The organism is Aeromicrobium choanae, assembly GCF_900167475.1.
Taxonomy (GTDB): Bacteria; Actinomycetota; Actinomycetes; order Propionibacteriales; family Nocardioidaceae; genus Aeromicrobium; species Aeromicrobium choanae.
Genome location: NZ_LT796768.1, coordinates 1,752,705 through 1,866,849, shown reverse-complemented (window position 1 = coordinate 1,866,849; position 114,145 = coordinate 1,752,705). Strand labels below are relative to the sequence as shown.

The window sequence follows — 114,145 nt, the reverse complement described above, 5'->3', positions numbered from 1 at the left end:
GCCAGGAACAGCAGCAGGAACGTGATGACGACCGACTCCATGACCGCCTGGCCCACACCCTGCGGGCCGCCGTCGGCATGCATCCCCATGTAGGTGGAGACGATCGCGGCGATGAGGCCGAACACGAGCGCCTTGGCCATGCCCTGGTAGAGGTCGGGCGTCTGCGCGAGCGCGGTGAACGAGGCCAGGTAGGCGCCCGGGGTGCCGCCCTGCATCATCACGTTGAAGATGTAGCCGCCGAGCACGCCCACCACGCTGACCAAGCCGTTGAGGAAGACCGCGACGAGCATGCAGGCGAGCACGCGCGGCACGACGAGACGCTGGATGGGGTCGATGCCCAGCACCATCATCGCGTCGAGCTCCTCGCGGATCTTGCGGGCGCCGAGGTCGGCCGCGATCGCCGAGCCGCCGGCACCGGCCACGAGCAGCGCGGTGGCGATGGGCGCCGCCTCGCGCAGCACCGCCAGCACCGCGGCGGAGCCGACGAACGACTGGGCGCCGAACTGCTGCACGAGGCTGCCGGTCTGGAGCGCCACGACGGCACCGAACGGGATGGCGACCAACGCGATGGGGATGATCGTGACCGACGCGATGAACCAGGCCTGCTGGATGAACTCGCGCAGCTGGAACGGCCCGCGGAACACGGCCAGCAGCACGTCGGTGCCGAAGGCGAAGAGCTTGCCGGCGGTGGCGAGCGGGGCTGTGGCCCTCGAACCGATGCTCACCGGGCACCGCCGGAAAGGGCTTGCGGGGACGGCGCCATGAAGCCCGAGCCATCGCCCTCGAACGAGCCCGGCGGGGGAACGACGCCGTTGGCCGCACACCACGCGCCCGGCTCGGGCTGGGTGGCGCGGCGCTGGCCGGTGGACGGGAACAGCTGGAGCGGGATCGGCGGCAGCGGCGGCAGGGTGCTGTGGTCCTCGGCCGCGAGCTCGTCGGCGTCCTTCTCCTCGCTCATGCCGATCGGCCCGACCGTCTGGGCGTTGAGGAACTGGCGGACGGCGGGCTCCTCGCTGGAGAGCAGCATCTCGCGCGGGCCGAACATCGACAGGTGCCGGTGGTAGAGCAGGCCGATGTTGTCCGGCACGGTGCGGGCCGTGTTGATGTCGTGGGTGACGATGAGGAAGGTGGCCTCGGTCTGGGCGTTCAGGTCGACCATGAGCTGGTTGATGAACGCGGTGCGGACCGGATCCAGGCCCGAGTCCGGCTCGTCGAACAAGATGATCTCGGGCTCGAGCACCAGCGCACGGGCGAGGCCCGCGCGCTTGCGCATGCCGCCGGAGATCTCGCCCGGCAGTTTCATCTCGGCGCCGACCAGGCCGACCATCGTCATCTTCTCCATGACGATGTCGCGGATCTCGGACTCGTTCTTGCGGGTGTGCTCGCGCAGGGGGAAGGCGACGTTGTCGAACAGCGTCATCGATCCGAACATCGCACCGTCCTGGAAGAGCACGCCGAAGAGCTTGCGGATCTCGTAGAGGTCGCGCTCGCTGCAGGTGGCGATGTCGGTGCCCTCGATGAAGATGTGGCCCGCGTCGGGCTTGATCAGACCGATCAGCGCCTTGAGGAACACCGACTTGCCGGTGCCCGAGGGGCCGAGCATGACGCTGATCTGGCCCGCAGGCAGCGTCAGCGAGACGTCGCGCCAGATCGTCTGGCTGCCGAAGGCCTTGGTCAGCCCTTCGACGCGAACTTCGACACCCATCAGGGCTCCTTCACAGGGGGACGGAACCCGCGGAGCGGGTACCTGGAGGAACTGGTCCGGTCAGTGGTGGCGCCGCAACCTCACGGCCAGACCGAGACGCAGTGCCACGAGTGCGGCCAACAGCACCGCGAGTGCAGGTCCGAAGGAGGAGCCCGTGGCCGGCAGCTCGGTGGTCTCGGCAGAGGCTGCGGCGACGGTGCCGTCGTCGGTGCCGTCGCCGTCATCGTCGAAGGCGTACTCGCTGTCGACGTCGCTCGGGTCGTCGGCGTCGACCGGGTCGATGACCTCGGGGTCGGTGCCGTCTCCGGCTCCGGTTCCGCCGTCGCCACCCCCGTTGCCCCCGCCGCCGGTTGCAGCCGGGAGCGGGCACTCCGTCTCCGAGCAGCCGTCGCCGATGGCGATCGTGCCGATGACCCGGGCCGCCGCATCGTCGGACTGGCGCACGCACTCGAGCTCGGCGTCGGAGACCGAGCCGAGCACCGGCGGGTCCATGACCGAGTCGAGGTAGAACGTCTTGGGCATCTGGACGTAGATCAGCCCGTTGCCGGCGGCCGCGTCGGGCACGTCGACGGCCGCGACCGTTCCGCTGGCGGGAATCGTGATCTCGGCGCCCGTCGCGATCGGCACCCAGTCGGCTTGCAGGCCGCTGACCTTCTCGTTGCGGGTCTCGAGGACCTCACCGCCCGGAGCGACCGCCTGGAGCACGACGTCGGACCGGGACGTGCCCCTGACCCGACGGACCTGCATCTTCGTGTAGAGATGATCGACGAGGTCCCGCGCGAGCGTGAGGCTCAGCGTGGTGTCGGTGGCCGGCACGGAGGCGCCCGCCTCAACCCGCTCGGGCAGGTCGGTCTGGGCGGTCACGTAGAACTGGTAGTGACCCTCGAGCGTGGAGTTGATGATCGGGTTGGTGGCCTGGCACTCGTAGCCCACCCGCTCGATGCCGGCGGGCGCGGCGACGGCGGTCGGAGCGAGGTGGGTGACACCCGCGACGACCAGGGCCGTGGCGGCCGCGAGGCGCAGTCCTCGTCGTGTTGCTGCTGCGCTCTGACGCATCGAATCTCCTCGCTCCAGGACCACTGTCCGTGACATTTCCAGCCCGTCTCCCCGGACAATGTCAGCGACTGTAACCTGAAGTTGCACTGTGACGCAAGCCACTCCTGTGGCCGGGTGCGCTAGTGACTCATGAGGCTGATCGCGGCCGGGACGAGGGCCAGGACCACGGCTCCGAAGAGCACCGCCACGTCGGCCCGGATCCAGTCGGCTGGCTCGGCCCACGTGCGCCGCTGGGCCGTCGCGAAGCCGCGGGCGTCCATCGCGATCGAGGTGCGCGTCGCGTCGCGGATCGTGTGGACGAGCAGCGCGAACGCCATCGACCACGGCCGCACCTTCAGACCGCGTGCCCGCCGCGTGCGTTCGAGGTCGTGCCACGTGCGCCACGAACCCGCCACACGCTGGAGAGCGGCCGACAGCGCCGCCGCGAACCGGCCCGGGACCTTCAGACTCTGGGCCAGGTAGTCGCCCAACCGCGCCACGTCGACGTAGCCGACCGCCACGGCTCCGGGCCACGCCAGCACGAACGTGCGGAGGCCGGCGACCACGGCGACCTCGAGTTCGTGACCGCCGAGCAGCCACGTGGACCAGGCGACGCTCGCCATCGGGATCAGCACGAGCAGGAGGCAGAACGCGGGGTACCGCCACGACGGCACGGTGAGCACCGCCGCGACGACCCACAGGGCCACCGCCAGCAGCGCGACGGGCAGCGTGCGGATCGCCGGCGAGCCGAGCGCGGCCGCCACCCCGATACCGATGAGCACCAGCGGGTTGAGGCGCGTGAGGAGTCCGGTCATCCCACGACCTCCCCGGCCTGCAGCAGGACCTCGCGGTCGCGTGGCAGGTCCGCGTCGTGGGTGGCGACCGCGACCGTGACGCCGTGACGCGCGGCCGACGACAGCCAGCCGGCGACGAGCGCCCACGCGTCGCGGTCCTGTCCCACCGTGGGCTCGTCGGCCAGCAGCAGGCCGGGCCGGTGGGCCACCGACGCCGCGAGCGCCAGCCGGCGCTGCTCGCCACCCGACAGCCGGTAGGGATGGTCGTCACCCCGACCCGGCAGGCCCACCGCCTCGAGCAGCGCCTCGACGTCCACGGTGCGCCCGAGGGCGTGCGGCGTGGCCTCCAGCTCCCCGCGGACGGAGGTCGCGACGAACCCCAGCTCGGGGTCCTGGGGGCACCAGCCCAGGCTGGACGGCGCCTCCACGGCACCGGACACGGGAGCGATGAGCCCGCCCAGCGCCAGCAGTGCGGTGGACTTGCCGGCCCCGCTCGGGCCGAGCAGGGCGGTCAACGTGCCGGGCTCCAGCTCCAGGCTCAGGTGGGAGACCGCTCGGGTGCGCTCAGAGCCCCTCAGGCCGCGCGTGACCTGGTCGACGACGAGGTCGCTCGCGCGGACGCGGACCGTCTGCGCCGGCGCGAGGAGACTCGCTGGGAGCTCCACCGGGGCGGGCGCCGGGCGACCCGGCATCCACAGGGCGTCGGGCACCGAGGCGGTCAGGAAGCGTCCGACGGTCCCGTCGAAGACGAGGCGCCCGCGGTCGAGCACGACGACCCGGTCGACGTGCTCGAGCCACGGCTCGAACCGGTGCTCCACCACGACGAGCGAGCGGTCGCCGACGACCGCCAGGACGGCGTCGCGCACGACCTCCACCAGCGCCGGGTCCAGCATCGACGTGGGCTCGTCCAGCAGCAGCAGGTCGGGGTCCGTCGCGAGTGCTCCGGCGAGGGCGAGGCGGTGTCGCTCGCCGCCCGAGAGGGCGCTGGTGAACCGGTCACGCTCGTAGGGAAGGCCGACGGCCTCGAGCGCCGCGTCGACCCGCCGCCAGATCTCGTGGCGCGGGAGCCCGAGGTTCTCGGGTCCGAACGCGACGTCGCGGCCGACCCGGTCGGCGACGATCGAGGACGAGGGGTTCTGCGTGACCATGCCGATGCGTCCGTCGACCTCGACCGAACCGGAGGCCTCGCCCACCAGCGTCGAGCCGAGGGCACCGGCGACGGCGTGCAGTGCCGTCGACTTGCCGCTGCCACTCGGCCCGACGAGGAGGACCCGCTCGCCGCGCTCGACCCGCAGGTCGAGCCCGTCGAGCGTGCGGCGACTCCCGTGGAGCGGTGTCCACGAGAAGTCGCGGAACGCGATCGTCACGCGTTCACGGCCTCCCGGAGCCGAACGAGTCGAGCGCACCTGCCTTCGCCAGCGACCGCACGAGCAGCCAGCCGCCGAAGCCCGCGATGACGACGCCCGACGTCACCAGGAAGCCCAGGTGGACGAGGCGCCACTGCAGGTCCCAGTCAGGGAAGTAGTACTTCCACTCGTAGAAGGCCTCGAGCAGACCCGAGACGGCACCGCCGAGCGTGGCTGTCAGGAGGTCGAACCGGCGGTAGAGGAACAGCGCGAAGACCAGCTCCGCACCGAGGCCCTGCACGACGCCGGAGAGCAGCACCGTGCTGCCCCAGGAGGTGCCGCCCAGGACGAGCATCGACGTCAGCGCGGCGATGAACTCGGTGGCGAACGCAGCACCGGGCTTGCGGACGATCAGGCCACCGACGACGCCGGCGATGAGCCACATGCCGCCGAGCAGGGCGGCCGCGGGCTTGAAGCCCACGGCGGCACCGAGGTCGACGACGTCGTAGAACTTCCCCCACCCCCAGAAGACGACGCCGAACGCGACGCCGAGCATCGCGATCGTCACGAGGTCGATCGTGCGATACCTGAAGATGGAGGTGGACGTGGATGTGACAGCAGAATTCATAGCTGACTCCCTTCGCCGGTGCTAACCGGAGCAGGTTCAAGGGTCTGCGGCTGTTCCGCACTCTCAGCGCCCTCTGCATGGCGCTCCCCTGTCGTGTACCGCCAGCCTAGCCTCCCGTGCCGGGACCGGCACCGGGGCGGTCCCGAGGCGATGCCGTCCTCCGCCCAAGAGGCCCGAGCGACGAGCCGGGCCAGCATCGGGACCTGCATCAGCACCACGCAGGCGGTCCAGCCGATCGCGGTGCCCAAGGTGTTGCCGACGAGGTCGTCGACATCGGCGATCCGGCCCGTGCCCACCACGAGCACTCCGGCGAGCTGCACCGCCTCGATGGCCAGGCTGACCAGCAGGCCCACGACCGCCGCCCGACGCACGGTCCGGACTCGGGTCACGAACGGGAGGAGCATTCCGAGGGGCACGAAGAGCAGGATGTTCAGGAGCATCCCGGCCGGGTCGTCCACGACGTCGACGAACGGCGTGAGGTGGACCAGGACGCGCCACGGCCGCGGCTCGCCCGTGGCGACGGGAAACGGCAGGAGCACGTGCGCCAGCACGGCGGCGCCGTAGACGCATCCGACCACGCCGACCGCGGCACGCAGCCCCGTGAGGCGATCACGACGGTGCAGCCACCCGAGCGATGCGGCGATCGCGGCGATCGTCGCCGGGACCAGCACGGGGAGCGTCGGGATCTCGTCGGGCGGCACCGGAGGATCCTCTCAACCCCGGGCACGCCAAGGGCGGAGGCGGGTCCGCAGAGACCCACCTCCGCTCCCCCGGCGGCACTCAGTCGCGACGCGTGCGGCGACGTTGCAGCATCACCGCTGCACCAACCACGACCAGCGCCCCGCCGAGGACTGCGACACCGAGCCCCGGGCCACCGGTGGCGGCCAGGTAGTCGTCGCTGACCCAGTCGTCGTCGGTCGTGTCGCCGCTCGCGTCGGCGGCGACGATCTCCACCGGGACCTCGGCGATGACGACACCGCGGCTGAGCACCTTCACCGTGTGCGAGCCCAGCGGCGCGTTCGTCGGGATGCGCACCGAGGCCTCGCCCGAGGTGCTCACGACCCGCGTGCCCATCGCGATCGGATCGGAGTGCAGCTCGAAGGCCAGCTCCTTGCCGATCCATTCCGGCCCGAAGGCGAACGTGATCGTGTCACCGGGCGACAGCGCGTCTGAGCTGAGCAGCTCGACCTCGTCGCCGGTGGGGTCCTCACCCGGGTTGGTGGTGGGCGCGGTCGTCGGCTCGCCGGTCGGCTGCGTCGTGGGCTGCGTCGTGGGCGTCGTCGTCGGCTCGGTCGTCGGTGCCGTGGTGGGCTCCTCGACCGGTGCGTCGCCGACGGGGATCGACCCGAGGCTCAGATCGCTCGGACCCGCGCACGTCAGGTGCGACGGAACCGTCGAGCTGTCCGCCTTGTGGATCGTCGCGTCGATCGTGAAGGCCTGCGGCATGCCCAGCTTCACCGACACGTCGGCGTACTCGGGCACGGTGATCTGCGGCACCGTGCCGGTCGCGGGAATCAGCCACGGCTGGTCCACCACCTGGGGGATGGGCGTGCGCGCCGCCTTCAGGTCGGCGATCGAGACCGTCTGCGTCTGTCCACCCGTCGTCAGGGTGATCGACGAGTCGGTCGAGCCGCCCTCCGCCTCGCGGCCCTGCAGCAGCATCGCGGTCGACTGGCGCAGCAGCTCGGGCATGGTGAGCGTGATGCTCACCCCACGCTCGGAGATGACGTCTCCCACCTGGACCCGGGACGGGATCGTGGTCTCGGCGAGCACGCCGATCACGTGGGAGCCCAGGTTGAGCCCTCCCGCGGTCACGTCACAGGTGTAGTCAAAGCTCTTCGACAGGTCCACGTCCTCGCCCGGCGGCGGGTCGGTCGGCTCGGTCGTCGGCTCGGTCGTCGGCTCCGTGGTCGGCTCCGCGGTCGGCTCGGTCGTGGGCTCCGTGGTCGGCTCGGTTGTCGGCTCCGTGGTCGGCTCGGACGTGGGCTCCGTCGTCGGCTCGGTCGTCGGCTCCGAGGTCGGCTCCGTGGTCGGCTCCGTGGTCGGCTCGGACGTGGGCTCGGTCGTCGGCTCGGTCGTCGGCTCCGTCGTCGGCTCGGTCGTCGGCTCGGTCGTCGGCTCCGTCGTCGGCTCGGTCGTCGGCTCGGTCGTCGGCTCGGTCGTCGGCTCCGCGGTCGGCTCGGTCGTCGGCTCGGTCGTCGGCTCGGACGTGGGCTCCGTGGTCGGCTCGGTCGTCGGCTCCGTCACGGCGATCGAGCCCAGGGCCAGGTCCGCCGGACCGGTGCACGACAGCGTCGACGGGATCGTGGAGTTGTCGGCCTTGTAGATGGTGGCGGTGATGTTGAAGGTCTGGGGCATGCCCACGACCACCGTGTCGGTGGCGTAGTCCGGGACCGTGATGGGCGGGACGGTGCCGGTGGCCGGGATGAGCCACGGCTCGTTCGCCACCTGCGGGATCGGCGTGCGGGCCGAACCCAGCTCGGGGATCGCGACGGTCATCGTCTGGCCGCCCGAGGTGAGGGTCACCGCGGAGTCGGTGGACGCGCCGGCGGCCTCACGCCCGCCGAGCAGCAGGGCCGTGGACTGGCGCAGGAGCTCCGGCATGGTGAGCGTGATGCTGACGCCGGTGGAGGGGATGGTCTCGCCCGGCGTCACCGAGTCCGGGACCACGGTCGTGGCCTTGACGCCGATGTCCTGGATGCCGAGGTTCAGACCGCCGGCGATGACCTCGCACTTGAAGGGGAAGTCCTTCTCCAGCGTCTGGTCGGCGGCGGCCGGACTGAGGAAGCCGGCACCGACGACTCCCGCGGCAGCCACTCCCAGAGCGGCGACAGCGGCGGTCGCGCGTCGAGACGGTCGAAAAGTGAAGCGCACAGGTCATTCCCCTCGTTGTGGCGCGCGAACGATCTGACGCGTGCCGAACTGCGGTGTGATCCACCTCACCCTAAGTGCTGTAACTCGCAGTGACAACCGGTGTTCGTCAACGACGTGCGCTGCCGACGACCGCCCATCGACCACAATGGGCCCATGCCCTCCGTGCGCACCCCTGACCCGAACCCCGGCTGGCTCTCCGAGTTTGAACTGGAGGAGACCCGCGGACGCGTCCCGATCCTCTATGTGGAGGCGATCCCGGTCCGCCTGGACAGTCTCGGCCAGGTGGAGCAGGTCGGTCTGTTGCTGCGCGGCTCCGCCACGACGGGCACCATGGCGCGGTCGTTCGTCTCGGGCCGCGTGCTGCACGGCGAGCCCATCCGCACCGCGCTGATGCGCAACCTGGAGAAGGACCTCGGTCCCACGGCGTTCCCGCAGCTGCCGGCCGACATCGTGCCGTTCACGGTGGCCGAGTACTTCCCGCTGCCCGGCGTGACGCCGCTGCACGACGCGCGCCAGCACGCCGTCGCCCTGGCCTACGTCGTGGCCGTCACCGGCGAGTGCGACCCCCGCCAGGACGCGCTCGAGCTCTCGTGGCTGACCCCGCGCGAGGCCCTCGCCCACGCCGTGCTCGACGAGCTCGAGGGAGGCCGCGGCGTCCTGCTCCAGCAGGCGATGGCGCACGTCGGCGCCCTGGCGTGAGCCACGGCGCGGCCCCGACCGGGACCCGTCACCCGAGCCCCTGGCTCATGCTCGTCGCGGCGATGGTGGCCCAGGTCACCGCGACCGCCGTCGTGAGCACGCCCCTGCTGCTCATCCCCCACCTGCACCTCGAGGAGGGTCTCTCCCTGGTGGCCAGCGGTGCGCTCGCCGCCGCGCCCCTGGTCGGCACCCTGCTCACGCTCGTGGCGTGGGGAGCGATCGTCGACCGCGTCGGTGAGCGGATCGCGCTGTCCTCCGGCCTCGCGCTCCTGGTGGCCGGCTCCGCCGTCGCGCTCGCGGGAGCCCGAGCCGACGACGCGATCATCCTGGCCCTCGGCTTCGGCCTCTGCGGCGTCGCCGCCGCCAGTTCCAACTCCGCCAGCGGTCGCCTCGTCGTCGGCTGGTTCCCTGCCCATCGGCGCGGGCTCGCGATGGGCATCCGCCAGACCGGACTGCCGCTCGGCGTCGGCCTCGCGGCCCTCGTCGTCCCGGCGTCGGTGGAGTCCCGGGGTGTCGCGTGGATCGTCACGCTGTGCCTCGTCGTCGCGGCCGTCGCCACCGTCTTCGTCGCCGTGACCGTCGTGGACCCGCCCCGCCACGATGACGAGGGCCCGAGCGGCGGCGCCAACCCGTATCGAGGGGACCGCCGACTCGCCCGGATCCACGCCGCCTCCGCGCTGCTGGTCATCCCGCAGTACGTCGTGTGGACGTTCATGCTGCTGTGGCTGATCGACCGGCACGGCTGGAGCCCGGCTGCCGCGGGCGTCCTCTACGCGGTCTCGCAGGTGCTCGGCGCCGGCGGTCGCATCGCGGCGGGCTGGTGGTCCGACCGCGTCGGCGATCGGCTCGGGCCGATGAGGCAGGTCGCGGTCGCCGCCACGGCGGTGATGCTGCTGCTCGCCCTCCTGGACGGATCGCCCGTGGCGATCGCCGTCATGGTCGCGGCGACGATGATCACGGTGGCCGACAACGGGCTCGCCTTCACCGCGGTGGCCGAGATCGCGGGGTCGCGCTGGTCGGGCCGCGCGTTCGGGATCCAGAACACCGGTCAGTACCTCACGTCGGCCGCCGTGCCGCCCGTGGTGGGTGCGATCGTGCAGTACGCGGGGTACGGCTGGGCGTTCGCGGCCGCGGCGGTCTTCCCCCTCGCGGCCATCGCCTGCGTCCCCGTTGCTACTCGCAGGTAACATCAAGGCACGGCTTTGGCTGGCCTAACTGAGCAGCCCGCATCGCCGCAGATTAGGGTCAGCACAAACTGCTTGAACCGCGAGAGGAATCGGCATGGAACCGATCAACATCATCGCCGGAGTGATCACGCTGGTCTCGACGGCGTTGGCGGTGTACTACCTGGCGCCCGGGATCAAGCGGATGCTCGGAGTCATCCGCGCCGGCACGCCGGCCTACGGACGCACCGACAACCCGAAGAGCCGCACCAAGACCATGCTGGTCGAGACGCTCGGCCACACGCGCATGCTCCAGTGGCACTGGGTCGGCATCCTGCACTGGGCCGTCTTCTTCAGCTTCCTCATCCTCAGCACCGCGGTCGCGACCGCCTACCTGCAGGTGTGGAACCCGCACCTCGTGCTGCCGCTGATCGGCCACTTCTTCCTGTTCGAGTGGGTCAGCGAGCTCATCGCCTGGCTCGGCCTGATCGGCATCGCCGCGCTCGTCGTGATCCGTCAGCTCAACCACCCCCGCTCGCAGGGCCGCCAGAGCCGCTTCTTCGGCTCGCGCTTCGGCCAGGCCTACTTCGTCGAGGCGATGGTCGCGCTCGAGTGCGCCGCCGGCATCCTCATCCGCGGCGCCGAGTACCAGCTGATGAGCCTCGAGGGCGACAGCCACGCGAGCGCCTTCCACTTCCCCACCACCGCCTGGATCGGCGAGACGCTGTGGTCCGGTCTCTCGGTCACGGGCCTCGAGGCCACGATCACGATCCTCGCGGTCATCAAGGTCGTCTCGGCCACCGTCTGGCTGATGGTGATCGGCAAGAACCTCACGATGGGCGTCGCCTGGCACCGGTTCCTGGCCTGGTTCAACATCTACTTCAAGCGCGAGTCCGACGGCAGCACCGCCCTGGGCGCCCTCGTCCCGCTCTACGTCGCCGGCAAGCCGCTCGACCTGGAGACCATGGAGGACATGGAGGAGGAGGAGTTCGAGAAGCTCGGCGTCGGCAAGGTCGAGGACTTCAGCTGGAAGAGCATTCTCGACTTCTCGACCTGCACCGAGTGCGGCCGCTGCCAGAGCCAGTGCCCCGCCTGGGCCACCGAGAAGCCCCTCTCCCCCAAGCTGCTGATGATGGGCCTGCGCGAGCACGCCTACGCGAAGGTGCCGCTCCTGGGCGCCGATCCCGAGACCCTCACCGAGGAGCAGCAGCGCGAGCTGGAGCGTCCGCTGATCGGCACCGAGGACCTTTTCGGCGTCATCGACCCCGACGTCCTGTGGTCGTGCACCAACTGCGGCGCGTGCGTCCAGCAGTGCCCCGTCGACATCGAGCACGTCGACCACATCGACAACATGCGCCGCTACCAGGTGCTCGTCGAGTCCAACTTCCCCGCCGAGCTCAACAACATCTTCAAGGGCCTCGAGCGCAAGGGGAACCCGTGGGGCATGAACCCGCGCGACCGCATGAAGTGGGCCGAGGACCTCGACTTCGAGGTCAAGCAGGTCGGCGTCGACATCGAGTCGCTCGACGAGGTCGAGTGGCTGTTCTGGGTCGGCTGCGCCGGCGCCTACGAGGACCGCGCCAAGAAGACCACGCAGGCGGTCGCCGAGCTGCTGGACATCGCCGGCGTCACCTTCGCCGTCCTCGGTGACGGTGAGACCTGCTCGGGCGACTCCGCCCGTCGCGCCGGCAACGAGATCGTCTTCAAGCAGCTCGCGATGGAGAACGTCGCGGTCTTCCAGGAGACCAAGGTCAAGAAGGTCGTCTCGACCTGCGCGCACTGCTTCAACACGCTCAAGAACGAGTACAAGGAGCTCGGCATCGAGCTCGAGGTCGTGCACCACACGCAGCTGCTCAACCGCCTCGTGCGCGAGAAGAAGCTCAAGCCGGTCGCGCCCGCCGCGCCCGCCGCGAAGGTCACGTACCACGACCCCTGCTTCCTGGGCCGCCACAACCAGGTCTACTCGCCCCCGCGCGAGCTGATCGGTGCCACGGGCGCGGACTACGTCGAGATGGACCGCAGCAAGGAGCGCTCCTTCTGCTGCGGCGCCGGCGGCGCCCGCATGTGGATGGAGGAGAAGATCGGTTCGCGGATCAACATCAACCGCACCGAGGAGGCCATCAGCACGGGCGCCGAGCAGATCGCGGTGGGCTGCCCGTTCTGCCGCGTCATGCTGGCCGACGGCCTCACGGCCAAGCAGGCCGAGGACGAGTCGCTCGTCAACGTCGAGGTGCTCGACGTCGCGCAGCTGCTGCTGCAGGCGGTCAAGCGCTCCGAGGAGGACGTCGTGGCCGAGGCGGAGGCCCTGGTCATGGCGGCCGAGGGGTCGCACGCCTCGGGTGACGAGCCCGAGGACGCCGAGCCCGGCCCTGAGGCTGAGGCCGATCCCGGCACGCTGACCGACACCGAGTCGGTGGGTGCGGCCGCGGACGCGCACGAGTCGGACGAGGCTCCGACGGATGCCGGTGACCTCGACGACCCCGACAGCGCGAGCCGCGAGGCCGACGCCGAGGTGGCCGCGATGCACAACGTCGCGGTCGACGACAAGGGCACCGCCGGAGGCATCTTCGAGTCCGGGGACGCCACGCCGGAGGGTGCCGCCGATCACGAGGGCACCAAGCCCGTCTCCGTGGCCACCGAGCCCGAGGACGAGCCGGCCCAGTCCGACCCCGAGCCGCAGGCCACGGGCGACGCGGTGTCGAAGCCGGAGTTCGACTCGGAGTCCGAGGACGGCCCGGCCCAGAACGAGCGCCAGGAGGGCCTCGGCCAGCCTGACGCCGACGCGGCGGCCGACGACGTGACCGAGACCGAGGCGCCCGCCGAGGAGACCGAAGTCGCCGAGACCGAGCCCGCCGCCGATGAGCCGGAGGTCACGGAGACCGAGGCACCCGCCGAGGAGGCCGAGGCCGCCGAGCCCGAGCCCGAGGAGCCGGAGGTCACCGAGACCGAGGCGACCGAGGACGCGTCCGCCGGACACGAGCAGCCGTCGCTGCTCGACTCGCTGGAGGACGACGAGCCGAAGCCGCACACGGCCTCGGAGGACGAGCCCAAGCCGGAGCCGCACCCCGAGAGTGGTGACACGACCAACCCGGACGCCGAGTCGGTCGTGTACGACGACTCCGAGCCCGAGCTGCCGGCCGAGAAGCACGCCGAGCCGACGTCGGAGCAGGAGGAGCTCGCCGCGATCACTCCGGTCGAGGACGCCCCCGCGCCGGATCCGGTCTCGGAGGACGCGGCGCCGCTCAGCGACGCCAACCCCTCCGGCGCCGCCCTGACCGAGTCGGCGCAGCAGGCCGCTCAGGACGACGAGAGCGACGACACGAAGGGCTGACGGCCCTCACCCACGACAACGCGCCAGCCCCTCACGGGTGCTGGCGCGTTGTGGTCTCCGCTGACCGAACCTAGGGGCGCGCGCCGCGCTGCTGCACGCAGCGGCTGGCCGCGCCGATGCCGCCGGTGAGCGCCGCACGGGGATCCTTCGTCTCGAGCCACGAGGCCAGGAATCCCGCGGTGAACGCGTCGCCGGCGCCGGTGGTGTCGACCACCTGCACGCGCGGGGCCGCCACCTGCTCGCGCGCGCTCCCGGCCACGTAGGCGGCTCCCATCGAGCCGAGCGTCACCACGACGTGCGGGTACATGGACGTGAGGGTGTCGAAGTCGACGAACGGGCCGGTGGCACCGACCAGCAGGCGCGCCTCGTCGAGGTTGGGCACCAGCAGGTCGACTCCGTGGGTCCAGGCGGCGAACGCCTCCGGGGTGACCTCGCGCAGGAACGCGGTGGTGCTCGGGTCGACGCTCACGCCGGCTCCGCGGCGCTTGGCCTCGGCGATCAGCTCGATCGCGACGTCGCGGGTCTGCGGGTCGAAGAAGGTGTAACCGGTGAGGTGCAGCCAGTCGACGCCGTCCCACAGGTCCTCGGGCAGGTCGGCGGAGGTCAGGGTGCCGTTGGCCGCACGATCGACGTACATCGTGCGGTCGGCCTCGTCGTCGAGGGTCAGCACGATCGTGGCGGTGGGCAGCAGCGGGTCGGCCACGAGTCGTGGCTCGACCTGGTGCTCGCGCAGCGCGGCGCCGTGCCGCTGCACCCCGTCGTTTCCGACCTTGCCGAAGAACCGCGTGTCGGAGCCGAGGAACCCCAGCCACGCGGCGGTGTTGGCGGCCGAGCCGCCCGGGGTCATCCGGATCTGGGCGCGGGTGTCGCTGCGTGGGGCGACGGGCTCCAGCGGCAGGACGCCGATGTCGTCGACGACATCGCCCACGACGAGGATCACGGGTACTCCGCCGCGGCGACCGCGATGCGCGCGGCGACCGCGATGTTGTTGCGCGCGATGTCGAGGTTGACCGCGAGGCTGTCACCGCCGGTCAGCTCCACGATGCGCTGCAGGAGGAACGGCGTGACCTCCTTGCCCGACAGGCCCTTCGCGTCGGCCTCGGCCAGCGCGCGCTCGAGCGCCTCGTCGTGGACCACGGGGTCGAGCTGCTTCTCCTCGGGCAGGGGGTTGGCCACGACGATGCCCGACTTCAGTCCGAGCGCGTCGCGGCTGTGCATGACGGCGGCGACCGCGAAGGCGTCCTCGGCCCTCCAGTCGAGCTCGTACCCCGAGGACGTCAGCCAGAAGCTGGGGAAGTCCTTGGTGCGGAAGCCCAGGACGATGACGCCCAGCGTCTCGAGCCGCTCCAGCGTGGCGGGGATGTCGAGGATCGACTTCACGCCCGCCGAGACCACCGTGATCGGCACCTGGCCCAGCACGGTGAGGTCGGCGGACTCGTCGAACGACTCCGACGCCCCGCGGTGCACGCCGCCCAGGCCGCCCGTGGCGAAGACACGGATCCCGGCGCGGTCGGCGATCCAGGACGTGGCGGCCACCGTGGTGGCGCCGCTGCCCGCCATGCCGAGCACCACCGGGAGGTCGCGCACCGTGAGCTTCGGGACCTCCTCGTTCGCGATCCTGGCGAGCTCGTCGGCGGTCAGGCCGGCCTTCAGCTCGCCGTCCAGCACCGCGATCGTGGCGGGCGTGACGCCCTGCGAACGCAGGATCTCCTCGAACTCCTGCGCCGCCTCGAGGTTGTCGGGACGGGGCAGGCCGTGACTGATGATCGTGGACTCGAGGGCGACGACCGGCCGCCCCTCGTCCAGGGCAGCGGCGACTTCGGGGGACGGCTGGACTCTCACCCGGCGACTCTATCCGCCGCTGCCGACAGGCAGGACGGCCCGCAGGACGCGCAGCGTGTTGCCGCCCATGATCGCGGCGATGTCCTCGTCCGAGTGGCCACGGTCGCGCAGCTCCTGGGTGACGACGGCGATGTCGCTGGTGTCCCAGGCGACCTTGGTGGCTCCGTCGTAGTCACTGCCGAGAGCCGCGGTCTCGATGCCACCGACCGTGATGACGTGCTCGATCGCGTCGACGACCGCGGCGGGGGTCAGGTCACAGACCGCCGCGTCCCAGTAGCCGATGCCGATCACACCGCCGGTGGCCGCGACGCCCCGGATCTCGTCGTCGGTGAGGTTGCGGTTGACGTCGCACGTGGCCTGGACGCCACCGTGGCTGGCGACGACGGGCTTCGTGGCGAGCGTGAGCATCTCGGCGATCGCCGGGTGGCTCGCGTGGGCGATGTCGACGACCATCCCGCGGCGCTCCATCTCGGCGAATGCCGCCCGGCCGAGGTCGGTCAACCCACTCTTGTCCTCGCCGTGCATCGACCCGGCGACCTCGTTGTCGAAGAAGTGGGTGAAGCCCGCCATGCGGGCCCCGGCGCCGAAGAGCCGTCCGAGGTTCTCCAGGTCGCCCTCGAGGCTCTGCAGTCCCTCGAGCGAGAACAGCGCGCCGGTCACGTCCTTGCCGGCCTCACGGTCGGCCACGAGGCGGTCGAGGTCGTCGCGCGAACGGATGAAGCGCAGCTCGCCCTCGGAGTCGGCGACCGCGTCCTGCAGCTTGTCGGCGTGGTACAGCGAACGCTGCAGCAACGAGGTCCACGTGCGCGGCGGCTGCAGCTGCAGGATCGCCAGCAGCGTGATGTTGTCGGTGTTCGCGGGGTTCGAGTCGTAGTTCTGGTTCTTGGGCGTCTTCGACACCGACGAGAACACCTGCAGGCCGACGTTGCCGTCCTGCAGCCGCGGCAGGTCCATGTGACCCCGGTCCGACCGGTCGAGCAGGTCCCGGTCCCACATCAAGGTGTCCGAGTGCAGGTCCGCGATGAACAGCGAGTCGTGCAGCGCCGCCGTCTCCTCGTCGGGCTCGGACAGGTCGGTGTCGGCCATCCGGTTCATGCTGTTCTCGACGATGCCCGGTCCGAGCGCGAAGAAGCCGACCGCTCCGAGGAGCAGGAGCACGAGCAGGCCGAGGAGGCTCCGCCGCAGCCAGCGGCGCTTCGTTGCGGGCACGGCCGACACGCTATCGCTGTTCGGTTCGGGGAGTGTGAAGGTCACCCGATGACATCCGGACTCCCCGATCCCCACCCTGCGGAACACTCGGCGCCACACGGGACCGGCGTCCCCTCCCACCCGTCGCGGACGAAGAGCATGACGAGCTTGGTGGCGGTCGCGCAGGGCCGCTCGAACACCTGCCCCCAGCCCAGACGGACGGTCGCCGCGTCGGCCACGGCCGTGTCGAGGTCTCGTTCGAGGTCGCGGTCGCGCCCACCGACCGAGCTGTGGTGCAGGCGCCCGTCGAGCTCGATCACGACGCGGCCGACCTCGGCGTCGCGGTACCGCACCGAACCACCCGAGGCCTGCCGGACCTGTCGCCGCGCAGGCGGGAGGCCGTGCGCTCGTTCGACGCGCGTCAGGTAGCCGTGCTCCAGCACCGAGTGGGTGCCGGTCGCGATGTCCGCGAGGAGCCTCTCGAACAACGCCCGCCGCGGGAACCTCGGCCGGGAGTCGAGCCGCGCCCGCAGGCGGTCGGACGTGGTCCGGCGAGAGCCCACTGCATCTGCGAGGACGGCCATCTGGTCGACGAAGCGTCGCGCGGTGGCAGCGACGTCGAGCACGGCATCCTCGTACGTCACCCTGGGCGGCGCGAGGTTCCACTGGACGCGCGATGCGAAGTCGCGCGCCCGGGTCACGATGACCCCGTCGGGAGGACTCAGCCGCCTCGCGTGCGCCACGCCCACGTGGACCGGGCCGGCGCGGTCCTCGTCGACTCCCGCGACCAGAGCGGACTCGCCCCACAGCGCCGCCGGCCAGGCCCACAGGACCGCAGCCCACGCGCGCTGGCGCCAGGTGAGAGGGCCGGTGTGGTCCACGTACACGCCGTCGTGGACCACGGTCAGCTCACGGCGGCGCAGGAGTCGGCGGACGTCGTTCGGAGTCAGACCGTCGGCGAGCAGCTGCCGCCGGGCGACGACTCCGTCCTGGTCATGGTGGCGCCGCATCCCTCCACGATCTCGCGGATCGGACCCCGCCCCGCCCGTTCTCCACACCCGTCATCGGGGAGTTCCGGTGCCACCGGTTGCCAGCAGGACTCCCCGATCGGGAGTCAGAGACCGAGCACGGCCCGAACGGTGGTGATGACGCCGTTCTCGGAGTTCGGCGGGGCCGTGTAGTTCGCCAGGTCGAGGATGTCGGGGTGGGCGTTGCCCATCGCGAACGACCAGTCGGCCGCCTCGAGCATCTCGTAGTCGTTGAGGTAGTCGCCGAACACCATCGTCTGGGTGGAGTCGATGCCCATCTCGGCCTGGAGCTCGCGGACGGCCAGGCCCTTGTTGACGCCCTCGGCCATCACGTCGACCCAGTGGGCACCCGAGAGGGCGACCGGGTTCTGCTCCGCGTGCTCCAGGAGGAAGGGCGCGGTGACGGCCTCGAGGTCGCCGAAGTCGTGCACGGCCAGCTTGATGATCGTGTCGTCGACCGAGGTCAGGTCGTCGACCACCTTGAGCCGCCGGTAGTACGGCTCGACCTGGTCGAGGAACGGCTGGTCGGTGCGGTCGATCCACGCTGACTCGACGCCGCAGACCACGATGCCGAGGTCGACGCCCCGATCGGCGAGTCCCTGCGTCTTCGTGACCGCCGCGGACACCCACGCCGGGTCCAGCGGGTGCACCGCCACCTCGACGCCCCGATGAGTCACGTAGGCACCGTTCTCGGCGATGATGACGAGCTCGCCGGCGACCTCGTGGAACATCGACTCGATGGTCGCCCACTGGCGTCCGCTGGCGGGGGCGAAGGCGACGCCGGCGGCCTGCAGCTCACGAATGAGGCCGAAGGTCTCGGCGGGCATCTGCTTGCGCTCGTCGAGGAGGGTGCCGTCGAGGTCGGCCACGACGAGCTTGATGTCGGGCGCGGTCATGCCCTCAGTCGATCACACTCCGGTGGAAGTTCGCGTGGGACCGCGATGCCGTGGGTCCGCGCTGGCCCTGATAACGGGACCCGTACTTCTCCGAGCCGTAGGGGTTCTCCGCGGCCGACGTCAGCCGGAAGAAGCACAGCTGGCCGATCTTCATGCCGGGGTAGAGCTTGATGGGCAGCGTCGCGACGTTGGCGAGCTCGAGCGTGATGTGGCCCTGGAAGCCGGGGTCGATGAACCCGGCGGTCGAGTGCGTCATCAGGCCGAGCCGGCCCAGCGAGGACTTGCCCTCGAGCCGGGCGGCCACGTCGTCGGGCAGCGTCACGTACTCGTACGTCGAGCCGAGCACGAACTCGCCCGGGTGCAGGATGAACGCGTCGTCACCGGTCACCTCGACCTCGCGGGTCAGGTCGGACTGGTCCTGAGCCGGATCGATGTGCGGGTACTTGTGGTTGTCGAAGACGCGGAAGAACTTGTCGAGGCGCACGTCGATGCTCGACGGCTGGATCATCGAGGGCTCGTAGGGGTCGAGCGCGACCCGTCGGGCGTCGATCTCGGCGAGGATGTCGCGGTCCGAAAGCAGCACGAGTAGAACCTAACGCACCCGCGCTCCCCTGTTCGCGCAGCCGTTCTGGCCGGCGGCGCCTGGCCCTTTCATGTGCGAAGGTGCTGACAAGCCAACCCTGAGGAGCCAGACGTGTACAAGACCATCCTCGTCGGCGTCGACGGCAGCGACACCGCGTCCCGCGCCGCGGAGGTCGCGGCCGAGCTCGCATCCGCCACCGGCGCCGCCCTGCACATCGTCACCGCAGTCGACGAGAAGGCCGCCGCGGCCACCGACCTGCCGCCGGGCATGCATCCGCTGAGCCCGGGCGAGCGGGCCGAGGCCATCGCGCGGCAGGTCGCCGAGAGCCTCTCCTACCAAGGGACCGTCGAGGCGAGCCCCGCACCCGGCAAGCCCGCCGACGCCCTCGTGCACGTCGCGAAGGAGATCGGCGCCGACCTCATCGTGGTCGGGAACCGGCGCGTGCAGGGGATCAGTCGCCTGCTCGGCAGCGTGGCCACCGACGTGGCGCACCACGCGCCGTGCGACGTGTACATCGTGAAGACGGTCTGAGCGGGACCATCTCCGCTGCTGGAGCCGGTGACGGGAATCGAACCCGCGTATCTTGCTTGGGAAGCAAGACCCGACCCACTGGCGTCTGTGCAGGTCAGTGCCATTTTGGACTGTCCTGACTAGATGAACGTATCACCAGAAGGTGCCCCGCATGGCCACGCACTGCCCCCGCGTGCCGGGAGTTCCGGCACATACCGGCACGGTCGCGCACCGCGGTCCAGTACCGACCGGTTGGGCCGAGCGAGATGTCCGAACAGCCGCAACCAAAACCGCAGTAGCGACTTGGGAAACGGCCCTCCGCGTGTTGTGGCGATCACCCAGCCCAAGCGCGAGAGTCTTCATACATGAGTGACGACTCTGCGGACTCGAAGCCCGATTTCAAGTACGACATCGAGCATGCGGTAACGACGTTTGTGCGACTGGGCCGGCATATTGGCTCCTGCGCAACTGGGATCCGTGAGCAACGAACCAGACGTGCCCGCGTGCAACATCTACCTCATCGGGCGGCGGCCACGGATCACCGTCGACCCTCGAACTTGGAAGTGCGACGCCGAATCGCTCGAGGTCTCCCTGACTGCAGATCTGGGTGCCGGAGAGTCGAACACCGTGCATCTCCGCGGCGTGAACCCGTTCGGCCAGCCTCTACGTCTCGTAGCAAAGGCCCCATTCACCGTGATGGAGTTGCACAACGAGGACGGAGACCTCGTCTCAGGGGCGCCAACGGCGATGTGGTTCGCGAAGTACCTCCAGAGTGTGATGGGGTCAAGACGAATGGATGCAACGGCCGTCGATGAAGCGCTATTCGACTTGGACGTCGTTTACGTGGGGCAGTCTCAGGACGCGGGCGGAGCAATCCGAAGCCGGCTCCAGAATCACGGAACGCTGCAAAAAATCATGGCTGATACCAACCAAAACGCGCCACACTTGGACGTGTGGGTCGTGCTGATGCAGTTCGAGACCCTCAACAAGATGGCAATTTTCGGCCCGTGGACCGGTTCCCAGGGCGATAAAAAGTCGCTCGAGCACGCGGCAGCTGTGCACAGTGCCGAACTCGACCCAAGCGTGATAACCGCTTTGTCAGAAGCCGCGTTGATCCTGTACTTCCAGCCGGAGTTCAACGACAAGTTCAAGGACCACTTCCCCGAACCGCTGCACAAGACGTACCGCGAGGTTTACGACCTTGACATGAACTCGGTCGGCATCGAATTCGAGACGCTCGCGACTATCGGGATCCGCCTGAAGAGCCGCGTAGTTGAACCAGTGTTCATCCACACTGGCCTCTTCGCGCTGCACGACCAAGCTGCGCGTCGACGGTTCTTCGACTTAGACGGTTGGACAAGCGTTGCCGACGCGACCTACTTGAAGCGCGGACCATCGAGCAACATCCCGGACTAATAGAACTCCGAGTCGTACCTCGAGCCAGCCCGCGCCTGGACCAAAGCCTCGGTCGGCTCTGCCTACGACCACCGCAGCTAGAACCCTGCCTAGGGACCATCACCTCGTCGAATCCATCCGGGCCGACGGTTCAGGTGAATAGGCTGGAGCCCATGAGCAGCGCGGGCCGGGCAAACGAGGCAGGGAGCGTGTTCCGACGAAACGCCGCGGTCTACTTCGCGGTCCACGCGCTCGTCGGCAGGCCTGTAGATGCGTTAGACGCGTCTACCAAGATCCTCTTCATCGACTTCGAGACTCCTGACGCGACGGACGACATCGTCTTGGGCCTCACCGGCGGCTCGAGAGCCTTCGTGTCGGCCAAGAACCACGTTGACGCCGGGAGGCCCTTCAAGGAGACGGTGGCCGGTTGGGTTGCTCAGCTTTCTGCGCGCGTAGGGCCTGATGACTTGCTTGGACTGACGTTCGAGAGTTGCGCAGCGTGGGTGAAGGACTTGGCGGAAGGGCTACGACGTCTCCGTGCCGGCCAGGAGATCTATCGGTCGGTGGAAATTGAGGCGTTGAAGAGGCTGGATGAGCTGGTGCCAGTCGCTCAGCAGGATGAGGTTCATCGGCGGGCACGACTACTTCAGGTGCCTGGTTCTCCAGTAAGTCACGACACGCAGACCGTGCTGCGGGTGCTGCTGGCAAACGTCGTCGAGGGTGACCCTGGCTCCGCCCTGTCGACGCTTCAAAGCGGTCTTCACAGCTTGGCCGGTTCGGGGTTGAGGGCTGACGTCCCGTCGTTGGTCGCAATGTTGGAGACCGCGGGAGGGTTATCAGTTCGGCTGGATGGAGGCTCGCCGGCAGCCACGGTCGCTGCGACGGAAGAGGCCCTACAGAAGTACTTGGACAGTTTCTTGGCGCAGAAGGGGAGGGTGAATCTGCCGCTTCTCGCGGAGGACCTCGGACCGGTCCTGATCGATGGCTTGTACGACAGTCTTCGAGTGATTGATTCGACGCAGACTGGTGACCGGGGATCGGCTACAGCGTTGAGTCAGATTGTCCGACGACGACGAAGGGCATTGTTGGTTGGGCAGCCAGGATCGGGGAAGTCGGTCGCGACGCGGGAGATTGCGGCTGCGTGTGCTGGGCACATCGACGCACCGATTCCGGTGCTTGTTCACCTGCCTAACTTGCTGCCGGTGGTTCGTGACCGAGATCTGGGGTTGGCGGACGTCCTAGAAGCTGGGGCACTTCGGGGCACCCAAAACACTCGGGGGCTACTGAGCGCGGAACTGACGGCACGCGCTGCGTTTGGCGACGTGTTGCTGGTTCTGGATGGCTTGGACGAATGTCGGTCTGAGGCGCCCTTGATGGCTGACCACCTGAAGCGCATGATCGACGGCCTTCATCCGGACACCGGGGTGGTCTTGGCGACGCGCGCGAGCGCAGAGGTGCCGGCGGAGCGCTTGGGCCTCCCGCGCTTGGATCTGCAACGCCCGAACGACTTGACCTCGACGATGGGAAAGGTGCTCGACGAGTGCGCACGCGTCCGCGTCAACGAGGACATCCGCAGCGACTGGTTGGACGCACGGCGTGCGTGGGTACGAGAGGTCCGTGATGCTCAGGCAGGTCTCGTTGAAGTTCCGCAGCTGGCGTTGCTCGTCGTCCTGATCGTTGCTGAGTCGTCTGAGCTGAACGTTCCGCAGGAACGTGCGGAGTTGCTGCATCGAGCCGTCGTTAGGTCAGTGGAGCGCTGGGAGTTGGTGCGGTTCGCAGGGCCTGAGTTGGCGTGGGCGCTCGACCTGAGTCCCACAATGTTGCTCGACGGGTTCCAGCTCCTAGGTCGAATGCTCGATACCGTCGATAACATCTCGAAGGCGGAAGCTCTAGCAGGCCTGACGAAGTTGCTGGTGGAGGATCGATGGCTGCTTCCAAGCGGTCGGGCGAAGGAGCTCGCCGCGCAGGTGCTGAGGTTCTGGGACGAGCATGTATCCGTCTTCACCATCGACGATGAGTCCGGCGTGTTGCTGAGCCGCAGCCGGGTTTTTACCGAGGTCGCAACGGCGATGTGGACAACGACGTGCGAGGCGTCTGAGCTTCAGGCGTGGGCGGTGAGCGCTTTGAAGTACGAAGACTCCCATGGGGTGTTGGGCCTCGCCCAAGGTCTAAACCCGGAGCTGGTCCAAGCCCTTCTCGACCTTGGCGAAGCGGACCCCCATGCGTCGTCAGCAGTCGCCGCCACCGCAGGCAACGGCACCATCGAGCTCGTCGAACCGGACATGCGCCGCCTGCTTGCTCAGCTGCTGCAGCATTTCACGGCGGTCGATTCGGGAGAAATTGAACTCGGGCCACGAAAGCACCGGTCGCGCAGCGAGATACTCACGAAGATCGCAGGGAAACGCCGCGCTGACTCTTGGCCAATTGTGGAAGCAGTCTGCGAGCTCCCGCTTCCCGCGGCGCTACGCGCCGAACGCCGCAAGTTCATCTCGACACTACCTCTGCCGGAACCCATGAAGTTGTTGCCTAACGCCTGGGTGGTTCTCACTGACGCAGCAACCGAAGTCCGCGACCTCACGGGAGCCGAGGTCGAACTAGTCCAGGCCGCCATCGACATGGAGTTGCCGGACACCCCGCCGCTCATCAGGACATCTCGACGAAGCGTCACTGTCCCGACTGGCACACCGACTCCATTCGGCTTGGTCCCAGTTGCGCTGCTCGCTGTCCGCCACCTCGAGCATCTCGCGGAGCGGTCCGCCGAGCAGATTTACGAGATTTCAATGCACGGTTCCATGAAAGACCATGCCCGGATCGATCGTGCGCTGCGTGCGACCGGTATCACGGTGTCACCGTGGGCTAAGCGAAGGCCATGGATGAACTTCTTATCGCGCATGGCTGAGCGTGACTACGAGAAGCAGTTCTTGGGCGACATCGCCGCCCTTCACGACAGCGATACGCTGCCAGCGCTCACTAAGCTCGACCGCTGGTCGTTGAGGGACCTTGGCGACCTAGTCTTCGCAGCTGGGTACGCAACCGTCGGTGTGGGCGAGTTCGACACCGCGTTCATATTGGACAGCCATGAACTGCGTACCAAGTGGCTACAGTGTGTCGCCCTCGGATACGGCGTCGATATTCCAGCAGCTGCGGCGCAGGCGCAGTATGTGCTCAATCAACCAGCCCCCGGCGACGAGCTACCTCACGACTGGTGGACCGTGACCGTCCGGCCGGCCTACGTACGGGACTCTGTAGCGCCCGACGCGCTAACGGCCGAGCAGCAGCACTCCCTTATCGAAGCTCTCGGGGCGCACTCCGATTGGATCGCATGGAGTGCCGCCAACCTCTTGGCTCAAACGACAGCCCGCTGGGACCCGGATTCGTTCTTTGAGGCGGACCGTTCCCGATGGAAACCTCAGCGGGCCATGCTGTTCCACGTCGTCGCAATCCTCGTTAGCGCGAACGGCACCGACCTACTCAGACGCGCCGCCGCCTCGGAAGACCCTGCCTACCGGCAGGCCGCCGAGATGGCTGTCCGAGTATCGAGCGAACTCGATACTGACGGCGAGATCGCGCGGAAGCTAAGTGTCGACGACGACCTCACAGTCCGAGGCACGTTGGATGCCGGTGAACCCTCACCTGTCCGTTGGTCATGCAACGGATGCGCAACAGTAAACGACATCGACTTAGTGGATTGCCCTGGGTGTGAGGAAGGCACTCGACCGGACCTGAAGAAGCCGTCCGCGGAGTTGTAGTCCTCAGGGGCGGCGCTTGGGTTGCCGATGCGCCGGATCGGATGGGACCGGCGCTGCCTCACCCACGCGCCTCAGGGGTTTGCGGCGGTCTGAGGGCGCAATATTCTCCACCGATCCATCCGGAGAGCGCCACGTCGCACCCGTAAGCCTGTTCGAAGTTCAGGAGAGTTCAACGCCGTACTCGACGTGCGGCGTTTCTCCTGGCCGAACCTCCGCCACGGTCCAAAGGCCCCCAACGCCTTCCCGACGCGCAATCTCAGCATTCGTCCGGAACCATTCCCTGATTCGCTCTGTCGCAGCAGGACGGAGCTCTTCAAGTGGGAGGCCAGCGAATCGATAAGGAGCTCCGGCCGAAAATGCACCGTCGCCGCCCTCGTCGATTAGGTCGTTGTGCACATTGAATTCGGCCAGCACCAATCCGCCGGTATCCGTCTCGCAGGGGTTAGCGACGACTGGCACCTCAGGGTCAATGCGCTCCGGTCTTACTGAGGAAAGGCCATCACCAAAATCTCGCGGCGGTACGTCGACTCGGTACGCTTCAACAGGGCTGATGTCGCCGCCATACCCTACGACAAGCAACTGGGCGTTCAGCGTGCTCGGCGTGGTCTCTCGTGCGGCCACATGCAACCTCTCAGCGCAGGCATGAGCCACCGCTTCAACGGAAGGTCGCTGCGGTTCTTGTGCGGCATCCAAAGCCGCTCGGATCAGCCTAGAAACGTGCTGCCCTTCGTATGTCGCGCGGCCGGATGACAAGACGACCGCCGACGGCCGAGAAATCGTTTCCAGCTTCCTGTCGCTCACGCACAGAATCTCAGGCCGGGTGGGATCACTGGCCTGCCTAGTCCGGAGTCCGTCGGCCACGGCAAGGAATCCGTCGGATGCTCCGAGGACCAGCGTGAGGGTCATAGGTTTGCAACTTAGACGGTCTCGTCGCGATGGGAATTCCCGACCCTATCCAAGGCACTTCGGGAGAAACCGTGCCTCCGTTCTGGCGAACGCAGTACATCCGGACTCCAGCGCAGAGGCGCGTTCGCGAGACGTATCCGGAGCCGGGAGATAAGCGCGAGATGACGAGCTTCCGCAGACCGACAATCCCGAGGCACCACGCGGGCACCTACTTGCTCGCTCGAGCATCTCGTTTCGCATCAGTCGGTGTTTGGCCTGCCGTCACTGCAGCCCTGGAGTCGGATCCGCGCCCCGTACGCCGAGATTGCTGCGACTCGCAAGATAGACCTTTGGGAAGGGCTGAATGCTGCCGCGCGGGCTGTGTTGTTCGATATGTTCAGGCGCAGGCCGCAACGGAGGAACGATGACTACCGCGCTTGAACGGGCTGTTGACTCCCTGTCAGACCCTGAAGTCTCAGTCGCAGACTCCCTCCGACGCCTACTGGTCGTAGCGAGACGCATCGACGCTCGCGCTCTGTCGGATTGGCTGCAATCGGAACTCCAGGGCTACGGGCCAGGCTTGGACGTCCCGGAATACCGAGATGCCAGCGGTTTACCCATCTCGATCAGGTTTGACGGCTACGGAGGAACCCAAGTCACTCGGCGGATGCACGCTCTCGAACTTCCCGATGAGTTGAGCAACGTGATGACCGGAATGAAGTTGACGCAACCGATCGCGGAACTTGCAGCTCTGGCGCACGGTTCTGGGGAGTCCGATCCGCGGCTCCAGCTCCCGGGCTATTGGCTGGCACGGTACCGCGAGTTGGCGGAGCGGGGCGAGGTGCCCCACATGGAAATGATGACCGCCAATCACGTGGCTGTTGTCATCCCGCGCACCTACCTAACCGGACTGTTAGATCGCATCAAGTCAGTCGCTCTGAACCTTGCTCTTGAGCTTGAAGACGTGTCGCGAGACGCGGGCGATGCCGGGGGCCCGACGGTCGCGTCCGAACCGCAACTCGGCGAAAAGGTTACGAGCCATATGACGATGATTTTCGCAACGAACTCGTCCGTCTCTGTCGCGTCGGGTGCGGGTTCGACCGCAGTCCAGTTGCAGGTGGGCGACGTCGACGGCCTTATTGCTGCTGCGCGGACGCTGGCGGGTGAGGAAGTCGCAGGAGACCTTCAAGCTGCTCTAGCGAAAGACGGCGGAAACCCCGGCGCTGCCACTCGGGGTGTCCTCGGCCGGATTCGCACGGGCTCCATTGGACTTGCAGGTGGGTTGTCGGTGAATGCCGCCTACGACGGACTTGTAGCGCTCATCGCCCAGGTTTTTCCCGGCTTCACCTGAACGGCCACCCGAACTCTTGGCGCGACGACGTGCTATTCGCCAGATGCGAGGCGGGCGAGCGTCTCGGGAGCAACACGCTGGCTCTGCGGAGCAATTTCGACTGTCGAGTCTTCGATCACGCCCTGCGCGACTAGGAGGCTCTTGTACCCGGCCAAGTTGGAAGAGACCCAGGGCAGGGTGGTGTCGATGGTTCCGTCCGCGCGGAGCACACGTTCACGGCCTGCTACAGAGCTTGTGGTGAGGTAATCCCGCAAGGTGCGCAGTTCAACCTCAGTGAGTTCTGCGAGGTCTTCAAGCGTCGACCACTCGCCTTCTGGAAGGAACTGGAGCACCCCGTTGAGGATTGTCCGCCAGTCGCCTTCGGCCGCATCCGTCGTGTCGAGGGGAGCGGGCCAAACCTGCACGGCAAGTTCGGCCAGCTTGCGACCTCTGGCATCGATCGTGGAGCGGTCCCACGATTCCGTTTGCTGGATTTCCTTGTTGAGCTTGAGAACGCTGGTCTCCAGGATCTGTTGCTTTCGCTCGAGCGGATGATCGCTAAGTACGGAGTTCTCTGAGGTCAGTGTGATGTTGCCAAGGACGTGGATCAGCTCTTGGTGAGCAATCGATGGGTCATCTTCTCCGGACCCCTCGAGGACCTTGATCCACGCCGCCGTGGGGTTTTGGGGCATGACGTGCTCGAGGGAGAAGTCAGCGGCCAACCAGTCGGGCTTCTCCTTGCCGGGCAAGGCTTCCTCGAGCCGACGCAGGATGAACTGTCGTTGCGTGGCCCGCTGGGTCTTGTAGAACGGCTCGACGGCGATACCGGCGATGAGTTCCGTGTCGTTCGGCCAGTACTTGCCGGAAGAAGAGAGCGACTTTCGTAGTTCGTCCGCGAAAGCGTTGCCCGTTCGCGAGGCCATCTGTCCGGCCGTCGTGGTGAAGGTCCGGTTCAGGTTGTTCGTCGGGGTGCCGACGAGCATGCGACGGACCATGAACGATTCCAGGTACAGCAGCGACCGGGCAGCATCATCTGCCTCAATCTGTCCATCCTGCAGGCGACTCATCACCTGGAGGGCCACGGGGTGGTAGACGTTGCTTCCCCACTCGGTGAGCCGGGCCAGTCGCAGACGCACTTGTGCGTCCTCTACATCGTCAGGATTCACAACCTGCTTGTACGCCTTGGCGCTTCGCGCGAGTCGTTCCACATACGCGTACACAGCCTCTTCGTCATACTCGATCTCCGCGAGATCCTCTTGCCACTGCGCGTAGACGCGATCGCGGGGGACGACTTCGCGCCCCTCTCCGCGCGAGACCGTTTCGACCCACAGAAACAGGTCGATCCACGAGCCGAGACTGGATTCCATCGGCGCCCAGTGCGACTCGTAGGCGTCGTCTGCCCTGGTCGGAAGAAGCATGAAGAAGTGGTTGCGAAGGAGATCTACCTGCGAAAGGCCGCGACCCGTGCTGTTCAGGGTCTGGAAAATGCGATGGGCGTTGTCATTCGCGTCGGTCGTTACGTCGACCACCTCGAGGCGCGTGACAACAGCGAGCTCAAGCGCATTGAAGTCGATAGTGCCGAGCTCCGCACGCATGAGCTCAAGCTGGTTCGTTAGCCACTTGTAGGCGCTTCCGATCGCCCCGGTGGCTTGATCCGCACTGCCGTCAACAAGTGCCTTCAGGTCGCTTCTGTCGTGCGCTCCTGGGAGCAGCTTGTACCTACCGTCGCCCTTCTCCCACTTGTTGACCAAGTACGACTCGTGGATGCGCTCCTTGTCCTCCGGGTCATTCCAGAGGTCGCGAAGGGCGACGAGGAACGCGTAGGTCGTCGTGAGTCGCTGTTGGCCGTCGATGACGTTGAAGGCGGACAGCCCGCTCAGTTGGTCTGAGATCGGGTGCACTACCAAGCTGCCGAAAAAGTGCGTGGGCCGCTTGAGCGATTCGCCTCCCTGAAGGACGAGGTCGTACTGACGGCGTACGGCCGTCCAGAAGCTCTGCCATTCCTTCTGCTTCCACGAGTACCGCCGCTGGTAAAGCGGGATGCTGAACTGCCGCTTTCCTTCGAGAATGACCTTGAGTTGTGTCTCCTGGGCCTTCAACAGGTCCTCCACTCCGTAGCTGTCACCGTGGTCCTCACACCACGACGACCCTAACCGCTGTCGCAGACTTGGGGCGCTGATCGGTGCAGCGCGACGACTGATCTCAATTACCGCGAGCCAGAGCTCGGGCCGCGTCGCAGTTGACGCGCGCTGGACGAATCAATGTTCAGCGTGCCAAGCAAAGTAGGCATTGCTTGCCCGCTCCACTTGCGATCTCATACGGGCCGGCCCGACAAATGCCGGCCAGCTCGTTTGGCGAAAAGCTTCGCCTGAGACACCTGAACACCCTGTCGTTGCCGACGGTGATGTAGCTGTACTCAAAGAGGGCGTCGCAACCAAGGGCTGCAGGCCAGCATGACGACGCTCGGGATGTCTCTCTTCTCCGCATACGTGCAGAAGCTCCCTGGCTGATGTGCACGGCGGCGCGCGTGGGTAGCGTACGTCTGCGAACCCGCACTCACCAATCGGTCTGGCAGACGCCCATGAGCGCGCTGGAGGTGCCTCCGCTCAACCCGTGCGACAGTCGTGACCCTCTTGTCCATCGAGCCGTCGAGATCGTTCCGGTGTCTTGAAGGCGACCGTCCCCAGCTCGCCGACTACGGCGCGAGGCCGAGGAGTTGGACGACAGCCTCTGACTTCTCATCGTCAAGACGACTGAAACCCTGAACGTACTTGTTCGGGGCGTACCCGACGGCAGCGTTGAAGGTCTCGACCGCGAGGTCGATCTGTCCGACCTCGCTGAAGGAAAACATCAGCTCCCAGGTGTTGCCGCTGGTGTCCCGCCCCCACAGCTGCGATGCCTTGGCGACGTCGACGAAAGGAACGGCGATCACAGCGGCTGAGTAGAACTTCTTGTCTGCGTAAAAGAGGGCGATGTCGCCGGTTCGCATCAGGTCATGCTTACGGCGGTGAAGGTCGTTCGAGCCCGGCGTGGAGCCCCACATCGGCGCTGAGCCAGACGGGTGGGCCGCATCGAGCTTGGCGCGCAGTGAGCCCGCGCCGAAACTCGAAATCGAGACGGGTGTGTCGACGGTGTCTTGGTAGTGCTGCTTGGCCACGGGATTTCCCGCGGGACAGAGGTAGATAACCATGGCGTGGTCCTCCTGCTGCTTGTTGGCGTTGCCGTGCGAATTCTCGACGGTGTACCGGGCGGCGTTCTTGGCAAGTTTGTGACGCACAATGTCTTCGAAGTCCAGGTCGAGCACATCGCACATCCGGAGCAGGTAAATCCCGACGTCGGCAATCTCATCAGACACTCTGTCGCGGAGTGCGCCAGGCGCTGCGGCGTCGAGTGCTTGTTCGTCGGTCAACCACTGAAATTCGCTCGCTAGTTCGCCGACTTCTCCAGAGAGTGCGAGCGCCAAGTTGCGAGGGGTGTGGAACTGGCCCCAATCGCGGTCGTCGGCGAACGCACGAATCTCTTCAATCAGGCCCATCACTTCAGCTTTCGTCTTGGACCCGCCTTGGGAAGCGGTCACGAAACTTCGCGAACAAACACCACCGGGCCGTCTAGCTCTCCCGCTTTGCAGCTTCTCAAGCACTCTAAGGTGCGCAGCGGCTTGTTTCTCCAGATTCGGCAGCTGGCGCTTCCTCGCTCGAGGACTTGGAGCAGGGCACGCAGCCGCCCCGGCTGCGTGCGGCAGATCCCGCACCGATCTACCTCTGGGCGATTCTCGTCTCGTGGGCGAGCGCCCGCCTCGAGGCCGCGTGCTCTGCGCCAACGGACATCTCCGACGAGCGCGTAGCGATTCGCCGACGAGACGAATGGTTCAGCGTCTGCGCTAGCGTCCCAACGTGGGCCTTCGCGACGTTACTGACCGGAAATCTGTCCTCGACGCCATGGAGGAGTACGACCGGATTGGCCGCAGGGAGTTCCTCGCGAAGTACGGTTTCGCCACCACCGCGAAGTACTTCGTCGTGCACGACGGCAAGCGTTACGACGCCAAGGCACTGACCGGCGCTGCGCACGGTTACCAACACGGTGAGGCGATGAGATGGGACGACTTCAGCGGCGGTCTCTCGACCGTCGTGAGGCAGTTGCGGAGTCTCGACTTCGAAGTTGATGCACCGGCCCGGTCACCCGAGTGGGCGCGCGATGAGTTGATCCTGACGTTGGACCTGTACTTCAAGACTCGCGGCCATCTCGAACTCGAAATGACCTCCTCGCAGGTCGTGGATCTCAGCGAGGAGCTTCGTTCTCTTCCTGTCTTCGACGCCGCAACGCGTTCGCTGCCCGCCTTCCGCAACCCTTCGGAGGTTGCGCTGAAACTGCACAACTTTGCGGCACTCGACCCAGCGCAAGGGGGGACGGGCATTGGGCAGGGTCTCCCAGGCGACCACGAGATATGGGCCGAGTGGGCGCATCGCCCCGATGAGCTCTTCGCGACCGCGGTAGCGATCCGTGCCGATGGCCATGCCGCCGTCCCTGAGCCTCCGACTAGCGAGGAAGAGGAGTACGAAGCGGACGAGGGTCGGATCCTCTACCGGCTGCATCGGCGGCGTGAGCGCGACAGGAAGATCGTCAAGGCAAAGAAGGACGATGTCCTGAGCAAGACTGGAAAACTCGCATGCGAGGTGTGCGGCTTTGAATCCGCGCTCTTCTACGGCCCGGACGTCGCCGACTTGGTGGACGTGCACCACGTCGTGCCGCTCCACAAGATCGGCGCGAGCAAGACTAGGCTCGCTGATCTCGCCATCGTCTGTCCGAATTGCCACCGCGCCATTCACAAGCACAGGCCGTTCGTGACTCCGGCCGAGCTGAAGGCCAAGAGAGACTCTGCTGTTTCGTCGCTCGCGCGGTCGCCGACCTGACGTCGGTCTCCTCCGCCACCTCGGGGAGAGAGACGGGAAGGGGCGGGGGTTCCCAAGGACGAAGCAATGGGAAAAACTACGACGCCCGCTCGGCCGGAGTCATCACGAGTTCCTGGACGTCGCGACATCTAAGCGCTGCTCGCCGATGCATCTCGGTGACGGCCAGAGTCCCTCCCGTGTTGCTGCGTGTGCGACGACTGCACCGTGCAGTGCCAGCCGTTCACCGTTGCAAGCCCTTGTCCTTGCCGCGCCGGAGGCGCTCTGCCATGCCACTCAACAGCGACGAGAACGAGCGACCTCTGGTTGCGCAGCGGCGCACTTTCCACAACTCTCATTCTCCTAGTAGTTGGCTGCGTTGCTCGAGCATTTCTTCATGTGTAGGTCCTGAGTAGTCCTTGGGGTGACGCTGACCGTCACCCACTGGATGAGGCGCACCGTCACTCACTGGATGACGCCCTGCGTCGTACCGCGAGTGATGCTGAGCGTCACCCAGCGAGATCGCCGTATCGGGACTTGTCCACAGGCCGGAGGTTGAGGCGGTATTCAGCTTGAACGCCGAGCCGACCCCGTCGAACCCGTTCAATGGCCCCAGCCGCCTCCAAGCCAGAGACGACTCGGGCTACCGACCGCTTGGCGTTCGTTCGCAAGCGCTCGGCCTCGGGAGTCTCGTCATACTCGGCGGGCATGTCGCAGCCCAATGCGAAGGCGAGGAGCTTCCACCCGGCCCAGTAGGCGGGCGTGCGAACCTTGTCGGGGGCAACCAGCGCCATGCGCACCAGGACGCGGTGTTCCGCATGCGTGAGGTGTGGCCATTGTTCGTAGACGGCTTCCACGTAGTTCGCTCCCACCGGTCACCCGGCCGTTCTGGAGCGCCGATGGCGACGCCTCACCGGTGACGTCACGGGTGGCATGCGTCCTGGCGATGAATCGGGCGTGACGGAGGGCCTAGCCGCCCGGCAGACCGCTCCGTCGATAACGCTGGCGATCACCGTCTGGCACCTTGCGGTCTGGTCGGGAGGTAGTTGGTTGAGGTGATCTCGACCGTGGTCCGCTCGATCAGCTCCTTGGCCAGCCACGCTGCGAGCTGGGGCGAGGTGTCTCGGTAGTGGGCCACGAGACCAAGCGGGCCTTGGATGATCGCCGTGAGGCGGTCCAGCAGGGCCGACGCGATCGCGCTCTGAGGCGAGACCTCGCTGTAACCAGCGACGAGGAGGCCCACCACCGGGCGGCTACCGCAGTCGTCGGCGTGCAACCGGATTCGGCCCTCGGGCGACCGGCCTTCGCGGTGCTGATGCAGGTAGGCACGTACGAGGTAGTGGGCGGCGCCTGGAGCCTCGGCGCCCCGTTGGCTGCTGCGCCCACTCATCGCTGGGTCGCCCGGCTGAGGTAGTCCTCGATCGCCGACACACGTACGCGGCGGGCGTTGCCGCCGATGCGCAGCGACTGGATGTCACCTGAAGCGATCAGGCGTCGCAACGTTCGCTCTGACACTGAGCCGTTGAGGTACTCGACAGTCTGCGGGACGGTCAAGAGCGGATCGGGGGTCGTGCTGATCATCGTGCTTCTTCCCAGCAGGCACCCGCACGTCCCCGGTCACTGGTTATGACCATTTCGGGGGAGTCTGAGCGGGGGTCGCCCGGACGCCATTTCGCCGGGGACCGTGGGCGCGTTCACTGACGTGGTGGAGTGCCTGCCGTGGAGAGCATCGAAGGTCTTGCAGGGTGACGCCGGGACGGAACTAGAACGGCGTCGGGGGTTTGCTCAGGCAGCGAACGCGTGGCGTTCGCTGGACGGGGCGCGAGCGGTTCGAGGCTCGGTGACGGGGCGTCGTCGAGGTGGCGGGACGGGCTCTAGCCGGTCTGGCGTGGCAAGCTCGACGCTGGCATGACCGAAGGTGGCTGCGCGTCTTTCGGCGCGGTTCGGCGTCGTGATTTCGTCGAGTTCAGAGTCGTGCCGCCGTGCCGCACGTTCTTCGGCATGGGAGAGGCGTCGGTCGTCCCACTTGGACCGACGAGCAACTCGGATTCGACTCCACTCACGGTCGTCGCTGGGAGTGCTCGCCGGAACGGGGTTGCAGCTAAGCCGCGCGAGGTAAGCGGTGACATGGGCCAGAAGCTGGCGCGCGAGGCGTCCTGCCGCCGGGTCATCGGCGTCGATCCAAGAGAGGACACCAGGAGTCCGTAGCGAGAGCGAATCGGTCTCGCAGTATCCGGCCCAGGCGAAGAGTGCATCACCCAGTACCTGAGCCCCGTGATCAGTCAGATCGCCCTGAAGTTGGGCGAAGGCGTGGCAGATGGCGTCGAACGGTACGAATTCAGCGTCACGCTCAAGCGCAGCCACATACCCCGTCAGATACGAGACTTCGTCGATCGTGAGGGGCTCGGGGCTTCCGGTGGAGGACATGGCGAATGCGGGGCGGTTGCCCACGCGGGCCTGACCTGTCGCATCCACGGTCACAACCTGCCAGACGTGCCCGACAGTTTCTGCCGGACACACGCGGGAGCCATCGTAAACATGACGCCTGCCGTCAATCGTGATCCGCGGCGGAAGGCCGCGAGGGCAGCGATCGAAGCGAAGAGTGGGACAGAACGATCGAATCCTGTTGCGCGGACGCGTAGGTGTCGAGCCGGTCGGCCAGTTCACGATCCCGATCGGCGCTGGCGTGTTGGTACCGCATCGCGGCGGCGAAGGTCGAGTGTCCGAGTCGGTGCTGTAGCTCGCTGATCGATGCTCCGGCGCGTGCGGCGAGGGTCGAGCCGGTGTGCCGCAGGTCGTGCCAGCGCAGGTCGGGTCGCCCGACTGCGCGTCGCGCGCGGTCGAACATCCGGCCTCGTTGGCTTCGGTTGACCGGTGCGCCATCGGGGTGGGCGAAAACGAGTGCGTCGGGGCCGTCGCCGGTGTGCGCCGCCATGTGTTCGCGGAGTCGGTCGACGACGGACGGCGGCAAGCTGACGGTGCGGAGGCTGCCTTGGGTCTTGGGTGGACCGAAGGTCAGTGGGTGTCCCGCGACGTCGACCAGTGCCCGCTCGACGGTGATCGTCCCTACGTCCAGGTCGACGTGTCGGCGGGCCAGAGCGAACAGCTCACCGGCGCGCAGGGCGGACCATGCCGCCAGGTCAACGGCCGCGGCGAACCGGGGCGGCATCGCGGCGGCGAGTGCCCGCACCTCGTCCGGGGCGGCGTGCGGGCGTTCGCCGGTTGCGAATGAGCCGCCGCCCTTGACCCGGCAGGGGTTGGACGTGATCAGGCCGTCTGAGAGCGCCGCGTTTAGGCATGCGCGCAGATACCGATAGGCCTGAACGACGACCGCGGCCGGTTTGATCGACGATGGGTCGACCTCGAGCGTCAGGCCATTGCACGGGTCGCCCGGGCGGCCGGCACGTTCCCAGGCAGCCGTGACGGCAGGGCTGAGCCTGCCGGTGTCCTTGACAGACCAGCCCCTCGCGCGAGCCCAGGCGCGGACGGGAGCAGTTTTGCTGCGCGACGCCTGGGACAGCACGCCGCGGGCGTCGCGCTCAGCCTTCTCGAGGACCTGGGTGGCGTGCGCGGCGGCGTACCACTCGCGGATCATGCTGGGCGTGAGCGCGTTGAGCGGCTGATCGCCGATGTTGACCCTTCCGGGTCGACCGCCCCGTGCACTGGGAAGCATCAGGTCTCGCTCGATCCAGCGCTCCAGGGCGATGAGGTAGCCCGCTCTGGTGGACAGGGCCAGGTCGGTGCGTTGGTCGACCCAGCCGCGCATGTAGCCCGCGAGCGTGTCCGATCCGAGGTCGGGAGATCGCCACACGCCGCGCACCAGGTCGGCCCGGACGGTGCTGAGCCAGTCGTCGGCGGCGCGTTCGGTGGCGAAGGGGTGGGGGCCGGTGTGGGTCCGGCCGTACTTGTCTTCCCACCGGGCCTGCCAGCGTCCGGACGGCAGCTGACGGACGGTGCCGAAGGCGCGCCGGCTCTTGCGGCGGCGGGCGGTTGGGGTGCTGCGTGAGGTCGTGGTCTGCGTACGCATGGTGACGGTTCTCCCGGGGATTCCGGCACGTTCCGGCACGAACGCCAGAGCGCACCGCGTGGAGTTCCGTCCGATCGGGGTACCAAACCCGGTCTGACCTGCGGTGATGCTGAGAGCCGGTGACGGGAATCGAACCCGCGTATCTTGCTTGGGAAGCAAGCGCTCTGCCATTGAGCTACACCGGCGGTGTGCCCCGATCGTACTAGGCACGCTCGGCGCACTTGCAACGTCATGCGGAACGGTCGCGGGAACGACCGCATCGTATGACGCAGAGAGGTGTCAGAACTGGCGCAGGAACTCGCGGACCCGGCCCACGAGCTCAGCGGGACGCTCCTCGGGGATCCAGTGGCCGGTGCCCGCGATCTCCGTGACTGTCACGTTCGGCGGGCCCTCCACGCGGCGCACGAGGCTCGGCGCGAGCACGAGGTCGCCCGTGCCCGGCAGGAAGAGCAGCGGCACGTCGTCGACCCGGCGGGCGTAGCCGCGGCCGATCTTCGGGATCTCCTTCAGCAGGAAGGCGCGGTACATCGCCTGGCCGGCGCGGGCGCGCGCCGGGTCGCGGAACCTGGCCAGGTACTCCTCGCGCACCGAGCGCGGCCAGCGGAAGCGCCGGGCCGCACCGGCGCGGAAGATCGTCTTCAGCAGCATCTGGCCCGCGCGGCGGTGCAGGAACGCGCCTCCGGGTCCGCCGGCGATCGGCTGGTACGCGAATCGCCACATCTGGTGCCACGGCACGTCCTTCCACGGCGCGACGATCGCGGCGGCGACGACGCCCCGCGCGGAGCCCGGGTGGCGGCTCGCGACGAGCAAGGAGGTCCACGCGCCCCAGTCATGCCCGACGAGCACCGGCCGGTCGAGTTCGAGGACCTCGATGGCGCGGGCGACCTCGTCGGCGATGACCCTCTTGTCGTAGGCGTCCGTGCCCTCCGGAACGTCGCTCCAGCCGGCACCGCGCAGGTCGAGCGCGACCACGTGGTGCGTCTCGGCCAGGGCCGGCATCACGTGACGCCAGCAGAACCAGTGCTGTGGCCACCCGTGCAGCAGGACGAGGGTGGGACGGTCGGCCGAGCGGTGGGTCGTTCCGGCCTCAGCCACGTGCAGGCTGACGCCGTCGACATCGATCCATCGGTGCTCGACTCCGGGCACCACGGGCAGGGTCCGTTCGGTCATGAAGTGATCGTAGGGTGATCCGCATGACACTCGTCGAGCTCACGCGCGAAGACTCCGTCCGCACGATCACGCTGAACGCTCCCGAGCGTCTCAACGCCCTCGACTGGCCGCTGCTGGAGGAGCTGCGCGTCGCCGTCGAGTCCGTCGCGGCCGACGAGGAGGCCCGCGCCCTCGTCGTCACCGGCGCCGGCAAGGCCTTCTGCTCGGGTGCCAACCTCGAGAGCCTCTTCGGCGACACCAGCCGCCCGGCCGACGTGCTGCGCGAGCACCTGATGAACGTCTACGCCTCGTTCCTGGGCATCCGGAACCTGTCGATCCCCACGGTCGCGGCGGTCCAGGGCGCGGCGGTCGGCGCGGGGCTGAACATCGCCCTGGCCTGCGACGTCATCGTGGCGGGGCCCGAGGGTGGCTTCGGTCCCACCTTCAGCAAGATCGGCCTGCACCCCGGTGGCGGCTGCACGTGGATGCTCACCCAGCGCATCGGCTCGGCCAACACGGCCGCGGCGCTCTTCAACGGCGACATCATCGGGGCCGAGGCCGCCCTGGGCCTGGGCATCGCCCAGGAGATCGCCGACGACCCCAAGGCCCGCGCCGCCGAGCTCGCCGCGACGTGGAGCAAGCGCAACCCCAAGCTGATGTCCGACATCAAGAAGTCGGTGGCGATCGCGGCGCGCGACGACCTGCACGAGTCGCTCAACTTCGAGTCCTGGGCCCAGGCCGAGTCGCTCAGCAGCGAGGAGTTCGCGGCGTTCGCCGCCAGGTTCGCCGGACGCTGACGTCTCACGCTGACGCCCGTCGACGGCCCGATCGACGGGCGTGAGAAGGTCAATGTCCATGTGGACCCTGCATGGTGACGGATCGAACATCTCCCCCGGCGCGATCGTCCTGCCCGAAGAGCGCCTCTCCTGGCCGCGCACCGTGGGCTTCGGCGCCCAGCACGTCGTGGCGATGTTCGGCGCGACGTTCCTCGTGCCGATCCTGACCGAGATGCCGCCCACGACGACGCTGTTCTTCTCCGGCTTCGGCACCCTGCTCTTCCTGGCGATCACCCGCGGCCGGCTGCCCAGCTACCTCGGCTCGTCGTTCGCGTTCATCGCCCCGGTCCACGGTCTCGTCCTCGACGACAACATGGGTGCCGCCCTGTTCGGCATCATGTGCACGGGCATCACGCTGGCCGCGTTCGGCTTCCTCGTCCAGGCCACCGGACGGGCGTGGCTCGAGACGCTGATGCCTCCGGTCGTCACCGGCGCGATCGTCGCGCTCATCGGCTTCGCCCTCGCGGGCGCCGCCACCGACAACTTCGCGCAGGCGCCGTGGCTCGCCACGATCACCCTGGCCGTCATCTGCCTCTCCGCGGTGGTCCTCACGGGGTTCGCCGCCCGGCTGTCGATCCTCTTCGGCATCGTCGTGGGCTACCTCGTGGCGCTCATCTCCGGGGACATCGACTTCAGCGCAGTCGAGCAGGCCGCCTGGATCGGCCTGCCCGAGTTCCACACCCCCACCGTCGAGTGGTCGGTGCTGCCGATGTTCCTGCCGATCGTGCTCGCGCTGATCGCCGAGAACATCGGCCACGTCCGCAGCGTCGCCCACCTGACCGACCGGCCGGCCATCAACGAGGAGACGGGGCGCGCCCTCATCGCCGACGGCCTGGCCACCACGATCGCCGGCGGCTTCGGCGGCTCGGCGACCACCACGTACGGCGAGAACATCGGCGTCATGACCGCGACCCGCGTCTTCTCCAGCGCCGCCTACGTGGTGGCCGGCGTGGTCGCGATGCTGCTGAGCCTCTCCCCCAAGTTCGGCGAGCTGCTCGGCACGATCCCGTGGGGCGTCATCGGTGGTGTCACCGTCGCCCTGTACGGCCTCATCGGCCTGATCGGCGTGCGCATCTGGATGGACAACCACGTCGACTTCGCCAACCCGGTCAACCTCTACACGGCTGCCGCGGCGCTCATCATCGGCATCGGCAACCTGACGATCACCCGCGGCGACGTGTCGCTGTCGGGCATCACGCTGGGCTCGGTCGCGGCGATCGTGATCTACCACGTGATGCGGATCGTCCAGCGCGATCCCGAGGCCGAGGTGGCCACCGAGAGCGTCGATCCGGGAGCCTGACCCTGTAGACATGGGCGGGTGGATCCCACCCTGGTGCTGCTCGTCGGCGCGTGCGCCTTCGCGACGTCGATGCTCACCGAGGTGCTGGGTTTCGGCGGTGGGGTCGTGCTGCTGGCCGTGCTCGTCGCGTTCCTCGATCCGCTCGTCGCCCTCCCCCTCCACGCCGCCATCCAGGTGGTGTCGAACGGCACCCGGACGCTGGTCCGCCGCCATGACGTCGACTGGCGGATCGTGTGGCGCACCTCCCTGCTGCTGCTTCCCGCGGGTGCGCTGTCGCTGTCGCTGGCGCGCCAGGCTCCGGACGCCGTGCTGCAGGCGGCCATCGCGATCGCGGTGCTCGTCGCGACGTGGCTGCCCGAGTGGCTCTCGCGCCCGCTGCCCGCGCCGAGCCCGGGCGGGTGGATCGCGATGGGCGGCGTGCTCGGAGCGCTCAACCCCGTGGTCGGGGCGACCGGCACACTGGCCGCCCCGTTCTTCCGTGCCGGCACCAAGGACCGCATGGGGTTCGTCGGCACCTTCGCCGCGTCGCAGGTGGCGGGCCACGCCGCCAAGCTGGTGATCTTCGGCGCGGTGGGGCTGCTGCCCGCCGCCCAGGCCCCGGCGGCGGCCGTCGGCATCGTCGGCGTGGTCGCCGGGACCTGGGTGGGCAGCCGCGTCCTCGACCGGATGCCCGAGCGCCGCTTCGACCGGATCTACCTCGTGGCGATCACGCTCGTCGCGGCGTGGCTGCTGGTCGACGCGCTGCGCTGACCGTCAGACGGCGCCATGGCGGTCGGCGACCGTGCGGGCCTCCTCGCGCAGGGCCTGGACGCAGAAGCGCACGCTGGGTCGTTCGAACCGGTCGGGGCGCAGCACTGCGGTGATGTCGCGTCGCGCGCGGATGCCGACGAGCGGACGCGTCACGAGCCCGTTGTCACGGGTCCGCGTCGTGAAGCGCGGCAGGATCGCGATCCCGTGGCCCGCGGCGACCACGGCCTCGACGACCCCGTTGTCGTCGAAGCGCTGGGCGATCCGCACCGGGTCGCCGGTCACCGCCACGAGCTGCTGGAGCACCCGGTCGTAGGGGTAGCCGTGCGGCGCCCCGATCCACGTCTCCCCGACGACGTCCTTCGGCGACAGGCTCTGCTTCGCGGCAAGGCGGTGACTCTCGGGCAGCGCCACGTCGAGGGGCTCGCGCAGCAGCGACACGAGCTGCAGCCCTCGCTCGTGCCACTCCTCGGTCGCGGCGGGCGAGTCGGCGACCACGATGTCGAAGTCCGCCACCATGTCGAGAACGTCGAACCGCTGCGTGGGGTCGCGGTCGGTGCAGAGGAGATTCACGGCGGGCTCGGCGACGACGCGCGTGAGCAGTCCGGGCAGCAGCATCTCGCCGCCGGTGGGGAAGACCGTCAGGGTGACGTCGCCCGCGGGACCCCCGAGGTACTCGCGCCACCGGGCCTCGGCCCGCTCGAGCGCCACGGCGACCTCGGTGGCGGTCTCGGCCAGCGCACGTCCGGCGGCGGTGAGGCGCACGCCGCGGCCCGCAGGCTCGATCAGGGGGACACCGGCCTCCCCCTCGAGCAGCTTCAGCTGCTGCGACACCGCGGAGGGTGTGACGTTCATCTCGTCGGCGACGGCGCCCACGGTGCCCCGCTCGGCCAATTCCCGCAGCATCGCAAGGCGTCGAGGTTCCATGTAGCCAAACTACACGTTGGACATAGTTTTGTTGGATTGTCCTTGACAGTTGAACGATTCACAATAGGAGAGAACGAAAGGACCCCGCTCATGACCTTCCTCGCACTCTCGGCCATCGTCGCCGTCACTGCCGGCACGATCCACACGACCTACCTGGTCGCCACCGACGGCCTGACGCGCATCCCCACCCGTCGCGCCTGACCCACTTCACGGAACCGACTCGCCTCCCCTGAGGAGACGGGTCGTTTTTCTTTTCCCCAACGCCTTTTGTGCGCGCCCCCGGCTGGAGTACTATCTAGTTACTGGCCAGTAGAACCCGCCAGTAACACTGGCAGTCCCCTTTCCCGGAGGTCCCACGGCCCATGAGCCACTACAAGAGCAACCTGCGCGACGTCGAGTTCAACCTCTTCGAACTGTTCGACCGGCAGTCCGTCCTGGGCACCGGTCCGTTCGACGAGGTCGACGTCGACACGGCGAAGAGCATCCTCGCGGAGGTCGAGCGCCTCTCGCGCGAGGACCTCGCCGCGTCCTTCGCCGACGCCGACCGCAACCCGCCGGTCTACGACCCCGCCACGCACTCGCTGCAGCAGAACCCCGCCTTCGCCAAGAGCTACAAGGCCTGGATGGATGCCGAGTGGTGGCGCCTGCAGCTGCCCACCGAGCTCGGTGGCCAGCCCGCACCCTCCTCCCTCGTGTGGTCGATGGGCGAGTTCGTCCTCGGCGCCAACCCCGCCATCTGGATGTACGGCGCCGGCCCGGCCTTCAGCCGCGTCGTGTGGGAGAACGGCACCGAGCGCGACCAGAAGATCGCCGAGATCATGATCGAGCGCCAGTGGCTGACCACGATGGTCCTCACCGAGCCCGACGCGGGCTCCGACGTCGGCGCCGGCCGCACCAAGGCCTTCCCGAACGAGGACGGCACGTGGCGCATCGAGGGCGTCAAGCGCTTCATCACCTCGGCCGTGAGCGACCTGGGCGAGAACACGATGCACCTGGTGCTCGCCCGCCCGGTGGGCATCGAGGGTGCCGGCGGTCCGGGCACGAAGGGCCTGTCGCTCTTCCTGGTCCCCGAGCACCACTTCGACCTCGAGTCCGGCGAGCTGACCGGCGAGCGCAACGGCGTCTACGTCACGAACGTCGAGAAGAAGATGGGCATCAAGGTCTCCGCCACGTGCGAGGTCACCTTCGGCGACTCCCAGCTCGGCGGCCCGGCCACCGGCTGGCTGCTCGGCGAGGTGCACGACGGCATCAACCAGATGTTCCGCGTCATCGAGAACGCCCGCATGATGGTGGGCGCCAAGGCCATCGCGACGCTGTCGACCGGCTACCTCAACGCGCTGGAGTACGCCAAGGAGCGCGTGCAGGGTGCCGACCTGACCAACCCCGCGAAGGACGCGCCGCGCGTCACGATCACGCACCACCCCGACGTGCGTCGCTCGCTGCTCACGCAGAAGGCGTTCGCCGAGGGCCTGCGCTCGCTCATGATCTACGCCGCCACGTTCCAGGACGAGGTGCAGATCAAGCGGGTCTCGGGTGAGGACGCCAGCCTCGCGGCGTCGGTCAACGACCTGCTGCTGCCGCTCGTCAAGGGCTACGGCTCCGAGCGCTCGTGGGTCCTGCTGGGCACCGAGGCGCTGCAGACGTTCGGCGGCTCGGGATTCCTGCAGGAGTACCCACTCGAGCAGTACGTCCGCGACGCGAAGATCGACACCCTCTACGAGGGCACCACCGCGATCCAGGGCCAGGACCTGTTCTTCCGCAAGATCGTGAAGGACCAGGGCCGCGCGCTGGGCTTCCTGTCCGAGCAGATCAAGTCGTTCATCGACAACGAGGCCGGCAACGGTCGCCTCAAGGTCGAGCGCGACCTGCTCGCCCGGGGGCTCGACGACGCCACCGCCGTCATCACCGCGATGTTCAACGACCTCATGGCCTCCAACCCGGCCGACGAGAACGGTGACGCCCGCAACGTCTACAAGGTCGCGCTGAACACCACGCGCCTCGTGTACGTCCTCGGTGACCTGGTCGTCTCGTGGCTGCTGCTGCGCGGCGCCGAGGTGTCGCAGGCCAAGCTCGACGCCGGCGCCTCCGGCGCGGACAAGTCGTTCTACGAGGGCAAGGTCGCCGCGGCGTCCTTCTTCGCCAAGAACGTCCTGCCCCGCCTGGCCGCCGAGCGCGCGATGGCCGAGGCCGTCGACCTCGACGTCATGGAGCTCGACGAGGCTGCCTTCTGAGTCACTGACTCATCTCGAGCGGCGCGGACCCGGCTGGGTCCGCGCCGCTCGTGCGTTCCCGCCCGCCCCGCCGCCCCCCCTGCTCCACTTTTGGAAACGGATCGACGTCGATCCGGGCTCCAGAGGTGCAACCGTTTCCAAAAGTGGGCGGCGGGGGCGGAGGCTCCGGCCGAGGGCACACGTGCGCGTCTAGGCTGTCGGGGTGGACCTGACCCGACGACGCTGGTACCTCGTCGCCGCGTTCGTGGCCGCACTCGCGTGGGTCGCCGGCACCGCGTTCGCCGCCTCGGCGTGGGATCCGCTGCGCGAGGCCGAGGTGGTCCCCGTCGGCCAGCCGATCCAGACGGGCGGCACGGACGATCTCGCCGTCCTGACCGACCTGCCGCAGCCCGAGCGCGCCGTCGAGTGCTTCGCGCGCAACGGCAAGAAGCGCACTCCCGTGCCTGCGGCCACGGTGGACATCGTCGTCGACAGCGACGGCAGCCGCTGGCACCTCATCGGCGTCCTGCCCGACGCCCCCGACGAGACGCGCATCGTGTGCCGTCCGGCGGACAAGCAGACCGACACCGCTCGCTACGGGACCGCCCTCGTGGACCTGTCGAGCCGAGCCGGAACCGGCCGGGCGATCGCCTGGACCGGACTCGTCGCGGGACTGGGGCTGGCCGGTGCCACCCTGACCGCCCGAACGCGCAGGATGCTCGCCCATGACTGACCTGAAGCTCTACATCGACGCGTGGCGCCAGTCGGCCGACGCCGTCCTCGCCCTCGAGCCCGACGACTGGGAGGTGCCCACCGACCTGCCCGGCTGGACCGCTCACGACGTCCTCGCGCACCTGGTGCACCTCGAGCGCGTCATGGTCGAGGGGGAGCCCGAGCCCGTGGGTGGCGGCGCCGTCCCCGCCGACTACACGAACGCCGGCGTCGAGGCGCTGCGCGGCGTGCCGGTCGACCAGCTGCGCGCCGACCTCTCCGACCTTGTCGCTCGCCGCGCGGAGACCCTCCAGGACCTCCCCGACCCGCAGGCGCCCGCAGTGAACACGCCCGCCGGGGTCGAGTGGACCTGGGAGATCGGCCTGCGGAACCGCGTGGTCGACATGTGGTCGCACGAGCAGGACATCCGTCGCGCCACGGGGCTCCTCGGCGGACTGGACGCCCCCGGCGCCCACGTCACCACCGCCTCCTTCGCGGCGGCGCTGCCCTACGTGCTGGGGCGCAAGGTCCAGTCCCCGGCCGGCACCGTCGTGCGCTGGATCGTCACCGGACCCGTCCCGCTCGACACCACGATCGGCGTCGGCGACGACGGCCGCGCCCGCCCCTCAGACGCCGAGCCGACCGCCACCGTCCGCATGGACACCGCCGCGTTCACGATCCTCGGCGGCGGCCGACGCACGCCCGACGACGTCGAGGTCGAGATCGAGGGAGACCGGGAGCTGGCCGAGCGCGTGCTGCGCGCCATGGCCGTCACCACCTGATGCGGCCCGGGCCGGCAGTCCCCGTCGTGCGGCTCGTCCGCCTGGCGCGACGCGGGCTCGCCCGGCTGCAGCGGCGCTCGGGTCCACGCACGTTCACGTCCGCCGCGACGACCGACGTGCCTGCGGAGGTCGCGTACCGGCTCGAGGGCCGAACCAGCACGATGTCACCGGTCGAGCGCGGTGCGCTCGACCCGACGACCCACCCTCGCGACTTCCGCCAGCCCGACGACACGTCCTGCGGTGCCGCCTCACTCGTCGTCTCGCGGATGCTCCACGACGAGCCGTACGCGCTGTGGCTGGCCACCGGCTACGACGCGCAGGCGGACGCGACCGACCCGACCGGCTTCGCCGAGCGGTGGGCCACCGAGGTCGTCACGATGCACCGGCGCGTGACGAGCCTGCGCGACCACGACGGCGACCTGCAGTGGCCGTGGCTGCGGGTCGTCGGCACGTCGCCGTGGGGCGCCGCACGACAGATGACCGGCACCGGCGGGTCCGGTCTGCCGGGTCACGCGTACGAGGCGCGCACGCTCGACCCCGACGACCTCGGGGCCGGGTTCGACCTCGTGCTCGCGGCCGTGCAGGCGGGTCACACCGTGCCGCTCTACGTCGGCGACGAGGTACGTCCGGCCCACGTCGTGCTCGTCGTACGGACCCGTGGAGACCAGCTCGAGGTGTTCGAGCCGAGCGCCGGCCGGATGGTGCGCGTCGCGCGCGACGCGTTCGCCGCCGGTAGGTTCAGGCTCGGCGGATGGTCGGTGCCGTGGTTCGCGGTGCTGCCCCGCTGAGATCGGAGGACACATGGGCTGGGAGACGTCGGCCATCGGCGACCTGACTGGGAAGCGCGCCCTCGTCACGGGTGCGACGAGCGGCATCGGCACCGAGACCGCGCGCGTGCTGCTGCGGCACGGCGCGAAGGTGGTCATCACGGCGCGCGACGAGCGCAAGGCCGCCGACACCGTGTCCGACCTCGGCGACGTCGACGTGATCACGCTCGACCTGGCCGACCTGCCCGGCACGATCGCCGCGGCCCAAGGGGTCGTCGACGCGGGCGAGCGCTTCGACATCGTGATCAACAACGCCGGCGTGATGGTGCCGCCGTTCACGCGCACGATGGACGGCTTCGAGCTGCAGATCGCGACGAACCACCTCGGCCACTTCGCCTGGACGGCCACGCTCTGGCCGCTCCTGCGCGAGGGCGCCACGCGGGTGGTCACCGTCTCCTCCCTGGCGCACTCAGGCACCAAGGGGATCGACCTGAGGTCCCTCGAGCCCAACGGGGACCCACGCCGGTACAAGCGCTGGCGCTCCTACGCGGAGTCGAAGCTGGCCAACCTGCTGTTCATGAAGGAGCTCGACCGCCGCGCCAAGGCGGCGGGCCTCGGGCTGGTCTCGGTGGCGGCACACCCCGGGCTCAGCGCGACGAACCTGACACGCTCGAGCGGGCCCCTGCACTTCCTCGCCGGCGCATTCAGCCAGCCCGCCCACGCAGGGGCGTGGCCCACGCTGCGGGCCGCCTCGGACCCCACGCTCACTGGCGGCGAGTACGTCGGCCCGGCGAGCCTGCGCCAGACCCGCGGCCGCCCGACCAAGGTGGGCATGACCTCCGCGGCGCGCGACCCGCGCCTCGCGGCCGAGGTCTGGGCCGCCAGCGAGACCGCCACCGGCGTGGTCTTCGACGTCTCCTGACCCTCGCCCCTCCCGGGCTCAGCCGATGCCGGCGTGGCGGGCCCAGCGCTCGGGGTCGTCGCGCACGAGGCGGGCGCGGGTCTTCACGCGGTAGCGCCACACCTGGGTGAGGCCGAGGGCCCACAGCACGTACTGGAAGCTCATCGCGGCCTTGAAGTTCTGACCGGTGGCGTCGAGGATCACGCCCACCGCGATCACGGTGATGAGGCTGGCGAGGAAGCCCGCCTGGTTGACGATGCCCGTCGCGGTGGAGAGCCGGTCGATCGGGTTGGACGTGCGGACGAGGTCGAACCCGATCATCGAGGCGGGTCCGCCCACCCCGACCGCGATCACCATGACCACCAGGAGCCAGCCCGGCGCGTCGCCGGGCCACGCCAGCACGGCCGTCCAGGCCACCACGATCGCGGACACGATCGTCAGCACGATGGTGGAGCGGTGCCACGGGTGGTTGCCGATGAGCCGGCCGAGCACGGGCCCGGCGAACATGACGGCGACGACCATCAGCGTCAGCAGCATGCCCGCGAAGGCCTCGGAGGTGTGCTCACCGCGCACGAAGAACGGATACCCCCACAGCAGGCCCAGGACGGTGGAGCTGAACTGGGTGACGAAGTGCATCCAGAAGCCGAGCCGCGTCCCGGGGTGCTCCCACGACGCGGCCAACGAGGTGCGGATGCGGGTCCACGACAGGGCCGGCCCTCGGACGGAGCGCGCGTGCGGCTCGTCGCGCACGAGCAGGAGCACGGCGATCGTCACGAGCAGGCCGAGCCCGGCGGCGAACAGGTAGGCCTTCGTCCAGCCCAGGTTGCTGAAGGCCCACGTCATGGGCACGGCGGCGATGATCCCCCCGAGCTGGCCGATCGGCCCGGTGAGCAGCGTGATCTGCGGGATCCGGCCGGGCGAGAACCACGCGTTGACCAGCCGGAGCAGGCACACGAACGTCATCGCGTCGCCCATGCCGACGAAGAAGCGGGCGGTCAGCGCCGTCGCGTAGGACTCGGCGAACGCGAACCCGGCCTGCGACAGCGTCAGCACCACCGCGCCGGCGAGCATCACCGCGCGGGGCCCGAACCGGTCGACGGCGAGGCCCACGGGGATCTGCATGCCCGCGTAGACCAGCAGCTGCAGCATGACGAACGTGGAGAGCTGGGCGGCCGTGATGTCGAACCGCTCGGAGGCCACCAGGCCCGCCACGGCGAGGGACGAGCGGTGGAAGACCGCCAGCAGATAGGCCGCCAGTCCGACGATCCACACGGTCCAGGCGCCGCGGTACTGCTGGCCCTGGTCGTTCACCGATCCAGTGTCCCTCCGCAGCGCTGGCGGTGACGTTCCGGGGGCACGCAACGGCGTGTCGACCCCGCGAACGTCACTGCCAGCGTCTCAGAACGCCAGCGCCAGTGCCGGGTCCTCGAGGATCGCCGCGACGTCCGCGAGGAACCTCGACGCCTGCTCGCCGTCGGCCACGCGATGATCGAAGGTGACCGCCAGGGTGGTGACCCAGCGCGGTACGACCTCGTCGCCCACGACCCACGGCCGCCGCGCGACCTGGCCCAGCGCGAGGATCCCGGACTGGCCGGGCGGCAGGATCGGCGTCCCGCCGTCGATCCCGAACACGCCGATGTTCGTCAGCGTGAAGGTGCCGCCGGACATCTGGTCGGGCTGGATCCGGCCTGCGCGCGCCGTGGCCACGAGCTCGTCGATCGCCCGCCCGAGGTCGGGCAGCGACAGCCCCTCCGCCTCGCGCACGACCGGGACGACCAGGCCGCGCTCGGTGGCGGCCGCGATGCCCAGGCCCACGGACGCCGGGTGGTCGATCGTCGACTCGTTCCAGCGCGCGTGCAGGTCGGGCGTGCGCCGCAGGGCGAGGCAGACCGCCCGCGCCGTGAGCAGCGTCGTGGTGACCCGGACGCCCTCGAAGCGCCGATCGCGCTTGAGCCGCTCGACCAGGTCGACCGAGGCCGAGACGTCGACCGTGACCCACTCCGTGGCCTGCGGAACGGCGACCGAGGCGATCATCGCCTCGGCCGTCGCCCGCCGCACCCCCGTCACAGGAGCCGCGGTCACGGCGTCCGCACCGTGGCCGCGGGCGAAGGCCTCGACCTCGGCGCGCGTCACCACGTCGCCGCTGGCCGGGACCTTCGTCAGGTCGATGCCGAGATCCTTGGCGAGCTTGCGCACCGGCGGCTTCGCCAGCACGCGCACGGAGGCCCGCGAGGCGCCCGCGTCCACGGGGGCGACACGGTTTCGCGTGCGGCGCCGGCCCGTGCTGGGGCCGTAGCCGACGAGGACCTCGAGCTTCTTCTCCGGGACCTCGGCAGGCGGCTCGCGATCGGCGACCTCCGCCGGGGCCGAGGCCGACGCGTCGCCGGACCCGATCCGGACGATCGGCGTCCCCACGGCGACGGTGTCGCCCTCGGAGACCAGCAGCTCCTCGACGCGCCCCGCGAACGGGCTGGGCAGCTCGACGATCGACTTGGCCGTCTCGATGTCGACCAGCGGCGCGTTGACCTCGATCACGTCGCCGACGCTGACGTGCCAGGAGACGATCTCGGCCTCGGTGAGTCCTTCGCCGACGTCGGGCAGGCGGAACTCGCCGCTGGTGACCGCGCTCATCAGAACTCCCCCGTGACGTCGACGGCGTCCAGGATCCGCTCGACACTCGGCAGGTGATCGTGCTCCACGCGGCACGGCGGGTACGGCATGTCGTAGCCCGTGACGCGCTGCACCGGCGCCTCCAGCGAGTAGAAGCACTCCTGCGTGATCCGCGTGGCGAGCTCGGCGCCGAGGCCGAGGGTCCGCGCGGCCTCGTGCACCACCACGACGCGACCCGTGCGCCTGACCGACTCCATCACCGGACCGAGGTCCAGCGGCGACAGCGAGCGCAGGTCGATGACCTCCAGCGAAGCGTCGGCCTCGTCCGCGGCGGCGAGACACGTCTTGACGACGGGGCCGTAGCCCACGACCGTCACGTCGTCCCCCTGCCGCGCGACGCGGCTCTCGTGCAGGCCCAGGCCCGCCTCGTCGCGCACCTCGCTGGTGTCCCAGTAGCGCTGCTTCGGCTCCAGGAAGATCACCGGGTCGTCCGACGCGATGGCCTGGCGCATCATCCAGAACGCGTCGTGCGCGTTCGACGGCGTCACCACCGTGAGTCCGGGCGTCAGGACGAACTGCGCCTCGGGGCTCTCGGAGTGGTGCTCGACCGCGCCGATGCCTCCGCCGTAGGGGATGCGGATGACCATCGGGACCTTCACGAAGCCGCTGCTGCGGAAGCGCAGGCGCGCCACCTGGTTCACGATCTGGTCGTAGGCCGGGTAGACGAACCCGTCGAACTGGATCTCGACCACGGGCCGGAAGCCGCGGTAGGCCATGCCGACCGCCGCGCCGACGATGGCGGACTCCGCCAGCGGCGTGTCCATGACGCGCTGGTCGCCGAAGTCCTTCTGCAGTCCGTCGGTGACCCGGAAGACACCGCCGAGACGGCCGATGTCCTCGCCCATCAGGACGACCTTGGCGTCGTCGTCCATGGCTGCTCGCAGGCCTGCGTTGAGGGCCTTGCCGATGCTCAGCTCCATGACCGCACCTCCTCGCGCTGGGCCACCAGCTCCGGTGGCAGGTCGGCGTACACGTGCTCGAAGAGGTCTGCCAGATCGGGATCGGGCAGGTTGCCGCAGACCTCGCGCAGGTGGGCGCCCAGCTCGTCGGCCTCGGCCTTGACCTCGGCGTCGAACTCGGCGAAGCCCGGATCGGTGCGCTCGAGCAGGAGCCGCAGGCGCAGCAGCGGATCGCGCTCCGCCCACTCGTCGGCCTCGTGCGGGTCGCGGTAGCGGCTCGGGTCGTCGGACGTGGTGTGCGCGCCCATCCGGTAGGTGATCGCCTCGATGAGGGTGGGCCCGCCGCCCGAGCGGGCCTTCGCGAGCGCCTCGGTGGTGACCTGGTGCACGGCCAGCACGTCGTTGCCGTCCACGCGGACGCCCGGGAACCCGAAGCCGGCGGCGCGCTGGGCGATCGGCACGCGGGTCTGGCGCTCGAGCGGGATGCTGATCGCGTAGTGGTTGTTCTGGCAGAAGAAGACGACCGGAGCGTTGTAGGACGCGGCCCACGCGAACGCCTCGTTCGTGTCGCCCTGGCTGGTGGCGCCGTCGCCGAAGTACGCGACGACCGCGTCCTCCTTGCCCTCCAGGGTCAGGCCGATGCCGTAGCCCACCGCGTGCAGGGTCTGCGCGCCGATGATGATCGCGGGGAGCGCGTACCCGTACCGGGCCGGGTCCCAGCCGCCGAGGCTCGTGCCGCGGAACAGGCTGAGCAGCAGTGCGGGGTCGAGTCCGCGGCACCACGCGACGGCGTGCTCGCGGTAGGACGGGAAGACGAAGTCGTTCGGGGCCAGCGCCCGGCCGCTGCCGATCTGGGCGGCCTCCTGGCCGAGCATCGGGGCCCACAGGCCCAGCTCGCCGTGCCGCTGCAGCGCGAACGCCTCGGAGTCGATGCGCCGGGCGAGCACGAGGTCTCGATGGAACCCGCGCAGCTCCTCGGGGGTGAAGTCGTGCGCCGCGACGAGCTCGCCGTCGGGCGCCAGGGTCTGGGAGATGGGTAGGCCCATGACTGCCTCCTTGCGGGGGCGGGATCACCGCCCCAGTGACACGGCCGCGGCTCGGGGTGGTGAGCGTAGGGCCGTCGATGTGACAGGCATCACATCTGTTCAGAGGCTATCAGGCGGCCGCGACCTCCGGCGCCCCCTTCAGCGCCGGAACGCCGCGGCGCGGGCGAGGAAGGCGTCGTTGATCTCAGGGGAGCCGATGGTGACGCGGACGCCCTCGGGGAAGGGGCGCACCGAGATCGGGTGGGCGTGGTCGGCGAACTCGGCGGAGCGGTCGCCCAGGGGCAGCCACACGAAGTTCGCGTGGGTCGCCGGGACGTCCCAGCCCTGCTCGCGCAGCGCGTCGAACACCCGGCTGCGCTCGGCGACGATCGCCTCCACGCGCTCGGTCAGCTCGTCGATGGCGTCGAGGGAGGCCAGTGCGGCCGCCTGGGCGACGTCGGTGACGCCGAACGGCGGCAGCGCCTTGCGGATCGCCTCGGTGATCGCGGGGTGCGCCATCGAGTAGCCGATCCGCAGCCCAGCCAGGCCGTAGGCCTTGGAGAAAGTGCGCAGCACCACGACGTTCGGGTGGCGCTCGAGCGCAGTGGCGCCCGAGAGCGCCTCGGGGTCGCGGACGAACTCCAGGTAGGCCTCGTCCACCACCACGAGCACGCGCGACGGGACGCGCGCCATGAACGCCTCGAACTCGGTCTCGGTGACGATCGGCCCGGTGGGGTTGTTGGGCGTGCAGACGAGCACGACCTTCGTACGGTCGGTGATCGCGTCGGCCATCGCCGGGAGGTCGTGGCGGTGGTCGGCCGTCAGCGGCACGCGCACCGAGGTCGCGCCGGGAAGGTCCACCGCGATCGGGTAGGCCTCGAACGAGCGCCACGGGTAGACGACCTCGTCGCCGGGGCCGCACCACGCGTCGAGCAGACCGAAGAGCACCGAGACCGAGCCGGTGCCGAACGCGAAGTGGTCCGTCGTGAGGCCCGTGCGCTCCGCCAGCGCCTCGCCCAGCGCCGTGACGCCCGGGTCGGGGTACCGGTTCATCCGCAGCAGCCCCTCCGCCGCGCGCTCCACGACCCCGGGCAGGGGCTCGAAGGGGTTCTCGTTGCTGGAGAGCTTGTGGCTCTCGGCGAACGCGGGCCGGCCCGGGCGATACGCGGGGATGGCGGCCAGCACCTGTCGAGGACGGGGGTCGGTCATGGCTCGAGCGTACGACCGCCCGGGCCGTCCGGTCCGGCGCGACCGGCGGTGGGATGATCGTGCGGTGCCCCAGTCCCACGTGCGCCGCGGGTACGCGCTCGTCGTCACCGCCGCGGTCTTCTTCGGGATCAACGCCGGGGTCACCCGGATCCCGATGGAGGCGGGCCTGCCGACCGCGACGTACACGACGATCCGCGTCACGTTCGCGTTCCTGACCTTCCTCGTGATCGCGGTCGCGTTCGACCGGTCGGCCCTGCGCCGGCCGCGGGGGCGCGACCTGCTGCTCGTCGTCGCGCTCGGTGTCGTGGGAGTCGCGTTCGTCCAGTGGACCTACAACATCGCGATCATGCGGTTGCCGATCGGCGTCGCGCTGCTGCTGGAGTACCTCGCGCCGGTGCTGGTGGTGCTGTGGGTGAGGTTCGTGCGCCGCGAGCCCGTACACCCGCGCGTGTGGCCCGCGATCGCGCTGGCGCTGCTGGGCCTCGCGCTCGTGGGACAGGTCTGGGACGGGCTGAGCCTCGACGGGATCGGGGTGCTGATGGCCCTGGCGGCCGCCGTCTGCTTCGCCGCCTACTTCCTGCTCGGCGAGGAGCTGACCTCGTCGGCGGCCGAGCCGCTGACCGCCCTGCGCACCGTCGTCTGGTCATTCGGCATCGGCACGATCGTGATGAACGTCCTCGGTGGCTGGGAGGGCACGAGCGCCCTGGCGAGCGACGCCTCGATGCTCGGGCGCCTCTCGGAGTTCACCGTGCCGGCCTGGCTCGCGATGGCGTCGGTCGTGCTGCTGGGCACGGTGCTGCCCTTCTTCCTGTACCTGGCCTCGCTGCGCGACCTGTCCAGCTCGAAGGCCTCGGTGACGGCCATGCTCGAGCCCGTCGTCGCGGTGATCGTGGGCTGGCTGTGGTTCTCCGAGACCCTCGACGTGGTCCAGGTGATCGGCGTCCTCGCGGTGCTCGCGGGCATCGTCCTGGCCCAGACCGCCCGGCACGTCCCCGCCGACGAGCTGCCGCCGCCCCTCTAGGGTGAGACGCATGGAACGCTTCCTGTCCTCCTGGTTCGTCAGCAGCGTCGCGCTCGCGCTCGCGGCCCTCCTGCTCGGCAGCCACATGTCCATCGGCGACGCCGACGAGACCACGCTCAACCGCGTCCTGGCCCTGGCCATCGTCGGCCTGGTCTTCACGATCGTCCACCTGTTCGTGGGCCAGGTCGTGAAGCTCATCGCGCTGCCGTTCATCGTCCTGACGCTCGGCATCCTGCTCGTCGTCATCAACGCCCTGCTGCTGCTGCTGACCGAGTGGATCACCTCGGCGTTCGGCGTCGAGTTCGGCGTCGACGGGTTCTGGTGGGCGTTCCTGGCCGCCATCGTCATCTCGGTGTGCCAGTCGATCCTGTCGGCGATCATCGACTGATGCCCCGCCGCGTCGCCCTGGTCTGCCTGGGCAACATCTGCCGCTCCCCCATGGCCGACGTCGTGCTGGAGCACCAGCTGGCGCAGGCCGGCGTCGACGACGTCGAGGTGTCCTCGTCGGGCACCGGCGACTGGCACGTGGGCCAGCGGATGGACGAGCGGGCGGCCGCCACCCTGACCGCCGCGGGCTACGACGCCACGCGCCACCGGGCCCGCACGTTCACGCCCGACTGGTTCGACGAGCAGGACCTCATCCTCGTGATGGACTCGTCCAACCGCGCCGACGTGCTGGCACTGGCCACCTCCGACGAGCAGCGCGCCAAGGTGCGCATGTACCGCTCGTTCGACCCGGAGGCCGACACGCCGGACGCCGAGGTGCCCGACCCCTGGTACGGCGGGCCCGAGGGCTTCGACGAGGTCCTGGCGATGGTGGAGCGCACCACGCGCGAGATCGTCCGGCACCTCTCCGACGGCTCGTGACGCCACCTCCCGGCGACGGCTGCCTGCGGCTGGTCACGCCCGACGACGCCGACGAGCTCGCCGAGGTCTGGTCGAGGAACCGTGCCTTCCTCGCACCGTGGGAGCCCTGGCGCGACGACGCGTTCTTCACTCCTGGGAGCCAGCGTTCCGGCATCGAGCGCGACCTCGCCGAGCACGCGGCGGGACGCATGGTCCCCTTCGTGATCTGCGGTCCCGACGGCGACATGGCCGGCCGCCTCACGCTCAGCGGCGTGACTCGCGGGGCCCTCCAGTCGGCGGCGCTGGGCTACTGGGTCCGTGAGGACCTGAACGGTCGCGGCCTGGCGACCCGCGCCGCCCGGGAGGCGGTCGACCATGCCTTCACGACGCTCGAGCTGCACCGCCTCCAGGCCGAGACGCTGCTGCACAACGTCCCGTCGCAGAAGGTCCTCCGCCGCGCCGGCTTCACGCCCTACGGCGTCGCGCCCGACTATCTGAGGATCGCCGGCCGCTGGCAGGACCACCTGCTCTTCAACGTCTTCAGCGATCCGGCGACTCCGTGACCTGACCGCTGTCGTCCATCCACTGGACGCCAGCCGGTAAGTTCAGTGACATGGCACGAATGGCGGGGACCGCAGCGCTGGCGGAGAAGCTGCTGGATGTCGCCGTGGTGTCGACCACGTCGGTGGCCGGCGGCGACATCTGCACCACCACGCGGCTGCGGCTGACCGACGGTCGTTCCGGGGTCATCAAGACCCGGCCCCAGGCCCCCGCGGGGTTCTTCACCACCGAGGCGGAGGGGCTGCGCCGCCTGCGTGCGGCGGGCGGCGTCAGGGTGCCCGAGGTCCTGGCCGCCAATGACGAGTGCATCATCCTGGCCTGGGTCGAGCCCACCAAGCCCTCGGTCGACCTGGCCGAGTCGTTCGGGCGCGGTCTCGCGGCCATGCACGCCTCCGGCATCGGCGGGTTCGGCGCCGAGCACGACGGCTGGATCGGTCTCGCCCCACTGCCCAACCGCCCCTCCCCCACGTGGGAGGAGTTCTACGCGAGCCGCCGCGTGATGCCCTACGTCAAGGCCGCCGCCGACCGCGGCTCGCTCTCCCTCGAGCAGGCACGGGTCATCGAGCAGGTCATGAAGAGGCTGCCCTCGCTCACGCCCGACCCCGAGCCCCCGTCGCTGCTGCACGGCGACCTCTGGTCGGGCAACCTCGTGTGGTCCACCGAGGGCGTGCACGTCGTCGACCCGGCCGCGCACGGCGGACACCGCGAGACCGACCTCGCGATGCTGGCACTGTTCGGCGCGCCCCACCTGCAGCGCATCCTCGACGCCTACCACGAGGCGGCGCCCCTGCAGGACGGCTGGCTCGACCGCGTGCCGCTGCACCAGCTGCACCCGCTCCTCGTCCACGCCGTGATGTTCGGCGGCGCCTACGGGGCCCGCGCGGCGGCCGCCGCCCAGAGCCTGCTCGACGGCGCGGCATAGGAACGGCCCGGCATGCGAATCCTCGTCGTCGACGACGACCGCGCGGTGCGTGACTCCCTGCGGCGGTCGCTGGAGTTCAACGGCTACACGGTCGAGGTGGCCGGCGACGGTGCCGAGGCGCTGGCGAAGGTCGCCCAGTCCGGCCCCGACGCGATCGTCATGGACGTGATGATGCCGCGGCTCGGCGGCCTCGACGCCACCCGAGCGCTGCGCGCGGCCGGCAACGACGTACCGATCCTCGTGCTCACCGCACGCGACGCCGTCAGCGACCGGGTCGACGGGCTCGACGCCGGCGCCGACGACTACCTGACGAAGCCGTTCGCCCTCGAGGAGCTGCTGGCGCGCGTGCGCGCCCTGCTGCGACGGGGCGGCAGGGCGCGCGACGAGCTCGACGACGAGCCCGCGCTCACGTTCGCCGACCTCACGCTCGACCCGAACACCCGCGAGGTGCGGCGCGGCGAGCGCTCGATCTCGCTGACGCGCACCGAGTTCGCCCTGCTGGAGCTGTTCATGCAGCGTCCCAAGCGCGTGCTGGAGCGCTCGTTCATCCTCGAGGAGGTGTGGGGCTTCGACTTCCCCACCACCGCGAACTCGCTCGAGGTCTACGTCGGCTATGTGCGGCGCAAGCTCGAGGCCGAGGGCGAGTCCCGCCTCCTGCACACCGTCCGGGGCGTGGGCTACGTGCTGCGGGAGACGCCTCCGTGATGCTCGTCGATCGGGTCCACGCAGTCGCCCACACGCTGCTCGAGCCGATCACCAAGCGGCTGTCGCTGGCCGGCCGCGTCGCCCTGCTGACGACGGCGGCGGTGGCCACGGTCCTGACGATCATCAGCATCAGCATCTTCGTGCTGGTGCGCCAGGAGATCGTGGGCGCGCTGGACGACTCGATGCTGAAGCGGGCGAACCAGGCGGTGGACGCCGGGTACACGCCGCAGAACCTCACGCCGGACGAGGCCAACCTGCTGGCGTTCGCCGGCATCCAGCTGCTCTCGATCAAGAGCGGCGGCGGCGAGTTCCTCGTCCACTCCGACGACGCGTTCCCCTACGACAACCGCGAGCGCGAGGTGGCGCTCGGCATCGAGGAGAACTCGGCCCGCACCGCCCACGTCGACGGCGTGACCTACCGCGTGGTGGCGGTCCAGGCCGGTCCGGGACAGGCGTTCATGCTCGCGCAGTCGATGGAGTCCACGCGGCGCGCCCTGGAGCGGCTGACCGTCGTGCTGATCCTCTCCACCCTGTCGGGCATGATCCTGGCCGGGGTGGCGGGTTGGGCGGTGGCCAGCAACGGCCTGCGGCCGGTGCGACGCCTCACCAGCGCCATCGAGCGGGTGGCGGTCACCCGCGAGCTCACACCGATCCACGTGAGCGGCAAGGAGGACGAGCTGGCCCGGCTCACCCGGTCCTTCAACGCGATGCTGCTGGCCCTCGGCGACGCCCAGCGCCGCGAGCGCCAGCTGATCGCCGACGCCGGCCACGAGCTGCGCACTCCCCTCACGAGCCTGCGCACCAACATCGACCTGCTGCGCCAGGCCAGCAGCCAGCCCGAGCGGCAGCTCGACGCCACCGCCCACCGCGAGCTGCTGGACGACGTCGGTGCACAGCTCGACGAGCTCACGACCCTCGTGAGCGACCTGACCGAGCTGGCTCGCGACGAGCCGCTGCACCGCGACCCCGAGCCGCTCGACCTCGCCGACGTGGTGCGACGAGCCGTCGAGCGGGTCGAGCTGCGCGCCTCCAACGCCACCTTCGACGTGCTGCTCGAACCCACGTGGATCATCGGCGACAGCCTGCTTCTCGAGCGCGCGGTGACCAACCTGCTCGACAACGCCGTGAAGTGGAGCCCGCCCGGGGGCACGGTCCGGGTCCGCCTGCACCACGGCTCCGTCACGGTGGCCGACGAGGGACCGGGCATCGCCGCCGAGGACCTCCCTCACGTCTTCGACCGCTTCTACCGGTCCACCGAGGCTCGCACGCTGCCCGGCTCCGGGCTCGGCCTGGCCATCGTGCGGCGTGCTGCCGACCGCCACGGCGGCACCGTGGGCGTGACCTCCGAGCCCGGACGGGGCGCGACGTTCACGTTCAGCGTCCCGCTCGACGAGCCGTGACGATGCGCCGCGTTCCAGGTCTTTCTGGGCGCACCTCCAGCCTGTTCACAAGCGATTCTCAGGTCCTCGCGGGAAGGTTGAACCATGACAGACCAGCGTGATCCGTACGCCGACCGCCCTTACGTGCCCCCGACGTCGCCGCACGAGCCGCAGCAGCCCGCGCAGGCCGAGAGCGGCTGGCCGTTCTCCGAGCCGCGCGCCGAGGAGCGTCCGCAGTACGCCGATGCCCCCACCTCCGACACCGAGCCCACCGTGGCCGTGAACGAGCCCACCCGCACCTTCGCCGGCGGTCCCGGCGACCCGGGCGGACCCACCACCCCCTACTACGGGACCGCTCCCACGCCGCAGCCGCGCAAGAAGCGCCGTGCCGGACGCCTCGTGGCCGCCGCCACCGGCATCGTCCTGCTGGCGGGCGCCTCCGCCGCCGGCGGCGCCGCGATCTACGACGCGATGCAGGACGACGCGAGCATGGGCACCACGGTCACGGGCACGTCCCTCGACCGTCCCGCGTCCTCGTCGGGCACGCAGAGCGACGTCTCCTCCGTGGCCACGGCCGTCCTTCCCGCCACCGTGAAGATCAACGTCACCGGCGGCGGCGAGTCCGGCACCGGCACCGGCGTCGTGATCAGCGAGGACGGCACCATCCTGACGAACAACCACGTCATCGAGGCCGCCGCCGACTCCGGCTCCATCACGGTCGCGTTCAACGACGGCAAGATCGCGAAGGCGGAGATCGTCGGTCGCGACGTCGCCACCGACGTCGCCGTCATCAAGGCCGAGGGCGTCAGCGACCTCCCGGCCGCGACCCTCGGCGACTCCAAGGACGTCAAGGTCGGCCAGACCGTCGTCGCGATCGGCTCGCCGTTCGGCCTGGAGTCCACCGTGACCACCGGCATCGTGTCGGCCCTGAACCGCCCGGTCTCCCCCGGCGACGGCGGCGACGGCGGCGCCACCACGTTCCCCGCGATCCAGACCGACGCGGCGATCAACCCCGGCAACTCCGGTGGCCCGCTGGTCAACCTCGAGGGCCAGGTCATCGGCATCAACTCGGCCATCAACACCGGCGGCAACGGCAATGGCTCGGTCGGCCTCGGCTTCGCCATCCCAATCAACCTCGTGAACAACGTCGCCAAGCAGATCCTGGACGACCAGACGGTGGAGCACGCCCAGATCGGCGTCCAGGTCCGCAACGCCACGGGCGACGACCAGGTGACCTCGATCGGCGCCGAGATCGGCGAGGTCTCCTCGGGCAGCGCCGGCGAGAAGGCGGGCCTCAAGGCCGGCGACATCGTCACCCAGGTCGACGGCAACCCGATCTCCAGCAACGGCGCGCTCGTCGCGACGGTGCGGGGCTACAAGCCGGGCGACACGATCACGCTGACCGTGCTGCGCGGCGACAAGACCCAGGAGATCGACGTCGAGCTCGGCAGCGACGAGGGCGCCCTCGCTCGCCAGCAGAACTGATCATCTGACGCAGGCGGGCCCCATCACCGATCGGTGATGGGGCCCGCCTCGTCTCGATCAGGTCAGGAGGAGCAGATCACCACCAACGTCCCCACCAGTTCCCGTGGCGCTTGTACCGCGGCTTGCCCTTGGACTCCTTCGGGTAGGCAGCATCGACCTCGACCTCGACCAGCCAGCCGGCCACCGGCAGGTTCGCGACCTGGACCATGAACCGCGACGGACGCGCCGCCGTCGCGACGAACGGCGGAGCGGCCGGCGCGGTGCCCAGACGCACGTCGATCGGCTTGCCGGTCGCCAGCGAGGTGTTCGCGAAGTACTGACGGTAGCCGCGGTTGAACCCGTTGAAGTCCGCCGTCGAGCCGTCGGGCGACGCGACGAACACGCGCATCGCGTAGACGTCGTCGAAGTCCAGGCCCTGGGCCTGCAGGTTCTCGCCGATGCGCCGCATGACGTTGATCGCCTGCGCCTCGGTCACCGTCACCCCCTCCGGCAGCACCCCGCCGGGGAAGATGGCGGTGTCGACGTAGCGCTCCGGAGTACCGCCGGGTGCCGCCGAGTTCAAGCCTGACGGGCCCAGCCCGCTCGTCTTGTAGGTCGGCGTGTCCTTGCCGATCGCGACGCCGTTCGCGATCTGGGGGTTGTCCGAGCCTGCAGGCAGCACGGAGGACGTCGTTCCGGGCTTGGGCGGGACGGGCTTGACCGATGCGGCGACGACAGCGGTGCCCGGGACGAGCACGACCGCCATCACGGCGGCGATGAATCCGATCTTGCGCTTGGACATGGTTCTCCTCTGAACGGTGGAGTGGAAAGGACGGGGCGACGTCATCGGGACGTGACCCGCTGGTGGATCTGCTCGACGACCTCGCGCGCCGACACGATGCCGCCGTGCTGCCAGGCGATCGTGTGGGAGAGCCAGTCACCGGCGAAGTAGACGTTCTTCGTCGGAGCGACCAGGCGGTCGTAGTTGCCGTCGGTGCGCGACCGCCAGCCGACCCAGGCACCTTCGATGTGCTTGACGGTCGCCCAGTTGACGCTGAAGGCCGAGGAGACGTTCTGCTTGTAGGCCTCGCCGTGGATCTCAGCGCCCTGCTCGAGCGCCTTGGCCAACCGCTGCTTCGGCGTGAGCGCTCCGTAGGTGTTGGCGCTCGAGCCGGTGTTGTAGTAGCCGACCATCACGCCGCGCTTGCTGTGGAAGCCCCCGCTCGGGTACCACATGTTCGCGAGCTCGTTGTTCGCGTTGGTGATGCCGCCGTAGATCTTGTGGTCGAGCTCCCACCACCGGCGGGAGTACTCGATGCCGATCTTGCCCGCGTTCGTGACCGTCGGCGCCTGGAGCGCGGTGATGACCTCGGTCGGCAGGTTGCTGGGGATCTTCGCGGCGACCTGTGGCGGGACGGTGCAGATCGCGAAGTCAGCCTCGATCTTGCGCTTGAGGTGACCCTGCTGGTAGACGACCTCGACGCCCTTGGCCGTGTTCTGGAGCGAGGTGGCCAGCGCGCCGAACTTGACCCGCTGCCGGCCGATGGCACGGACGAACGCCTCGGAGATCGCCTGCATGCCACCCTTCGGGTGGAGCATCTGCATCGCCTGGTCCCAGCCGCTCTCGAAGGAGAAGTAGTTGCCGATGCCGCTGGCGAACACGTCGGAGAGACTGAACGGAGCGGTCGGCGTACCGGCGGTGACACCGGGCTCGACCGAGTAGCCACGGCGGCCGCTGCCGGTGTACTTGAAGCTCGCGGCCGGGTCGCCGGGCACCTTGGGGCCGATCGATCCGAAGCTGCGGGCGAAGGAGATGATGCGTTCCTTGTCCTCGGTCGTCACGTACTGGTCGAGCGCACCCTGGTCGGTCGCCTTGGCCAGCAGCTCGGCCACGTAGCCGTACGTGTCGGCCTTGGCCTCGCGGTGCCGGATCGCCTGGCCCGACAACCTGTGATCCCCCGAGCGCCACAGGTAGCCGTGGGCGTTCTGGTTGACGAACGTCTCGAGCTCGACCCCCAGTTCGCGGCAGTAGTCGACCGTGATGTGGTGCTGGGGCAGACGCCCCGCACCCGCGTTCATCCACTGGCCCCGGCTGAATCCGGCGCGCTGGGTCTGACCCACGGTGTCGGTCGCCCTGTCGCCACCCTGGACGGTCCAGGCGCGGCCGCCGGGCCGCTCGTTGGCCTCCAGGATCGTGACGTCATAGCCGCCCTTGAGCAGTTCGTACGCGGCGGTGAGGCCCGCGACGCCAGCGCCGAGGATCACGACGCTCTTACGACCATGGCGTCCCAGCGAACCGGGCTTGAGCGGGTTGAACGGCGGGGTGTCGGCGTGGGCCGCCGAGGTCATGCCCAGCGAGCCCATCGTGTGGAGCATGACTCCGGCGCCACCGGCGACGCCTACCTTCTGGAGAAAGTCTCTCCGTGTCTGTTGCATCTGTTTCCTCCTGGACCGAGGTCTTTGACTGCGCGAGTGGTCGTCCGAGATCAACCACGGGACGAGAAGGAAGTTATGAAGGGGCAGTTTCAGTCGCGGCACTCCCGGATACCGCGCGGGTAAACACTTACTTACCCGGTGATGGCTGGACCCGAGACACGAGATTCACTCGGATTGCAGTAAAAGTTCGCGACGGTGGTCGCTCGGCGTCCGTCGCGCGCCAATCCACCGCTGAAACACCGACGTCATGCAGGACGAGGCACCGGGATCGGCCAGGGACTGCGACGACGCGTCGTCACATGGCGGGGAGACCGGGCCGTGACCGCGACCCTGCGGGACCGTGCGACAGGACGGTCAGCGGCGCTGGGCGTCCTCGTCGGTGGAGAAGTACTCGTCGAGGTCGAGATCGGCCTTCAGGTCCAGGTCGATCTGGGATTCCAAGTCGTTGCGCAGCCGCTGCGAGTGCTCACGGAGGTCACGGATCGTTCGGCCGGCCGTGCGGGCCATGTGCGGCAGCCGCTCCGGGCCGAAGACCACGAGAGCCACGAAGGCGAGCAACGCGAGCTCCAGGGGGCCGAGTCCGAACATGCGGTGACGCTAACACGGTCCGCTACGCCCTCCGCAAGGCCGATGTGGGCGGGAAACACAGGTTTCACGCGATTGTCGCGGCATCGAAACCCCCCGCCCGAGGTGCTGGTTAGCGTGGCTAGGGAACACCCACCACGGATGGAGAATCCATGCCTCACCTCGGCCCCACCGAACTGCTCATCATCGTCGGCGTCGTGGTCCTGCTCTTCGGCGGCCGCAAGCTGCCCGAGCTGGCCCGCGGCACCGGACAGGCCCTGCGCATCTTCAAGTCCGAGGTCACCGAGCCGGACGAGCTGACGGCGAAGTCCGACTCCCGGTCGACATCGGACGTCGATCCGCTCGCGACCGAGGTGGTCGCCGAACCGACCACCCTGCGTTCCTGAAACCTTGTCCGCCGTCGGCACGTTCCGGGTCAGGCTTCGACGCCGCACGGCCGCGGAGCGGCCCAGCGCGGCGATGACGTTCACCGACCACCTGCGCGAGCTGCGCCGCCGCTCGGTCAGAGCCGTCATCGCGATGGCCCTGGGAACCGTCGTGGCATGGCTCGCCTACGAGCCGATCTTCACCTGGCTCGTGGCCCCCTACTCAGATGTCAAGCCCGTTCTCGCCGAGCAGGGCATCGACACCAGCCTCGTCTTCACCGGGATCGGCGGCGCGTTCCAGTTCCAGCTGAAGGTGTCGCTCGTCGCAGGGTTCGTGCTGTCCAGCCCGTGGTGGATCTGGCAGATCTGGGCCTACGTCGTGCCCGCGCTGCACCACGGCGAGAAGCGCGCGGCGCTCACGCTCAGCGCCATCTGCGCGCCTCTGTTCCTCGCCGGTGCGTGGTTCGGCTACCTGATCCTCCCGCGTGCGATCGAGTTCCTCGTCGGCTTCGTCCCCCAGAACGCCGAGTCCCTGCTCACCGGCGCGGACTACCTGGACTTCTCCCTGCGCATCATGCTGGTGTTCGCCGTCGCTGCGCAGCTGCCGGTCGTCATCGTGATGCTGCACCGCCTCGGCATGGTCAGCGGGCCGCAGCTCGTGCATGCCCGGCCGTGGATCATCACCGGCATCTTCGCGTTCGCCGGAATCGCCACACCCACGGTCGACCCGGTCACGATGGCGTTGCTCGCCACGCCGATGGTCGTGCTGTACGGCATCGCCGAGGCGATCGTCAGGGTGCGCGAGCGGCGGGGCGCGGCGGCCACGGACGCCGCGCTCTGAGCATCGCTCAGCCCAGCAGCGCCTCGGTGAGATCGCGCAGGATGGCGTAGCCGTTCTGGGTGAGCACCGACTCGGCGTGGAACTGGATCCCGCGGTAGTGCGGGCCGGCCACCAGGTGGATGTCACCGGTGGCCGGGTCCGTCTGCACCGTCACGCCCTCGGGCAGGCCCGACTCCGGGACCCGGCCGACGAAGGTGTTGTAGAAGCCCACGGTCTCGGTGCGATCCAGCACGGGCAGCGCGCTCTGGGTGCCCTGGAAGACGATGTCCTTGTAGCCCAGGTCGAGGCCGAGCTCGTGGCACAGCGTCTGGTGGCCCAGGCAGATCGCCAGGAACGGCTGGCCGCGGTCGAGCAGCCGGCGCGTCGCCCCGCGCAGGACGGCGATCTTCGCGTCGTCGCCGTCGCGCGGATCGCCCGGGCCCGGGCCGACCACGACGAGGTCGTGGCCGTCGAGCGCCGTCTCGGTCCACTCGTCGTGGCGGATCACGTCGGTGGTCATGCCCATCACGCCGAAGACGTGCGACAGCATGTTGACGAAGTCGTCCTCGCCGTCGAGCACGATCACGCGCTTGCCCTCCAGCGTGGGCGTGGGGCGGGTGCCGGACTGGTCGCTCAGCCAGAACTGGCTCAGTCGCTGGTTGCGTGAGCCGAGCGCGATGAGCACGTCGTCCTCGCGGGTGAACGCGTCGAAGCCCTCCACCGGCTCGGGGGCGGCCGCGACCAGGCCGAACGCGCTGAGCACGCCCGACGCCTTCGCCCACGTCTCGTTCGTCTCGTACTCGGCGTCGGAGTCGCGCACGAGCGTGGCCCCGGCCGTGACCGTGAGGTTGCCGTCGAGGTCGACGTCGGCCGTGCGGATGAGGATCGGCGCGTCGAGGCGCGGCGTGCCGTTCTCGTCGCGGCCGACGAGCGCCGCCACGCTGGCGTAGTAGCCCCGGCCCTGGCGCTCGTACTGCTTGATCAGCCGGCAGGCGTTCTCCACCGGGCTGCCCGTCACCGTGGCGGCGAACATCGAGTCGCGCAGGATCTCGCGCGGGTCTCGGTCGGTGCGGCCGGCCAACAGGTACTCGGTGTGCACGAGGTGGCTCATCGGCTTGAGGTACGGACCGAGGACCAGGCCACCCTCGTGGCACAGGTCGCACATCATCTTCAGCTCCTCGTCCACGACCATGAAGAGCTCGTAGATCTCCTTCTCGTCGGAGAGGAACTTGAGCAGCTCGCGCTTGCGGTCGGCGTGGGTCTCGAGGCCCCGCATCCGGAACGTGCCGCTGATCGGGTTCATCCGCAGCTGGCCGTCGTCGAGGCTGACGTGCCGCTCGGGGCTCGCCCCGATCAGGTAGCGGTCGCCGGTGAAGATGCAGAAGGTCCAGAAGGCACCGCGCTCGCGCTCCAGCAGGCGGCGGAACACGGTGAGCGCCTTCGTGTGGTCCCAGTCGGCGACCGTGGCGCGGTAGCGGCGGCCGATGACGAGGTTCGCACCCTCGCCCTGGCCGATCTCGTCGTCGATGATGCGGCGCACCATGGCCGCGTAGTCCTCGTCGGAGGTCTCGAAGCCGCCGCGGTCGGCGAGGTCGATCGGGCCGTCGGGCAGGACCTCGAGCAGATCCGCGAGGGCGACGTCGTGGTTCGAGCGTGCCTCGATCACCGAGAGGGGTGTGCCGTCCTGGTGCGCCTCGAAGCCGCGCTCGGCGACCTGCGCGAACGGCACGAGCACGAGGTGGTCCCACGCGGGGCCGGGGCCGTCGGCCAGCGGGATGTCCGCGAGCCGCTCGATGTCGGACCGGGGGCCGCCGATGAGCGCGACCCGGTCGGCCTCGCGCCCGCGGATCAGCGCGAACGCGGGCTGGGCCAGCACGTCGTCGAGGAGGTCTTGCGTCATCGTGGTCTTCTTCCCGCGGTCGGACGAGCAACGCCCAGACCGCCATGTGGGGGTCTGGGCGTGGGTACGTCGACAGTCCTCCTCAGCGGAGGGGCCACCAGGTGCTGGTCGTCGACATGCGCACAGCGTAGCGGTCAGTCGGCGGCCGGCGGGACGGGCAGGGTCGTGTAGTCGCCGACCTCGATGACGCTCCCGGGCTTGAAGGTGACGATCTGCAGGCCCACCACCCGGCCGGCCTCGAAGGTCAGCACGGCCACCTGGGCGTCCCGGCGCAGCTTGGTGCCGAGCGCGAAGGCGTAGACGGCGCCGCCGGTGGAGCCGATCGAGACCTCCGTGGAGGTGCCGTTCGACCCCTCGGTGCTGGTGGGCCCCACCTGGCGGTGCAGGTGCCCGCTGATCGCGAGGTCGACGCAGCCCTGCGCCACGGCCTGCTTGGCCGAGGCCGCGCTGTGCGTGGCCAGAAGGCTGACCTCGCCGTCCTCGCACGCCGCCTCGGCGAGCGCCTCGCTCTGGTCGGCGATGGCGGCGATGTTGTCGCCCTCGTTGCCGTTGTAGCCGGCCGTGAGGCCCGAGCTGCGCGGGTCGCTCTCGCCGAGCATGCGCACGCCCTCGATCTCGGTGGGCTCGCCGTCGAGCACGGTGAAGTCGTTGCGCTCCATCTCGCGCTGGATGAAGCGGCCGGTGTCGTGGTTGCCCGCGACCGCGACGATCGGCAGGTCCTCGAAGGTCTCGCGCAGCGACTTGATGCTGAACGCCTCCCACGAGGCACCGTTCGAGGTGTCGTCGCCGAGGTCCAGCACGAACGACGCGTCGGCGGCGCGAGCCACCTCGCGAGCGACGGGGTCCATGCCCACGTTGTTGTGGCGGTCGGTGACGACCAGCGCGGTGGTCTGGCCGTCCTCCGGCGCGCGCACCGGGACGCCCTTGGTCTTCTCGGCCAGCGCCGTGTAGAACTCCAGCGACTCCTCGTACGTGTCGAGGGCGCCCTGCACGATGGCCTTGCTGGTGGCGGTGGCCGCGCCGCGCGAGATCTCCACCTGCGCGAGCCGCGGCTCGTCGGGCAGCTCGGGGAACTCCTGGCGCAGCGGCACCCACGCGACCTCGCGCTTGGTGCCGGGGTCGGGGGCGTAGGCCATCACGGCGCCCAGCACCACGACGGCGAGCACGCCGCCGACGAGCGCCGTGCGCGGCTCGGGCGGCCACTGCTCGCGCAGCTCGCGCCGCCGGCGCGGGCCGACCGCCCACCAGCCGACGCCGACCACGACCATCGCGATGACGCCGGCGGCCAGGCCGCGCTGCAGCGCCGCGAGACCCATCTCCGTGATCTCGGAGGTCATCGCCGCGATCTCGCCCTCGGGCTGGCTGGCGATCGCCGCGTCCTGGGCGAGCACCCGCTCGAGGTCGGTGTCGGGGCTGTCGCGCAGGACGACCTCGGCCCCGATGCCCAGCAGCGCGTCCGACGGCATGCGCAGCTCGGGCAGCAGCGGCCCCGCCACGATCGTGACGTGCCCGTCGAACGTGGGCCGCGCGGTGGCGTTGTGGGCGCCGATCGTGACGGTGCGCTCGGTGTCGACGAACGTGGTCGCGGCGACGGGCACCGCGACGGCCAACCCGACCAGCACGAGGCCGATCGCGGCAGGGAGTCGTCTCACACGTCGACCCTATCGAGCCAGGAACGACTCGTGCCGACGGTGACGAGTCGCTGCGTCGCCCGGGTGAGCACGACGTAGAGCGTGCGCCAGCCCGCGGCGGACTCGCCCACGACCCCGTCGGCGTCCACGAGGACGACGCCGTCGAACTCGAGTCCCTTGGTGTCGAGCGGGTCGAGCACGCGCAGCCGCTCGTCCTTCGGCATGGCCTCGGCCAGCCCGGCGAGCCGGCTCGCGGGGGCCACCACGGCGACCGTGCCCTCCACCTGGGCCAGCATCTCGGTGGCCTCGGCGACGGCACGGTCGAGCAGCCGTCCGCCCTCGACGACCTCGTGGCGCGGGTCGACGCCGGTGCGCCGCACGGCCTCGGCGAGGTCGGGACTGGCGATCGCCTGGCGCGCCACCCGCGCGGCGAACTCGTAGATCTCGGCGGAGTTGCGGTAGTTCGTGGAGAGCCGGAAGCGGTGCACGGGCATCGTGCCGAGCGCCTCGTCGCGCGCCGCGGCCGACTCGGCCGGGACGGGCCAGGAGGACTGGGCCTCGTCGCCGACGATCGTCCAGCTGGCGGTGCGACCGCGACGGCCGAGCATCCGCCACTGCATCGGCGAGAGGTCCTGCGCCTCGTCGACGAGCACGTGCGCGTAGCCCTCGTCCTCGATGCTGCCGGTGGCGTGCACCCGGTCCTCGCGCTCACGCTCCTCGAAGCTCATCATCTGCTTGGGCGTGGCCCAGTCGTCCTCGGTGCGGACCGGCGCCTCGCCCAGGAGGTGCCGCAGCTCGTCGATGAGCGGGATGTCCTCGATCGTGGGCTGGTCGGCCCACTCGCGGCGCAGCACCTGCTGCTCGAACGACGTGAACAGGTCGGAGGCCACCTCGCCGAGGCGGGACGGGACGGTGCGCCAGACCTCGACCGGGTCGAGCTCGGGCCACCACGCGTCGACGAAGGTCTCGAACGAGAGGTCGCCGTCGAGCTGGTCGGCGAACGCCTCCTCGCCGCGGTCGAGGCCGCGGTCGCCGGTGACGCGCTCCCAGAGCGCCTTCACGAGCTCCTCGCGCACGACCGCGAGCGTGGTGTTGGGCAGGCCGTTCGACAGCACCTTGCGCCGGAGCCGGGCCAGGTCGGACGCCTCGAGCACGAGCCGGTCGTCGCGGTAGAACAGGTCGAACCGGTTCGGCGTCCCCGGCTGCGGGGACTTGGCGATGCGGGCCAGCGCCTTGGCCATGTGGGCCGAGCCGAGCAGGGCGGCGGCCTCGGGCACGGCGTGCTGCGTGGCGCGGATGCCGTCGACGACCTCGCCGATCGAGCGCAGCACCACGCTGGTCTCGCCGAGGCTGGGCAGCACCCGCTCGATGTAGTTCATGAAGACGCCCGACGGGCCGACGACGAGCACGCCGCCGGACTCGAAGCGACGCCGGTCGGTGTAGAGCAGGTAGGCGGCGCGGTGCAGCGCGACGACGGTCTTGCCCGTGCCGGGGCCACCACCGATGATCGTGGCGCCGCGCGCGGGGGCGCGGATGGCCTCGTCCTGCTCCTTCTGGATCGTGGCGACGACCGAGTGCATCGAGCTGTCGCGGGCCCGGCTCAGGCTCGCCAGCAGGGCGCCCTCGCCGATCACGACCATGTCGTCCGGGGCCGCGTCGGCGTCGAGCAGCTCGTCCTCGATGCCGATCACGCGGTCGCCGCGGCAGCGCAGCACCCGACGACGCACGACGCCGGCCGGGTCCTGGGCGGTGGCCTGGTAGAACACGGCGGCGGCGGGAGCGCGCCAGTCGATGAGGATGATCTCGCGATCCTCGTCGCGCACCCCGATGCGGCCGATGTAGCGGGCGTCGCCCGTGCCGAGGTCGAGGCGGCCGAACACCAGCCCGTCGTGCGCGGCGTGCAGGGCGCTCAGCCGGCGCGAGGCCTGGTAGACCATCGCGTCGCGCTCGACGAGTCCGCCCTCGTGGCCGATGTGCCCGCGTGCCAGCCCCTCGGCGACGAGCGACTTGGCCACCTTGGTGGACTCCTCCAGTCGTTCGTAGACCGTGTCGACATACGCCTGCTCGTGCTGGAGCTCGCGTTCATCGGGCGAGGGCTTGCTCATCGACGTCCTTCGGTGGCGTGGGGGAACTCTCCATTCTAGGCACCGGACACCAGCCGGTACGCCCTCGCGCCACGCTTCGGGCTGTGTCATGTATCAACGTGGCCGATCCACGCTCATCCTGGGCGTCGGCCGTTCGCGGCCGGCGCAAGCGCCGCGCGGGCGCCGACCGCCAAACGGGGGTCGGCCGGCGCCCGCGGGTGCGTCCAGCGAATCAGCGGGCGCGGTACGTGACCTTGAGCTTCTTGAGGTACGTGACCTTGCCCTTGCCGTCGAAGCCGCGGACCACGATCGTCCGCTTCGCCGACCGCAGGCCCTTCTCGTACCGGACCTTGCGCACGACGCGGCCGTACGAGTCGGCCTTGCCGGTCACCATCTGGTGCCGCAGCGAGATCCGGTAGCGCTGACCCGGGGCGAGGCCCTGGGCGCGGACCGTGAACGCCTGCGTGCCGCGAAGGGTCACGCGCGAGGTCGTGACCTTCGCCGACTCCTTGAGGACGTTGGTCCGCAGGGTGGTCGACCACTCGGTGTAGCCGGGTGCGGCCACGGTGATCCGGGCGCAGACCACGCGTCCGGACAGGCCCGCGGTGACGCGGTACGAGCTCGCGGCCTTCGACGGACGGCAGTCGGCCGCGGCCGGCGCGAAGCCCCACGTGGTCGTGTTCGTCGCGCCCTCCGGCAGCGGACCCGAGAACAGCGACGCCTTCAGGGTCGCACCGATCTTCGGGCTCGTGCTGCTGAGCACGCCCCGCATGGCCGGCAGCGTGCCGCGCAGGACCGGGTGCTCGAAGGTGAACGTCCCGCCCAGGGGCTCATAGCCCTCGGACGTGACACCCACCTCGATGCACAGCGCCTCGCCGACCTGCGCCGGGGTCGGCGTGAACGAGTCCGACGTCGCACCCGAGATGGCGACACAATCCTCGTCCTGCTGCACGCCCCACTGCCAGTGACCCTCGGTGCCCTCGGGCGCCTCGGACAGGTCGATCGACAGGGAGATCTCCTCGCCCACCTTCGGGTGTTCGGAGCTGAGCTGGGGCATGGGCACCTGCAGCTCGCCCGAGCTGATCTCGACCTCGTCGGAGGTCGTCACGTCGGCGACGTAGCCGCGCGCCGTCGAGGTCACGGTGACGGAGAGGTCGTGACCACGCTGGGCGCCCTTCGGCGTGTAGGTCGCGTCCGTGGCGCCCTCGATCGGCTCGCCGTCGAGGTTCCACTGGTACGTGCGCTCGGCATCGGCCGGATCGCCACCGGTGACCGTGGCGGAGACCTGCGTGCCGACCTGGGCCCAGCCCTGGATCGTCACCGACGGCGACTCGCCGAAGGCACCGGCGCCGACCGCGCCGACCACGAGGGTCGCCTTCGCGTCCTGGTGGTGCGGCGCGCTGATCGTCACGGTCACGCACAGCGTGTCCTCGAAGTCCTCGGCACCGGGGGTGAAGGTGGCCTCGTCGGCACCGTCGATCGCCGTGCACTCGCCCTCGGCCTGCGTGCCCCACTGCCAGGCCGCGACCTCGGCGCCCGCGGGCGCGTCGTCCAGGTCGACCGAGGCGGTCAGCATGCCGTCGACCACGGGCGACTCGACGTCGACCGTGGGAGTCGGGGCGGTGAAGGTGCCCACGGCGCTTCCATGAGCGGTCACCGTGACCGTGAGGTCCTCGTAGCCGGAGGCCTCGAAGGCCGCGCGGGCGCAGAGCCCGGCGCCGGCGTCACCATCGACGACCGGGTGGGTCGTGCTCGCGGTGGCGTCCTCCGGGACGACGCAGACCGCCTCGTCGTCCAGTCGTCCCCAGCGGACGGTGCCCGAGGCATCCCCGGGCAGCTTCGCCTCGTCCACCTCGAGCGTCAGGACGTCGCCCGTCGTGGGGGGCGTGGTCGGAGTGGAGTCGGACATCGAGAAGGCACTCGCGTCCATGAGCTTGCCGGTGATCGCCTTCGTCGCGGTGACGGTGCGATCGCGGGGCTCGCCCTCGGTGCCCTTGGCGGTCACGGCGACCGTGGCGGTCTTGCCCCGGTCGGCCGCGGTCGGCGTGAACGTGGCCTCCGCGGAGCGGACCTCAGTGCTGCCACTGACCGTCCACGCGTACATCCAAGAAGTGGGCTCCGGCGACGTCGAAGCCGAGACGTTCAGCTCGTCGCCGACCCGGCCCGAGCCGGTGATCTGCGGCGTGAACGCAGTGAACACCGCGCCGAGCTGGTACTTCTGCACACCCGTCGGCCGGTCGATGTCCGTCGTGAACACGCTGCCGTCCGCACCGAAGGCGATGCCGGCGGCCCCGTAGTAACCCTCGTTGGCCTCGATCCCGTGCGAGCGCCAGGAGGCGACCAGGTCCCCCTCGGCAGTCAGCACCGTCGCGCCCGGTCGGCTGTAGTCACTCACGGCGATTCGCCCCTCGGAGTCGACGTCGACCTTGATCGGATTCATGAAGCTGCCACCACCGGGGACCGTCACCTCGGAGATGAAGTCGCCGTCGGAGGTGAACTTCTGGACGCGGTTGTTGCCGAAGTCCGGCAGGTACACGACCCCGTCGTCGTCGACCGCGATGCCGTACACGTTGTAGAACTGGCCCGGACCCGACCCCGGGCCTCCCCACGTGCCCAGGTAGGAGCCGTCCGCCGCCAGCTTCACGACGCGGTGGTTGTGCGGGTCCGAGACATAGATGAGCCCGGATGCGTCGTCGACCGCGATCCCGTAGCCGTAGTACGAGGCATGGGCGGACACCTGGAAGACGAAGGTGTCATCGGCCTCGAACTTCGTGATCGTGCCGTCGGTCGAGGTCACGTACACCGCGCCTTCGTCATCGACGTCGATCCCCACAGGGTTGCCCATGTTCCCCTCGATCGTGCGAACGAATTCGCCGTCCTGGGTGAACACCTGCACCCGCGAGTTGTTGCTGTCGGCGACGTAGACGTTCCCGTCGGGCCCGACGGCGACGTCCCAGGCGTAGTCGACCCGCCCTGGGCCCGATGTGCCGAAGCTCTTCACGTACGTCGCCTCGTCAGCGGCCTGGGCCGGAGCGGCCACGAAGACCAGTCCGGCGAGGGCGACGACGAGGGCGAGCAGCAGGGACAGCGGACGCGCACGATGGGGCGTCGACGCGGCCGTGGTGTGACGAGAGTGGCGTGAGTTCACTGATGAAACGTATGTGTCACTTTTCCCGACGGTGGCCGAACGGACACAAGTGGTCAGAAGTGACTACCGTTTCGCGCACCATCAGCCACTCGTGCGCCACTACGCTGACGTGGCCGCCATCTCGACGACGTAAGGAAGAACCGCATGCGCGTGCGCGTCATCGCCATCGCCGTGGTGACCGGACTGGTCCTCGCCCTGGCGCCACTCGCGGCCCAGGCGGCATCGACCTACACCGTCTCCCTCTCCATCAACGCGAGCCAGCCGACGGTCGGCACGAAGCTCAAGCTCTCGGGCAAGGTCTCAGGTCCGAAGGCAGCCGGGAAGCAGCTGCTCGTGCAGCGCAAGGTCGGCAGGGGTACGTGGAAGACCGTCGCGAAGGTGCGCACCACCACGCGACGCGGCTACACGGCGCGCGTGAAGGTGCCCACCGCCGGCCGGCAGTACGTGCGCGTCGTCGCGCCGAGCTCGTCATCGGCGGCTGCCGGAACGAGTCCCGCGCGCCGCTACACGGGCTTCCGCTGGCTCGACCTCACGAAGCAGCGCCACGCGACGGGCGGCGAGCCCGTGAACGGCCCCGTCACCATCGCGGGGAAGCGGTACCGCAAGGCGTTCACCTTCCGGGACTCCGGCGTCTACTTCAACACCGGCGGGAAGTGCACGACGCTCCGTGGCTCGGTCGGCACCCCGGACGACGCCGCCGGCCGCCTCGTGGTCCTGACCGCCCGCAACGCCGACTTCGACGACGAGCGGGAGTACCACGCCCACGCCGCGGCCGGGGCCGCGCCGAAGCGGACGCGCTTCCCCGTCACCGGAAAGGGCGTGCTGGCCTTCGGCGACGACAACAGCGCGAAGCGCGTCTCGATCGTCTTTCCGAAGCTGCGGTGCTCTGTCAACACGCTGCCGCGGATGGAGCTGCGGCCACTCGGGAGTTCCGCCGATTTCACACACCACGCGTCACTCCAGTCACTAGGCTGACCGGGCCAACACCCCCCGAACGAAGGACTCACCCATGCGCCTGCGCGCCCTCGCCCTCGCCACGGCCACGGGCCTGGTCCTGACCGTGGCTCCGGCCACCGCCGCCGAGGCGGCCAGGAAGCCGGCCTACAAGGTCTCGATCTCCACCAGCACGGCCAACCCGAGCGTCGGCACGACCGTCAAGGTCACGGGCAAGGTCACGGGCCCCAAGGCCGCCAAGAAGCGCCTGCTCGTCCAGCGCAAGGTGGGCGCCGGGAAGTGGACCACCGTCGCCAAGGTCCGCACGACCAAGAGCCGCAAGTACGCCGCCCGCGTCAAGGTCTCGACCGCCGGCAAGCACGCGGTGCGCGTCGTCGCGCCGAAGTCCTCGAAGGCCCGCGCCGGCAGCAGCCGGGCCCGCAGCTTCACCGGCTGGCGCTGGCTCGACCTCACCAAGCAGCCCAACCAGGGCGGTGGCGACATCGTGAACGGTCCGGTCACGATCGCCGGAAAGTCGTACCCGAAGGCCTTCACCTTCCGGTACTCGGGCGTCTACTTCAACACCGGCGGCAAGTGCACGACCCTGCGCGGATCCGTCGGCACGCCGGATCCGGTGGGCGCCAGCCTGCTCGCTCTGACGTTCGCGAACCAGGATCTCGACGACGCGCTCGAGTACCGGACCGTCGTCGCGGCGGGCGCCGCGCCGAAGGCGGCCAGCTACCCCGTCAGCGGCAAGCCGGTCGTGGCCTTCGGCGACGGCGGCGGCGAGGGCCGCGTCTCGATCGTCGCGCCCGAGCTGCGCTGCTCGATCAACGCCCTGCCGGCGATGGAGCTCCCCCCGCTCTGACGCCAACCCCATGAGCAACGACGAACGCCCCTCCCGCTCGGGAGGGGCGTTCGTCGTCGTTCAGCGAGGGCGGGACAGGAACGCGAGCATCGCCTCACGGGCCTCGTCGCTGCCGAAGAGCCGCGCCGACTGCTCAGCCACCTGGTCGCCGAGGGCGTCGATCCGCGCCACCAGGTCGTGGTTGAGCAGGGCCTTCGTCTCGCGGAACCCCTGCGGATAGCCCTGCGCGAGGTCGGCGAGCACCGCGTCGAGTCCGGCGTCGAGGGCGTCGTCCTGCACGACGCGCGTGACCAGGCCGATGCGCTGGGCCTCGGCCGCGTCGAACTTCCGCCCCGTGAGGAAGAGGTCGGACGCCGCCCGCGGCGCGAGTCGCGGCAGCAGCGACAGGCTGATCACCGCAGGCGCGAGCGCCAGCCGGACCTCGGTCAGCGCGAACGTCACCGACTCCGTGGCGAGCACGATGTCGGCTGCGCCCACGAGGCCGAGGCCGCCCGCGCGGACCGGGCCGCCCAGCACGACCACGACGGGCTTGGCGCTCGTCGCGATGCGGCGCTGCAGGTCGATCAGGGCGCTGGCGCCCTGCTGCATCGACCCCTCCGCGGCCTCGGACAGGTCGGCGCCCGAGCAGAACACCCGGTGGGCCGAGCGCAGCACGATCACCTTCGCGTCGGCGTCGGCCTCGGCGGTGCCCAGGTGCGCCCCCAGCTCGGTCACGAGCTGGCGGCTGAGCGCGTTGCGGTTGTGCTCGCTGTCGAGCGTGATCGTCGCGACGCCGTCAGCGACGTCCAGGTGGACGAGTTCAGTCATGGTGCTCCGTTCCGCTGCGGTGGTTTCGATACGCCGCTCGCTGCCGGCCCGGTGATCGCGTGCGGCGAGCGAAGCGAGACGTGTATCGAGATCAATAGGACTTCGGCAGGCCCAGCGAGAACTGGGCGACGAAGTTGAGGGCCATCTGCTTGCTGACGGGCGCGATGTTCGACAGTCGCGACGAGGCGAGCGCCTGCACCAGACCGTACTCGTTCGCCAGGCCGTTGCCGCCGTGCGTCTGGATGGCCGTGTCGACGGCCTTCGCAGCAGCGTCACCGGCGGCGACCTTGGCCATGTTGGCCGCCTCGCCGGCACCCATCAGGTCGCCGGCGGCGTACAGCGCGGCGGCCTTCTGCGTCAGCAGGCGCGTCATCTCGATGTCGATGTGCAGCTGCGCCAGCGGGTGGGCGATGGCCTGGTGCGCGCCGATCGGCTTGCCCCAGACGTCGCGCTCCTTGGCGTAGGCGACGGCCTTGTTGAGCGCCCAGCGCGCGGTGCCCGTGCCCATCGACGCGGCCATGATCCGCTCGGGGTTCAGGCCCGCGAACAGCTGCTCGAGGCCGGCGTCCTCGCTGCCGACCAGCGCGTCGGCCGGCAGCCGGATGTCGTCGAAGAACAGCGTGAACTGCTTCTCCGGGCTGGTGAGGCCCATGTCGATCTCCTGGGCGCTGAAGCCCTCGGCGTCGGTGGGCACCATGAACAGCGCGGGCTTGAGCTTGCCGCTGCGGGCATCGGCGGTGCGACCGACCACCAGCACGTGGCTGGCCTCGTCCACGCCGGAGATGTAGGTCTTGCCGCCCTTGAGGATCCAGCCGTCCTCGGACTTCGTGGCCGTGGTGACCAGGTGGTGCGAGTTCGAGCCGGCGTCCGGCTCGGTGATGCTGAACGCGTACGTCGCGGTGCCGTCGGCCAGGCCGGGCAGCCAGCGCTCCTTCTGCTCCTGCGTGCCGTACTGCGCGATCACGGTGCCGACGATCGCCGGCGAGACCACCATCAGCAGCAGCGGGCAGCCGGCGATCGCCAGCTCCTCGCAGACCGCCGCGAGGTCGCCGATGTCGCCGCCTCCGCCTCCGAACTCCTCGGGGATCGAGACGCCGAGGTAGCCGAGCTTGCCGGCCTCCGACCACAGCTCGGTGGTCTTGCGGCCCTCCTTCGCGGCGTCGTAGAAGTAGTGCTCGCCGTACTTGGCGCCGAGCGCCGCGACCGCCTTGCGCAGCTCGCGCCGCTCCTCGGACTCCGTGAACTGACTCATTCGGTCTCCTCCTCGATGACGGCGAGGACCGCTCCGGCCTCGACCTGTTGCCCGACGCTCACGGCCAGGCCGCTGACGACGCCGTCGGAGGGCGCCGCGATGGTGTGCTGCATCTTCATCGCCTCGAGGACGACCACGGGGTCGCCCTTCGCGACGCGATCGCCGTCGGCGACCTTCACCGCCGTGACCGCCGCAGGCATGGGTGCCAGCAGCGATCCCTCGGCCACGACGTCCGCCGGGTCGACGAAGCGCGGCACCGCGACGAGGCTCGTGGAGCCGTCCGGGCCGTCCACGTCGACGTGGTCCTGCGCCACCGTGACGCGGTAGCGGCGGGTGACGCCCTCGACCTCGAGCAGCACCGCGACGCTGGAGCCGTCCACCGCGACGGAGACGACGTCGGCCTGGTCGACCACGAGGTGGCCCTGGGCGTTGCGGTACCGGACGGGCTCGTGGCCCTCGTACTCGCGTGTCAGGGGCTGGCTGGGCACGTTGCGGAAGCCGGCGGGGATGCGCGACAGCACCTTCGCCGAGGAGGCGGCGAGCGTGGCCTCGGCCAGCGCGGCCGCGACGGGCACCAGCGGATCGGACGTCTCGTCACCGAACCACTCGTCGGCGTGCTCCTCGAGCATCGAGGTCCACAGCTCGGCGGCCTGCACCTGCGGGGCCTCGAGGATCTGCCGCAGCGCCGACCGGTTGGTCGTGACGCCGTGCACGCGGGAGCGACGCAGCGCGTCGACCAGCGTGCGCAGCGCGGTCGCGCGGTCGGGACCGTGGGCGATGACCTTGGCGATCATCGCGTCGTAGTGGATGCCGACGACGCTGCCCACCTCGACGGCCGAGTCCACGCGCACCGAGCCGGGGAACTCGAACGCGCGGATCGTGCCGGTCTGGGGCGACCAGTCCTCGGCCGGGTCCTCGGCGTAGAGACGGACCTCGATCGCGTGGCCGTTCGGCTCGGGGACGCTGCCGACCAGCGCCCCGCCCTCGGCGATGCGAATCTGCTCCGCGACGAGGTCGAGCCCGTGCACCTCCTCCGTGACGGGGTGCTCCACCTGCAGGCGGGTGTTCATCTCCAGGAAGAACACGCGGTCGCCGTCGACGAGGAACTCCACCGTGCCGGCGCCGCGGTACGCCACGGCCTTCGCGGCCTCGCGGGCGGCGATGTGCAGCGTGGTCCGGGCCCGGTCCGAGAGGCCGGGCGCGGGCGCCTCCTCCACGACCTTCTGGTGGCGGCGCTGGATCGAGCAGTCGCGATCGCCGACGGCCCACACCGTGCCGTGGGTGTCCGCGAGGATCTGCACCTCGACGTGACGGGCGCGCGGCAGGTAGGGCTCGACGAACACCGTGCCGTCGCCGAACGCGGACTCGGCCTCGGCGCGGGCCTTCGCGAGCTCGGCGTCGAGGTCGTCGAGCCGCTCGACGACGCGCATGCCGCGACCGCCGCCGCCGGCACTGGCCTTGACGAGCAGCGGCAGCTCGCCGGGCGTGACGCCATCGAGGTCGACCGCGAGGATCGGCACGCCCGCGGCGGCCATGATCTCCTTCGCGCGAATCTTGCTGCCCATCTCGTCGATGGACTCCGGGCTCGGCCCGATCCAGACCAGCCCGGCGCTCTCCACCTCACGGGCGAAGTCGGCGTTCTCGGACAGGAAGCCGTAGCCGGGGTGGATCGCGTCGGCACCACTGCGACGGGCGGCCTCGATCACGAGGTCACCACGCAGGTACGTGTCCGACGGCGCGCTGCCGGGCAGCCGCACCGACACGTCGGCCTCGGCCACGAACGGCATGCCGGCGTCGGCGTCGGAGAACACCGCCACCGTCTCGATGCCGAGGTCGCGGCACGTGCGGAAGACGCGGCGCGCGATCTCGCCGCGGTTGGCGACCAGGACTCTCTTGATGGTCATGCGGTGACTCCAGTTCGGTGATCGAGTGCCGCGGCGAGCGCAGCGAGACGCGGTGTATCGAGATCAGGCGATGCGCTCACAGGCGGAACACCCCGTACCCGCGCGCACCCTCGACGGGCGCGTTGGCGATCGTGGACAGGCAGATGCCCAGGATGGTGCGGGTGTCGCGCGGGTCGATGACGCCGTCGTCGTAGCCCAGGCCGCTCGTGAAGTAGGCCAGCGACTGCTCCTCGATCTGCGCCTCGACGAGGTCCTTGATGCCCTGGAACCCCTCGGCGTCGAACGCGATCCCCTTCGACTCCGACGACTGCCGCGCGACGATCTCCATCACGCCGGCGAGCTGCGCCGGACCCATCACGGCCGACTTCGCGCCCGTCCAGCTGAACATGAAGCGCGGGTCGTAGGCGCGGCCGCTCATCCCGTAGTGGCCCGCGCCGTACGACGCGCCCATCACGATCGAGATGTGCGGCACCTTGCTGTTCGAGACCGCGTTGATCATCTGGGCGCCGTGCTTGATGATGCCGCCCTGCTCGTACTCCGCGCCGACCATGTAGCCGGTCGTGTTGTGCAGGAACAGCAGCGGCGTGTCGGTCTGGTTCGCCAGCTGGATGAACTGCGCGGCCTTCTGCGCCTCCTGGCTGAACAGCACGCCCTGCGCGTTGGCGAGGATGCCGATCGGGTAGCCGTGCAGCTGCGCGAAGCCGGTGACGAGGCTCTGGCCGTAGAGCGGCTTGAACTCGTCGAACTCGCTGCCGTCGACGAGGCGCGCGATGACCTCGCGCGGGTCGAACGGCACCTTGAGGTCGGTCGGGACGATGCCCAGCAGCTCCTCGGGATCGAGCACGGGCTCGGCGTAGGACGAGACCGGCACGGGGCCCGCCTTGCGCCAGTTGATGCGCCGGATGATCTGGCGGCCGAGTCGGATCGCGTCGCGCTCGTCCACGGCGAGGTAGTCGGCCAGGCCGGACTGCTTCGCGTGCATCTGCGCGCCACCGAGCGACTCGTCGTCGGACTCCTCCCCCGTGGCCATCTTCACCAGCGGCGGACCACCGAGAAAGACCTTCGCGCCGCCGTCGACCATGACGACGTAGTCGCTCATTCCGGGTACGTAGGCGCCGCCGGCCGTGGAGTTGCCGAAGACGAGGGCCACCGTCGGACGGCGGTCCTCGCTGGCCTGCGTGATGTTGCGGAAGCTGGCGCCGCCGGGGATGAAGATGTCCTTCTGCGTCGGCAGGTCGGCGCCGCCGGACTCCACGAGGTTGATCGTGGGCAGCCGGTTCTCGGCCGCGACCTGCGCCGCGCGGAAGCCCTTCTTGACCGTGACGGGGTTCGAGGAGCCGCCCTTCACGGTGGGGTCGTTCGCGATGATCATGCACTCGACGCCCTCGACGACGCCGATGCCGGTGATGATCGAGCCGCCGACGGTGAAGTCGGTGCCCCAGCCGGCCAGCGCGCCCAGCTCGAGGAACGGGGAGTCCTGGTCGACGAGCAGCTCGATGCGCTCCCGGGCGGTCAGCTTGCCGCGGCCGTGGTGACGGGCGACGTACTTCTCGCCGCCGCCGGCGAGCGCCTTAGCGTGCTGCTCGGCGAGGTCGGCGACGCGCGCGAGCGCCGCCTCCCGGTTCTCGGCGTACGCGCCCGTCGTCGGGTCGACGGCGGTCCTGACACTGCTCATGCTCTGTCCTTCCACTGCAGGTCGACAGGGGTGTCGAGGTGGTCGATGAAGGCGGCGGCATCGGCGTGGATGCGGTCGCGGTCGGAGGGTCCGAGAGGCCGCACGGGGGTGATCTCGAAGAGGCCCGGGGCAGCCTTGCGCTTCGCCTTGAGGCTGCGCCAGGTCGCCGCGACGACGCCGTCGAGCAGGACGAGGTTGCCGCCCCAGACGTCGATCGTGCCGCGGTCGGCGATCGGCACCTCGTAGTGCGAGCGGTCCGCGTACGCGATGACGAGCTCGTCGAACAGGCTGAGGATGAACGCCGTGCCGTCGGAGGAGGCCGGTGCGACGGGCTCGACCTCGGCCAGCTCGTAGGCGCGCTTGGCATCGGTGACGGTGATCCCGGCCCACCAGGCGAAGTCGTGCGCGGTCGCCGGTGCGTGACCGGCCAGGTACATCGTGGCCAGGCGCACGAGCGCCTCCTCGCGGTCGAGCTCGACCGTGGGGATGCGTGAGGCGTAGGGGACGAAGGTGTCCCAGTGGCCGCGGCGCGGGCCGGTGGTGACGACCTTGTCCAGCTCGGCGCTGACGGTGACGTGGCCGAGGGCCTGTCCCCTCAGCTCGACGCCGCGCAGGGCGAGGGCCTCGCCGATCTCCTTGCGGGTGAGCGGCGCCTCGGCGGCCTCGACGATCTCGCCGACCATCCCGACGAAGCGGTCGCGGTCCTCGAGCACCCCGCTGATGCGCATCTGCGGCCGCGACTGGGCCCGGATGCGGTCGGCGGTCAGGTCGAGCATCCAGCCGAGGTCCTCGACGCGGACGACGTGCCACGTCGGGCGCAGCACGTGGTGCCGCACGAGAGAGCCCTCGGCGATCTCGGTCGCGATGGCCTCCCGCGCGGGGCGGTCCTTCGTGCGGCGCGCGAGCGACCACAGCGAGTCCTCGAACTCCTGGAACTGCACCGCGCCCAGCGTGCTGACGCACGAGATCAGGTCGGGGAACGGCTCCCCGATCAACCGCTGCCGCGCCATCCGCTCTCCGCGGACCTCCGCTGGGCTCATGTGCGCCACCCCTCTCCACTTTTGGAAACCGTTGCACCGTCCACGGACGAAATCACGTCGATCCGTTTCCAAAAGTGGCACGCGGGCGGGCGGGTGCGGGTCACGGTCAGTACCCCAGCAGCTTCGCGGCGAGGTCCTTCATGACCTCGGTGGCGCCGCCGCCGATGCCCAAGATGCGGGCGTCGCGGTAGTGACGGTCGATCTCGGACTCGCGCATGTAGCCCATGCCGCCGAAGATCTGCACGGCCTCGTGCACGACGAACTCGACGCACGCGACGGCCTCGTTCTTCGCGACGACGGCGTCGAGGATCAGCGTGGGATCGGACTTCGAGGTGTCGAGCGAGCGCTCGACGACGCCGCGAGTCAGCGCCCGAGCGGAGGCCGTGCGCGAGTGCATCTCGACGAGCTTGTGGCGGATCACCTGGCGCGCGATGAGCGGCTTGCCGAACGTCTCGCGCTCCTTGGCGTAGACGACGGCGAGGTCGAGGGCGCGCTGCGCCGTGGCGTAGGCCTGGCTGGCGAGGTTGATCCGCTCGCCGACGAACTGCTGCGCGATGTAGTAGAAGCCGGCGTTCTCGTCGCCGACGAGGTTCTCCGCCGGCACGCGGACGTCCTCGAACGAGAGCTCGGCGGTGTCGGAGCAGTGCCAGCCCATCTTGCGCAGGCTCCGGCCCACCGTGAAGCCGGGCGTGCCCTGCTCGATGACGAGCAGGCTGATGCCGCCGTGGCCCTCCCCGCCGGTGCGGACGGCGGTGGTCACGAAGTCGGCGCGGACGCCACTGGTGATGAAGGTCTTGGCGCCGTTGACGACGTAATGGTCGCCGTCGCGCACGGCACGGGTGCGGATGTTCGCCACGTCGGAACCGCCGCCGGGCTCGGTGACGCCGAGCGAGCCGATCATCTCGCCGGCCAGCGTGGGCCGGACGTAGCGGTCGATGAGGTCGGTGTCGCCCGAGTCGATGATGTGCGGCGTCGCGATCGAGTGGGTGAACAGGCTGGCCTGCAGGCCGGTCGAGCCGCCGGCGGCCATGACCGCCTCGGTGGCGATGACCGCGTCGATCATGTCGCCGCCGTCGCCGCCCACCTCCTCGGGGAAGCCGATCGCCAGGAAGCCGGCCTTCGCGGTGCGGCGGTGCAGCTCGCGGGGCAGCTCGCCGTCGTCCTCCCACTGCGGCAGGTGCGGCACGATCTGCGCCCGGGTGAAGTCCTCGACGGCCGTGCGGAGCGCGTTGCGCTCGGGGGTGTTCCAGGCGTTCATGCGAGCAGCTCCTCGGGGACGGACACGATGCGCGCGCGCAGCCACTCGCCGAGCGCCTTGGCCTGCGGGTCGAAGCGGGTGGACGAGGCGACGCCCTCGCCGAGCAGACCGTGCAGGATCACGTTCACGCCGGCCAGGTTCGGCAGCGGGTGGACCTCGATCCTCAGATCGGCCGCCTCGGGGAGGAGCTCGCGGATCCGCTCCTCAGTGAGGAGGTCCTCGAGCCAGGCGTAGGCCTCGGCGCGCCGCGGGTGCGCCGCGGGGATCCACACACCGACGTTCGCGTTGCCGCCCTTGTCGCCCGAGCGGGCGTGGACGAGGCGACCGAGGGGGATCTCGCGGGCCTCGCCGCCTTCGCCCCGACTTTTGTGACGCGGTTCGGTCGTTGAGGCGGCCCGGGGCCGAACGTCGTCACAAAAGTTGGCCGGGGGCGCGACCTCGGTACGGGAGCCGTCGGCGTGGACGACGACGTGGGGCACCTCGGCCTGGGGCACGTAGGCGGCGCGGTAGATGCCGTAGGGGGCGGCGCGGCCCGGAGGCGCGGTCATCGTGAAGCCGGGGTACGACGCGAGGGCGACCTCGACGGCGGCGCCGCTGAACGCGCGGCCCACCGTGTTCTGGTCGGCGTCCTTCACGTGGCAGCGCAGGATGGCCGCTGCCTCGGGCTGCGAGGTGGGGTCGGCCTTGTCGGTGCGGGCGAGGTCCCACACGATCTCCGCCGGCGGGCTCGACGCGAGCGCGGACTCGATCTGCGCGCGCACCCACGCGGCCTTGTCCTCGATGTCGAGGCCCGTCAGGACGAACTCGACGCTGTTGCGGAAGCCGCCGAACGCGTTGAGGCAGACCTTCGTGGTGGCCGGCGGCGCGGTGCCGCGGACGCCGGAGATCCGCACCCGGTCGTCGCCGTCGGTGGCGAGGTCGATGCTGGTCAGATCGACGACGACGTCGGGGTTCAGGTACCGCTGGTCCTGGATCTCGTAGACGAGCTGGGCCGTGACGGTGTCCACGGTGACCGCGCCGCCGGTGCCCTCGTGCTTGGTGATGACGACGGTGCCGTCCTCGGCGATCTCGGCGATCGGGAAGCCGAGGGGCCGCGAGGTGTCGATGTCGCGGAAGCCGCTGAAGTTGCCGCCGGTGGCCTGGGCGCCGCACTCGATGACGTGTCCGGCGACCACGGCACCGGCGAGCCGGTCGTGGTCCTCGCGGTCCCACCCGAACTCCGCGATCGCGGGGCCCACGACGACCGAGGCGTCGGTGACGCGGCCGGTGACCACGATGTCCGCGCCGGCCCGCAGCGCCTCGGTGATGCCGAAGGCACCCAGGTAGGCGTTGGCGGTGAGCGCGTCGCCGAAGCCGAGCTCGGCCGAGCGCGCCACGAGGTCGTCGCCCTCGACGTGGGCGACGGAGACGTCGACGCCCTGCTCGGCGGCCACCTCGCGGATCGCGGCGGCGAGTCCGGCGGGGTTGAGGCCGCCGGCGTTGGCGACGATCCTCACGCCGCGCTCCTTCGCCAGCGCGAGGTTCTCGGTGACCTGCTTGAGGAAGGTCTTCGCGTAGCCCAGGTCGGCGCTCTTCATCCGGTCGCGACCGAGGATCAGCATCGTCAGCTCGGCGAGGTAGTCGCCGGTCAGGTAGTCGAGCTCGCCACCGTCGAGCATCTCGCGCATCGCGGAGTGGCGATCGCCGTAGAAGCCCGAGCAGTTGCCGACACGAAGGGTACGCACCTGACCAGTGTCGTGCCTCACATAGAAACAGTCAAGCCTGATTGTAAGTTGTCCGCGAGGCTCGCCCCGTCACCCCTAGGCTCGCGCCATGGTGACGACCGCCGCGCTCGCGGCCTGCCTCCTGCTCGCGGTGCTGGCTGCCTTCCAGATCGCCCTCGCCCTCGGGGCACCCTGGGCCCGGTTCGCGTGGGGCGGCCAGCACACGGTCCTGCCGACCTCGTTGCGCGTGGGCAGCGCCGTGTCGGTCGTGATCTACGTCGTCATCGGCGCGATCCTGCTGGCGCGAGCGGAACTGATCTCCCTCGACGTCTCCGACCGCGCCGTCGAGATCGCGGCGTGGGTGGTGACGGGCTACTTCGTCCTCGGCATCGCCATGAACCTGGCGTCGCGCAGCCGGCCGGAGCGCCTCGTGATGGCGCCGACCTGCGTCGTGCTGGCCCTGCTGTCGGGCGTCGTCGCCCTCGCCTGAGTCAGCGGGCGATGCCGACGTACTGGTATTCGAGGTACTCGTCGATGCCCTCGCGGCCGCCCTCGCGACCGAGCCCGGAGTGCTTCACGCCGCCGAACGGCGCGGCCGGGTCGGACACGACGCCGGCGTTGACCCCGAGCATCCCGAACTGCAGCCGCGGCGCGATGCGCATGACGCGGTCGAGGTCCTTCGAGTAGACGTAGCCGACCAGCCCGTACTCCGTGGAGTTCGCCAGCGCGACGGCCTCGTCCTCGTCGGCGAACGACTGCACCGGCGCGACCGGGCCGAAGATCTCCTCGGTGACGACGCGCGACTGCGCGTCGACGCCCGCCAGGACCGTGGCGGGATAGAAGTGGCCGGGCCCGTCGGGCAGCTCGCCACCAACGACGACCCGCGCCCCGCGCTCGACCGCGTCGGAGACCAGTCCGTGCACGCGCACGCGGCTGCGGTCGTCGATCAGCGGCCCGAGGTCGGTGCCGGGCTCGTCGCCGGCTCCCACCTGCAGCGCACCCATGCGCGCGGCGAACTTCTCGACGAACTCGTCGTGCACGTCACGATGGACGAGGAAGCGGTTGGCCGCGGTGCAGGCCTCGCCGATGTTGCGGGTCTTGGCGGCGATCGCACCGTCGACGGCGGCATCGAGGTCGGCGTCCTCGAACACGATGAACGGGGCACTGCCGCCGAGCTCCATCGAGCAGCGCAGCACGCCCTCGGCGGCCTGGGCGAGCAGCGCCTTGCCCACGGGCGTGGAGCCGGTGAACGAGAGCTTGCGCAGCCGCGGGTCGGAGAGCAGCGGCCCGGTGGTGGCCGCGGGATCGGTGGTGGTGAGCACGTTGATCACACCGGCCGGTACGCCGACCTCCTCGAACACCTTCGCCACGGCGAGGGTGGTCAGCGGCGTCAGCTCGGCGGGCTTCACGATCGACGTGCACCCGGCGGCGAGGGCCGGGCCGAGCTTGCGCGTGGCCATCGCCAGGGGGAAGTTCCACGGGGTGATCAGCAGGGACGGCCCGACCGGACGACGGTCGACCATCATCTGCAGCTTGCCCGACGGCAGCGTGCCGTAGCGACCGTCGATCCGCACGGCCTCCTCGGAGAACCAGCGCAGGAACTCGGCGCCGTAGGTCACCTCGCCGCGCGCCTCGGCGAGCGACTTGCCCATCTCGGCGGTGATCAGCCGGGCGAAGGCGTCGGCATTCGCGGTGATGAGGTCGAACCCTGCGCGGAGGAGGTCGGCCCGCTCGCGCGGCGTGGTGGCTCCCCACGACTCCTGGGCCGCGTCGGCCGCGGCGAGTGCGGCCTGGCCGTCGGCCGCGGTGCCCTCGGCGACCTCGGTGATGACCTTGCCCGTGGCGGGGTCCTCGACGGCGAACGTGGCACCGCCCGAGGCGGGGGTCCAGCGCCCGTCGAGGTACAGGTCGGCCGGGTGGCCGGAGAGCAGGGACTCGATGAAGTCGGCGACGCCCACGGTCACTCCTTGGTGAAGTCGATGATCTGGCGCAGCTCGGACCCGTCGGCCAGGTCGTCCATGGCGCGGTTGATGTCGTCCAGCGCGATCGTGGAGCTGACGAGGTGCTCCAGCGGCAGGTGCCCGGCACGCCACAGGTCGACGAATACGGGGATGTCGCGCTTCGGCACGGCCGAGCCGAGGTAGCTGCCGACGAGCGTCTTCCCCTCGGCGACGAGAGCCAGCGGCGACAGCTCGATGGTGTCGTCGGGCGCGGGCAGGCCCACGGTGATCGTCTTGCCGCCCGGGGCGGTGAGCGCGATCGCGGCGGCGAAGACGCGGCCACTGCCGACGGCCTCGATCACGGCGTCGGCCTTGAACCCGGACTCTGCCGCCTCGGCAGGCGTGAGCACTTCGTGCACGCCGGCCTCCAGCGCGGCGGCGCGCTTGTGGTCGAGCGGGTCGATGCCGACGACGCGCACGCCCTCGAAGGACAGCGCGGTCAGCGCGGCCGCCAGCCCGACACCGCCGAGGCCGACCACGGCGACGGTCTGGCCGGGGGTCGGCTTCGCGACGTTGATGACCGCTCCGCCGCCGGTGAGCACCGCACAGCCGAGGACGGCCGCCACGTTCGGCGGCACGTCGTCGTCGACGGCGACGAGCGAGCGGTGGTCGACGACCGCGTGGGTCGCAAAGGCCGAGACGCCGAGGTGGTGCGTGACGGGCGAGCCGTCGCGGGTGAGCCGGCTGCCACCGGCGAGCAGCTCGCCGCCCCCGTTGGCCACCGAGCCGGGCACGCACGGCGCCATGCCGTCGGTGGCGCAGCCCGCACAGTCGCCGCAGCGCGGCAGGAACGTCATGATGACCCGCTGGCCCACGGCGAGGTCGGTCACCTCGGCGCCGACCTGCTCGATCCGGCCGGCGGCCTCGTGCCCGAGCAGCATCGGGACGGGACGCGGGCGCTTGCCGTCGACGACCGAGAGGTCGGAGTGGCACACGCCTGCCGCCTCCACCCGCACGAGGACCTCGGTGGGCCCGGGCTCGGCCAGGTCCAGCTCGGCCACCTGCAGGGGCCGGGACTGCTCGAACGGGCTCGGGGCCCCGATGGACTCCAGGACGGCGCCACGAATCTTCACATCTGCTCCTCGTCGGTCAGCCACATCGGCTCACGGGGGTCTTGCGGGTGGACGCTACCGCGCGAGGCGCGCGGCTGGCGACGGCAGGCTCGCGGATCGGGACGGCCCCGGCGACATCCCGGGACTCAGCGCTCCTCGGCCGGGCGGAGTTCCTCGAGGATGCGCCGAGCGACGGTGCGGCGGTCGGAGGTCCGCTCGCCGACCGGGCCAGCCAGCAGGGTCTCCACCGCGGCACCCAGCCGCACCCGATTCGTCGACGAGAGGTGCTCCAGCGCGCGCTCGGTCGCGACCAGCGCGTGGTACTGCTCGAAGGTCGAGCGACTGTCGCCGATCGCGTCCGCCAGGACGTCGGCACTCGCCAGCCGCGGGTCGGCCTCGATGAGCGCGAGCGCGGCGATCCGGTCGCCGTCCGATCCGTCGGCGAAGATCCGAGCCACGTCCGCAGCCGACAGGGCGTCGGTGTCGAGCGCACGGGCGTCGCGCAGGATGCCCTCCATGCGGGAAGTGCGGTCCCACCCGGCGGGCTCGGTCTCCCGCAGTCGTTCGTAGCGCGAGCCCACCAGGGAGGCCGCCGCGAGAAGCCCTTCCGCACGGCGCTCGAGCTGCTGTGCCTGCTCGGCGTCACCGGCCGCGCGGGCCCGGGCCGCCTGCTGGCGCACGCTCCGGGCGCGGCGCTCCAGCTCGAAGCGGATGCCGGCGGCCTCGATCGCCTCGAGCCGGTTGCCGAACACCGACAGCGCGCAGATCGCGACGCCCGCAGCGACCAGCGCCGTGGAGCCGAGCTCGTTGTCCGTCAGGAACACCGCCACGCCACCCGCCACCAGGACGAGGACCCCGAAGACCACTCCGCCGACCCGCGCCGATCGCGTCAGGACCGGCCCGGGAGCTTCCACCGGAGAGTGGGTCATGCGTTCAGCGTAGGTCCGTCCCGGTCCACCCACGAGCCATCGCCCGTGGGATCACGCCGGAAACTGCCCCTGTCCCCCGCACGCGGATGGCCACTAGCCTTGCGCCATGCTCATCCTCGCGATCATCGTGTTCGGAATCCTCGTCGGCGGTCTGGCCCAGATGGCGCTCGGTCGCCGCATGGAGTCGGTGAACTGGACCCTGGCGATCGCCGCCGGCCTCATCGGCTCGCTGCTCGGCGGCCTCGTCGCCAGCCTCATCGCCGGTCACGGGCTGGAGCTGCACGCGAGCGGCCTGATCGGCTCCTTCCTCGGCGCCATCGTCGTCACCGCCGCCTGGGGCGCGCTCTCCACGCGCCGCGCCTGATCGCGAGAGCCACCATGGCCCTCCAGGTGAACGTCGACAACTTCGTCGGCGCCGAGACCGCCCGCATGTTCCACGACCTCCAGGCGCAAGCCGGTGCGGTCAACGAGTTCTCTCACCTGCGGGAGCCCTCCCCCATCGAGAGCCAACTCGTGATCCGGCAGAACCGCGACACCCTCTACAGCTTCGCGGTCGTCGACGTTGAGCAGGACGTGGTGCTGACCCTGCCCGACTGTGGCGAGCGCTACGTGTCGGCGATGGTCGTGAACGAGGGCCACTTCGTCCCGATCGTGCTGCACGACGCCGGCGCGCACCGGCTCACGCAGGACGAGGTCGGGAGCCGTTACGCGGTGCTGGCGGTCCGGATCCTCGTCGACTCGCAGGACCCCGAGGACGTCACCGAGGTCGACCGCCTCCAGGACACGCTCTCCATCGAGGCCGGGTCCGCGGTGCCCTTCGCGTCCGACGACTTCGACAAGGCCAGCCTCGACGCCACCCGCGACGCCCTCCTGAAGCTGGCCGCCGGCCTGACCAGCTTCGACCGGACGTTCGGCCGGCCCGACGAGGTCGATCCCGTCCGTCACCTCATCGGCACGGCCGCCGGCTGGGGTGGTCTGCCGTCCACCGAGGCCGCCTACGTGGGCGTGCAGCCCGACGGCGACGGCCCGTACGAGCTCACCATGGCCGACGTGCCGGTCGACGGCTTCTGGTCGATCTCCGTCTACAACGCGAAGGGTTTCTTCGCCGAGAACGACCGCGACTCCTACAGCATCAACAACATCGTCGGCGTCCCGAACGAGGACGGGTCCGTCACCGTCCGCTTCGGCGATCTGGGAGCCGACGTGCCGAACGTCATCCCCACGCCGGAGGGCTGGAACTTCCTCGTGCGCCTCTACCGGCCCCGCTCCGAGATCCACGACGGCACCTGGAAGGTGCCCGCCCTCGTCCCGATCTCCTGACCGGACCTCAGTGCAGCAGGGCCTTCGCGGCCACCAGGAACAACCCCAGCAGGCCGGCCATGAACGCCTCGCCTGTCGCGCGGCGCACGCTCAGCCCCGCGCTCAGCGAGGCCAGCAGCACTCCGACGCCCAGCTGCAGGATCGTCCAGCTCAGACAGAGGTAGATCGCGGTGCTGCCTGAGGCACCGAGGGCGACCGCCAGCAGGTAGGCGAGGATCACCGGAACCCCTCCGAGGAGGACACCGGCCTGGAGTCCCACGTGGCGGGCGAGGCGACGGTGCAGCGGGTCAGCCTGGTGGCGAAGCTGGTCGCGCAGGGCGTGCAGGTAGACGTGGGTGAGCCAGTAGACGACGAGCACGACCGCCCACGCGAGGAAGACTCCCGAGGTGTGCTCGGCGTGCGCGCCGGCCACGGTCACGGTCGCCGCGCTGACGATGGTCCCCTCGATCGGCGCCCCGATGTCGTCCGCGAGGAGCGTGCGCATCCTCGAGGAGGGGGCGGTCTCGTTGCGGGGTTCGTCCATGGGCCAGCAGGCTACCGACCGTCGGCCGCCCCGCTGTCAGCCCCGGTCGAGTGCGCGGAGGTACCGCCTCGTCATCCCGGCTTGGACCGCCGTCGTGAGTGGTCCGCCGAGGCGCGCCAACCGGGTGGCGGGACGCGAGAAGGCGGTGATCGTGAAGCTCAGCGATCCATCGGGCCGGCGCTCGACGACGAACGACTCCTCCCCCGACTCCGGGTGCCCCGGCAGGGACCCATACGCGAAGCCCACTCGGTCGGGCTCCTCGATGACGTGGACCACGCGGCAGGGGATCTTCACGCCGACCGTGCCGACGCCCAAGGTCATCTCCACGACCGACCAGGGCTGCGCTCGGGCGTCCGACGCCCTCACGTGAAGCCCTGACCGCTCGTAGACCCGCCAGGACATGAGGTCCTCGGCGGCTCCGGCGAAGTCCCGGCGCGTCAGCGTGCGCTGCCGCGTGAAGTTGCGGAAGCCGGCCTGCGGCTCGGGCGTCGCGCCGACCGGCGCGTAGGTGAACGGCGCCGCCCGCAGCCGGTCCGCGTCGCCGGCGGGCAGGGCTTCGACCATGGTCACCCCACCGGGACGACGTACGAGTCGACCTCGGCGATGAGGCCGGCACGGAAGGTGAACACGTCGCTGAAGACGAAGGCGAACCGGCCGGCCTGGCGGTGGTGTCCGACTCCGGTCCCGGTGATCACGATGACCTCGCCGGCCTCGATCGTGCGGTTCACGGTCAACTCCGGGCTGCCCTCGAAGTCCGGGTTCTCGATCTCGTCGTCGAACTCGGCCTGGCCGTTCGTGGTGCGCAGACCGTGGACTCGCCACACCACGTCGTCCGTCAGGCAGCCGAGCACCATCGCGTGGTCACTGCGGCGGAAGCCGTCCATGTAGCGGTCGAGGACTTCGAGCCGGCTGGGTGTGGTCATGGACGGCACTCTGCCAACGCGCCGAGCATCTGACCAGTCCGGATCGGCGCGCCGGAACGAGTCTCACCGTCTGCGTACGGATTCGCCCCTGCCCTGCTCTCCACTGGAGACACCAGTGGCTCGACACAGACGGAGAGACCCATGCCCAGGTACCGAACGAACACGAACACCGACCACGCCTCCGGGACGAACCGGCACGTCCGTGGCCTCCTGCTGTCCCTCGCCCTGGTCGTGGGCCTGCTCAGCGCGGCGTCGAGCGCCCAGGCACGCGAGGCGACCACTCCCGATCCCGCCGGCGGCGGTTCCAGCGCCTTCGACCTCTACAAGGTCAAGGTCGTCAACAACGCCAAGGGCGTGCGGATCACCGTGAGGATGAAGGCGGTCGACTGGGACGCGGAGACGACCCCGGTCGGCGAGTTCCGCCTGCTGCTCGACACGAAGGCCTCGTCCGCGGGTGCGGAGTTCGCCGATGAGGTCGGCATCCCCGGCGACGGCGGCTTCCGCGCTCTCAAGGGATCGAAGAAGTACCGCAAGAGCTGGGAGACCTACCCGTTCCCCGGCACGTGCGGCAAGACCGTGCGCGAGCGGTACGACCTCGAGCACGGCACGGTCGTCGTCCACATCAAGCCGAAGAAGGGCTGCCTCCTCCATCCCAAGCACGTGCGCGTCAACGTGCGGACCATCCAGTCCGGGTACGTCGACGACAGTGGCTACGTGCCGTTCACGCCGGCGCGCGTCGACCACCTGCCGTACAAGGGCTCGTTCACCCCGTGGGTGAAGTACTCGAAGAAGTAGCGGAACCCGCGAAGGGCCCGGCCGATGGCCGGGCCCTTCGAGGTGTTCGACCTCGCAATCGGCGAACAAGCGGCCGGCGGATACCTAGGCTTCGACCGTGAAGTCCGTTCTCGCCGCCCTCGCCGTCTCGTCCGCCCTGGTCCTCGCGGGCTGCGGACCCTCCAGCCCGGCCGTCGACCCGAGCGAGTACGGAGCCGTCGTCGAGGAGGCCCCGGCCAAGCTCCTGACGGAAGCTCAGATCCAGGACGCGCTCCTCACCCTCAAGGACCTTCCCAACGGATGGAGCTTCGACTCCGAGTACGGCGATGGCGGGGGGTTCGACTCGCGCACGACCTCGGAAGACCCCGGTTGCGCCAAGCTCACGGCCGCCCTGTCCAGTGCCGACGACACCGCGACGTCCGGCGAAGGCAGCGTCACCTTCGCCAAGAGCGAGTTCGGCCCCTTCCTCACTCAGACGGTGACCTCACGGGGCGATGACGACGCCGTGAAGTCGATGAAGTCGCTCCGGAGCGCGCTGAAGGGCTGTGACTACTTCACGATGTTCGACGACACCCGAGGGATGAGGAGCGACTACGTGGTGTCCGACTTGTCCTTCCCCAAGCTGGGTGACGACATGGTGGCGATGACGCTGCGCTCCACCACGCAGGGGCAGTCCATCGACATGCCGATGGTGATCGCCCGGGTCGACCAGACCCTCGTCATGCTCGCGTGGTTCGAGTTGGGCGGGAGCGCGGGAACCCAGGACTTCGAGTCCGTGGCGCGAACCGCCGTGAAGAAGGTCAAGAAGGCCTCTGCCTGACCCCGAGGTCGTCGACCGAGCGGGCTTCCCCTCGCTTCAGCGCTCGGCCAGCGGCAGCGGGTCGTTGCCGGGAAGGCCGGCGAAGGCCTGGACGATGTCGAGCCAGTGGTCGACGGCGGGGCCGGTGGCGGTGATGTCGACGTCGGAGCGGTGGCGACGGCGGGTGGCCAGGAGGGCGAAGTCCCAGCCGTCGCCGGTGACGCGCTCCTCGGCGTCCTCGGGACCCCACGTCCAGAGCTCGCCGGAGGGCGCGGTCAGCTCGACGCGCGGCTCCACGGCCGGGGGCTCCTCGCCGCGCATCTGGTGCGTGAACGCGAAGGTGCGCACGCCGATGTGGCAGACGTGCTTGGCGCGGTCGGTGCGCGGCACCGCGATGCCGAGGGCCTCGGCGACGTCGTGGCCGTGGGCCCACGTCTCCATCAGGCGGGCGGTGGCCATCGAGACAGGGCTCATCGGCGGGCCGAACCACGGGATCTTGTCGCCGTCGGGGACCGACTGCAGGGCCTCGACGAGGTCGGTGCGGCCCTGGCGCCACGCCGGCAGCAGCGACTCCGCCGGCTCCTGCGCCAGCTCGTCCGTGGCCCGGTCGATGTAGCCCTCGGGGTCCTCCAGCGCCGCCACGATCAGCGCGTCGAACGCGGCCTTGTCGTTGATCGCGTAGGTCGAGGTGACGTCGGTCCAGTGCAGGTGCGCCACCTGGTGCGCGACGGTCCAGCCCTCAGGCGTGGTGACGGTGCCCCACTGGTCGGGCGTCAGACCGGCGACCCAGCCGTCCAGCTGCAGCGATTCCGCGGCGAGGTCGTCCAGGACAGTGTCGAGTTTGCTCATCGTTCCAGTTCTCGGTCGAGGGTTTCGGCCCAGGCGTCGAGGATCGAGGCCCGGCGTGCGGAGTCGTCGGTGAGGGTCGCGGCCAGGCCGAGGCCGCGCAGGAGGTCGAGCGTGGCCTGGACGAGCTGACGGTTGCGCCCGCGCGACTCGTCCACCTCGAGCAGCTCCACGGCGCGCGCGTGCGTCTCGCGACCCAGCCGGCGCTCGAACGGCGCCACCTTCTCCAACAGGTCGGCGTCGGTCCGCGCCGCGACCCACAGCTCCAGTGCCGCCAGGAAGGCAGGCGACGTGACGAGGTGGGACAGCAGGCCCAGGACCACCCGGGTGCGGCCGCTCTCGGGCAGATCGTCGGGGTCGATCGCCAGCTCCTCGCGACGACGCTCGGCGATGTACTCCACGGCCGCGACCACGAGGTCCTGCTTGCTCGGGAAGTGGTGCAGCTGCGCGCCGCGACTGACGCCGGCACGCTGGCTCACGACGGTGGTGGAGGTGCCGGCCCAGCCGACCTCCACGAGCGAGTCGACCGTGGCCTCGAGGAGCCGCTGGCGCATGAGCCGCGTGCGCTCCGGCTGGGGCGTCCTCGTGGGGCTTTCGGTCACCGGCCCAGCATCCTCGACCTCACACTTACAGTCAAGCCTGTTGGTTTCTTCTGACCTGGGGCGGATGCGTAGTCACTTGTGACGGTTGATGCGCAAACGACCTTCTGGGGCCGGCGAGAAACCTAGAGTCGCACACGCGGGGTGAGCGCTCCGCGTCCCCATCCCGAGAGCGAACTCCATGTATCGACGCGTCACCTCCGTCGCGACCAGTGCGGCCCTCGGCCTCGCTGCCGCGGTGGCCCTCATGCCCACCAGCGCCCATGCGGCCCCCGAAACGTTCACCGGACACGTCCAGGTCATCGTCGGCGACACCATCATCGGCTGCGCGACCGGCGACAGCTTCATCTCGGGCGTGACCACGGACGCCGATCAGGCATACCGCGTGTCCATCTCCGCGGGTACGCAGCAAGACCTCACGCTCGAGAGTCGCCCGGGCCACGTGGTCGGCGTCAACGAGAACTACGCCGCCCTCCCCATCAGCCAGTCCGGCGCCGGGTACACCTTCCTGACTTCCACGACGCCCGTTCCCGCCGGGTCGCCTTCGGTCGAGGGCCAGCAGAGCGCCATCTGGTCGGTCGACCCGGATTCGATGGAGCTGTCCGCGACCTTCGTGTGGCCGGACTCCACCACCGCCCAGCTGACGACCTACCAGTTCGAGGGCGAGAACTACCTCGCCGTCACCGATGATCTCGCCGCCGTCCGCCAGATCTTCAGCCACGCGCGCGCCGCCACCTTCCGCATCGGCGAGGCGTGCTCGGGCGAGGTCGTGCGCGACGCCCCGCAGGCCATCACCTTCACCTCGTCGGCTCCCACCAGCGCTCACGCAGGCCAGACCTACACGGTCGCGGCCACCGGCGGCGCCTCCGGCAACCCGGTGACGTTCTCGTCGACCACCGCCGACATCTGCTCGGTCGACGGGACAACCGTGACCTTCGACCGCATCGGCACCTGCACGATCGCCGCCGACCAGGCCGCGGCGGAGGGGTTCCTCGCCGCCGAGACCGTCGAGCAGGACATCACCGTGAACGCGATCGCCACGTCGGTCGACCTCACGCTCGATCCTGCGAGCGCCGTGACGGGCGAGGGCACCACGGCGACCGCCCAGGTCGACGTCGAGTCCGGCTCGATCGGCGCCGCCGGCGGCGTCGTGCAGTTCCGGGTCGACGGTGACCCGGTCGACGCGGTCGCCTTCGACGGCGACGGCGCCGCGAGCACCCGCATCACCGAAGACCTCGGCACCCACCAGGTCGAGGCGTTCTGGTGGCCCGAGACCAACTGGATCTACGGAGACTCCAGCGACGCCGCCTCGCTGAGCGTCACCGCCGCGAGCACCACCACCAGGGTCTCCGTGAAGGCGAACGAGCTCTCCGCGGTCGTAGAGCCGGTCGCCCCGGGCGCCGGCACCCCCACCGGCGAGGTCACGTTCCGCGTCGACGGCGCGAAGGTCGGCACCGCCACCCTCGAGAACGGCACCGCGAAGCTCACGCACACCGTCGCGACCGACAAGGCCCACGCGGTCTCGGCCGAGTACGCCGGCAGCACGGACTTCAACGCCTCGTCCGCCTCCACGTCGCGGTCGAACCCGACCATCACCACCCGCGTGAGCTCGTCGCAGAAGTCACGCGGCGGGTGGTACCGCACGCCGGTCAAGGTCTCGTTCGAGTGCACCTCGGCGGCCCAGCTGGCCACGCCGTGCCCGAAGCCGGTGACGATCACGAAGAACGGCTCGTCCAGCGTGACGCGCACGATCCGCACCGCCGACGGCGGCGTCGCCACGGCCACCGCCGCGGTCAAGCTCGATCGCACCAAGCCCAGCGTGGGCATCAAGGGCGTCAAGGCGGGCCGCAGCTACTTCGACGCCCCGCAGGCGAAGTGCTCCGCCAAGGACTCGCTGTCGGGCGTGAAAAGCTGCAAGGTCACCACGAAGCGCAGCGGCAGCCGGGTCGTCGTGTCCGCGCAGGCCATCGACGTCGCGGGCAACATTCGCACGAAGCGCGTCGCCTACCGCCTCGCCTCGTACGAGATCCAGGGCGCCAAGCTGAAGAACGGCGTCTACCGGGTCAAGCACGGCGAGACGTACACGATCCGCGTCCGCGGCGCCAAGGCGAACTACGTCTACGCGACCCCGGCGCCGGGCAAGCCGCACCGCGGGTCGGTGCCGTTCGAGAAGGCCGGCAAGAACACGTGGGCCCTCGGCGTGACGATGTCGATGACGACGAGCGCGACCCGCTCGTGGAACCTCGGCTACACGCAGAACGGCAAGCTGCACGTCATCAAGGTGAAGGTCGCCGGCTGACCTGATCGCCGGTTCCCCGGTGACGCACGTGACCGGGGAACCGTCAGGCCATCTCGCCCTCGAGGGTCTCGGGCCGCGCGCCGGCGTCCTCGACCTCGACCTCGGGCGGCTCGCCGATGTGCCGCAGGGCGAACTCCGCGGCGAGCTCGATCGCGAGGTCGGCGTCGGGCAGGTGCCCGGCCATGATCGGGAACGCGTGCAGCTGGCCGCGCCACAGGTGCACGTCCACCTCGACGCCCTTGTCGTCGAGCAGGAGCGCGAACGCCTCCACCTCGGGGCGGAGGAACTCGTCCTCCACCGCCACCAGGTGCGTGGGCGAGTGGATGTAGGCGCTGGCGTGGAGCGGGTCGGCGAAGCCCTCGATGATGTCGCCCTCGGGGAGCCAGAGCCGGCGCAGCGCCGCGACCCGCGCGATCGGCAGCACGGCCTCGCGCACCTTGTCGACGCGCATGACGTTCTTGTCCTGGCGGTCGGGCTCGAGGCTCAGCAGCGGCGAGAAGGCGATCAGCGCGGCCGGGGCGGGCAGGCCACGACGCGTGGCCAGCTCGGCCACCTTCATGGTCAGGTAGCCGCCGGCGGAGTCGCCCGCGACGACGACCTTGCCCGCGTCGGGTGCCCGTGTCACGACGTCCTCGTACGCCGCGATGGCGTCCTGGACCGAGTCGGCGATGCCGCCCACCGGGAGCTGGCGGTAGTCGACCGCGTAGATCGTGCCGCCGGTGGCGCGCACGATCTCCTCGAGCATCGACCGGTACGAGTGGACGCTGCCGGTGAAGAACCCGCCACCGTGGAGGTAGAGCAGGTGCAGCCCGGTGGTGGGCCCGTCGCCGGGCGTCATGACCTCGCCGGGCACGCCGCCGATGTCGCCGGCCTCGACCGTGATGTCCTCGGAGGCGCCGCGGTTGACCACCTCGGCGAACCGCTGGAGGCGCCGCATCGTGCGCTCGTCCACCGGCGCCAGGCGCAGCAGCGGCTTGACGGTCATCCGTGCGCCGCGTCCGATCATGCGGGCCAGCGGCGTGGGCGCGTCGTGCAGGACTGCGGCGGTGTGCACCGCCCGCATCGGGCGGCGGCGTCCGCGACGAGGGTCCGGCTGCGTGTCCACGCCCCGAGTTTATCGACCGGGCGGTTTTCCGCGTCCTGTCAGCGGGGCGCCGCGCTCCGATAGCCTGTCCCCGTGGTGACGCTCGAGGAACTGCAGGTCCGCACCCTCGGCGAGTGCAAGTACGACTCGCCGCTGTCCGACTATGTCGCGGCTCGCGCCACCAACGCCTACTACGTCGCCGAGACCGATCGCGTCCTCATCGACGACACGATCTCGTTGCTGTCCGCGCGCGGCGACACCCCCCTGACCGAGGTCCCCTCGTTCGAGCCCGGAGGGCCCCGCCGCAAGATCTTCTTCGACCCGAAGAAGACCAAGGTCGGCATCGTCACGTGCGGCGGCCTGTGCCCCGGCCTCAACGACGTGATCCGGGCGATCGTGCTGGAGCTCTTCGAGCACTACGGCGTCACCGACATCACCGGCTTCAAGAACGGCTACGCGGGCCTCGTGCCCGGCAAGGCGCCCGACCCGATCACGCTGACGCCCGCCTTCGTCGAGACCATCACCGATCGCGGCGGCACGGTGCTCGGCTCGTCCCGCGGCAGCCAGAACATCCCCCAGATCGTCGACAACCTGGTGCACCGCGAGATCGACGTCCTCTTCGTCATCGGTGGCGACGGCTCGATGCGCGGCGCCCACGCGATCGCCGAGGAGGCCCTCGCCCGCGACCTGCCCATCGCGGTCGTCGGCGTCCCGAAGACGATCGACAACGACATCCCCCTGATCGGCACCAGCTTCGGCTTCCAGACCGCCTACGCGAAGGCCGCCGAGTCGATCAAGGGCGCCCGCGTCGAGGTCGAGGCGGCCATCGGCGGCGTCGGGGTCGTCAAGGTGATGGGTCGCGCCGCCGGGTTCATCGCCTGCTACGCCGCACTGGCCAACCACGACGCCGACTTCGTGCTGATCCCCGAGGTCCCCTTCAACCTCCAGGGCGAGAACGGCCTGCTCGCCACCTTGCGCAAGCGCGTGAAGGAGCGCGGCAGCGCCGTGATCGTGCTGGCCGAGGGGGCCGGGCAGGACCTCATCCCCGCCAGTCGTCGCACCGACGCCAGCGGCAACACCGTGCTGGGCGACTTCGCGGGCTTCCTGCGTGCCCAGATCGCGCGCGACTTCAAGGACCACGACGAGCCGCTCACGCTGCGGTACTTCGACCCCGGCTACATGATCCGATCAGTGCCGGCCGACGCCGCCGACTCGGTCTACTGCACCCGGCTGGCCCAGGCCGCCGTCCACGCCGCGATGGCCGGCCGCACCGACATGGTGATCGGGCGTCCCCGGCACCGCTTCGCCCACGTGCCGATCTCCGTGGTCGTCAAGAACACGCAGAACGTCAACCCCGACGGCGACCTCTGGCTCTCGGTCCTGGAATCGACCGCGCAGCCCTTCAACATGTCCTGATCCCGGACGCCGCTCTCACATGATGAGACCTCCGGAAGGAAGCGCCGAACGGTGACAGGGTCACACTGACACCCGATGCCGAAGGAGCACCCATGAGCGAGCACTGGTCGTTCGAGACCAAGCAGATCCACGCCGGCCAGACGCCCGACCCCGCCACGGGTGCGCGCGCGCTGCCGATCTACCAGACGACCTCGTACCAGTTCCGCGACACCCAGCACGCCGCCGACCTGTTCGCTCTGGCGGAGCCGGGCAACATCTACACGCGCATCATGAACCCGACGCAGGACGTCGTCGAGCAGCGCCTCGCCGCGCTCGAGGGCGGCGTGGGCGCGCTGCTCGTGGCCTCGGGCCAGGCCGCCACCACCGGCGCCCTCACGAACGTGGCCGAGGCGGGCGACCACATCGTCGCGTCGGCCAGCCTCTACGGCGGCACCGACTCGCTGCTGCGCCACACGTTCCCCAAGCTCGGCATCGAGGTCACGTTCGTCGAGGACAGCAACAACCCCGACGCCTGGCGCGCCGCGACCCGCGAGAACACGAAGGTGTTCTTCGGCGAGACCATCGGCAACCCGAAGGGCGACATCCTCGACCTCGAGGCCATCAGCGCGGTCGCGAAGGAGGTCGGCGTCCCGTTCATCGTCGACAACACCGTCGCCACGCCGTACCTGCTGAACCCGCTGAAGCACGGCGCCGACACCGTGGTCCACTCGGCCACGAAGTACATCGGCGGTCACGGCACCGCGATCGCGGGCGTCGTCATCGACGGCGGCACCTTCGACTACGGCGCCCACGGCGACAAGTACCCCGGCTTCACCACCCCCGACGCCAGCTACCACGGCCTCGTCTTCAGCGAGGCGCTCGGCCCGGCGGCGTACATCGCCAAGCTGCGCGTGCAGTACCTGCGCAACGTCGGCCCCGCCGTCTCTCCCTTCAACGCGTTCCTGATCGCCCAGGGCCTCGAGACCCTGAGCCTGCGCATCGAGCGCCACATCGAGAACACCCGCCAGGTGGCCGAGTGGCTCGAGGCGCGCGAGGACGTCGCGAAGGTCACCTGGGCGTCGCTCGACGGCAACCCCTACAAGGAGCTCGCCGACAAGTACACGCCGCAGGGCTCGGGCGCGGTGCTCACGTTCGAGCTGCCCGGTGGCGTCGACGCCGGCCGTCGCTTCATCGACGCGCTCGAGCTGTTCAGCCATGTCGCGAACATCGGCGACGTCCGCTCGCTGGCGATCCACCCGGCCAGCACCACCCACTCGCAGGGCACCCCCGAGGAGCACGCCGCCACCGGCGTCACCCCCGGGCTCGTCCGCCTCGCGATCGGCATCGAGGGCATCGACGACATCCTCGCCGACCTCGACGCCGGGTTCCGGGCGGCCAAGTAAGCCGTGACCACCGTTCAGCCACTGGGAGACCTCACCCTCGAAGGGGGTGAGGTCCTCCCACGTCTGGAGGTCGCGTACGACACGTGGGGCGAGTTCACCGGCGACAACGCCGTGCTCGTGCTGCACGCACTCACCGGCGACTCGGTGGTCGCCGGTCCGGACGGCTGGTGGAACGAGGTCGTCGGGCCGGGTCTGGGCATCGACACCGACCGATTCTTCGTCGTCGCGGCCAACATCCTGGGCGGCTGCAAGGGCACCACCGGCCCTGCCTCGATCGGCCCGGACGGCCGCCTCTGGGGCAACCGCTTCCCGGCGATCACCGTGCGCGACCAGGTGGCCGCCGAGGCGATGCTGACCGACCACCTCGGCATCGATCGCTGGCACGCGGTGATCGGTGGCTCGGCCGGCGGGATGCGCGCGGTCGAGTGGGCGGTCACGCACCCCGAGCGGGTGCAGCGCCTCTTCCTGCTCGCCTCGTCCGCCTACGCGTCGGCCGAGCAGATCGCCTGGACCTCCACGCAGGCCGACGTCATCCGCGCGGCGGGCCCCGAGGCGGGCCTCGAGCTGGCCCGGCGGATCGCCCACACCACGTACCGCAGCGAGGCCGAGCTGGCCGAGCGGTTCGGCCGGACCGTCCAGTCCGACGGGCGCTTCACGGTGCAGTCGTACCTGCAGCACCACGGCGACAAGCTGGTGAAGCGCTTCGACGCGTGGTCCTACATCGCCCTCGGCGAGGCGATGAACAGCCACGACGTGGGGCGCGATCGCGGCGGCCTCGCCGCCGCCCTGGGCCGGGTCACGGCACGCACCGTGGTCGCCGCGATCGACTCGGACCGCCTCTACCCGCCGTACCAGCAGCAGGAGCTGGCCGACCTCATCCCCACGGCCGAGCCGCTCGCCGTGGTGCGCTCGCCGCACGGGCACGACGGCTTCCTCATCGAGCACGTCCAGGTGGGCGCCCTCGCCCGCGACCTCCTCGAGCACTGAGCCCGTCCGGTAGCGCGAGCACGCACCTCGTGGTGTCGTGGGATCGAGAGGAGATCCCATGGCACCGAAGAAGAAGGCTCCCTCGAGCCTGAAGAATCCCGACCTCTACGAGGAGCTGCGGGACGACGGCGCATCGAAGTCCAAGGCGGCCCGCATCTCGAACGCCGCGGCCCGCGACGGGAAGAAGGCCGTCGGCAAGCGCGGCGGGACGTCACCGGCCTACGAGGACTGGACCGTCGCCGACCTGCGCAAGCGCGCCAAGGAGATCGGGCTGACCGGCTACTCGAGCCAGAGGAAGTCCGAGCTGATCGACGCCCTGCGCAACTCCTGACGGCGCGGGCTTCCTGCGACCCCGCTCCCCCGCGCGCAACTTTTGGAACGCGTTGCACGTTCCTCCCGCGCGCGAGCGTGCATCGCGTTCCAAAAGTGGGCTGGGGGTGGCGGCGCCGCACGGACCGCCGGGCGTGCCTCGGGGCCGGCCCTTCGGCCGGCCCCGAGACTCTCGGTCAGTTGATGCGGTAGTCCGAGATGCCGTTCGTCAGCGACGGGCTCGGCCCGGGGCTGATGAACTGCTCGTAGCGCGTGTCGTTGTCGACGTAGCGCTTGAGCCAGGCGATCGAGTACTTCGCGATCGTCGTGTTGCTGGAGTTCGGTGCGAAGTGGCTGGCGCCACGCAGCTCCAGGTACGAGCGGCGCTCGGCGTTGGTCAGGGAGTTGTAGAACGGGATGGCGTGCGAGCCGGGGGGCGCCACCGTGTCGTTCTGCGCACCGATCTCCAGGGACGCGGCCTCGACCTCGGGCCACGACTTGTCGAGGTTCCACGGCGTCAGACCGATCGTCGCCTCGAGGGAGCGACGCGTCTTGGCCGCCTCGAGGGTTCCACCACCGCCCATCGAGTGACCGACCACGGCCTGCCGCGAGGCGTCGATGCGGCTGCGGACGGTCGTGTCGGCGATCGTCTGGTCGAGCGCCGCGAGCAGCTGCGTCCCGCGCGGGCCGGGCTGGTCGAACCGGCTGTTGGTGTCGATCGTGATGACGACGAACCCCTGCGAGGCGATCCGCGGGCCGAGCCACGAGATCGTCGACTGCGCCGCCGTGTAGCCAGGGGAGATCGCGACCACGCCGAACGTCCCCGCGGTGGTGGTGGTCGGGTAGTAGATCGTGCCGCCGCCGAAGCCCCGCGCGGAGAGCGACGAGATCGTCTTGGTGCTCACCGCGAACGGACCGCGGGTCGCCTCGATGCTGCTGTTCGTCGGGGCGGGCCCCCGCTCGTACGGATTGTCGGCCGCGACCACTGGTTGGGTGGCGGCGCCGACGGTGAGTGCCGCTCCGGCGAACGCCACCGCGATCAGTCTGGACAGTTTCATGCTCGTCTCCTTCGACGGTCTGGATCGAACCGTTGGGACGAGCTCGTCCAAACGCAGCGGCTTGCCCCCCGATGACGGGCCGATCCAAGGTATCTGCACACCTTGTGCGGATAGTTGGTGACCTCACGATGCGTGACGTCCACGCCTCCTGTCAAGAGAAAAATGTGAGCCACACCACATTCCACTAAGGTGAGTTCAATTTCAGAAATGACGGGAGCCCCCCATGCCCACCATCGACGTCAACGGCACGACCCTGCACTACGAGGACGAAGGCCCGCGCGACGCGCCGACCCTCGTGATGAGTCCCTCGATGTTCTTCGACTCGCGGATGTTCCAGGGCCAGGCGGACCGCTTCGCCGACCGCTACCGCGTGATCCGCTACGACCACCGGGGGCAGGGACGCAGCGCACGGGCCCCCCGTGATCAGCTCGACTACGACACCCACACCGCCGACGTCGTGGCCCTGATCGACGCCCTGGACCTGGCCCCCGTCGTCTTCGTCGGGAACTCGATGGGCGGCTTCATCGGCCTGCGCCTGGCCGCCCGCCACGGCGACCTCCTCCGCTCGGCCGTCGTCATGGGCACCTCGGCCGACGTGGAGGAGCAGGCCGACCAGATGGACCAGCTGATCGAGGTCCTGGCCGAGCACGGGATGGAGCCGGTGCTCGACGGCGTGCTGCAGTTCATGATGGGCACCACCACGCTGACCGACCCGTCCCGGGCCGACGTCCTGGCCGGTGTGCGGGAGCTGCTGCTGAGCCGCGGACCGGAGTACGCGGACGCCGCCTGGAACATCGCCCACCGGCCCGGTGTGCTCGACGAGCTCGGCGACATCCGCGTCCCGCTGGTCGTGGTGGCCGGCACCGAGGACGCGACGTACCCGCCCGCGAAGTCCGAGCAGATCGTCGCCGGCGTGCCGCACGCGGAGCTGATCCGCATGGAGCGCACGGGCCACGTGCACGCCCTGGAGAATCCCGAGGCGGTCAACGAGGTCCTCGAGCGCCACCTCGCCGAGGTCGCGCCCGTCTGACCACATGACACGAGGGCCCCGGCGTGATGCCGGGGCCCTCGTGGTCTGTCGTGCGTAGGAGGTCAGTTGCTCCGCGAGCTGGTGGGCGCGCTGGTGGGCGCACCGTCGCGACGACGACCGGGGCTGCGCGAGCCCTGCGGGCGTCCGCCCGGCCCACCGCGACCCTGGCCACCACGGCCCTGGCCACCGCGACCCTGGCCACCGGCGCCCTGACCGCGACCGCGGCCTCCGCGACCCTGGCTGGAGCCACCGCGGGAGCGTCCGTCGGCCGGCATCTCGGGCGCCTCGGTGCCCGCGGTCGTCAGCGACGCCACGGTCATCGGCGACGGGGCCGAGGATGCGTAGTGGTGACGCGCGGTCACACCCGCCTTGCGCTGGAGGGTCATGACCTCCTTGAGCGCGTCGGGGGTGGTCATCGTGACGACCGAACCCGACTCGCCGGCGCGGGCGGTGCGGCCCGAGCGGTGCAGGTACGCCTTGTGCTCGGCGGGCGCGTCGTAGTGCACGACCAGGCCGATGCCGTCGACGTGGATGCCGCGGGCGGCGACGTCGGTGGCGACGATGACGGTGGCCTCACCCCGCGTGAACTGCGCGAGGTTCCGCTCGCGGTGACGCTGCGAGAGGTCGCCGTGCATGTCGACCGCCGAGACGCCCTTCTGCGTGAGCTGCTTCGCCAGGCGCGTGGCGCCGCGGCGCGTGCGCGTGAAGACGATGCTGCGCGGGTTCACGCTGAGCAGGTCGTACGCGGTGCGGGTCTTCTCGGTGGCCTCGGTGACGAGCACGTGGTGCTCCATCGTCTCGACGTTGTCGTCGGTGGAGTCCACCTCGAACAGCGCGTGCTGGGGCAGGTGACGACGCACCAGCTTGTCGACGTCGCCGTCGAGCGTGGCCGAGAGCAGCAGGCGCTGGCTGTTCGCCGGGGTGCGGGCGAGCAGCGCGTCGATCGGCTTGAAGAAGCCGAGGTCGCACAGGTGGTCGGCCTCGTCGAGGACTGTGATCTCGATGGCGTCGAGCGTGAGGCAACGACGGTCGAGCAGGTCGGTCAGGCGGCCCGGGGTGGCGATGACGATGTCGATGCCGCCCTTGAGCGCGTTGATCTGCTTGTTGATCGGCACGCCACCGTAGACAACGGTGTGCTTCAGGCCCATCTTCTGCGCCAGCGGCAGCAGGGCGGCGTGCACCTGCGTCGCGAGCTCACGGGTGGGCAGCAGGATCAGCGCGCGGGGCGCCTTGGGACGGCTCTGACGGCCGGCGAGGCGGGCCAGCACGGGCAGGCCGAACGCGAGCGTCTTGCCCGAGCCGGTGCGGGCGCGGCCGAGGACGTTGCGTCCCTCGAGGGCCGCCGGGAGGACGGCCTGCTGGATGGGGCTGGGGTTGACGATCTCCTGCTGTGCGAGCTTGCGCACGAGGCCGTCGGGGAGGTTGAAGTCGTTGAACGTGGGCAGCGCAGGGCTGCGGTCAATCTGGGTCAAGGGGTCTCAATCACTGAAGGGTGCCCGCTTGCCAGGGACGCGATTTCCGCGCTACATCGTCGGGCCGGAACAGCGCGCGAAGGGCGCGTTCACCTTTCGAGCCTAGCAGCCGGGCGCCGCTGGGGCCTCATCCTGACGACGTGACCCGCGACTCCCCCACACAGCAGGGCCCCGGCTCGTCGCCGGGGCCCTGTCGATCCGAGTGGGAGGATCACTCGAAGTAGCGGCGCGGGTTCTTCACCAGCATCGTGTCCACATCGTCCTCGCTGAGGCCCTTCTCCAGCAGCATCGGCACGACGTCGTCCGGGATGTGCCGGAAGTTCCAGTTCGGCTGCATCTCGACCTTGTCCTCGGGCTTGAAGTAGTCGATGTAGCACGAGGCGTCGTGGGCCAGCGTGATCTTCTCGACGTACCCGCGGCGCACGAGCTCGACGATCGTGTCCACGCGCTTCTCGGTGGACAGGTAGACGTCCAGTCCGAAGCGGTCCATGCCCAGCAGCGAGCCCTTCTCGGCGAGCTCCGACAGGTAGTCGACGTCGTCGGAGTCACCGGAGTGGCCCAGCACGATCTTGCTCGGGTCGACGCCCTCCTCCCCCAGCACCTTCTGGGCCACGAGGCCCGAGCGGGTGTGCGGGTTGGTGTGCACCGTGACCGGGGCGCCGGTCTGCGAGCTGGTCTGGCCGACGGCGCGCATGACGCGCTCCACCCCGGGCGTCAGGCCCGGCTCCTCGATGACGCACTTGAGGAACGCCGCCTTCACACCGGTGTCGGCGATGCCCTCGTTGATGTCCTTGAGGAACATCTCGACGAGCGGCTCCGGCTGGTCGAACAGCAGGCCGGGGCCGCGGTGCTCGAACTGGTGCGGGAGGTCGTTGTAGGTGTAGAGGCCCGTCGCCACGACGATGTTGAGGTCGGTCTGGGCGGCGACCTTCTGGATGCGCGGGATGTACCGCCCCAGGCCGAGCACGGTGGGATCGAAGATCGTGTCGATGCCCGCCGACTTGAGGTCGTTCAGGTCACGGACGGCGTCGGCGACCTTCTGGTCCTCGTCCCAGTCCCCGGCGTAGTTGATGCGGAACTCCTCGCCCAGGACGAAGACGTGCTCGTGGACCAGGGTCCGACCCAGTTCAGAGCTGTCGATCGGACCCTTGACGGTCTGGACAGTCGCCATGCGCACTCCTTGGATGGTCAGTTGATGTGGCTTGTGTCACACCCCTAGGATCACAGCGTACTGAATTTGAGTCCGGATTCAACTGTCTTTCGAGAGGAATTCCCGATGAGCGCCTCCTCCGCGCTGCGACCCCTCGCAACGCCTGCAAACTCCACTCCCATGGGCCCCGTCCGTGCAACCGAGTACGGTCGTGAAGCATGACCACCACCAAGCGCGTCACCCTCGCCCAGCGCCCCTCGGGACTTCCCGACGACAGCACCTGGGCGACCGAGGAGGTCGACCTTCCCGCCCCGGCGGACGGCGAGTTCCTGGTGAAGATCGACCACATCTCGCTCGACCCCGCGATGCGCGGCTGGCTGAACGACGTGCGCTCCTACCTGCCTCCCGTGCAGATCGGTGAGGTCATGCGCGCCTCCGGCACCGGCACCGTCGTCGAGTCGAACCACCCCGACTTCGCGGCGGGCGACGCCGTCACCGGCACCCTCGGCGTGACCGAGTACGCCATCAGCAACGGCGACGGCGTTCAGAAGATCGACACCTCCCTCGTGGGCCCCGCCACGTGGCTCGGCGCCCTCGGCATGCCCGGCCTCACGGCGTACCACGGCCTGCACGAGGTCGGTGAGATGAAGGAGGGCGACATCGTCGTCATCTCGGCCGCCGCGGGCGCGGTCGGCAGCGTCGCCGGGCAGCTGGCCAAGGCCAAGGGCTGCACCGTCATCGGCATCGCCGGCGGTGCCGAGAAGTGCGCGTGGCTCAAGGAGATCGGCTTCGACGAGGCGATCGACTACAAGAGCGAGAACGTGCTCAAGCGGCTGCGCGAGGTCGCCCCGAAGGGCGTCGACATCTACTTCGACAACGTCGGTGGCGACATCCTCGACGCCGCGCTGGCGAACCTGCGTCGCGGTGCCCGGGTGATCATCTGCGGCGCCGTCTCGACCTACAACGACGAGAAGCTCGCGCCCGGCCCGAAGCGCTACATGTCGCTGCTGGTCTTCCGCGCGAAGATGCAGGGCTTCCTCGTGTTCGACTACCCCGAGAAGGACGCGGCGGCCATCGCCGACATGTCCGAGCTGATCTCCTCGGGCAAGCTCGTCGCCCGCGAGACGGTCGTCGAGGGCGGCGTCGAGAAGTTCGGCGAGACGCTGCTCGGCCTCTTCGAGGGACGCAACACCGGCAAGCTGGTCCTCAAGGTCGCCTGACCGACCCCACGCGAACGGCGCCGGAGCGAGAGATCGCTCCGGCGCCGTCGTGCGTCAGGCGTGGGCGGCCAGGAAGTCCAGCACCTTCGGTACCACCGTGTCGGGTGCCTCGAGCAGCGGGCTGTGCCCGCAGCGCGGCACCATCACCAGCTCCGAGTCGGGCAGGCCGTCGGCCAGCTCGGCGGCCCAGTCCGGCGGCCGCACCGGGCACTCCTCGCCCGAGACCACGAGGGCCGGGACGCCGATCGACGGCAGCAGGGGCGTGGCGTCCTTGCGGCGCATGACCCCCACCATCGCGGGCAGCAGGTCGGCGCCGAGCTCGCTCATCCGTCCCGACCACAGGTCCACCACGTCCTTCTTCTGCGGGTCCTCGAGCGTCGACCGGCCAAGCATCACCTGCTGCAGGAACTCCAGCCGGTCGTCGACGAAGCCCTGCTGGGCGGCGTTCGTCGCGAACGCCACGTACTCCTCCACCTTCTCGGCGGGCTCGCCACGAACGGACGAGCCGACGAAGGCGAGTGCCCGCACCAGGTCGGGCCGGTAGGCGGCCAGCCGTGCCGCGACGTCGCCGCCCATCGACGACGCCACCACGAGGGAGTCCTGCAGGCCGAGCTCATCGAGCACGGCGGCGGTGTCGCCCGCGGCCTGCTCCATCGTGACCTCGTCGGACTCGGCGGGCGCGCTCGCGCCCTGACCGCGGAACTCGGGCAGGACGAACCGGAACCGCCCTCGGCCGGCCTCCACCAGGCCGTCGAACATGCGGTGGTCGAGGAAGAGCGAGTGGAGGCAGACGACGGCGGGGAGGTCGTCCTCCCCGGTGTCCTCGACATTGAAGGTCGTGCCTGCTGCGTTGATCGTCGTCATGTGGGGGGATCCTCTCGTGTGACCTGCGTCACTGTCTCGGGTCACACTAACCTGAAACCGAATATGATTTCACCTATGACTTCCGAAGCGCCCTCGGCCACCCGCGCGCCCTCGTCCCTCCTCGCGGGCAGCACGGGCGCCGGAACGGACGCCTCGCTGGGCGAGCTCCTGCGCAGCCGGCGCAGCATCCGCGGCTATCGCCCGGACCCCGTGCCCCAGGAGGTCATCCGCGAGATCCTGGCCGATGCCGTCCTCTCGCCGTCGTCGATGAACACCCAGCCGTGGAAGTTCCACGTCATCTCCGGCGAGGTCCTCGACCGCATCCGCGAGGAGAACACGCGGCTCATGCTGGCCGGAGCCCCGATCCAGCGCGACGTGACCGTGGCCGAGCGCTACGAGGGCGTGCACCGCGACCGCCAGGTCGACATCGCCAAGCGCCTCTTCGGCGCGATGGGGATCGCCCGCGAGGACCAGGAGGCCCGTCTCGACTGGACCATGCGGGGGTTCCGTCAGTTCGACGCGCCCGTCTCGATCGTCATCGCGCACGATCGCAGCCTCGAGCCCGTGGGCCCGATCGCGCACTTCGACCTGGGCGCCGTCGTCCACGCGCTCGTGCTGTCGGCGTGGTCGCGGGGACTCGGCACCGTGATCAACAGCCAGGGCATCATGCAGGGAGCCGCGGTTCGGCGCGAGGCGGGCATCCCCGACGACCACGTGATCTTCACGGCGGTCGCGCTGGGCTACCCGGACGAGGACTTCGCCGCCAACCACGTGCGCTCGGCGCGCGAGTCGGTGGACGACGTCGCCCACTTCGTTGGATTCGACTGAGCCGCGTCAGGCCCGCTTCGAGCCGTCGAGCGGGACACCGAGCGCGTCGAGCCAGACCCGCGTCGCCGTCTGGACGATCGAGTCGTCACTCATGCCCGGCTCCTCGAGGGCGTACACGTGGTACGCCAGACGCCCGAGGATCGGCGAGAGCGCCCGCGCCGTCATGTACGGATCGAGCTCGGGATTGGCGTAGCCCGCGTCCTGGAGCCGCTTGATCCACCGCGCGTTGCGCTCGGCGAACGCCTTGGCCCGCTCGAGGCGCAGCTGGCGGAAGTTCGGGTCGATCGTCGCGACCTGCTCGAGCAGCAGGTTCAGCTTCGCGTTGCGCTTGTACGCCTCGACGTACGCGCGGTTGCTGGCGTCGAGGATCGCGGCCACGTTGCTGAGGTCGTCGTCCACCCGCGGCAGGCCGGGGTGGAGCATGTCGTCGGCCGCCGCCTGCATGACAGCGGTGAAGATCTCCTCCTTGCTGTCGAAGTAGGTGTAGAACGTGCCGATCGAGCAGTTCGCCCCGGCCGTGATGTCGGCGAGGCGCGAGTTGATGAACCCGTCCCGCTCGAACACGTTGCGGGCCGTGGCCACCAGGGCGGCGCGCGTGCGCACGCCGCGGGCCGTGGTGGGCATCTCCCGGACGCGCGAGGTGTCGACCAGGGTCGGCAGCTCGCGAACGACTTCCTCTGCTTCCACTTCGCTCATGACGTCACAGATCTTACTGCGCGGTAATGCTCGGCGTGACCGGGCTCACCGGATCACGACCGGATTGACGGGCGCGCCGGTGCCGCCGACGACCTTGAGCGGCGCGGCGGTGTAGAGGAACGTCCACCGTCCGTCCGCCGCGCACGCCGCGGCGAGGTCGTCGAGCCACGCGATCTCGGTGAAGGTGACGCCGAGGTTCCGCATGAGCGCGCTGTGCAGCGGCAGCACCACGCCGTGGTTCGGGTCCATCGTGACCTCGTTCGCGATGGTGTCGGTGACGAGGTTCGGGATCTCCATCCGCTGGAACCACTCGACGAGCTCGGGCGAGTAGGTCAGGCCGGGCTCGCAGAAGTCGGCGTAGAAGTCCTCGGGGGTCGTCTCGTACCAGTGCCCGATGAACCCGGTCCGGATCAGCAGCACGTCACGCGGCTCGATCTCCTGACCCTGGGCCTTCGCGGCCTCCACGAGGTCCTCGTGCGTGAACGTCTCGCCCTTGTCCAGGTGCGCCTTCCCGCGGTGGCGGGCCATGTCGATGAGGATGCCGCGACCGACGATGCCCTTCTGGGCGATGGGCAGCACCGAGGCCTTGCGCATCTCGCCGACGGTCTCCGTGGCGTCGAAGCCGTTCCAGATCTTGCCGCCGATCCAGACGTGACCGAGGGCGTCGTACTGCGTGGACGCCTGAAGGAAGATCGTCGCCTTGTCGTCGGCGTAGTGCGCGCCGCCGGGCGTCTCGTCCCCCTCGCCGCGCTGGAAGAATCCCTCGTCCATGATGTTCTGGCGCTGGATCGGCTCGCGCCCCGGCCACACGGGATCGCCACCGGGGTCGCCCATCGGGACCTGCAGCGTGAAGGTCTCACCGGAGACGATGGCCGCGGCGCCGCGGACGGCCTCCTGCGGGCCGAGGTAGTTCAGTGAGCCCACCTCGTCGTCGGGGCCCCACTTGCCCCAGTTCTTGGGCGAGTCGGCCAGGACGGCCTCGGTGTCGGGGGCGGCGTTCTCGGTCATGGACGTCCTCTCGGGGTGGTGAGGCGACCGGCGAGTCCGGTCGTCTCGGCGACGTGCCAGGCGTGGTCGATGACGCCCTGGATGCGTTCGGGGGTGGGCGCGCCGCCCTCGGCGGTGTTGGCCGGGTTGTCGAGGGTGCGCCGGTAGACGCCCTCGCTGATGATCGCGACCTTCCAGATGCCCAGGACGTGCCAGAAGGCGAGCGTCCCGCCGTCGCGCCCGGAGGCGTCGAGGTAGGCCTGCGCCAGCTCGTCGCGAGTGGGGAAGCCGGGCAGCGTCGAGGCCGCGAACAGCCCACTGGGGGCCTCGCCGGCCTCGGGCCAGTAGGCCAGGGTGCTGCCGATGTCAGCCATCGGGTCGCCCAGGGTCGACAGCTCCCAGTCCAGGACGGTGCGCACCGTGCCGTCCTCGCCGTCGACGATCACGTTGCGGATGTGGAAGTCCCCGTGCACCAGGGACAGGTCGCCCGGCGGCGGGACGTGGTCGTGCAGGAGCGCCGTCAGCGCGTCGAGGTCGGGGCGCTCGACCGTCCTGCTCGCCTCGAACTGGCGGGACCAGCGCTTGAGCTGGCGCTCGGCGTAGGGCGAGCGCGACGCGAGGTCGCCGAGCCCGACCGCGTCGACGTCGACCGCGTGGATCGCCGCGAGGGTGCGGGCGATCTCGAGCCCCAGCCGGCGGCGGGCGTCGAGGGTGAGCGACTCGGCGATCTCCATCTGGTCCAGCACGATGCCGTCGACGTGCTCCATCACGACGACGGGCACGTCGGCGACCCGCTCGTCCTCGCACACGCCGACGAGCGCGGGGACGGGGACGGGCGTCTCCTGCAGCGCCGCGAGGATGCGGTGCTCGCGCACCACGTCGTGCGCCGACGCGAGCAGCTCGCCGAGCGGGGGCCGGCGCGCGATCCACGTCCGGCCCCCCTCGTCCTCGAGGCGGTACGTCAGGTTGGACTGGCCGCGGCCGACGCGGGTCGCGGAGATCGTCCCGCCCACGTCGACGCCGCGGCCACGCATCCAGCCGCCGAGGGCTGTCAGGTCGAGTGCGACCGTCACTTACCGCTCCCGAAGCGCTGTCCGCCGTCGATCACGAGGGTCTCGCCCGTGATCCAGCTCGCGGTGGAGCCCGCGAGGAACGCGACGGCCGAGCCGATGTCCTCCGGCTCGCCGATCCGGCGCAGCGGCGTGTTCGCCGCGACGGCCTCCTCGTGCTCCTTCCACAGCTCCTCGGCCAGGCGGGTCCGCACGACGCCGGGGGCGACCGCGTTGACCCTGATGCCCGGGCCCAGCTCCTGCGCCTGGTGGCGAGTCAGGTGGACCAGGGCCGCCTTCGAGGCGTGGTAGACCGCGAGGTTCGGGCCCACGGCGAACGCGCCGAGCGACGCGGTGTGCACCACGGAGCCGCCGTGCTCACCCATCCAGAACTCGTACGCCAGCTGGGTCCACAGCGTCGGACCCCACAGGTTCACGTCGAGCGTCTTGGCGAACCGCGAGTGCTGCTGCTCGACGAGGGAGCCGAACGCGGGGTTGGTGCCGGCGTTGTTGACGAGGACGTCGATGCTGCCGAACCGCTCGAGCGTGCGCTCGAGGCAGGCCCGGGACGCCTCCTCGTCGGTGACGTGGGCCCCGATGCCGAGGGCGCGCTCACCCACCTCGCGGGCGGCCGACTCGGCGTCCCCCTCCTTGCGTGCGGTCAGGACGACGTTCGCGCCCTCCGCGTGCAGGGCGTGGGCGATCGCGAGGCCGATGCCTCGCGACGCGCCCGTCACCACGGCGGTACGACCGGCGAGTCCGAGATCCATCAGAGACCACGCTCCGAACCGCGGCGGCGCAGCTCGACGCGGGCGAGGGTGCGCTTGTGGACCTCGTCGGGTCCGTCGGCGATCCGCAGGGTGCGCTGGTGGGCGTAGAACGAGGCCAGCGGGAAGTCGTCGGTGACGCCACCGCCGCCGTGGACCTGGATCGCGCGGTCGATGATCTTCAGCGCGATCTCGGGCGCCTTGACCTTGATCGCGGCGATCTCCACCCGAGCCTTCTGGTTGCCCACGGTGTCCATCAGCCACGCCGTCTTGAGCACCAGCAGACGGGTCGCCTCGATCTCGATGCGGGCCTCGGCGATCCAGTCCTGGATGTTCGAGCGGTCCGCGACCGGCTGACCGAACGTGGTCCGCGACTGGGCCCGGTCGATCATCAGGTCCAGCGCCCGCTCGGCCATGCCGATCGAGCGCATGCAGTGATGGATCCGGCCCGGACCCAGACGGGCCTGGCTGATCATGAAGCCATCGCCCTCGCCCGCCAGCAGCGCCGTCTTGGGAACCCGGACGTCCTCGAACAGGATCTCCGCGTGGCCCTCACGGTCCAGGTAGCCGAACACCGGAAGACCACGCACCACGGTGACGCCGGGGGTGTCGATCGGGACGACCATCATCGACTGCTGACGGTGCGTCTCGGCCTCGAGGTTCGTCTTGCCCATCACGATCAGGACCTTGCAGTTCGCGTGCAACGCGTTCGACGCGAACCACTTGCGACCGTTCAGCACGTACTCGTCGCCGTCGGGAACCATCCGCAGCTCGACATTCGTCGCGTCCGAGCTCGCCACCGCGGGCTCGGTCATGCAGAACGCCGACGCCATCTCACCGGCGAGCAGCGGCTTGAGGTACTTCTCCTTGTGCTCGGCGGTGCCGAACAGCTGCAGCACCTCCATGTTCCCGGTGTCCGGAGCGTTGCAGTTGATCGCCTCCGGAGCCAGGTACGGGCTACGACCCGTGATCTCCGCCAACGGCGCGTACTGCAGGTTCGTCAGCCCCGGCGACCCCCACTCCTCGTTCTTGTGCGGGTGGAACAGGTTCCACAGACCCAGCGAACGCGCCGTCTTCTTCAGCTCCTCCAGCACCGGCGGGTGGAAGTTCGGGTTGCCCGACTCCGCCATCTGCTGGTGGTACACGGCCTCGGCCGGATACACGTGCTCGTCCATGAAGGCCTGCAGCTTGTCCTGGTACTCACGCGTCATCGCGTCGAGTTCGAAGTTCATCGGTCTCTCCTCGAGGTGGTGCGGGCGCCGGATCTCGCCGTCCGCGGGTTTGGTCGGGGGTGGCGGCGCTAGGCGGCGGCTCGCCGTCGGGCGAGCGTTCCCACGCCGACGCCCAGGATCAGCAGCAGGCCCTGGAAGAAGTACTGCCAGTAGGTCTCGAGTCCCACCAGGGCGATGGAGTTGAAGCCGACCGAGACGGTGATGACGCCGACGAGCGTGCCCAGGATGTGGAACTGCCCGTCCCGCAGCACGGCGGAGCCGAAGAAGGACGCGGCGAACGCGCTGAGCAGGTACGTGTCTCCGGCCGAGACCGCGGCGCTGCCCGTGCGGGAGGCCAGCAGGAAGCCGGTGACCGCCGCGCACATCGAGCACACGACGAACGCGATGACGCGCACGCGGTCGACCCGGATGCCCGACAGCTCGGCGGCGACGCGGTTGCCACCCACGGCCTGCATGGACTGCCCCAGGACCGTCCGGTTCAGCAGCCACCACAGCAGCGCGGCGATGACCAGCATGATGAAGACGGGGTACGGGATGCCGAGGAATCGGCCGAACGTGATCTCCAGGAACGCGTCCGGATCACCCAGGGCGATGGGGGCGCCGTCGGAGATCATGTAGTTCACGCCGATGACGATCGTCCCGACGCCCAGTGTCGCCACCAGGGCCGAGACGTTCATGAACGTGACGACGAACCCGTTGATCAGGCCCACGATCGCGCCGACCACCAAGATGGCGACCAGCGCGAGCGGGATCGAGAGGTTCTGATTGACCATCAGCGCGCACGCGGTCACGCCGGCGAGGCTCGCCGTGTTGCCGATGCTGAGGTCGAACTCGCCCGTCACCAGGACGAACGTCAGGCCCATCGCGATGATCGCCGACAGGGCGCTCTGGTTCAGGATGTTGATCGCGTTGTCGACGGTCGGGAAGGTGGTCGGCGCCAGGATCGACGTGCCGATGATGAGCACCGCGAGGACGAGCAGCGCGCCGTACCGGCCGAACCACTCGAAGAAATGGGCGTTTGACTTCGGGGCTTCCGAGGTCGGTTCGTTCTCCATCAGGCTGGTCATGCGGGCTTCTCCGTTTCGGTGGTGCCGGAGCTCTCGGAGCTTCCAAAGCACAGGGCGGTGAGGTGGTCCTCGTCGAACTCGCTGGCCGGCACCTCGGCGACCAGCTGTCCCGCTCGCATCACGAGGACGCGGTCGCAGATCGCGAGCTC

Annotated in this window: 103 protein-coding genes, 1 tRNA gene, 1 pseudogene and 1 riboswitch (2 of these 106 only partly in view); of the genes and pseudogenes, 41 read left to right on the top strand and 64 right to left on the bottom strand. The window is 69.8% G+C overall.

All coding sequences use genetic code 11. From position 1 onward, the window contains the following. The 8 genes and pseudogenes from B5D60_RS08980 to B5D60_RS17055 form a co-directional block, all read right to left on the bottom strand. Positions 1–719, bottom strand: partial view of an MlaE family ABC transporter permease gene (locus B5D60_RS08980; RefSeq protein ID WP_078701361.1) — the 5' portion only. 55 nt of this gene lie to the left of the window's left edge; only the first 719 of its 774 coding nucleotides appear in the window; its start codon is at positions 717–719; its stop codon lies beyond the left edge, outside the window. 2 nt (positions 720–721) lie between these two features. Next, entirely contained in the window at positions 722–1,705 is a 984-nt protein-coding gene (locus tag B5D60_RS08975; RefSeq protein WP_078699832.1) for an ABC transporter ATP-binding protein, read from the bottom strand. Positions 1,706–1,765: 60 nt separating this feature from the next. Continuing rightward, positions 1,766–2,761 (bottom strand): DUF6801 domain-containing protein, encoded by a 996-nt coding sequence (locus B5D60_RS08970; RefSeq protein ID WP_078699831.1) that lies wholly within the window; start codon positions 2,759–2,761, stop codon positions 1,766–1,768. A 119-nt stretch (positions 2,762–2,880) separates the two neighbouring features. After that, on the bottom strand, positions 2,881–3,555 hold the full coding sequence (locus B5D60_RS08965; RefSeq protein WP_078699830.1) for an energy-coupling factor transporter transmembrane component T family protein: 675 nt from the start codon (positions 3,553–3,555) through the stop codon (positions 2,881–2,883). After that, positions 3,552–4,901, bottom strand: a complete 1,350-nt coding sequence (locus B5D60_RS08960) for an ABC transporter ATP-binding protein (protein ID WP_078699829.1) — start codon at positions 4,899–4,901, stop codon at positions 3,552–3,554. Before B5D60_RS08960 ends, B5D60_RS08965 begins: the two co-directional genes overlap by 4 nt. 4 nt (positions 4,902–4,905) lie before the next feature. Continuing rightward, positions 4,906–5,508 (bottom strand): ECF transporter S component, encoded by a 603-nt coding sequence (locus B5D60_RS08955; protein WP_078699828.1) that lies wholly within the window; start codon positions 5,506–5,508, stop codon positions 4,906–4,908. Continuing rightward, positions 5,499–5,608, bottom strand: a riboswitch (TPP riboswitch). Its footprint overlaps the gene before it by 10 nt. 124 nt (positions 5,609–5,732) lie before the next feature. Continuing rightward, positions 5,733–6,059 (bottom strand): annotated as a pseudogene (locus B5D60_RS17340) (VanZ family protein); the annotation flags it as partial. Positions 6,060–6,288: 229 nt separating this feature from the next. Continuing rightward, a complete protein-coding gene (locus B5D60_RS17055; RefSeq protein ID WP_197684289.1) occupies positions 6,289–8,325 on the bottom strand; it encodes a DUF6801 domain-containing protein in 2,037 nt (678 codons plus the stop codon). Between the two features lie 210 nt (positions 8,326–8,535). Here B5D60_RS17055 and B5D60_RS08940 point away from each other — a divergent pair, with 210 nt between their 5' ends. From B5D60_RS08940 to B5D60_RS08930, 3 genes are all read left to right on the top strand, one after another. Next, positions 8,536–9,081 carry a DUF4916 domain-containing protein gene (locus B5D60_RS08940; protein ID WP_078701360.1) on the top strand — a complete coding sequence of 182 codons (546 nt, stop codon included), beginning with the start codon at positions 8,536–8,538 and terminating at the stop codon, positions 9,079–9,081. After that, positions 9,078–10,268, top strand: a complete 1,191-nt coding sequence (locus B5D60_RS08935; protein ID WP_197684288.1) for an MFS transporter — start codon at positions 9,078–9,080, stop codon at positions 10,266–10,268. The genes B5D60_RS08940 and B5D60_RS08935 overlap by 4 nt, the downstream gene beginning before the upstream one ends. 94 nt (positions 10,269–10,362) lie before the next feature. Further along, positions 10,363–13,575: a heterodisulfide reductase-related iron-sulfur binding cluster gene (locus tag B5D60_RS08930; RefSeq protein ID WP_153302949.1), complete on the top strand. Its 3,213-nt coding sequence runs from the start codon at positions 10,363–10,365 to the stop codon at positions 13,573–13,575. Between the two features lie 70 nt (positions 13,576–13,645). On the opposite strand, the gene B5D60_RS08925 is transcribed toward B5D60_RS08930, so the two are convergent. The 6 genes from B5D60_RS08925 to dcd form a co-directional block, all read right to left on the bottom strand. Next, positions 13,646–14,515, bottom strand: coding sequence for a carbohydrate kinase family protein (locus B5D60_RS08925; RefSeq protein WP_078699826.1), 870 nt, complete (start codon positions 14,513–14,515; stop codon positions 13,646–13,648). Then, positions 14,512–15,417, bottom strand: a complete 906-nt coding sequence (locus B5D60_RS08920) for a pseudouridine-5'-phosphate glycosidase (RefSeq protein ID WP_078699825.1) — start codon at positions 15,415–15,417, stop codon at positions 14,512–14,514. The genes B5D60_RS08925 and B5D60_RS08920 overlap by 4 nt, the downstream gene beginning before the upstream one ends. 9 nt (positions 15,418–15,426) lie before the next feature. Then, entirely contained in the window at positions 15,427–16,626 is a 1,200-nt protein-coding gene (locus tag B5D60_RS08915) for a dipeptidase (RefSeq protein ID WP_197684287.1), read from the bottom strand. Positions 16,627–16,667: 41 nt separating this feature from the next. Then, entirely contained in the window at positions 16,668–17,615 is a 948-nt protein-coding gene (locus B5D60_RS08910; RefSeq protein ID WP_153302948.1) for a hypothetical protein, read from the bottom strand. 104 nt (positions 17,616–17,719) lie between these two features. Continuing rightward, positions 17,720–18,529, bottom strand: a complete 810-nt coding sequence (locus B5D60_RS08905; RefSeq protein WP_078699824.1) for an HAD family hydrolase — start codon at positions 18,527–18,529, stop codon at positions 17,720–17,722. 4 nt (positions 18,530–18,533) lie between these two features. Beyond that, complete coding sequence (dcd, locus tag B5D60_RS08900; protein WP_078699823.1) at positions 18,534–19,112, bottom strand: dCTP deaminase; 579 nt, start codon at positions 19,110–19,112, stop codon at positions 18,534–18,536. 111 nt (positions 19,113–19,223) lie between these two features. On the opposite strand from dcd, the gene B5D60_RS08895 reads away from it, so the two are divergent. From B5D60_RS08895 to B5D60_RS08880, 3 genes are all read left to right on the top strand, one after another. Further along, a complete protein-coding gene (locus B5D60_RS08895; protein ID WP_078699822.1) occupies positions 19,224–19,643 on the top strand; it encodes a universal stress protein in 420 nt (139 codons plus the stop codon). A 456-nt stretch (positions 19,644–20,099) separates the two neighbouring features. Next, positions 20,100–21,038, top strand: coding sequence for a beta/alpha barrel domain-containing protein (locus B5D60_RS08885; RefSeq protein ID WP_153302947.1), 939 nt, complete (start codon positions 20,100–20,102; stop codon positions 21,036–21,038). Positions 21,039–21,190: 152 nt separating this feature from the next. Beyond that, complete coding sequence (locus B5D60_RS08880) at positions 21,191–24,766, top strand: NACHT domain-containing protein (RefSeq protein ID WP_078699820.1); 3,576 nt, start codon at positions 21,191–21,193, stop codon at positions 24,764–24,766. 159 nt (positions 24,767–24,925) lie between these two features. On the opposite strand, the gene B5D60_RS16735 is transcribed toward B5D60_RS08880, so the two are convergent. Then, complete coding sequence (locus tag B5D60_RS16735) at positions 24,926–25,567, bottom strand: hypothetical protein (protein WP_153302946.1); 642 nt, start codon at positions 25,565–25,567, stop codon at positions 24,926–24,928. Between the two features lie 448 nt (positions 25,568–26,015). Here B5D60_RS16735 and B5D60_RS08875 point away from each other — a divergent pair, with 448 nt between their 5' ends. Then, a complete protein-coding gene (locus B5D60_RS08875; RefSeq protein ID WP_331712481.1) occupies positions 26,016–27,002 on the top strand; it encodes an AbiTii domain-containing protein in 987 nt (328 codons plus the stop codon). A gap of 32 nt (positions 27,003–27,034) precedes the next feature. On the opposite strand, the gene B5D60_RS08870 is transcribed toward B5D60_RS08875, so the two are convergent. Further along, positions 27,035–29,092: a DUF262 domain-containing protein gene (locus B5D60_RS08870; RefSeq protein ID WP_078699818.1), complete on the bottom strand. Its 2,058-nt coding sequence runs from the start codon at positions 29,090–29,092 to the stop codon at positions 27,035–27,037. Between the two features lie 584 nt (positions 29,093–29,676). Beyond that, complete coding sequence (locus B5D60_RS08865) at positions 29,677–30,558, bottom strand: nucleotide pyrophosphohydrolase (protein WP_231948690.1); 882 nt, start codon at positions 30,556–30,558, stop codon at positions 29,677–29,679. Positions 30,559–30,874: 316 nt separating this feature from the next. Here B5D60_RS08865 and B5D60_RS08860 point away from each other — a divergent pair, with 316 nt between their 5' ends. Next, positions 30,875–31,891, top strand: a complete 1,017-nt coding sequence (locus tag B5D60_RS08860) for an HNH endonuclease (RefSeq protein WP_078699817.1) — start codon at positions 30,875–30,877, stop codon at positions 31,889–31,891. 485 nt (positions 31,892–32,376) lie between these two features. On the opposite strand, the gene B5D60_RS08855 is transcribed toward B5D60_RS08860, so the two are convergent. From B5D60_RS08855 to B5D60_RS08830, 7 genes are all read right to left on the bottom strand, one after another. Further along, positions 32,377–32,724: a hypothetical protein gene (locus B5D60_RS08855; protein WP_153302945.1), complete on the bottom strand. Its 348-nt coding sequence runs from the start codon at positions 32,722–32,724 to the stop codon at positions 32,377–32,379. Between the two features lie 152 nt (positions 32,725–32,876). Next, positions 32,877–33,110, bottom strand: a complete 234-nt coding sequence (locus B5D60_RS16730) for a hypothetical protein (protein WP_153302944.1) — start codon at positions 33,108–33,110, stop codon at positions 32,877–32,879. 143 nt (positions 33,111–33,253) lie between these two features. Further along, on the bottom strand, positions 33,254–33,448 hold the full coding sequence (locus B5D60_RS08845; RefSeq protein WP_078699814.1) for a helix-turn-helix domain-containing protein: 195 nt from the start codon (positions 33,446–33,448) through the stop codon (positions 33,254–33,256). A gap of 204 nt (positions 33,449–33,652) precedes the next feature. Continuing rightward, positions 33,653–34,342, bottom strand: coding sequence for a hypothetical protein (locus B5D60_RS16725; RefSeq protein WP_153302943.1), 690 nt, complete (start codon positions 34,340–34,342; stop codon positions 33,653–33,655). Positions 34,343–34,418: 76 nt separating this feature from the next. Then, positions 34,419–35,894, bottom strand: a complete 1,476-nt coding sequence (locus B5D60_RS08840) for a site-specific integrase (protein WP_078699813.1) — start codon at positions 35,892–35,894, stop codon at positions 34,419–34,421. Positions 35,895–36,008: 114 nt separating this feature from the next. Continuing rightward, positions 36,009–36,079, bottom strand: a tRNA-Gly gene (locus B5D60_RS08835). A 94-nt stretch (positions 36,080–36,173) separates the two neighbouring features. Beyond that, entirely contained in the window at positions 36,174–37,064 is an 891-nt protein-coding gene (locus B5D60_RS08830) for an alpha/beta fold hydrolase (protein ID WP_078699812.1), read from the bottom strand. Positions 37,065–37,087: 23 nt separating this feature from the next. On the opposite strand from B5D60_RS08830, the gene B5D60_RS08825 reads away from it, so the two are divergent. From B5D60_RS08825 to B5D60_RS08815, 3 genes are read left to right on the top strand one after another with little or no spacing between them, the layout of a single operon-like run. Beyond that, positions 37,088–37,840, top strand: coding sequence for an enoyl-CoA hydratase (locus tag B5D60_RS08825; RefSeq protein ID WP_078701356.1), 753 nt, complete (start codon positions 37,088–37,090; stop codon positions 37,838–37,840). Positions 37,841–37,898: 58 nt separating this feature from the next. Beyond that, positions 37,899–39,179: a uracil-xanthine permease family protein gene (locus B5D60_RS08820; protein WP_231948689.1), complete on the top strand. Its 1,281-nt coding sequence runs from the start codon at positions 37,899–37,901 to the stop codon at positions 39,177–39,179. Positions 39,180–39,197: 18 nt separating this feature from the next. Further along, entirely contained in the window at positions 39,198–39,929 is a 732-nt protein-coding gene (locus B5D60_RS08815) for a sulfite exporter TauE/SafE family protein (RefSeq protein ID WP_078699810.1), read from the top strand. A gap of 3 nt (positions 39,930–39,932) precedes the next feature. On the opposite strand, the gene B5D60_RS08810 is transcribed toward B5D60_RS08815, so the two are convergent. After that, positions 39,933–40,853, bottom strand: a complete 921-nt coding sequence (locus tag B5D60_RS08810) for a LysR family transcriptional regulator (RefSeq protein ID WP_078699809.1) — start codon at positions 40,851–40,853, stop codon at positions 39,933–39,935. Between the two features lie 362 nt (positions 40,854–41,215). On the opposite strand from B5D60_RS08810, the gene B5D60_RS08805 reads away from it, so the two are divergent. The 5 genes from B5D60_RS08805 to B5D60_RS08785 all read left to right on the top strand — a co-directional run bounded on the left by B5D60_RS08805 (position 41,216) and on the right by B5D60_RS08785 (position 46,245). Then, positions 41,216–43,084 (top strand): acyl-CoA dehydrogenase, encoded by a 1,869-nt coding sequence (locus B5D60_RS08805; protein WP_078699808.1) that lies wholly within the window; start codon positions 41,216–41,218, stop codon positions 43,082–43,084. Positions 43,085–43,286: 202 nt separating this feature from the next. Then, positions 43,287–43,796 carry a hypothetical protein gene (locus tag B5D60_RS08800; protein ID WP_078699807.1) on the top strand — a complete coding sequence of 170 codons (510 nt, stop codon included), beginning with the start codon at positions 43,287–43,289 and terminating at the stop codon, positions 43,794–43,796. Beyond that, a complete protein-coding gene (locus B5D60_RS08795) occupies positions 43,789–44,556 on the top strand; it encodes a maleylpyruvate isomerase family mycothiol-dependent enzyme (protein WP_078699806.1) in 768 nt (255 codons plus the stop codon). The genes B5D60_RS08800 and B5D60_RS08795 overlap by 8 nt, the downstream gene beginning before the upstream one ends. 26 nt (positions 44,557–44,582) lie before the next feature. Further along, entirely contained in the window at positions 44,583–45,344 is a 762-nt protein-coding gene (locus B5D60_RS08790; RefSeq protein ID WP_078699805.1) for a hypothetical protein, read from the top strand. A gap of 13 nt (positions 45,345–45,357) precedes the next feature. Then, positions 45,358–46,245: an oxidoreductase gene (locus B5D60_RS08785; RefSeq protein ID WP_078699804.1), complete on the top strand. Its 888-nt coding sequence runs from the start codon at positions 45,358–45,360 to the stop codon at positions 46,243–46,245. Positions 46,246–46,263: 18 nt separating this feature from the next. Here the strand turns inward: B5D60_RS08785 and B5D60_RS08780 are convergent, their stop codons facing one another. The 5 genes from B5D60_RS08780 to B5D60_RS08760 form a co-directional block, all read right to left on the bottom strand. Continuing rightward, positions 46,264–47,535, bottom strand: coding sequence for an MFS transporter (locus B5D60_RS08780; RefSeq protein ID WP_231948688.1), 1,272 nt, complete (start codon positions 47,533–47,535; stop codon positions 46,264–46,266). Between the two features lie 87 nt (positions 47,536–47,622). Next, the gene (locus B5D60_RS08775; protein ID WP_078699803.1) at positions 47,623–48,855 is read right to left on the bottom strand and encodes a dihydrolipoamide acetyltransferase family protein; all 1,233 of its coding nucleotides are present in this window, start codon (positions 48,853–48,855) and stop codon (positions 47,623–47,625) included. Continuing rightward, entirely contained in the window at positions 48,855–49,814 is a 960-nt protein-coding gene (locus tag B5D60_RS08770) for an alpha-ketoacid dehydrogenase subunit beta (RefSeq protein WP_078699802.1), read from the bottom strand. Before B5D60_RS08770 ends, B5D60_RS08775 begins: the two co-directional genes overlap by 1 nt. Next, positions 49,805–50,839 carry a pyruvate dehydrogenase (acetyl-transferring) E1 component subunit alpha gene (pdhA, locus tag B5D60_RS08765; protein ID WP_078699801.1) on the bottom strand — a complete coding sequence of 345 codons (1,035 nt, stop codon included), beginning with the start codon at positions 50,837–50,839 and terminating at the stop codon, positions 49,805–49,807. The genes B5D60_RS08770 and pdhA overlap by 10 nt, the downstream gene beginning before the upstream one ends. A 138-nt stretch (positions 50,840–50,977) precedes the next feature. After that, positions 50,978–52,027 (bottom strand): histidinol-phosphate transaminase, encoded by a 1,050-nt coding sequence (locus B5D60_RS08760; protein ID WP_078699800.1) that lies wholly within the window; start codon positions 52,025–52,027, stop codon positions 50,978–50,980. A 64-nt stretch (positions 52,028–52,091) separates the two neighbouring features. On the opposite strand from B5D60_RS08760, the gene B5D60_RS08755 reads away from it, so the two are divergent. The 8 genes from B5D60_RS08755 to B5D60_RS08720 all read left to right on the top strand — a co-directional run bounded on the left by B5D60_RS08755 (position 52,092) and on the right by B5D60_RS08720 (position 58,946). Then, positions 52,092–53,048, top strand: coding sequence for an EamA family transporter (locus tag B5D60_RS08755; protein ID WP_172806307.1), 957 nt, complete (start codon positions 52,092–52,094; stop codon positions 53,046–53,048). A 10-nt stretch (positions 53,049–53,058) separates the two neighbouring features. Then, positions 53,059–53,436 carry a phage holin family protein gene (locus B5D60_RS08750; RefSeq protein WP_078699798.1) on the top strand — a complete coding sequence of 126 codons (378 nt, stop codon included), beginning with the start codon at positions 53,059–53,061 and terminating at the stop codon, positions 53,434–53,436. Then, entirely contained in the window at positions 53,436–53,915 is a 480-nt protein-coding gene (locus B5D60_RS08745; RefSeq protein ID WP_078699797.1) for a low molecular weight protein-tyrosine-phosphatase, read from the top strand. The genes B5D60_RS08750 and B5D60_RS08745 overlap by 1 nt, the downstream gene beginning before the upstream one ends. Beyond that, entirely contained in the window at positions 53,912–54,457 is a 546-nt protein-coding gene (locus B5D60_RS08740) for a GNAT family N-acetyltransferase (RefSeq protein ID WP_231948687.1), read from the top strand. The genes B5D60_RS08745 and B5D60_RS08740 overlap by 4 nt, the downstream gene beginning before the upstream one ends. 50 nt (positions 54,458–54,507) lie before the next feature. Further along, positions 54,508–55,377: a fructosamine kinase family protein gene (locus B5D60_RS08735; RefSeq protein ID WP_078699796.1), complete on the top strand. Its 870-nt coding sequence runs from the start codon at positions 54,508–54,510 to the stop codon at positions 55,375–55,377. A 12-nt stretch (positions 55,378–55,389) separates the two neighbouring features. Then, positions 55,390–56,082, top strand: coding sequence for a response regulator transcription factor (locus B5D60_RS08730; protein ID WP_078699795.1), 693 nt, complete (start codon positions 55,390–55,392; stop codon positions 56,080–56,082). Continuing rightward, positions 56,082–57,482 carry a sensor histidine kinase gene (locus B5D60_RS08725; protein WP_078699794.1) on the top strand — a complete coding sequence of 467 codons (1,401 nt, stop codon included), beginning with the start codon at positions 56,082–56,084 and terminating at the stop codon, positions 57,480–57,482. The genes B5D60_RS08730 and B5D60_RS08725 overlap by 1 nt, the downstream gene beginning before the upstream one ends. A gap of 84 nt (positions 57,483–57,566) precedes the next feature. After that, on the top strand, positions 57,567–58,946 hold the full coding sequence (locus B5D60_RS08720) for a S1C family serine protease (protein WP_078699793.1): 1,380 nt from the start codon (positions 57,567–57,569) through the stop codon (positions 58,944–58,946). Positions 58,947–59,022: 76 nt separating this feature from the next. Here the strand turns inward: B5D60_RS08720 and B5D60_RS08715 are convergent, their stop codons facing one another. From B5D60_RS08715 to B5D60_RS08705, 3 genes are all read right to left on the bottom strand, one after another. After that, a complete protein-coding gene (locus tag B5D60_RS08715) occupies positions 59,023–59,727 on the bottom strand; it encodes a Rid family hydrolase (RefSeq protein WP_078699792.1) in 705 nt (234 codons plus the stop codon). 41 nt (positions 59,728–59,768) lie between these two features. Next, positions 59,769–61,361: a flavin monoamine oxidase family protein gene (locus B5D60_RS08710; RefSeq protein WP_078699791.1), complete on the bottom strand. Its 1,593-nt coding sequence runs from the start codon at positions 61,359–61,361 to the stop codon at positions 59,769–59,771. Positions 61,362–61,715: 354 nt separating this feature from the next. Next, positions 61,716–61,949 carry a twin-arginine translocase TatA/TatE family subunit gene (locus tag B5D60_RS08705; protein ID WP_078699790.1) on the bottom strand — a complete coding sequence of 78 codons (234 nt, stop codon included), beginning with the start codon at positions 61,947–61,949 and terminating at the stop codon, positions 61,716–61,718. 149 nt (positions 61,950–62,098) lie between these two features. On the opposite strand from B5D60_RS08705, the gene tatA reads away from it, so the two are divergent. Continuing rightward, positions 62,099–62,332 carry a twin-arginine translocase TatA/TatE family subunit gene (gene tatA / locus B5D60_RS08700; RefSeq protein WP_078699789.1) on the top strand — a complete coding sequence of 78 codons (234 nt, stop codon included), beginning with the start codon at positions 62,099–62,101 and terminating at the stop codon, positions 62,330–62,332. A 4-nt stretch (positions 62,333–62,336) separates the two neighbouring features. After that, entirely contained in the window at positions 62,337–63,152 is an 816-nt protein-coding gene (gene tatC, locus B5D60_RS08695) for a twin-arginine translocase subunit TatC (RefSeq protein ID WP_153302941.1), read from the top strand. Between the two features lie 7 nt (positions 63,153–63,159). Here the strand turns inward: tatC and B5D60_RS08690 are convergent, their stop codons facing one another. The 4 genes from B5D60_RS08690 to B5D60_RS08675 form a co-directional block, all read right to left on the bottom strand. Then, positions 63,160–65,031 carry an anthranilate synthase family protein gene (locus B5D60_RS08690; RefSeq protein WP_078699787.1) on the bottom strand — a complete coding sequence of 624 codons (1,872 nt, stop codon included), beginning with the start codon at positions 65,029–65,031 and terminating at the stop codon, positions 63,160–63,162. Positions 65,032–65,165: 134 nt separating this feature from the next. Next, a complete protein-coding gene (locus B5D60_RS08685) occupies positions 65,166–66,683 on the bottom strand; it encodes a metallophosphoesterase family protein (protein ID WP_078699786.1) in 1,518 nt (505 codons plus the stop codon). After that, positions 66,680–68,767, bottom strand: a complete 2,088-nt coding sequence (locus tag B5D60_RS08680) for a HelD family protein (RefSeq protein ID WP_078699785.1) — start codon at positions 68,765–68,767, stop codon at positions 66,680–66,682. Before B5D60_RS08680 ends, B5D60_RS08685 begins: the two co-directional genes overlap by 4 nt. 211 nt (positions 68,768–68,978) lie before the next feature. Further along, positions 68,979–71,894, bottom strand: coding sequence for an NHL repeat-containing protein (locus B5D60_RS08675; protein WP_078699784.1), 2,916 nt, complete (start codon positions 71,892–71,894; stop codon positions 68,979–68,981). A gap of 144 nt (positions 71,895–72,038) precedes the next feature. Between B5D60_RS08675 and B5D60_RS08670 the strand changes: the two genes are divergently transcribed. Further along, complete coding sequence (locus B5D60_RS08670) at positions 72,039–72,869, top strand: hypothetical protein (protein ID WP_078699783.1); 831 nt, start codon at positions 72,039–72,041, stop codon at positions 72,867–72,869. 34 nt (positions 72,870–72,903) lie between these two features. After that, positions 72,904–73,695: a hypothetical protein gene (locus B5D60_RS08665; RefSeq protein WP_078699782.1), complete on the top strand. Its 792-nt coding sequence runs from the start codon at positions 72,904–72,906 to the stop codon at positions 73,693–73,695. Between the two features lie 60 nt (positions 73,696–73,755). Here the strand turns inward: B5D60_RS08665 and B5D60_RS08660 are convergent, their stop codons facing one another. From B5D60_RS08660 to B5D60_RS08630, 7 genes are all read right to left on the bottom strand, one after another. Next, positions 73,756–74,502 carry an enoyl-CoA hydratase-related protein gene (locus B5D60_RS08660; RefSeq protein ID WP_078699781.1) on the bottom strand — a complete coding sequence of 249 codons (747 nt, stop codon included), beginning with the start codon at positions 74,500–74,502 and terminating at the stop codon, positions 73,756–73,758. 91 nt (positions 74,503–74,593) lie between these two features. After that, a complete protein-coding gene (locus B5D60_RS08655; protein ID WP_078699780.1) occupies positions 74,594–75,754 on the bottom strand; it encodes an acyl-CoA dehydrogenase family protein in 1,161 nt (386 codons plus the stop codon). Beyond that, positions 75,751–77,658: an ATP-binding protein gene (locus tag B5D60_RS08650; RefSeq protein WP_078699779.1), complete on the bottom strand. Its 1,908-nt coding sequence runs from the start codon at positions 77,656–77,658 to the stop codon at positions 75,751–75,753. Before B5D60_RS08650 ends, B5D60_RS08655 begins: the two co-directional genes overlap by 4 nt. A 76-nt stretch (positions 77,659–77,734) precedes the next feature. Next, positions 77,735–79,333: an acyl-CoA carboxylase subunit beta gene (locus B5D60_RS08645; protein ID WP_078699778.1), complete on the bottom strand. Its 1,599-nt coding sequence runs from the start codon at positions 79,331–79,333 to the stop codon at positions 77,735–77,737. After that, positions 79,330–80,373, bottom strand: coding sequence for a winged helix DNA-binding domain-containing protein (locus tag B5D60_RS08640; protein WP_078699777.1), 1,044 nt, complete (start codon positions 80,371–80,373; stop codon positions 79,330–79,332). Before B5D60_RS08640 ends, B5D60_RS08645 begins: the two co-directional genes overlap by 4 nt. 106 nt (positions 80,374–80,479) lie before the next feature. Then, a complete protein-coding gene (locus B5D60_RS08635; RefSeq protein ID WP_078699776.1) occupies positions 80,480–81,631 on the bottom strand; it encodes an acyl-CoA dehydrogenase family protein in 1,152 nt (383 codons plus the stop codon). After that, positions 81,628–83,355, bottom strand: a complete 1,728-nt coding sequence (locus B5D60_RS08630) for an acyclic terpene utilization AtuA family protein (protein ID WP_153302940.1) — start codon at positions 83,353–83,355, stop codon at positions 81,628–81,630. The genes B5D60_RS08635 and B5D60_RS08630 overlap by 4 nt, the downstream gene beginning before the upstream one ends. 88 nt (positions 83,356–83,443) lie before the next feature. Between B5D60_RS08630 and B5D60_RS08625 the strand changes: the two genes are divergently transcribed. Further along, on the top strand, positions 83,444–83,824 hold the full coding sequence (locus B5D60_RS08625) for a hypothetical protein (RefSeq protein WP_078699775.1): 381 nt from the start codon (positions 83,444–83,446) through the stop codon (positions 83,822–83,824). 1 nt (position 83,825) lies between these two features. Here the strand turns inward: B5D60_RS08625 and B5D60_RS08620 are convergent, their stop codons facing one another. The 3 genes from B5D60_RS08620 to B5D60_RS08610 all read right to left on the bottom strand — a co-directional run bounded on the left by B5D60_RS08620 (position 83,826) and on the right by B5D60_RS08610 (position 87,315). Continuing rightward, positions 83,826–85,292: an NAD-dependent succinate-semialdehyde dehydrogenase gene (locus B5D60_RS08620; protein ID WP_172806306.1), complete on the bottom strand. Its 1,467-nt coding sequence runs from the start codon at positions 85,290–85,292 to the stop codon at positions 83,826–83,828. 2 nt (positions 85,293–85,294) lie between these two features. After that, positions 85,295–86,407, bottom strand: coding sequence for an alcohol dehydrogenase catalytic domain-containing protein (locus B5D60_RS08615; protein WP_078699773.1), 1,113 nt, complete (start codon positions 86,405–86,407; stop codon positions 85,295–85,297). A 125-nt stretch (positions 86,408–86,532) separates the two neighbouring features. Further along, entirely contained in the window at positions 86,533–87,315 is a 783-nt protein-coding gene (locus B5D60_RS08610) for a hypothetical protein (RefSeq protein ID WP_153302939.1), read from the bottom strand. A 106-nt stretch (positions 87,316–87,421) separates the two neighbouring features. On the opposite strand from B5D60_RS08610, the gene B5D60_RS08605 reads away from it, so the two are divergent. Beyond that, positions 87,422–87,679, top strand: coding sequence for a hypothetical protein (locus tag B5D60_RS08605; RefSeq protein ID WP_078699771.1), 258 nt, complete (start codon positions 87,422–87,424; stop codon positions 87,677–87,679). 14 nt (positions 87,680–87,693) lie between these two features. Continuing rightward, positions 87,694–88,635 (top strand): DUF1214 domain-containing protein, encoded by a 942-nt coding sequence (locus B5D60_RS08600; RefSeq protein WP_078699770.1) that lies wholly within the window; start codon positions 87,694–87,696, stop codon positions 88,633–88,635. 7 nt (positions 88,636–88,642) lie between these two features. Here the strand turns inward: B5D60_RS08600 and B5D60_RS08595 are convergent, their stop codons facing one another. From B5D60_RS08595 to B5D60_RS08585, 3 genes are read right to left on the bottom strand one after another with little or no spacing between them, the layout of a single operon-like run. Next, entirely contained in the window at positions 88,643–89,158 is a 516-nt protein-coding gene (locus B5D60_RS08595) for a hypothetical protein (RefSeq protein ID WP_153302938.1), read from the bottom strand. A gap of 36 nt (positions 89,159–89,194) precedes the next feature. Next, positions 89,195–89,722 carry a DUF1990 family protein gene (locus B5D60_RS08590; RefSeq protein ID WP_078699768.1) on the bottom strand — a complete coding sequence of 176 codons (528 nt, stop codon included), beginning with the start codon at positions 89,720–89,722 and terminating at the stop codon, positions 89,195–89,197. 2 nt (positions 89,723–89,724) lie between these two features. After that, positions 89,725–90,081, bottom strand: coding sequence for a nuclear transport factor 2 family protein (locus B5D60_RS08585; protein ID WP_078699767.1), 357 nt, complete (start codon positions 90,079–90,081; stop codon positions 89,725–89,727). Between the two features lie 141 nt (positions 90,082–90,222). On the opposite strand from B5D60_RS08585, the gene B5D60_RS08580 reads away from it, so the two are divergent. Both B5D60_RS08580 and B5D60_RS08575 read left to right on the top strand, forming a co-directional pair. Then, positions 90,223–90,876, top strand: a complete 654-nt coding sequence (locus tag B5D60_RS08580; protein WP_078699766.1) for a hypothetical protein — start codon at positions 90,223–90,225, stop codon at positions 90,874–90,876. A 97-nt stretch (positions 90,877–90,973) separates the two neighbouring features. Next, a complete protein-coding gene (locus B5D60_RS08575) occupies positions 90,974–91,675 on the top strand; it encodes a hypothetical protein (RefSeq protein ID WP_078699765.1) in 702 nt (233 codons plus the stop codon). A gap of 36 nt (positions 91,676–91,711) precedes the next feature. Here the strand turns inward: B5D60_RS08575 and B5D60_RS08570 are convergent, their stop codons facing one another. After that, positions 91,712–92,503: a TIGR03084 family metal-binding protein gene (locus B5D60_RS08570; protein ID WP_078699764.1), complete on the bottom strand. Its 792-nt coding sequence runs from the start codon at positions 92,501–92,503 to the stop codon at positions 91,712–91,714. After that, positions 92,500–93,102, bottom strand: a complete 603-nt coding sequence (locus B5D60_RS08565; protein ID WP_078699763.1) for a TetR/AcrR family transcriptional regulator — start codon at positions 93,100–93,102, stop codon at positions 92,500–92,502. Before B5D60_RS08565 ends, B5D60_RS08570 begins: the two co-directional genes overlap by 4 nt. Before the next feature lie 178 nt (positions 93,103–93,280). Between B5D60_RS08565 and B5D60_RS08560 the strand changes: the two genes are divergently transcribed. Beyond that, positions 93,281–95,398: an Ig-like domain-containing protein gene (locus B5D60_RS08560; RefSeq protein ID WP_078699762.1), complete on the top strand. Its 2,118-nt coding sequence runs from the start codon at positions 93,281–93,283 to the stop codon at positions 95,396–95,398. A 43-nt stretch (positions 95,399–95,441) separates the two neighbouring features. On the opposite strand, the gene B5D60_RS08555 is transcribed toward B5D60_RS08560, so the two are convergent. Further along, the gene (locus B5D60_RS08555; RefSeq protein WP_078699761.1) at positions 95,442–96,503 is read right to left on the bottom strand and encodes an alpha/beta hydrolase; all 1,062 of its coding nucleotides are present in this window, start codon (positions 96,501–96,503) and stop codon (positions 95,442–95,444) included. 72 nt (positions 96,504–96,575) lie between these two features. Between B5D60_RS08555 and B5D60_RS08550 the strand changes: the two genes are divergently transcribed. From B5D60_RS08550 to B5D60_RS08535, 4 genes are all read left to right on the top strand, one after another. Further along, positions 96,576–97,898, top strand: coding sequence for an ATP-dependent 6-phosphofructokinase (locus B5D60_RS08550; RefSeq protein WP_078699760.1), 1,323 nt, complete (start codon positions 96,576–96,578; stop codon positions 97,896–97,898). 92 nt (positions 97,899–97,990) lie between these two features. After that, the gene (locus tag B5D60_RS08545; protein WP_078699759.1) at positions 97,991–99,280 is read left to right on the top strand and encodes a bifunctional o-acetylhomoserine/o-acetylserine sulfhydrylase; all 1,290 of its coding nucleotides are present in this window, start codon (positions 97,991–97,993) and stop codon (positions 99,278–99,280) included. A 3-nt stretch (positions 99,281–99,283) separates the two neighbouring features. Beyond that, a complete protein-coding gene (metX, locus tag B5D60_RS08540; RefSeq protein ID WP_153302937.1) occupies positions 99,284–100,267 on the top strand; it encodes a homoserine O-acetyltransferase MetX in 984 nt (327 codons plus the stop codon). A gap of 58 nt (positions 100,268–100,325) precedes the next feature. After that, entirely contained in the window at positions 100,326–100,598 is a 273-nt protein-coding gene (locus B5D60_RS08535; protein ID WP_078699758.1) for a DUF7218 family protein, read from the top strand. A gap of 175 nt (positions 100,599–100,773) precedes the next feature. On the opposite strand, the gene B5D60_RS08530 is transcribed toward B5D60_RS08535, so the two are convergent. Then, positions 100,774–101,634, bottom strand: a complete 861-nt coding sequence (locus B5D60_RS08530; RefSeq protein WP_153302936.1) for a poly(ethylene terephthalate) hydrolase family protein — start codon at positions 101,632–101,634, stop codon at positions 100,774–100,776. A gap of 223 nt (positions 101,635–101,857) precedes the next feature. Here B5D60_RS08530 and B5D60_RS08525 point away from each other — a divergent pair, with 223 nt between their 5' ends. After that, on the top strand, positions 101,858–102,664 hold the full coding sequence (locus B5D60_RS08525) for an alpha/beta fold hydrolase (RefSeq protein WP_078699757.1): 807 nt from the start codon (positions 101,858–101,860) through the stop codon (positions 102,662–102,664). Positions 102,665–102,726: 62 nt separating this feature from the next. On the opposite strand, the gene B5D60_RS08520 is transcribed toward B5D60_RS08525, so the two are convergent. Continuing rightward, positions 102,727–104,136, bottom strand: a complete 1,410-nt coding sequence (locus B5D60_RS08520; protein ID WP_197684286.1) for a DEAD/DEAH box helicase — start codon at positions 104,134–104,136, stop codon at positions 102,727–102,729. Positions 104,137–104,347: 211 nt separating this feature from the next. Further along, complete coding sequence (locus B5D60_RS08515; RefSeq protein ID WP_078699756.1) at positions 104,348–105,307, bottom strand: phosphotriesterase family protein; 960 nt, start codon at positions 105,305–105,307, stop codon at positions 104,348–104,350. Between the two features lie 197 nt (positions 105,308–105,504). Here B5D60_RS08515 and B5D60_RS08510 point away from each other — a divergent pair, with 197 nt between their 5' ends. Then, the gene (locus tag B5D60_RS08510) at positions 105,505–106,506 is read left to right on the top strand and encodes an NADP-dependent oxidoreductase (RefSeq protein WP_078699755.1); all 1,002 of its coding nucleotides are present in this window, start codon (positions 105,505–105,507) and stop codon (positions 106,504–106,506) included. A gap of 54 nt (positions 106,507–106,560) precedes the next feature. On the opposite strand, the gene B5D60_RS08505 is transcribed toward B5D60_RS08510, so the two are convergent. Then, entirely contained in the window at positions 106,561–107,370 is an 810-nt protein-coding gene (locus B5D60_RS08505) for an alpha/beta fold hydrolase (RefSeq protein ID WP_078699754.1), read from the bottom strand. A 75-nt stretch (positions 107,371–107,445) separates the two neighbouring features. On the opposite strand from B5D60_RS08505, the gene B5D60_RS08500 reads away from it, so the two are divergent. Beyond that, positions 107,446–108,198 carry a nitroreductase gene (locus B5D60_RS08500; RefSeq protein WP_078699753.1) on the top strand — a complete coding sequence of 251 codons (753 nt, stop codon included), beginning with the start codon at positions 107,446–107,448 and terminating at the stop codon, positions 108,196–108,198. A gap of 6 nt (positions 108,199–108,204) precedes the next feature. Here the strand turns inward: B5D60_RS08500 and B5D60_RS08495 are convergent, their stop codons facing one another. The 7 genes from B5D60_RS08495 to B5D60_RS08465 all read right to left on the bottom strand — a co-directional run. Continuing rightward, positions 108,205–108,894, bottom strand: coding sequence for a TetR/AcrR family transcriptional regulator (locus B5D60_RS08495; RefSeq protein ID WP_078699752.1), 690 nt, complete (start codon positions 108,892–108,894; stop codon positions 108,205–108,207). A 45-nt stretch (positions 108,895–108,939) separates the two neighbouring features. Beyond that, entirely contained in the window at positions 108,940–109,902 is a 963-nt protein-coding gene (locus tag B5D60_RS08490) for a cyclase family protein (RefSeq protein WP_078699751.1), read from the bottom strand. Continuing rightward, the gene (locus B5D60_RS08485; protein WP_197684285.1) at positions 109,899–110,954 is read right to left on the bottom strand and encodes a phosphotransferase family protein; all 1,056 of its coding nucleotides are present in this window, start codon (positions 110,952–110,954) and stop codon (positions 109,899–109,901) included. Before B5D60_RS08485 ends, B5D60_RS08490 begins: the two co-directional genes overlap by 4 nt. After that, positions 110,951–111,700, bottom strand: a complete 750-nt coding sequence (locus B5D60_RS08480) for an SDR family oxidoreductase (protein ID WP_078699750.1) — start codon at positions 111,698–111,700, stop codon at positions 110,951–110,953. Before B5D60_RS08480 ends, B5D60_RS08485 begins: the two co-directional genes overlap by 4 nt. Next, on the bottom strand, positions 111,700–112,929 hold the full coding sequence (locus B5D60_RS08475; RefSeq protein ID WP_078699749.1) for an acyl-CoA dehydrogenase family protein: 1,230 nt from the start codon (positions 112,927–112,929) through the stop codon (positions 111,700–111,702). The genes B5D60_RS08480 and B5D60_RS08475 overlap by 1 nt, the downstream gene beginning before the upstream one ends. Positions 112,930–112,997: 68 nt before the next feature. Then, positions 112,998–113,996: an ABC transporter permease gene (locus B5D60_RS08470; RefSeq protein WP_078699748.1), complete on the bottom strand. Its 999-nt coding sequence runs from the start codon at positions 113,994–113,996 to the stop codon at positions 112,998–113,000. After that, positions 113,993–114,145: the 3' portion of a sugar ABC transporter ATP-binding protein gene (locus B5D60_RS08465; protein WP_078699747.1), read on the bottom strand. 1,491 nt of this gene lie beyond the right edge of the window; only the last 153 of its 1,644 coding nucleotides appear in the window; its start codon lies off the right edge, out of view — the gene reads right to left on this strand; it ends in the stop codon at positions 113,993–113,995. Before B5D60_RS08465 ends, B5D60_RS08470 begins: the two co-directional genes overlap by 4 nt.

What these genes read in the sequence shown, in the direction of transcription:
- B5D60_RS08475 (WP_078699749.1), bottom strand. Translation starts at nt 112,929, where the DNA reads ATGAACTTCGAACTCGACGCGATGACGCGTGAGTACCAGGACAAGCTG.
- B5D60_RS08655 (WP_078699780.1), bottom strand. Translation starts at nt 75,754, where the DNA reads ATGAGTCAGTTCACGGAGTCCGAGGAGCGGCGCGAGCTGCGCAAGGCG.
- pdhA (WP_078699801.1), bottom strand. Translation starts at nt 50,839, where the DNA reads ATGGGCCTACCCATCTCCCAGACCCTGGCGCCCGACGGCGAGCTCGTC.
- B5D60_RS08725 (WP_078699794.1), top strand. Translation starts at nt 56,082, where the DNA reads ATGCTCGTCGATCGGGTCCACGCAGTCGCCCACACGCTGCTCGAGCCG.
- B5D60_RS08665 (WP_078699782.1), top strand. Translation starts at nt 72,904, where the DNA reads ATGCGCCTGCGCGCCCTCGCCCTCGCCACGGCCACGGGCCTGGTCCTG.
- tatA (WP_078699789.1), top strand. Translation starts at nt 62,099, where the DNA reads ATGCCTCACCTCGGCCCCACCGAACTGCTCATCATCGTCGGCGTCGTG.
- B5D60_RS08570 (WP_078699764.1), bottom strand. Translation starts at nt 92,503, where the DNA reads ATGAGCAAACTCGACACTGTCCTGGACGACCTCGCCGCGGAATCGCTG.
- B5D60_RS08875 (WP_331712481.1), top strand. Translation starts at nt 26,016, where the DNA reads ATGCTGCCGCGCGGGCTGTGTTGTTCGATATGTTCAGGCGCAGGCCGC.
- B5D60_RS08580 (WP_078699766.1), top strand. Translation starts at nt 90,223, where the DNA reads ATGCCCAGGTACCGAACGAACACGAACACCGACCACGCCTCCGGGACG.
- B5D60_RS08930 (WP_153302949.1), top strand. Translation starts at nt 10,363, where the DNA reads ATGGAACCGATCAACATCATCGCCGGAGTGATCACGCTGGTCTCGACG.
- B5D60_RS08820 (WP_231948689.1), top strand. Translation starts at nt 37,899, where the DNA reads ATGTGGACCCTGCATGGTGACGGATCGAACATCTCCCCCGGCGCGATC.
- B5D60_RS08515 (WP_078699756.1), bottom strand. Translation starts at nt 105,307, where the DNA reads ATGGCGACTGTCCAGACCGTCAAGGGTCCGATCGACAGCTCTGAACTG.
- B5D60_RS08760 (WP_078699800.1), bottom strand. Translation starts at nt 52,027, where the DNA reads ATGACCGACCCCCGTCCTCGACAGGTGCTGGCCGCCATCCCCGCGTAT.
- B5D60_RS08750 (WP_078699798.1), top strand. Translation starts at nt 53,059, where the DNA reads ATGGAACGCTTCCTGTCCTCCTGGTTCGTCAGCAGCGTCGCGCTCGCG.
- B5D60_RS08505 (WP_078699754.1), bottom strand. Translation starts at nt 107,370, where the DNA reads ATGACGACGATCAACGCAGCAGGCACGACCTTCAATGTCGAGGACACC.
- B5D60_RS08705 (WP_078699790.1), bottom strand. Translation starts at nt 61,949, where the DNA reads ATGTTCGGACTCGGCCCCCTGGAGCTCGCGTTGCTCGCCTTCGTGGCT.
- B5D60_RS08495 (WP_078699752.1), bottom strand. Translation starts at nt 108,894, where the DNA reads ATGAGCGAAGTGGAAGCAGAGGAAGTCGTTCGCGAGCTGCCGACCCTG.
- B5D60_RS08710 (WP_078699791.1), bottom strand. Translation starts at nt 61,361, where the DNA reads ATGCAACAGACACGGAGAGACTTTCTCCAGAAGGTAGGCGTCGCCGGT.
- B5D60_RS08645 (WP_078699778.1), bottom strand. Translation starts at nt 79,333, where the DNA reads ATGAGCAGTGTCAGGACCGCCGTCGACCCGACGACGGGCGCGTACGCC.
- B5D60_RS08805 (WP_078699808.1), top strand. Translation starts at nt 41,216, where the DNA reads ATGAGCCACTACAAGAGCAACCTGCGCGACGTCGAGTTCAACCTCTTC.
- B5D60_RS08585 (WP_078699767.1), bottom strand. Translation starts at nt 90,081, where the DNA reads ATGACCACACCCAGCCGGCTCGAAGTCCTCGACCGCTACATGGACGGC.
- B5D60_RS08480 (WP_078699750.1), bottom strand. Translation starts at nt 111,700, where the DNA reads ATGGATCTCGGACTCGCCGGTCGTACCGCCGTGGTGACGGGCGCGTCG.
- B5D60_RS08590 (WP_078699768.1), bottom strand. Translation starts at nt 89,722, where the DNA reads ATGGTCGAAGCCCTGCCCGCCGGCGACGCGGACCGGCTGCGGGCGGCG.
- B5D60_RS08525 (WP_078699757.1), top strand. Translation starts at nt 101,858, where the DNA reads ATGCCCACCATCGACGTCAACGGCACGACCCTGCACTACGAGGACGAA.
- B5D60_RS08640 (WP_078699777.1), bottom strand. Translation starts at nt 80,373, where the DNA reads ATGAGCCCAGCGGAGGTCCGCGGAGAGCGGATGGCGCGGCAGCGGTTG.
- B5D60_RS08975 (WP_078699832.1), bottom strand. Translation starts at nt 1,705, where the DNA reads ATGGGTGTCGAAGTTCGCGTCGAAGGGCTGACCAAGGCCTTCGGCAGC.
- B5D60_RS08715 (WP_078699792.1), bottom strand. Translation starts at nt 59,727, where the DNA reads ATGTCCAAGCGCAAGATCGGATTCATCGCCGCCGTGATGGCGGTCGTG.
- B5D60_RS08880 (WP_078699820.1), top strand. Translation starts at nt 21,191, where the DNA reads ATGAGCAGCGCGGGCCGGGCAAACGAGGCAGGGAGCGTGTTCCGACGA.
- B5D60_RS08600 (WP_078699770.1), top strand. Translation starts at nt 87,694, where the DNA reads ATGGCCCTCCAGGTGAACGTCGACAACTTCGTCGGCGCCGAGACCGCC.
- B5D60_RS08845 (WP_078699814.1), bottom strand. Translation starts at nt 33,448, where the DNA reads ATGATCAGCACGACCCCCGATCCGCTCTTGACCGTCCCGCAGACTGTC.
- B5D60_RS08625 (WP_078699775.1), top strand. Translation starts at nt 83,444, where the DNA reads ATGGTGACGACCGCCGCGCTCGCGGCCTGCCTCCTGCTCGCGGTGCTG.
- B5D60_RS08970 (WP_078699831.1), bottom strand. Translation starts at nt 2,761, where the DNA reads ATGCGTCAGAGCGCAGCAGCAACACGACGAGGACTGCGCCTCGCGGCC.
- B5D60_RS08490 (WP_078699751.1), bottom strand. Translation starts at nt 109,902, where the DNA reads ATGACCGAGAACGCCGCCCCCGACACCGAGGCCGTCCTGGCCGACTCG.
- B5D60_RS08670 (WP_078699783.1), top strand. Translation starts at nt 72,039, where the DNA reads ATGCGCGTGCGCGTCATCGCCATCGCCGTGGTGACCGGACTGGTCCTC.
- B5D60_RS08470 (WP_078699748.1), bottom strand. Translation starts at nt 113,996, where the DNA reads ATGACCAGCCTGATGGAGAACGAACCGACCTCGGAAGCCCCGAAGTCA.
- B5D60_RS08965 (WP_078699830.1), bottom strand. Translation starts at nt 3,555, where the DNA reads ATGACCGGACTCCTCACGCGCCTCAACCCGCTGGTGCTCATCGGTATC.
- B5D60_RS08810 (WP_078699809.1), bottom strand. Translation starts at nt 40,853, where the DNA reads ATGGAACCTCGACGCCTTGCGATGCTGCGGGAATTGGCCGAGCGGGGC.
- B5D60_RS08905 (WP_078699824.1), bottom strand. Translation starts at nt 18,529, where the DNA reads ATGACCGCGCCCGACATCAAGCTCGTCGTGGCCGACCTCGACGGCACC.
- B5D60_RS08955 (WP_078699828.1), bottom strand. Translation starts at nt 5,508, where the DNA reads ATGAATTCTGCTGTCACATCCACGTCCACCTCCATCTTCAGGTATCGC.
- B5D60_RS08830 (WP_078699812.1), bottom strand. Translation starts at nt 37,064, where the DNA reads ATGACCGAACGGACCCTGCCCGTGGTGCCCGGAGTCGAGCACCGATGG.
- B5D60_RS08560 (WP_078699762.1), top strand. Translation starts at nt 93,281, where the DNA reads ATGTATCGACGCGTCACCTCCGTCGCGACCAGTGCGGCCCTCGGCCTC.
- B5D60_RS08500 (WP_078699753.1), top strand. Translation starts at nt 107,446, where the DNA reads ATGACTTCCGAAGCGCCCTCGGCCACCCGCGCGCCCTCGTCCCTCCTC.
- B5D60_RS08745 (WP_078699797.1), top strand. Translation starts at nt 53,436, where the DNA reads ATGCCCCGCCGCGTCGCCCTGGTCTGCCTGGGCAACATCTGCCGCTCC.
- B5D60_RS08690 (WP_078699787.1), bottom strand. Translation starts at nt 65,031, where the DNA reads ATGACGCAAGACCTCCTCGACGACGTGCTGGCCCAGCCCGCGTTCGCG.
- B5D60_RS08650 (WP_078699779.1), bottom strand. Translation starts at nt 77,658, where the DNA reads ATGACCATCAAGAGAGTCCTGGTCGCCAACCGCGGCGAGATCGCGCGC.
- B5D60_RS08720 (WP_078699793.1), top strand. Translation starts at nt 57,567, where the DNA reads ATGACAGACCAGCGTGATCCGTACGCCGACCGCCCTTACGTGCCCCCG.
- B5D60_RS08510 (WP_078699755.1), top strand. Translation starts at nt 105,505, where the DNA reads ATGACCACCACCAAGCGCGTCACCCTCGCCCAGCGCCCCTCGGGACTT.
- B5D60_RS08825 (WP_078701356.1), top strand. Translation starts at nt 37,088, where the DNA reads ATGACACTCGTCGAGCTCACGCGCGAAGACTCCGTCCGCACGATCACG.
- B5D60_RS08910 (WP_153302948.1), bottom strand. Translation starts at nt 17,615, where the DNA reads ATGCGGCGCCACCATGACCAGGACGGAGTCGTCGCCCGGCGGCAGCTG.
- B5D60_RS08530 (WP_153302936.1), bottom strand. Translation starts at nt 101,634, where the DNA reads ATGAAACTGTCCAGACTGATCGCGGTGGCGTTCGCCGGAGCGGCACTC.
- B5D60_RS08610 (WP_153302939.1), bottom strand. Translation starts at nt 87,315, where the DNA reads ATGACCCACTCTCCGGTGGAAGCTCCCGGGCCGGTCCTGACGCGATCG.
- B5D60_RS08735 (WP_078699796.1), top strand. Translation starts at nt 54,508, where the DNA reads ATGGCACGAATGGCGGGGACCGCAGCGCTGGCGGAGAAGCTGCTGGAT.
- B5D60_RS08795 (WP_078699806.1), top strand. Translation starts at nt 43,789, where the DNA reads ATGACTGACCTGAAGCTCTACATCGACGCGTGGCGCCAGTCGGCCGAC.
- B5D60_RS08545 (WP_078699759.1), top strand. Translation starts at nt 97,991, where the DNA reads ATGAGCGAGCACTGGTCGTTCGAGACCAAGCAGATCCACGCCGGCCAG.
- B5D60_RS08775 (WP_078699803.1), bottom strand. Translation starts at nt 48,855, where the DNA reads ATGAGCGCGGTCACCAGCGGCGAGTTCCGCCTGCCCGACGTCGGCGAA.
- B5D60_RS08535 (WP_078699758.1), top strand. Translation starts at nt 100,326, where the DNA reads ATGGCACCGAAGAAGAAGGCTCCCTCGAGCCTGAAGAATCCCGACCTC.
- B5D60_RS08840 (WP_078699813.1), bottom strand. Translation starts at nt 35,894, where the DNA reads ATGCGTACGCAGACCACGACCTCACGCAGCACCCCAACCGCCCGCCGC.
- B5D60_RS08605 (WP_078699771.1), top strand. Translation starts at nt 87,422, where the DNA reads ATGCTCATCCTCGCGATCATCGTGTTCGGAATCCTCGTCGGCGGTCTG.
- B5D60_RS08680 (WP_078699785.1), bottom strand. Translation starts at nt 68,767, where the DNA reads ATGAGCAAGCCCTCGCCCGATGAACGCGAGCTCCAGCACGAGCAGGCG.
- B5D60_RS08635 (WP_078699776.1), bottom strand. Translation starts at nt 81,631, where the DNA reads ATGAACGCCTGGAACACCCCCGAGCGCAACGCGCTCCGCACGGCCGTC.
- B5D60_RS08785 (WP_078699804.1), top strand. Translation starts at nt 45,358, where the DNA reads ATGGGCTGGGAGACGTCGGCCATCGGCGACCTGACTGGGAAGCGCGCC.
- B5D60_RS08595 (WP_153302938.1), bottom strand. Translation starts at nt 89,158, where the DNA reads ATGGACGAACCCCGCAACGAGACCGCCCCCTCCTCGAGGATGCGCACG.
- B5D60_RS08660 (WP_078699781.1), bottom strand. Translation starts at nt 74,502, where the DNA reads ATGACTGAACTCGTCCACCTGGACGTCGCTGACGGCGTCGCGACGATC.
- B5D60_RS08730 (WP_078699795.1), top strand. Translation starts at nt 55,390, where the DNA reads ATGCGAATCCTCGTCGTCGACGACGACCGCGCGGTGCGTGACTCCCTG.
- B5D60_RS08940 (WP_078701360.1), top strand. Translation starts at nt 8,536, where the DNA reads ATGCCCTCCGTGCGCACCCCTGACCCGAACCCCGGCTGGCTCTCCGAG.
- B5D60_RS08770 (WP_078699802.1), bottom strand. Translation starts at nt 49,814, where the DNA reads ATGGAGCTGAGCATCGGCAAGGCCCTCAACGCAGGCCTGCGAGCAGCC.